Raw genomic sequence first — 115,343 nt, 5'->3', positions numbered from 1 at the left:
CTCCTAAATAATTAGGCAACCCTCTACCATTTGTAGCACTGTCAGTAATACCTGTACTAGGTTGCAATGAGATTACTTTATTTATAGTAAATGTATCTGTATTTACTAGTGTTAATTTACCCGCATCTTCTGGAGAAATAAACCGGGCAATCCATAATTGATTTCTAGAAGCATCCAAAGCTAAACTTTTTGGCCATGGGCCTATATCTAACGAACTAATTAACGACTTGCTATTTATATCATACTTTATAAGTTTTTGAGTACTTTGTAAAGCTATATAAGCAGTATTATTTGTATTATCTATAAGTATACTTACCGGTGATGATGCGTAGTCTAATGACAGTGTTTCATCAATAGTACCTGTAGAAGTATCAATAATACTAATAGTTGCACTATTTTTATTAACAACCCATAACTCATTATTTGAAGCTAAAGCTAAAGACTTCGGATTTTCTCCTACAGCAATTTCATAAATTAATTGATAATTTGTAGCGCTAATAGCAGAAACGCTATTATTATCTGGGTTTACATTCCAAACTAAATTATTAACATCATCATATAAAATTTTGGCACTTCTTGATGGCGCCTCATCTGTTAAATCATTAGTAACAGCCTGAATAGTTGTTAATTGTACTAATTTATCATTTTGAGTATACTTAACATATAAAGTGACTACAAAATTACCTCCAGTATCATATTGATGACTTTTTGTTAGCGAACTATCATATGCTGTTTGTAGCGATCCGTCACCAAAATCCCAAGAAAATGTAAATTCACTTATATCTTCGCCTTGAAGATCTATACTAAATAAAGCTGTATCTCCTGGATAAATATCTGTAACCTTATTAATTTTAGGCGTTTTCACTGTTACAATAGATGGTCCTGTGGAAAAAGTTGTAATGACTGAGTCTCCTCCTCCAATAGCATTTCCAGACCAATCTTTGATGCCTTCATCTTTTAAAACAACTTCATAAGTTGTATCTACGTCTAAAGGTAAATTAGGAACAAAGTTAACAAAACCAAACATTTGGCTATACGTTCCTGACACTATTTCATTCGTACTTGTATTTAAAATCTCCAAAGTTGTATCATTTATTGATAGGGGATCAATAAAATCTGTAAAACTAATACCTACACAAGTATTAACGCTTAATGAAGCACTTCCATCTTTAGGCAGAATATATTTAACGGCGGGAGCTAAATTATCTGGTTCAGCTTGATGTACACCAAAATTAAGTTTGTTAGTATGACCATGATCACTTGTTATAACTGCCGTATTTCCTAATGGTGTAAGAAATGCATAATCATCTGCATAAGGGTTGCTAGGTTCGCAACGTGCTATTGGTCGATTTGGATTTGCTAAGTCCCATTTTGTTAATCCAGGATAATGCCCAATAAATACATTATTATCTTTCCCAAAACCATATTCAGGATTTAAAAACTCACTCCCTGTATTGCTGTTATATATTTTTGTAGTAATATTTGAAGGGTCCGAAATATCATAAGCTCTAATACTACCATCTGCAGTACTAAAAAATTCTGAACCATAAAGGAATCCTTGATATCCAAGGTCAAAATCATTTTCATGAGCCAATTGTACTGGATTTGCAGGATCTGTAATATCCATAACAAGCAAATCGCTTCCAGCATTAACATCATATAACACCAATATATCTCCAAGAACTACCGCTGCTCTAGGGAATACTCCAGAGAGTTCTGCTGTTCTTAAATTATTTACGAATGTAGGATTTGTAGGGTCAGTAATATCTACTATATATAACCCATAAGCACCCGTTGGAGCATAAACATATTTACCGCCTTTTGAGGCTAATGAAAACGAATAGCCGTCATAATTTGTAGGACTTGTAACACCTGGGTATCTAAAACGACCAATAATTTGAGGCAGTGTATTAGGGTCATCGTCATAAAAATTAGAGGTGTCAAATATAGAAAATCCTGCTTCGCCATTATCAGTTTCAGTAATTACCATTCTATTTCCTATAACAGGTAAAGAATGTACTTCTCCCCAATTTCCAACATAGTTAAATGAATTTGAATTATGGTAAACATCGGGATAATCTCTAGAGTCGAAAACAACCACTGGATTTTCTTGATCTGAAATATCATAAAAAGAAAAAGCGCCATCGCCTCTACCGCCTCCGTGATCTGCTCCCAATGGGACAAAAAGATAACCATTATGCATTAACACTGCGCTAACGGCCTTTCCTCCTGTATCATTTTGACTTAGTATTTGTCCTACCTCTAACTCGGTATAACTCTTTTTTGTTAACCCAGGACCAATTAACGCATTAATGGGTTTGTTATTTTGAGAATTTAGTGCAGAATTTAAATTGTTTGAAGAATAATTACTACTACTTGTGATAGCAATATATTGGTCTGATTCTATAAATAATATATGATTAACAATTAGAAGAAAAGTAATTGAGGACAAACAAAAAAAAGCTATTTTTTTGTTTGTTTTAAAAATTGTAGTCATTTGGTTTTAGTTTAGTAATTCCCAAATTTGACTAAATATTAGTTAGGGTTTAGGGGGGTATTTGATAGTTAATAGGGGGTTTAATTCCAAATGATTGAAACCTAACCTGATTAAATAACTTTCTTTTTTAAAAATACAATAACCGGCCAGTGTCAAGCTAGTATTCAATTTGAATATGAATTTCATTTATATTTCCTTTTACAAAATGGTTAAAATCAAATATTACCTATAGATTTAATTATTTATAAATTAAAATAGAGCATTTATATTCTTAATAAGATACTTGTCACTTTAAAAAATTAACAGAGGAGCTAAACAATCTCTTTAATTAAAAAAAGATTGCTTTGTTTATAATTTATCACAATAAAAAAAATTAATATAAATTTATCTTTTTAAAGAAAAATGTCCTTTAGCTTCTCTACCATTTTCGAGTTTTAAAGTATACCAGTAATCACCTGATGGTAAAACTGCTCCATTGAAAGTACCATCCCAACCTAATCGATTTAAAGATGGAATCCATTGTTTTAATAGCTTTCCGTAGCGGTCAAAAATATAAATTATCGATTTTGAATCATCATCATTCAATCCTTTTACATTCCAATAATCATTATAAGAATCATTGTTTGGAGTAAAGAATTTTGGAGCGCTTACTACAGTAATCACTCTGCTATCACTAGGACAACCATACTTGTCGCTAACATAAACCGTGTGCACGCCTCCAGACACATTAGTAAACACATTATAATCCTGCCAAATTCCATTGGGATCATCCATAATATATTGAAAATCTCCAGGCTCTTCCAAATTTACTGTAACAGAATTATTAGTGGTTAAATCTACAATTTCGATAGTGTCAATGGTTGGACTTTTCGAGGTTTTAACAGTTATTGTTCTTATTTGGTTACATCCAAAAGCACTTGTTACTTCAACGGTATAAATACCAATTTCAGAAACATCCAATGTTGGTGTATTATCAGGTAAAACATTTCCATCTTTGGTCCAAATATAGGTATAGTCACTAGGAGGTGTATTATCTTGAATTCCTGCATCGAGTGCAAAAGAAAAGGAAGTAATATCTGAACAAACTACCTCATCTGCGCTACCATCCAAATTCAAATCAATATTTGGAAGCGGATTAACGGTTACAGTTAAAGAAGCCGTTGTGGCACATTGTCCAGTATCTGGTGTAAATGTATAAGTTCCCGTTGCAGTATTGCTTACAGTAGCTGGACTCCATGTTCCTGTATAACCATTAGTCGAAGAACTTGGTAAAACTGGAGCTGTGTAATTGGCACAAATAGCTGGTATCGCATTGAAAGTTGGAAGAATACTTGGATTAACCGTTACTGTTAATGAAGCTGTTGTCGCACATTGTCCTGTATCAGGTGTAAATGTATAAGTTCCTGTTGTAGTATTGCTGACACTAGCTGGACTCCAAGTTCCAGAAAAACCATTAGTTGACGTTGTTGGTAAAACAGGAGCTGTGTCATTTTCACAAACATCAGGTATCGCATTAAAAGTTGGAAGAATATTTGAATTAACCGTTACAGATAATGAAGTTGTTGAGGCACATTGCCCTGTATCAGGTGTAAATGTATAAGTTCCCGTTGCAGTATTGCTTACAGTAGTTGGACTCCAAGTTCCAGAAAAACCATTAGTTGACATTGTAGGTAAAATAGGAGCTGTGTCATTTTCACAAATATCAGGTATTCCATCAAAAGTTGGAAGAGTCTCTTGATTAACCGTTACTGTTAATGAAGCTGTTATGACACAAGTTCCAGTTCCAGTATTTGGTGTAAACGTATAAGTTCCCGTTACTGTATTACTAACAATAGTTGGACTCCAAGTTCCAGAAAAACCATTAGTTGAAGTAGTTGGTAAAACAGGTGCTGTGTCATTAACACAAATAGCTGGTATCGCATTAAAAGTTGGAATAATACTTGAATTAACCGTTACCGTTAATGAAGCTGTTGTGGCACATTGCCCTGCATCAGGTGTAAACGTATAAGTTCCCGTTGCAGTATTGCTTACAGTAGCTGGACTCCATGTTCCAGTAAAACCATTAGTTGACATTGCTGGTAAAATAGGAGCTGTATCGTTTTCACAAATATCAGGTATCGCATCAAAAGTTGGAAGAATATTTGGATTAACTGTAACAGTTAATGAAGCTGTTGTGGCACATTGTCCAGCATCAGGTGTAAAAGTATATGTTCCTGTTGTAGTATTGCTTACAGTAGCTGGACTCCATGTTCCAGAAAAACCATTAGTTGACATTGTTGGTAAAACAGGAGCTGTGTCGTTTTCACAAATATCAGGTATCGCATCAAAAGTTGGAAGAATATTTGGATTAACTGTTACAGTTAATAAAGCTGTTGTGGCACATTGTCCAGCATCAGGTGTAAAAGTATATGTTCCTGTTGCAGTATTGCTTACAGTAGCTGGACTCCATGTTCCAGTAAAACTATTAGTTGAAGTAGTTGGTAAAACAGGAGCTGTGTCGTTTTCACAAATATCAGGTATCGCATCAAAAGTTGGAAGAATATTTGGATTAACTGTTATTGTTAATGAAGCTGTAGTAGCACATTGTCCAGCATCTGGTGTAAATATATAAGTTCCTGTTGCGGTATTGCTTACACTAGCTGGACTCCATGTTCCAGTAAAACCATTGGTTGACATTATTGGTAAAATAGGAGCTGTATCGTTTTCACAGATAGCTGGTATCGCATTAAAAGTTGGAAGAATATTTGGATTAACTGTTACTGTTAATGAAGCTGTTGTGGCACATTGTCCAGCATCTGGTGTAAATGTATAGGTTCCTGTTGCAGTATTGCTTACAGTAGCTGGACTCCATGTTCCAGTAAAACCATTGGTTGAAGAACTTGGTAAAACAGGAGCTGTGTCATTGGCACAAATATCAGGTATCGCATCAAAAGTTGGAAGAATATTTGAACCAACTGTTACTGTTATTGAAGCTGTTGATGCGCATTGTCCAGCATCTGGTGTAAATGTATAGGTTCCTGTTGCAGTATTGCTGACAATAGCAGGACTCCATGTTCCAGTAAAACCATTGGTTGAAGAACTTGGTAAAACAGGAGCTGTGTCATTGGTGCAAATAGCAGGAATCGTATTAAAAGTTGGAAGCGTACTTGGATTAACCGTTACTGTTAATGAAGTAGGTGCGGCACATTGTCCAGCATCTGGTGTAAATGTATAAGTTCCTGTTGCAGTATTGCTAACGCTAGCTGGACTCCATGTTCCAGTAATACTATTGGTTGAAGAACTTGGTAAAATAGGAGATGTATCGTTTTCACAAATATCAGGTATCGCATCAAAAGTTGGAAGCGTACTTGGGTTAACCGTTACTGTAAATGATTTTCTTTGAGAAAAACATCCATTATCACTATAAAAAATTGTGGTAGTATTTAGAGCAGGTGTTGTAAAACTAATACCTGTCGATATAGGAATATCACTTGTAGAGTCATCATACCAATACACTTCTGTTGTTGTTGGTGCACCTGGAGGTGTCGTAGTAGGAATCCCTTGAAATGTAACTGTTTCTGAAGAACAAATAGTAGCAGATCTCTTAGGATAATAAATATTATCTGGGATTGTTAAAGAAGTAGTTGCTAAAATTTGGACATCAGGATTATCACCTGGCATGCCTCCATATTCTACAACAAATCCCAAAGGCTCATAATATCCTCCAATTGGGCCACCACCATTTCCCATATCATTCCATGAACCGTCTCTTGATCCTGGTAAATCTGGATGAACAATATGTGCATAATTTTCATTACCAGCATTATTAGGCTCACTATAATTCGAATTCCAAAAACTAAACTCACCATCTGGAGTTGCCACATTATAACCACCACAGCCTAAACAACCAGTACCCACCCAAAAAGGAGTCCCAGTATTTCCATTAGCAAGACCTTCTGGCCCCGTTACCCATCTCCAATCACCTTCTGATGCTTCATCTGTAGCGCCAATCCATCCAGCGCCGGGTGCCTGTATTCCTGCTATTTGTTGTTCATCTGCAGCTGTTAGAGTAACTAAATAGCCCTGTAAACCATGATAAACATATGTTTCTGCGAGAAATCTCGCATCTGTCCAAGTGACACCTAACAGTGGAACATATTCATAATAATGTCCGTTTCGAGGTAAATAACTGAGTTCACGATTACCAACACCTAAAAGAATGGAAAATGTTTTCTCTCCTGCTAACGGTGTCGCTGAAGAACTATTGAATTGAACATTCAAAATTGCTGCTTCAAGATCGGCGTAGGACACTGTTCCCCCAAGAGTATTGGGTGATAAAGTTAGCTTTCCTTCTGTTTCACTCCAAGTGGAGGTTATATTAGGATTAGTCCCTGTAAGAATTAGTTCATCTTCACCAGATACATATCCCGAAGGAATTTGAATATAAACAGAGGCATCTGTAGTTGTAGCATTAGGGTCAGTAATACTTGCCGTTTGTGCAATATTTAAAGAGCTGCCACAATAAGTCTGATTTCCTGTAGCAGTAAGTACAGGATTAGGACCTTGTGCATAAGTTATTTCCGATATGAAAAATAATAAAACTAAAATTATTTTCAATGTAACACATTTCTTCATTTCTTTAAAGTAATTTTTCTTAGTATTCCAGTCCAATTTTTGAAACATTCACCTTCAAGTTTTTTAATATTTACCATCCTTCATATATAATAATATTATTTAGCTAGTATGACCTAAAAAATATTACTCATAAAATAAAGAGCATATTTTTTATTCTCTCTTAATTTCAATAAGCAAAAACTAGTGTTTACAGTATAAATAACTTCTCTAATCTTTAATAAATAAATTTATAAAATCCTCACCTCAACGCACTCTATTAATTTTTTTTGACAATGAATAGAGTGAGAAAAAGTAAACAAAACTTAATTGTTTATGTTATTGAGATAGGGTTCATGTTTTAAAGTTTATATTGTAATAAGAATTCGTTAGTATACCCTGCTATACCTAATAATGTAGGACTAGTACTAACTTCATGAGCAAAACCAATCTTAATATTCTTATTTATATTAAAAGTAGTCATTGCTGCATACGCTTTATCGATTCTATACATAACTCCAACTTCAAAATTAGTGCTCAATTCTAACATCAAGTTCAAATCTATAGATAGCGGAGCGCCTTTAACATATCGTGCCATTATAGAAGGTTTAAATATTATATGATAAGCTGGATCCGGATTTGGATCTAAATCAAACTCATATCCTCCACTTAGGTAAACATGTGGTCTATCAAAATCGGTTATAGCATATCCTGCTTCATTTCTGGCTCTAGTGGTACTTAATAGCTTTGGTACAGACAAAGAGGCATACCATTTATTGTGTTTTAACAATGCTCCAGCACCAACATTTGGATTAAAACTACTTATTGACCCTAAAGCTGGATCCTCAACAATATTATATGTTTCTAATCCCGTGGTATTTACATCGTAAAAATTACCTCCTGCTTTGATTCCTAAATACAAATCTGTAGCTTCATCCATTTTTAAATGATAAGAAAAATCAATTCCAAAAACAGTTTGATTTTCAACAAAGGTTTTGTCATTTACCACAGAAATTCCAATGCCTACATTCTTACCTAGTGGTGTACCAAACGAAGCAGTTATCGTTTCTGGAGCTTCTGGAATTGATGACCATTGTGTACGCAAACTAGTAGTTACTATGGTTTCATTATCAACTCCTACATAAGCGGGATTGACAATATTCATATTAGAACGGTACAAAATAAAAGCACTTTCTTGTTGAGCGAAAATTGCACTATTTACAAAAAGAAGTGCCGTTAATACTATATAATATATATATTTCATTTTTATATTTTTTTGATTCTAAAATTATTTAGTGATGTATAACCAGCCTTGATTATCTAGTGTACCATCACCATCAACATCAACTTGGTAATAGTAACTTCCTGATGAAGGCAATTGATTTTTAGAACCTCTATAATAATGACCATTCCAATCGTTTTTATAATCTCTAGAGAAGTATACTTCTGCTCCCCAACGATTAAAAACACGAACAGATGTATTAGGATGATCTTCGATGTTGTAAATAATCCAAGTATCATTAATTCCATCTCCATTTGCTGTAATGGCTTCTGAAACTTTTATACCACAACCATAAACATTACCTATAACAGTAACTATTGTGGAACCTGAACTTGTATTTCCACTTTCGTCTTCAACAGTTAATGTTACCGTGTTATCTCCAATATCACTACAACTAAAATCTAGTTGACTTGCAGTAAAGGTGACGTCTCCACAGCTATCAGATGACCCATTGTCTAGTTGATCAGCTGTTATAGATACATAACCACTATCATCTATAGTAACTGTTAAGGTTTGTGTAATAACTGTAGGTGCATTAGATTCTGTAACTGTAACTATGGCCGTTTCTGTATTTTCATTACCATAAGTATCAATTACTGTTAAAGTCACCGTATTTTCTCCAATATTAGCACATGTAAAACTAGATGGACTTACACTTAAGATTAAATCTGAAGCATTGGTACAACTGTCATTAGAACCATTATTAATTTGGTCTGCTGTTATAGTTGCTTCATCTGCTGCGTCCAATTCAATTGAAATATCTTGGGTAATAACCATTGGTCCTGTTACATCAAAAATAGTTACTGTAGCGGTATTAGTTTCAAAATTACCGCTTGCATCAGTAACTGTTAATGTTACCGTATTTATACCAATATTAGCACAGGTAAATGAAGAAGGACTTGCAGCTAGTGTTAAGTTTGCTACATCAGTACAATCATCAGTAGAACCATTATTGATTTGAGCTCCTGTTATAGTTACTTCACCATTAGCATCTAATTCAACTTCAATATCTTGTGTAATAGCTATTGGCTTAGTAGTATCTGTAAAAGTAACTGTAAAACTCATTGTTGAAAACATATCATCTGAGTCTGTTGCAGTTATTGTAATTATTGCTGTGCCTGATTCTCCAGAAACAGGACTTAGAGTTACTGTCCTATTTTCATCTGTTCCACCTAACACAATTTGATCATTTGGAATTAAATCTGTGTTTGAAGAAGTTGCAGTAAGCACCAATGAATTAACGGGCGTAGCATCATCTTCGATTATAAAAGGCAAGTCTAATATATCTGTTCCAGGACAAGTTTCCTGATCTTCAATTTGAGAAATCGTAGGTCCTGAATTTGGAACCACAGTAATTGGATATGTAGTAGATACTCCACAAAACTCATACGAGATTACGGCTGTCCCTAATGAGACTCCTGTTGCTAAACCTGTTACACTATCTACAGTTACAATGTCTTCTGCATCACTTGACCAATAACCATCTGGTGTTGTGTGGGCTAACTGGATTGTACCTCCTATTATAGTAGTAGAAGACGAACCTGTTATTTGAGCAAAATATCCGCCCACAAAATTACTAACATTACCTGTTAAGTAAAAGTCTATAATTGTTCCATTATTTTGAGACGAAGTATTGTCATACAAAGTAGTTATAGCGGTATTATCTCCATTTCCAATCCCTTGATTGAAAGTATAATAATCTACTAAACCTGGTTCGTTTCCTGTTAAATCAATTTCCATATTATCTGCAACTTCTGAAGCAGATCTAGGAACATTCCAGAAACGAGCTTCATCAATTAAACCCGAATAAAAATTGTCTACAACTCCAAATGTGTATTCAGAATCATCTGCAACATTAACTTTTAAAGGAGCTGTTCTTGTAGCAACTAGTTTTCCATTTACATATACATTATAAGTACTTCCAGTACTACTTTCTGAGTCAAGAAGTTTAACAAGGGCTATATGGCTCCATACATTTTTAAAAATAACAGCATCTTCTGTTAGTATATCGTAACGATTCAATGTTACATCTTCATAGGAATCAGTATGTACTTGTCCATTATATAGATAAAAAGAAGGGCTTCTTTGATTATTTCCTCCGGTTTGAACTGCTCCAAATATAGCGTGGTAACCATCATCCCAATTTGAGTCATCTGGTTTTATCCAAGCTTCAATTGTAAATTCTGTAGCTTTATCTAGAATTGGACTATTTTTTAATGAAACATAACTATTACGTAGTCCATCAAAATATAACGCATTATTTGTTGCCACAACCACTAATATTCTAGGGCTTTCACATATACCATCAGCAGTTACTGCAGCAGCATAATAATTCCCTGGCACTAAAGTAGTGAATGGATCAAGAGGTGAACCTCCCGTTTCATCTGTATACCATAGTAAAGTTGTACCTGCATCTACAGTAGCATCTAAAGTTGCAACAATATCATATTTACAAACAATTTGAGGACTAGGTGCAGTTGGTGCATTTGGAGCACATTCATCCAAAGCATTTAAATTATAAACAAAACTTGCTGTATTGCCACAAGCACCAGTAAATAAACCCGTTAAAGTACGCGTTTGATTACCAGCAGTAAAACCTGGATTGTATGTGAATTCGCTATCTGTTCCTGTAAATGGGGTCGTAGCATTATCATCACTCCAGGAAATAGTTCCTCCATTTAGGTTTACTCCTATAATAACCGTTTCTCCAACTTGTATAGGTACAATTGTTATGGGACTGTCATCAAGATTTACTTCTGGACTATTATCGCCGCCAGTATTGTAGTAAAAAGTTGGTACTGAAGGAATACATTCTGAAGTAGAGCTTATGTTATAAGAATAGTCAATCGTAGTACCGCAAAAATCTGTATAAGTTGCTGTTAAAGTACGTGTTTGATCACCACCTGTAAAACCTGGGTTATAAGTAAATCCATCTAAAGTACTAGTAAACCCAAGACCATCACTCCAAGTAACAGTGCCTCCATTTAAATTATTTATTCCTACTAGAACAGTTCCTGAATATGGAATTGGATCAATAGAAATGGTATTATCAATTTCTACTGTTGCAGGATCAACCAAATCAGAACCATTGTTATCATTATAAGTAAAAACTGGAGGAGAACATATTACCGTTAAATTAAAGGTGTATGTGGTTGAAACACCGCATTTATCTGTATAGACACAAGTTAAAACCTCAACGTCATCACTATTTTCAAAGACACCATCAAGTGCTAGTTGTTGACCATTAACATTTACAACATAGCCTAGACTATCATTCCAAACAAAATTATCATCAGTGGTGTTACCTCCAGTTCCGGGGTCAATACCGAAATAAATTAGCCCGAAAGGTGGCACTTCAAGATAGACATCAAAATCAGTAGTCAATGCATTTTCCCATCCATTACCGATATTGTAGTAAGGGTTTGAATCGTCTGGACTAAGACATCCTGTTTCAGCAGTTAAATGATAGGTATATGATCTAATAGTACCACAGGCATCTGTAAAAGTTCCTACCAAATCACAGGTCTGACCTATGGTGTCAAACTCTGGGTAAAATGTAAATTCTTTTTCTGTTCCAGAAAAGCCATTACATCCTGTCCAAACTAAAGTTTCACCTGCATCTTCGTTTATAGCAGGGTTAATACCTACCCAAATAGACCCACCTGTTTGCAAGCCAACATTGATATCATAATCCGTTGTGGCATGATATACCGTTCCAGAACCAACATTGTCGTTGTAATAAGGTTCTAGCGTTTGCGGAATACATTCTGTAGAAGCACTTATGTTAAAAACATAATTAGTTGTAACATCACAAGTATTTGTATAAGCTCCTGTTAAAACACGATTTTGCCCAACAGCAGTAAAGCCAGGGTCATATCCAAATTGACCTGCTGTACTGGTGAATCCAGTACCTTGATCATCAGTCCAAACAATTGAACCTCCATTTAAACGTACACCTATTTCAATTGTATCTGTAAATTGTATAGGGTCAGGAGTAATCGAATTGTCTGTCTCATTTATTGCAGCTGGATCAACCCAACCAGAACCATCATTATAGTAAAAAACTGGAACTGAAGAAATACATTCTGACGTTGAACTTATATTGTAAAAATAATCAACCACATCACCACAAGTATCAGTATAAGATGCTGTTAAAATACGTGTTTCATCACCACCAGTAAAGTTTGGGTTATAATTAACTTGATTAGCTGTTGAAGTAAATCCAAGACCATCACTCCAAGCAACAGTACCTCCATTTAAATGGAAACCTGCACCAATTGTTCCTGAATAAGGAATTGGATCTATAGTAATTATATTGCCAGCATCTACTGCAGCTGGATCAATCCAGCCAGAACCGTTGTTATCGTTGTAATATAAAGTCGGAGTAGCAGGAGTACATACCAACGGAACGCTTAAGTTATAAGTGTAACTAGTTGAATTACCACAAGTATCTGTATAAACTCCTGTTATAGAACAGCTGTCTCCTTTAGCCGTAAAGCCAGGATCAAAAGTAAATTCTCGAGTACTTTCAGTAAATCCATTACAACCAGTCCAAGCAACCGTACCTGTATTTGGTCTGATTCCTAAAACAATTGTTTTTCCAATAACCATTTCAATATCTATAGTAGTATCAGTTGTCAATTTATTTACAGTTCCAGCATTGTTATTGTTATAGTAAGGAATGGGAATAGCAGCAGAACACGCTGAAGTAGAACTTAAATTATAAACATAATTAGTCAAATCCCCACAAGCATCTGTATAGGCTGCTGTTAAAGTGCGGGTTTGTTCGCCAGCAGTAAAACCTGGGTCATAAACTACTTGATTGTTTGTAGAAGTAAATCCTAAACCATCACTCCAAGAAATCGAACCTCCATTTAGATGAGCCCCTACCTCAATAGTCCCTCCAATAGCTAGAGGATCAACCGTAATAGCATTATCAACTGGTGTAGTTGGATCATGCCAACCACCAGTACCTGTATTGTAGTAAAAAACGGGAGTTGAAGGAATACATCCCACCGCAGCAGAAAGATTCCAAGTGTACGTCCATTCAGTCCCAGCACATCCTAAAGTACCAGCTACAGGTGTTACTGTTATGACCACTTGACAAGTGTCACCCTCAAGAGGTATTGGATTCGCTACCGTATAATCATTACCCGTAAAAGTGGTTTGATCGTCGTGTTGGGAAGCTACTTCTGATCCATTTAAGAACACATCAATAGTGAAAGTTGAACCTTCTACGTTTTGCCTAGGGTTACTAATTCCGCACGTAAAATTAGCTAATCCAGATACAGCAACAATAGTTTCATTATTACTAGTAACATCTGTATCATCATTCCAGCCAGCACCAGCATTGTAATAGGCATTGGAGTTTGTACAGCCTCCCCTAACATTTTGTGCTACAGTTATTGCAACTGTAAAGATTATTAAAATGATGGTTAAAATAAGAGTTTTTTTTGTTTTCATAAATAATTGATAATAATTTAATTTAGTTGTTGGTGTTGTTAACAAAATAAAGTATTATCTAATTACTTTTAGGGGGGGGGTTTATCATAAATACAGGGGTTTTTTCTGATTTTTATATAAAATCATGTTTTTTTAACATAAAAAAAATAAACCGTTGTGCATTTAGGGTATAAATAGAGAACGTTCTGCCAACTAAAGAATAACAGTAAATTTTAGTAACTACAAAACAATTTGAAATGTGCAACTTTCGAACAAATCACAATAAAATTCTTGAGACCTTGGATCAGATACAAACAAAACATGATTTTTTAAAATAAATACTAACACCAAAATTGAGAGACAAGGAACTACAAAGAACTGGTGGAAATAGGATTAGCCTTCGATTCTATAGCATTGATGATGAGCACTAGCTTTTCAGGTCTTTGCCGATATCATTAGCCAGATCTATCGAACGTTCGGTGTACCACAGACAAAAGCAAATACTCCTATCTATATATAGATCCCCTTAGATTGAGCGTGTTTACAGCTCGAGAACTGTTACATAATAGACAGTATAGACATCATCTAGCAAACGCTCACAATTTACATTTTTAAAGAATATACGAACCAAATCAAGGATTTTACATTACTCGAGAATAGGGGGCTTTCTATTAGCATATTGCATTCTAAAAGCAAATTTTTTTTGAAATTAATTGTATGCTTTTCGGTTTTTATAGTGAGCATTTAAAAGTGAATTTTAATTAACAGAGATTTTGAACTAAAAAAAGGAATATCATCCTTAATGGATGGGTTTTTAGAAATAAACCTTAAAAATTTTATAATTAGGACATTATGTAGGCTTACTGGAATGTATTATACTTATATGAACACGCTCTCCTTTATATAGCGTAGGTTAATTTTAGTTTCAATCTGTAAGTGGGTTAATACTTTTTAAAAATTTATATTATTTTCCACTTGATATTTTATCTCTCTATTCTTTTTATCCCTAAACGAATTGATTCTTATAAAGTCAGAAATAAAAAATGTATAGATTCTATTTCTCTACAATTTTGACTCCTTCTCAATTTAAGATAAAAAAAAACACTTATTCTAAAAAACAAAAATTTAAATTTAATTACATTTGTACAACCGAAAGTTAATTTGACATATTTAAAATAAAAGCAATGTTCGCAATTCGTAAACAACGGTTGTAAAAATTAGCAAATAACTCATAATTACTGGGTTTAAATCCCTAACCCGGTCACTAGAAAAAGTTAAGCTTAATTACTTAACTTTTTCTATTTTTATACACTTCTTTAATGCGCACGTGGCGGAATTGGTAGACGCGCTGGCTTGAGGGGCCAGTATCCGTTTAGGATGTGGAAGTTCGAATCTTCTCGTGCGCACTTATATTTCATAGAACTAAACTAGCTTTTTTTTTATAAAAATATTTAGAATATCTTTTTCTAATATTTTCATTCATTTAAATTTCTTTAACAAAGAAGAATGCTTTTTTTTAATAAGTATAAAAACATTCAAATAAAAAAAGATAAAGATCTATTCAAATTAATATTCTAAATATTATTAATTTCTTAAAATAAATGCAATTAAATCATCTTTTTAATAAATTGACCTCTACAAAATATATAAGTCTTTACAACAACACTTAAGAAACCTTACTTTATTTTACACATCTATATCACAAACAAAATACAACAATCTATAAAACAGAGTGTTACATTTGTTTTTAGACATAAAAATAATAAAAATTGTAATTCAACGAATATTATTGCTATGTACAGAAAACTTATTATTTTTAGTTCACTCTACATTATTTTTGAAATCTAAAATAATAGGTTCTCTCAATAAAGCACCTAGTTTTAATTAATAGCAACAATTTTTTTACATCTTAAATTAAAGTTTGGCACATAACTAAACTGATAAATACAAATTTAGACCTTGTAGTTAGGTATAAATTATTAAACTATAATTGATTGTGTTCAATATATAATTACTTAAATGCTATTATGAAACATTTCTACTGCCAAAAAAAAATCAAACTAATTCTTTTTTTTCTATTATTATTAATTACCAGATTAAATTATGCTCAAAACTTTAGCCAAAGCAATCTGAATTTTAATGGGAAAGGCTCTGTTGACATGGTTACTTCTTTAATGTATGGCCCAGATGGTCGATTATATCTTACAGAATACAAGGGCTTGGTTAAAATATTAACAATAGAACGTGTTGATAATAGCAATTATGTTTTGACTGAAATGGAAACATTAAATCATATTCAGACTATACAAAATCATAATGACGACGGGTCTTCGTTTTCATCAACTTTTAGAGAAACTACAGGAATAACTGTTGCTGGTACAGCTAGTAATCCTATCATATATGTGACATCGTCAGACTTCAGAATTGGTGGTGGCACTGGTGGTGGTGGTGGCGATGTTGGTTTAGATACAAATTCTGGTATAATAACTAGATTTACATGGAATGGATCTTCTTGGGATGCCGTAGATATAGTAAGAGGTTTACCTAGATCAGAAGAAAATCATGGCACACATGGCATTGAATTTACAAAAATCAATGGAAAAGATTTTTTAATAGTATGCTCGGGAGGTAATACTAATGGAGGAAGTCCTTCAAAAAATTTCACCTATCTAACTGAATATGCTTTATCTTCTTCAATTTTATCAATAAATCTATCTATGATAGAAAGCATGCCTATTCAGAATGATAATGGTCGCAACTACATTTATGATATTCCTACTTTAGATGATCCTACAAGAGCAAATAAAAATGGTATAGAAGACCCTAATATCTCTGGATATAATGGTATAGACATTAATGATCCTTTTGGAGGAAATGACGGTCTAAACCAAGGTAAGATTGTTCCAGGTGGTCCTGTTCAAATTTTCTCACCTGGCTATAGAAACTCTTATGATTTAGTAGTAACGGAAAGTGGTAGCGTTTATGCTACTGAAAATGGCGCTAACGGTGGTTGGGGTGGTTTCCCTGAAAATGAAGGCACAAATAATGTTACTAATAATTATATTTCTAGTGAACCTGGAAGTAGTTCTGCTTCTGGAGGTGAACAAATCAATAATGAAGATCAATTACATTTAATAACAACAGATATACAAAATTACACCTTTGGTAGCCTGTATGGAGGACATCCAAATCCTGTTAGAGCTAACCCAGCAGGTGCTGGACTATTTACAGCTCCTGCACAATTAGGTTTAGACGGCGCCGTTTTTAGAACACAGCTTTACGACCCAGATGGTTCAACATTAGATTCTACAACAGATCCTGATATTGGTTTACCAGCAGACTGGCCACCATTACCTGTAAGTTATGCAGATCCGAGTCAAGGAGATTGGAGGGGTCCTGGACAAATAAACCCCGATGGACCAAATGACAGTTCTATCCTTATTTGGGGTACAAACACAAATGCTATAGACGAATATACAGCCAGTAATTTTGGAGGTATAATGAAAGGGAATTTATTAGCAGGAACCAATACTGGGGTATTAAGAAGAGTTGAGTTAAATTCTAGTGGTACTGTAGAAAATTTCACTTCTAGCTTTATCTCTGGCTTAGGAGGAAATGCTTTAGGAGTTACATGTAATAGTGACTCAGATATCTTCCCTGGAACTATTTGGGTTGGTAATTTTAATAATATTATAACGGTAATTGAACCTCAAGATTTTGTAACATGTTTATCACCAACTGATATTGGTTATGAAGCGAATGCAGATTATGATAATGATGAATATAGTAATCAAGATGAAGTTGACAACTTTACAGACCCTTGCAATGGAGGTTCTCAACCAGCAGACTTTGATAAATCTATTGGAGGTATTTTAGTTTCTGACCTTAATGATACTGATGATGATGCCGATGGTATTTTAGATGTTAATGACCCATTTCAATTAGGAAATCCAAATAAAAATGATAGCGATGCTTTTATTTTACCGGTTATAAACGAATTATTCTCTAATACCTTTTTAGGTGGATACCTTGGATTAGGCATGACGGGAATGATGAATAATGGAGATGTAACAAATGGAAATTGGCTAAATTGGTTAGACCGACGAGATGACTTAAATGATCCAAATCCTAACGATATTTTAGGAGGTGCTATTGGTGCTATGACTATGGAAATGACTTCTGGCACTGCATTAGGCACTCAAAATAATCAAGAAAAAGCATTTCAGTATGGTATTCAAGTAGATCAAAATACAGGATTATTTACCATTTCAGGAACAATTGTTAATTTCAACCAACCTTTACAATTATATGGTAATTCAGCATCTCCAGACGGAGAGCTTGGTTTCTTTATTGGTGATGGTACTCAAAGCAACTATATTAAGTTTGTAGCCAGAAAACAAGGGATTAGGGTACAACAAGAAATTAATGATATTCCACAAACACCAATAGATCTTGTGGTAGATACTAATAATAGACCAAATGGCCTTATTCTTTTCAGCTTTATAATAGATCCTACTACTGGAGAAATTATTTTAGAATATACATTTGATGATGATACATCACAAACTTTTGGAACTATAACAGCACAAGGCCTTATTTTAGATGCAATTCAGCAAACAAATAAAGATTTAGCAATAGGTTTCATAGGCACTTCTAATGCCATTGGAGTAGAACTTGAAGGAACTTGGGGTGTTTTAAATGTTACAAAAGATGCTCTAAGTCCAATAATTGTTAACTCTTTACCTAATCAATATCATTTTTCAGGCGAAACTATTGATGATAGTATTAACGTTATTGCAAGTGGTGGTGATGGAAGTCTAACTTACAGCGCTAGTGGTTTACCCGCAGGTATAGTTATAGACCAAAATACAGGAAGTCTTACCGGTGTAATCTCTTTAAGTGCTTCAAATAGTAGCCCATATGATGTCACTATTACAGTGGATGACAGTGATGGTGATAATACCGATAATGTTTTATTAAACTTTACTTGGACAGTAACAACTCCAATGGCGAGTACTTCTGTGGTTCGTATAAATACTGGGGGGAATCTTTTTACTGCTACAGACTCTGGTGTAAATTGGCAAGAGAATACTACCAATGGTTCATATATTGGCACAGATTATTCAGTAAATTCAGGTAATGGATATGCCAATGGCATATCAAATCTTACTAGAGATTCCTCAATCCCAGATTACATAGACAATCAAACATTTAATACTTTATTTGCAACTGAACGATATGACAATGCTGCTGCACCTGAAATGGAATTTAACATACCTCTTCCTGATGCTAATTATCTTATAAACTTATATTTTTGTAATGCTTACGATGGCATAAACAGTCCTGGAGGTCGCGTTTTTGATATTGCTATCGAAGATGATTTAGCTCGATTAGACCTAGATTTAGTCGCTGAATTTGGTCATCAAGTAGCTGGTATGCTCTCATTTCCAGTAACTATATCTGATGGAGAACTTAATATTGAGTTTTTACATGGAATCGATAACCCTCTTATTAACGCTATAGAAATAAGGTCCTTTGTACTTGAAAATCAAATTTTAGTTAATAATCTTTCAAATCAAACTAATACCGTAGGTGATACTCTTGACGGTAGTTTAGGTGTCATAGCTAGTGGTGGTGATGGTAATCTTACATTTTCAGCAACAGGATTACCTTCTGGAGTTTTTATTGAGCCTACAAATGGTCAAATAGGTGGATCAATATCATCTAGTGATTTTGAAAATAGCCCATATAATGTAACTATTACTGTTGATGATAGTGATACATCAACTACAGATGCCGTTAATTTAAACTTCACTTGGATTATTTATCCAAGCAATGAAACTCCACTAAATAGCAATCCACTTTACCGTATAAATACTGGTGGTCCTCTTTTAGCTGGGACTGATTCTGATATAAATTGGGAAGCCAACACAATTCAAGGTGCTTATACTGGTACTAGCTACTCTGTAAATACAGGAAATGTTTTTACGCATGGAGTTAGCGATATTACTAGACATGAATCTATTCCTGACTATATAGATACTACTACATTCAATACCATATTTAACACAGAAAGGTATGATAATACAGCCGCTCCTGAAATGGAATTTACTTTTACTGTACCAAATGCTTATTACCTTGTAAACATTTACATGTCTAACACTTACAATAGTATTAATGCTCCTGGTGAACGTATTTTTGATATCGCCATGGAAGGTAGTGTTGTTCGATCAAACCTAGACCTTGTAGCTGAATTTGGATACCGAGTAGCCACAATGCTATCTTTTCCTATTACCGTATCTGATGGTGTTCTTAATATCGAATTCTTACATTCTGTTGTTGAAAACCCTCTTGTCAATGCTATTGAAATTAGATCAGTAGTTATAGAAAATCCTATAGTTATTAATAATGATATTGTAGAACAATTTAATAATGTGGGTGATACATTTGATGGTAATTTAGCAGTTATTGCTAGTGGTGGTGATGGTGATTTGTCATTCACTGCAACCAATCTCCCTCCTGGTTTAAATATAGATCCTATAACAGGTAGTATTACAGGAACTATAACATCTGGAGCAGAAACTAATAGTCCTTATAATGTAACCATTACTATTGACGATAGTGATATTTACACAAACGACACCATTACATTAAATTTTAACTGGAGTATTATTGATAGTAATTCAATTACACCTCTTTATCGCATAAATACTGGTGGCCCTCTTTTAACCGCAACTGATTCTGATATAGATTGGGAAGCCAACACAACTCAAGGCGCTTATAATGGTACTAACTACTCTGTTAATACTGGAAGCCCATATACACATGGAGTTACCAACATTACTAGACATGAATCTATTCCTGATTATATAGATACTGCTACTTTTAATACTATATTTAATACAGAAAGATATGATAACACAGCAGCCCCTGAAATGGAATTCACGTTTACCGTTCCAAATGCTTATTACATAGTAAACATCTATATGTCTAATACTTATAATGGTATTGATGGAGCTGGCGAGCGTGTTTTTGATATTGCTTTAGAAGATAATGTTGTACGATCAAACCTTGATCTTGTCGCGGAATTTGGACACCGTGTTGGTGTCATGCTGTCTTTTCCTATTACCGTATCTGATGGTGTTCTTAATATCGAATTTTTACACTCGGTTGTAGAAAACCCTCTTGTTAATGCTATTGAAATCAGAGGAATTTTCACTGATAATTCAATTATTGTTGAAAATTTTCAAGAACAATATAATATAGTAAATGATACACTTGATGGCAGTCTTGCAGTTATTGCTAATGGTGGCGATGGTGATTTATCTTTCATTGCTACTAACCTCCCTCCTGGTTTAACTATAGATTCTGTAACTGGTAGTATTACAGGAACTATAACATCTGGAGCAGAAACTGATAGCCCTTATGATGTAACCGTTACTATTGACGATAGTGATATTTACACAAACGATGTTGTTACTTTAAATTTTAATTGGATTATATCAACTGGTGATACACCAATAATTACTGAAACTATAGCGAACCAATCTAATAATTCAGGTGATACACTTGATGGTAGTTTAACGGCTATAGCTAGTGGTGGTGATGGAAATTTAGTATACACTGCTGCAGGATTACCAGAAGGCTTATCAATTGATTCTCTAACTGGTAGTATTAATGGTACAATATCATATTTTGCAGACACCCATAGCCCGTATAATGTTACTATAACTATAGATGATAGTGATACCATTAATACTGATGCTGTTACTTTAAACTTTATTTGGACAGTTACCCCTAGCAGTACTCTACCTGATAGTAATGCGCTTTATCGTATTAATACTGGTGGTCCTCTTTTAACCGCAACTGATTCTCATATAGATTGGGAAGCCAACACAACTCAAGGCGCTTATAGTGGTACTAACTACTCTGTTAATACTGGAAGCCCATATACACATGGAGTTACCAACATTACTAGACATGAATCTATTCCTGATTATATAGATACTGCTACTTTTAATACTATATTTAATACAGAAAGATATGATAACACAGCAGCCCCTGAAATGGAATTCACGTTTACCGTTCCAAATGCAGATTATTTTGTAAATATCTTTATGTCTAATACTTATAATGGTATTGATGGAGCTGGCGAGCGTGTTTTTGATATTGCTTTAGAAGATAATGTTGTACGATCAAACCTTGATCTTGTCGCGGAATTTGGACACCGTGTTGGTGTCATGCTGTCTTTTCCTATTACCGTATCTGATGGTGTTCTTAATATCGAATTTTTACACTCGGTTGTAGAAAACCCTCTTGTTAATGCTATTGAAATTAAATCAATAAGCACCAATAGTGCCAGTAAATCAGGTAATTCTAAAAACAAAACATTAACAGTAGTTAATCCTGATTTTGAATCCGAAATTTTAGAAATTATTTTATTCCCAAACCCAGCAAATAATGAAACTAGCATAAGAATATCAGACGAAAATATTTTACTATCTAATATTGATATTTATGACATTAGTGGACGTTTAATAAGATCTTACAATACCTCAGAACAAAATACTGAAAAGGGGCTTTATAAAATTAACATTTCTGGTATACAAGAAGGTACTTATATAATTAATTTAAGAACACCTACAAAAAATATATTAAGCCATAAAAAGCTAATAATTAAATAGAAAATTAATATTTAATATAAATATGATATCTAAAAAATATTTTTTTGGATATCATATTTTTTTTAAAATAAATTAGCAAAGTTAAATTGTAAATAAGTTAATAATTACATAGTATTTTTTTGAAATTTATTATTTTTTTAAAATTTATATAAGTTTAACTAGAAAAAGAATTTATTATTTTATTTTAGACCTAGTATATTTCTTTTTTTCAACCTTATAGCTAAAAAATTAATTACGAGATTAGTATTAAATTAAGATAATAAAACATATTTATAATATAATATTTATTCAATTTAAAATATATGAAAGTAGCATTTATTACTGGAGTCACGGGACAAGATGGGGCCTATTTAAGTGAGTTTTTATTAAAAAAGGGATATCAAGTACATGGTCTTAAGAGACGATCATCATTGTTCAATACAGATCGTATTGATCATCTATATCAAGATCCACATGTTGATAATCGTAATTTTTTCTTACATTATGGAGACATGACCGATAGTACAAACTTAATTCGTCTTATTAAAGAAATAGAACCTGATGAGATATATAATCTTGCTGCAATGAGCCATGTTCAAGTTTCTTTTGAAATTCCTGAATATACTGGAAATGCAGACGGATTAGGTACCCTTAGAATTTTAGATGCCGTTCGTTTATTAGGACTTGAAAAAAAGACTCGAATATATCAAGCTTCTACATCTGAATTATATGGAAAAGTACAAGAAGTTCCGCAATCAGAAACAACACCATTTTATCCAAGAAGCCCATATGCAGTAGCTAAAATGTATGCCTACTGGATTACAGTGAACTATAGAGAAGCTTATGGTATGTATGCATGTAATGGTATATTATTTAATCATGAGTCTCCAATTCGAGGCGAAACTTTTGTTACCCGAAAAATTACAAGAGCAACTTCTAGAATAGCATTAGGCCTTCAAGATAAAGTATATCTTGGAAATTTAGATGCAAAAAGAGATTGGGGGCATGCTAAAGATTATGTAAGAATGATGTGGATGATTCTTCAAGCTGAACAAGCAGAAGATTGGGTTATAGCCACAGGCAAAACGACTACTGTTAGAGATTTTGTTATAATGGCTTTCGGTGAAGTTGGAATTGAATTAGACTTTAAAGGAAAAGATGTTGAAGAAAAAGGATATGTAAAATCATGTTCTAACCCTGAATTTAAAATAGAAATTGGTAAAGAAATACTAGCAGTAGATCCTAAATACTTTAGACCCACAGAAGTTGAATTACTAATTGGAGATGCTACCAAAGCTAATACAAAATTAGGCTGGATTCCAGAATATGATTTAAAAGATTTGGTAAAAGACATGATGACTAGTGATGTTGCATTAATGCAAAAAGACCAACATATTAAAAGTGGAGGATATCAAACTTTCAACTATTTTGAATAAAAAAATAAAATTTTAAATATTTAGGGATTAATTTAAAACCAAATATGGATAAAAATTCCAAAATTTATATTGCTGGTCATAGAGGATTGGTAGGTAGTGCCATCTTAAAAAATCTTGAATCTAAAGGATATAATAATTTTGTTACTCGAACTCACAAAGAATTAGATCTAACTGATAAAAATGCTGTAGCCAATTTTTTTTCAATTGAAAAACCAGATTATGTTTTTTTAGCAGCTGCAAAAGTTGGTGGTATTGTTGCAAACAATACTTATAGAGCAGATTTTATTTATGAGAATCTTAGTATTCAAAACAATGTAATTCATCAAAGTTTTTTAAGTGGTGTAAAAAAACTTATGTTTTTAGGAAGCACTTGCATTTATCCAAAAAATTGTCCTCAACCTATGAAGGAGGATTATTTACTTACCGGTATTTTGGAGTATACAAATGAACCCTATGCCATTGCCAAAATAGCAGGGATAAAAATGTGTGAAAGTTATAATTTACAATATGGTACAAATTTCATTTCGGTAATGCCAACCAATTTGTACGGTCCCAATGATAATTTTGATTTAGAAAAGTCTCATGTTCTTCCAGCTTTAATTAGAAAAATGTATCTAGGTAAAGCTTTAGAGAACAATAAATGGGATACTATTTGTAAAGACCTTAATAAAATGCCAATTGAAGGTGTAGATGGAAAATCATCTAAAGATTCCATTTTAAATATTCTAAAAAAATATGGTATAAGTAAAGTTAATGATAAAATACAACTAGAAGTTTGGGGTACAGGAAACCCTATGCGTGAATTTTTGTGGAGTGAAGATATGGCAGATGCCTGCGTATTTTTGATGCAAAACAGAGATTTTAAAGATTGTATTGGATTCAATACTAAAGAAATTCGTAATACCCATATCAATATAGGAACAGGAATTGATATTTCAATTAAGGATTTAGCTTTTCTAATTAAAAAAATTATAACCTTTAATGGTGAACTCTATTTTAATAAGAGCAAACCAGATGGTACCATGAAAAAACTTACCGACCCCTCAAAATTACATGAACTAGGTTGGAAACATAAAATAGACTTAGAAAATGGCATAAAAAAAGTTTATGAATGGTATCAAAATATGTAATTATTATTTCCTCTATAATAAAATCAAATACTACTCTTCATAGAGGAATTTAACAAACTCTTTCTCATATTTTGTTAATTATTTTCAACTTAATTCTTGTAAAATATTAATTATCAAAAAATTAACCTCTATTTATTCAAATTAACTATTGCTAAATATTCAAAAAACAATAGATTAAAAAACAAAATCAATAACAAATCTAGTAAAATATTAAAGTGACTTATTTTAAACTAAATAGTTATTAACAAATCAACCTACTTATTAACACGTACCTGCATTTCATCTGATAAATTTACATTTAATCTTATATTTGCTCTTCAATATTTGACCATAATGAAACTTAACTTACTTAAAAAAAGCTAAATAGGTGTCATCCAAAAACTAATTTATACAGTAGTTAACTAAATAACACAAAAAGAAAAGTCCATTTAACTCTTAAAAAAGCAGTTCATCGAAAACTAAACATGTATTTCATCGAAAAAAATAAATCATTCATCGACTTTATTTTTTTTATAGATAACATTGCAAATGTGATATCACAAAACAATCAAACCCCAAAGAGCTGTGAAGCATACCTACTTAAATAATAATTTTCTACTCATTTTAGCGATATTACTTTTTTCTATAAAGAGTTATAGTCAAAACAATGATGTCATGTATTCCATAAATTCATCTGGTAATAATGTTTCAAGTAATTCTGGTTCAATTACCTATTCTATTGGTCAAGTTTTTTTCTCAAATATGGGTGATAACAACTACAAATTAGCCGAAGGTATACAAAATGGAAATCAAGAAGAGAATTCAAATAATGAAGATTCAGATGTACCTGAAGATGATTTTTCTTCTAAAGCGAACGTATTAATTTATCCTAATCCAACAACAGATTTTATTACTTTGGTAACTGAAGGTTTTAATTTTAATAATCAACTAAACTCATATCAATTATATAATTATCAAGGAAAATTAATTAATCAGAGTCTTATTGAAAATCAAAATTCAAGAATTGATTTATCTAACTTAAGTGCCTCTATATACATCCTTCAAGTATTTGCTGAAGAAAATCTATTAAAAACATTCAAAATTGTAAAACAATAACACCATGAAATATCTTCTTACCTTCTTTTTATTTTTGGCATTCTCATTGTCAATTTTTGCTCAAACACCTGAAAAAATGAGCTACCAAGCCATTATAAGAAATAGCGATAATGCATTAGTAATAGATTCTAATGTTAGTCTTAAAATACTTATTCGTCAAGGCTCACCAAACGGCACTGCTGTTTACGAAGAAAATCATGTAGTTAGTACAAATACTAATGGATTAGTAACTTTAGAAATTGGTACAGGAAATGCTGTTCAGGGTAATTTTACTAATATCGCTTGGGATCAAGAAATGCATTTTATAGAAACCCAAGTAGATCCAACTGGTGGATCAAACTATAATATTGTTGGGGTAAGCCAACTTTTAAGTGTACCTTATGCATTACATGCTAAATCTGCAGAAAGTATTACTGGACCTATTGTAGCTACACCCTATAAAGCTGAAATTATTCCTTTAACATCATCAAGAAACATAATTAGTTCAGATATAAATAACACCATAGCTTGTACTACTACTTCAACTTTTACAATCCCATCTGGCTTTTCTGCTATGGAAGTGGGAGATACTATTAATTTAGAGGCTCACAACGGGGCCGTTTTAACAGTTAATGCCAGTACTGGTGTTACTTTAAACTATTCCAATTCTGGAAGTGCTCAATTTAATAGTAAAGCAGGAAATGTTAGATTTGGATTGCTTAGAAAATCTGGACAAAACGCTTATATAATTTCAGGACAATGAAAAAAATTATAATATTATTTTTACTATTTTCAACAACGGTTTTTTCACAAAGTTATTATCCTCTTGATAAAGAACCAACATCCCCTGATGATGAAAAACCTTCAACGCCACTTAATTTAGTGGCTAGTAATATTGGTACAACTTCTGTTAATCTTAATTGGACAGCTGCTACCGATAATATTGCTGTTATTGATTATGCTGTTTATAATAATGGTGTATTATTAATAGCATCAACTGGTGGTACTCAAACAAATTATTCGCTTACTGGTTTATCGGCTTCAACATTGTATACCTTAACAGTAAGAGCAATTGATGCTGCTGGAAATACATCTGACAATAGTAATACAGAAATATTTACAACTTCTACGAATACAACTTCTCCTGATACACAAAACCCTACTGCACCACTCAATTTAGTGGCTAGTAACATAACAGAAACTACAGTTGATTTATCTTGGACAGCGGCAACCGATAATATTGCTGTAACCAATTATAACATTTATAATAATGGTAATGTTTTAATTGCTTCAATTGAAAATGCAACAAATTATACCCTTACAAACTTAACACCTGATACTTCATACAATATAACTATTCAAGCTATTGATGCTGCTGGTAATCAATCCAGTAATAGTAATAATCAAGATTTTACAACAGAAGCTATTGATACCGAAAATCCAACAAGCCCACTTAATTTAGTAGCTAGTAACGTTGGTAATACTACAGTAGACTTAAGTTGGACTGCGGCAACAGATAATGTTGAAGTTACAGACTATATTGTTTATAATAACGGAGGAGTTTTAGTTGCTTCTACTGGAAATGTTACAAATTATAAAGTAATTGGTCTTAGTACTGATACTTTATATAACCTAACAATACGAGCTATTGATGCGGCTAATAACGAATCTGGTGATAGTAATAATCAAGAGTTTTTAACAACATCTGGAAGTTTAGATTGTTCTGAAATATTAGCACAAACAGAAGTAGATGATTTTGAAAACACTTATGGAAAGTTAAGTACTTCGGATAGATATGCCCATGATTATCTAGTTTCCTTTTTAAAATGTGAAGGTATCTGGGATTTATTAGGTGATGTTTCCACTTGTTTAGACAATAATTATTATAAATTAAAAAATTCAGTAGCAAAAAACAATATTCAATCTGGAGATACTGGTGTTAACCTTAATCAGTACAATTATAATGATATTAGTCTTACATTGGATTATAACGATATTGTAACTACAACAAATGAATTAATTAATGTAGGGAGTTCAAAACTTAGATTATTATTAAATACAGGTTCTTATAAATATACCGCATTTCATTGTGGGAATAAAGCTTTAAGTATTTCTCACGATATTACTATTAATACAAAAAGAACATTTGTATTAACTTCTAATAGTAATAATATGGCAGTTGTTACTAAAAGTGGACATTTAATTAAAACTAATAACACAAATAATATTGGAACATTTGCTTCTGAGAATTTAAAAATATTAGACCCAAGCAAATTGAATTTCTATGCTAGTGGTAAAGGATTAGATATTGAGCAATCAAAAAAATTAGCAATAGCTATTAAGGAGTTTAACAAATTAATGGCTAGAACTAATTATGATGAAGAAGTTGGAAGTTATGAATTTATAGGAAATTCAATTACATATGGCTACGAACCACCATCAAATAAAATAAACAACAATTATCCTAATTTAACATCTACGAATATTTTAGGAAAAACTGATGCTACATGGAATACCTCAAACTTAGGTGTTAGTGGTATTCGTTTAGATGAAGTTTTAGCTGAAATTAAAAGCTATGATAAATATGGCTTACTTACTAGAAATCCTAATGTAGATACTTATACTATAGTCTCACTAGGTACTAATGATTTTTTACAAGGCAGAACAGCTACTCAAGTGAAAGCAGATTTAGACACCTATACAAGCATATTAACTGCGGCTGGAAACAAGGTTTTAGTAATATTACCACATAGAAGTACAACTTATACAGGTGATAATCCTGGAAACTATAATAACCAGGCACCAACATTTATAAGTTTAGTGGAAGCTGATATTAATTATTATGGAGGCACAAATGCTTACGATACTCTGGTATTTGAAACAGGAAATGCAAATTACGATGATACTACTAACTCGACATATTGGTATGATGGTTTACATCCAAAAGAAGCATATTTTGCACTAATGGCTCCCATAATTGCACCCAAATTGGAACCAATAGATGACAATGTAGCACCATCAATACCTACTAACTTTTTAGCTGTAAATACAACAAGTAACACTGTTGATTTAACATGGAATGCTTCATCAGACAATAATGGTATTACCAAATATAAAATTTATAATAATGGTAATTTAATAGCTACTGTGGCTGGATCAATAACAAACTATACTCTAACAGGTTTGACTGCAAATACTACTTATGAGTTAACTATTCGTGCTTTAGATGCGGCTAACAATGAATCTGCAGATAGTAATAAGCAAACCATAAGCACAACAGCTCTTACAAGTACCGATAATTACACTTTAGACCAAAGTTATAAAACAAGTGCTGGTGTTTATGATGCAAACGATAATTTATTACGCACACTTTACAGTAACCAAACCCAAACCGCAGGCACTTATGATGTTTCAGATTTTTCTTGGGATGGTAAAAGCGACGATGGTAACGATGTAAGAGCACAAGGCGACCATATAAAAGTGGTGGCCAATAATATTAATGCCAATTGGGAAGGTGTTATTGGTAATACATCAACATCTTTTACGGGTAATACCGTTATAAGACGTTACGAACCTTATTATGATGCTCTTGTTATTGACAATTCTATATTCTTTGCACATGATTATTCAGAGAAAAAAGGTTCAGTAAGCGCACTAGCACTAAACGCTTTGGGAACATTGGTAGAAGTGCAAGCAACAGCTAACGTTCATCCTGCAACACAACGTATAGCTTATGATGGTAATATGCTATATATGGCAGGTCGTGGTGGTAATACATCTACACAACGCTACAGTTTCATTTGTGCTTCAACTATTGAAAATTTAGATAAAAAAAATAATTGGCATTCCTTCCTAGGTGAAACCATATCAATTTATTCGGGTGTTTATAACGTTTGTGATATTGTAGACGATCCTGTAAACGAACAAAAAGTTACAGGCTTAGCAGTACAAAAAAATGGAAATAAATTATTTATAGCCAGAGAACAAAGTAATAGTTTACATGTGTTACTTAAAAACACAGGTGTTTTATTACAAAGTTTAGCTTATAACTCTATTAAACATTGCAAAGTGGATAATAATGATGATTTATGGATAGTCTATGATAATGCTTCGGGAGATGAAATTGTAGAAAAATTCACTGTAAATATTGTTACAGGTGCATTAACGTCTACTGGCTTCACTATTAAAGGATTAGAAGATATACAGTCTATGGCTTTTAGTCCAGATGGTACAACGATAGCGATTGCAGATGCCAAATATAATGGCGCGCACCAAGTATTTGGGTACTCCACAAATACAGGTACATTATCTTGGACTTTAGGGAGAAACGAAAGCTATGCTGCTGATGCTAAAGTTTATGATGATAAATTCATGTTTAGACAACCTAACGAAGATTATTATTATTATGGATTTGTTGCTTACGAAAGCGATGGTAGTTTATGGGTTGGTGATAGAGGTAATTACCGTTATCAACGTTTTAATACATCACGAGTTTTTACGGATTCTGTGATGTGGTTTCCTGGTATTTATTCGCTTAATGTCGATGCAAACGATAATACTAGAGTATTTTACGAATTTTTAGAATTTGATGTAGATTACAGCTTACCATTACAACCAGGTAACGCAAACAAAGCTTGGAAACTTGTAAATAATTGGGGTGCACGAGAGCCAATAGAAGCTGCTGGTTTGAGTGTTGATGGAAATGTTAAAATACGAGATATAACAACTTTATCTAATGGTAGAACCTATGCTTTTATGTTTAATGGCTATCCATCGTATGCCTTATTAGAATTAGTTAACGGAGGAAGTCTTAGAAATACAGGAATAACAATAAATAATTCTAACTTTAAATCGAATTTAAAACCCGATGATAAAATTACTGATGCTGAACAAATTTACACAGGAGAGGTAAGAATGTTTGAAACTCCTATTGTAGGCTTCGATGGTTCTAATAATCCAATTTTAGGCACACGCACCCAATGGGGTGCATATGGTACTGCAACAGTGAATTTAACAGGCCCACACTACTCATCTGGAGAAATTACAAGCAATGGAACTTATATCATTTTTGATGGCAATCAAAAAAACGCTGGAGACTATCATTTAGCAGGTTACAGAAAAGGTGATAGTAAATTATCTTGGAAGACACTAAAAGGAGTCGTTTATGGTGAAAATGATAATTATCCATTAGGAAAAAATACGTTTGATGCTAGAGAAGGTGTGGCGTACTATGGTAATAAAGCCTTAGCAATGGACGATTGGTTTATTTGGGGTTACAATGGTGAAGGTTGGCAGGATGCTCAAACTAATTACTGGCATATGTTAACAGAAGATGGTTTATTTTTATATGATTTTGGTACTAACAATATATATGGATCACCTGCTATAAGAGAAGGCATGCATGGCAACGCCTTTACACCTCAATTAGCTAAGGTTGGTAACGATGTGTATTTATATAACAATGACGAAGGCCAGCATGGTGGTATAGGGCGTTGGAAGATATCGAATATAAATAGTATAAAACATTTCAAAATTAAATTAAATTAAATTTCATCTAAAATTTATTTTTTAGATGAAATTTTAATTCTAAAATTCTCTATTGGTTGCTCAAAAAAACGATTAATAATTATAGCGCCTATTATTGTAGCAATGAGATAGAGAATAGCGTATGGAATCCTGTTATTAAAGCTTAATCCTCCAAAATAATAAGAATAAGGTATTATTAATGTCCAATGAAATAAATAAATAGTATAGGACAAGTTACCTAAATAACGATCAAATTTATTACTCTTTACTTTTAAATTTTTTATCACAAATGGGATGAGCAAAATAGGAAGCAACATGTTAAGAATGCTTAAATAAAAGCTTCCATCATCTAAGGCTAATCTTTTTAAGTTTGGAACTACATAATGTACTAGTATCACAACAAAAAATAAAATTAAACCAACAATACTTAATCTATTAGATACAACTGGTTTCATGTAAAATATAAGCATACCTATTACAAAATAAGGTAGAAATGAAAATAACATCTCAATATTAAATAGTAATTGAGGGTAAATTTTGATAAAAACTAATATTAATAAAGAAACGATAAAAATCTGAGTAATTCTATATTTGTTTTTACACAAATAAATTAAAAATGGAGCTATTAAATAAAACTGTAATTCAATATCAAGTGACCAAGCTGGAGTCAATAGCAATCCTTTATTATTAAAACCAAACAAAGTAATCAAACTTAACCAGTCAGAATAGGAATAATTTATTATGTTTTCAACAAAAGAACCATCCAAACTTATTTTAAAAAAATATGTTATCAAAGAAACAAAAAGATATAATGGATAAATTCTTAAAATTCTAGAAATATAAAATGTACTGAATTCATTTTCTTCTTTGGAATATTTTTCTACATACATTTTAGTCACCCAATAACCACTCAATATAAAAAATACATATACAGCAAATGAGCCGATGAAAACATATTTTGTAATGTGGTAAAAAACAACAATTAAAGCTAAAATAATTCGAAAAAATCCTGGTTTTACAACTGTGGTCAATGTATTCATATCTTTAAAATGGGTTAGTTATTATATTTACATTGTGTTTATAATTTGTGAATCTTTCTATCTTATTCAAAAATTATATTTTCAAAACTTTTCATTACATTATTAATATCTAAATAATTTTTAGCATAATCACGAGCATTTTTCATTATTGTTAAATGCTCGTCTGTTGTTAAGGCTTCTTCTATACCTTCATTTAAAGCTTTTTGATTTTCTGCTTTAACCAATATACCCATATTATACTTGCTTGTTAGCACATGTAATCCTGAATCAGCATTAGCCGTTATAAGTGCCAAACCACCTACCGAGAGTATAGTTGTTAGTTTTGAAGGCATTACCAAATCGCTTGCCTTTGCCTTTTGGATTACCAAATGTAGATCTGCTATATTTAAAAACTGATTAAATTTCTCAAAAGGTTGTAAGGGAAAAAAAAGAACATTTTCTAAGTCTAAACTTTTAGCTAGATTTTGTAGCTTCTCTTTATATGGTCCCGTACCACAAATAATAAATTTAAAACTCGGTTTATCTTTGAAGGTCTCTGCCGCGTAAATAATAGATTCCAATCCTTGTTTTTCACCAATGGCTCCAGAATATAATATTATTTTATCTGTTGACGCAAAACCAAATTCTATTTTTAAAGCGGCTTTATTATCCAGTGGCTTAAAAAACTCAGTATCGGACCAATTAGGAAATAACACGACTTCTTTATTTGATTTTTCCTCAATTTTTGAAACCATTTTTTCAGAAATAGTACTAATAACATCTGTCTTTTTAAAAATAAACTTTTCTACTTTATATAAGATGTTTAACACTTTTTTAGAAGAAATCATGTTTAAATCTTGTGCGGCTTCTATTTGTAAATCTTGAATATGATATACTGTTTTAGCTCCCTTAAAAATTTTATAAAAATACCCAAGTAAACCAAATTGAAACGATGGCACTATAGTAATAACTGCATCACATTTTTTTTGAAATAGTAACTTAATTAATTGAAAAAATGCTGAAGCCATAAAAGAAACATCCAATAACATACGTTTTTTTCCTGAAGGAACTTTAGGAACATACATAGGGCAGCGATACACTGTTATTTTACCACCTGAATCAAAATTCTCAATTTCTTTTAAATACCAAAATCGCTTTTTATAGTATGGCTCTTGTACTTTCCAATACGGGTAATAAGGGTAAGTGGTTACCACAACACAATGATACCCTTTTTTTGCTAACCAAGTAATCATTTCACCACTATATTTGCCAATTCCAGTAGGTTCTGGTGAAAAATTGTAACCTATTAGCAATACACGTTTTATAGAATTTGGCATATATTATTTTTTAATATTATTAACCATAAGATTTACAAAGTATACAAATAACAAACCACCACCTGATCCTATACCTCCCCAATACACATCTTTCCAATCAAAAGATCTAAGTGGTAATAATAACTGGCCTATTTCTGCAATAAAAACGAATAAAGCAAGTAAAAACCAAGATAAAAACCACCATTTCTTTGAAGCATTTTTACTTAAAACACCTATTCCTGTAAAAACACCTGTAAATATCATAGGTATAGCAGTTCTTAAATTATCGTTTTCATGTTTATCTGCCCAGTTAGCAATCCAATTAGGTACTAGTACATTTAAGGAAAGTCTAGGACTAGAAATCCAACTAAAATAAAACATTATAAGTAGTCCAAATACCATAAATATACTATATATGTTAAAACGCATTAAGTAATAATTTTGTTAAGTTTTATAAAAATAATATTATAAATTTTTTTTATGTTCACGAATTTTAATTTGTATTAAAAACTCATAATAAGCCATATTAATACAATAAATAAAACCTGGAATACCTTCTAAAAATCCTAAACTTAATATATATGCTTGAAAAAAACGTATAAAGGGCCAACCAGGTAATTTACAAAGCCATGATTTAAGTGCTGGATTCCTAATACTAGAATTTTTTGATAAAACATGTTTAAAAGGTGGCTTGTTTTGTACGCGAGCTATTGCTTCTTGGCTTGAATACTTATTATGCCTATTAATCCATTGTGTCCATCCTTTGGAAAACCCATAATGTAAATAAGGTTCTTTTAAATATTTTATATACCCTTTTACATCACTTTCTTTTTGTCCATGACCAAAATCTGTAAATCTGGCCATACCCTTTTTCATTAATCTAAATTGCCATTTTGGAAAATTATCACAATGTTTTAACCAGGTATTTTCCAACATCATTTTCCAACAACAATAATACCCTGCAACATTATTATCTACTTTTGATACCGCTTCAAAAATAGCCTTTCTAAATGCATCTGTAACAACCTCATCTGCATCCAAAAATAAAATCCAATCATTAATAATATTTAATTCATCTAAAGCGTAATTACGTTGTTCTCCAAAACTTTTAAATGCGTTATAGGTTATTTTGGCTCCATATTGCTCTGCAATTTCTAACGTTTTATCGGTACTACCTGAATCAAGAATATGAACATCATCACTCCAATCTACAGAACTTAAAGATATTGGCAAATCTTTCTCTTCATTTTTTGTTAGAATAACAATTGAAATCATAATATTATTTCTTTTTTTATTTTTTTAGTCCTTCTAAAACTCTTTTTTTAATAGGTATACATGGATGTCCTGAACACACCATCCACTCAGGTTGGTTTTTAGTAACTACAGAACGAGCACCTATAACCGCACCATTTCCTATTTTTATACCAGGATGTATAAATGCTTCAGCTGCTAACCACACATTATCACCAATAATAATTGATTTTGTAAATAATGGAAAACCTAATTTAGTATAATCGTGGGTTCCTGCTACAAGATGAGCACCTTGAGAAATTACTGTACGTTTCCCTATAGTTATTAGTCCTTGTGAATATAGAGTTACACCGTTTGCAATACCACATTCATCATCTAAAACTAAATTCCAAGGTCCCCAAATTTTCACCTTAGGATATACATGTACCCCCTTTCCTATCTTTGCTCCAAATAGTCGTAAAATAAAAGCCCGCCAAGAATGCATTGGATTTGGTGTGAAACGAAAAAAACATGCATAAACAACATTCCAAACCAATCTAGTTAATCGATTTTTTAGACTAAATGAAGGACCTTTAATTGTATCTGTGTTTGTCATACTTTTCTTTTTAATCTATATTAGTCGATTTCATCAATTACAGCCTCTTTTAAACGGTTTGCTGCTGGATTGATGGCATAAAATTTTTTAAATATTTTTTTTGCATTCTCTCGCATCTTTACTTTATTTAAAGAGTTTAATTCTTCCCAGTTTTTAAATAAATTTAGTGTTCCAGATAACGTATCATCTTCAACAAAACCAGCATGACCTTCTTTTATCTCTCTCCAAATATTCACTTTATTTGAAATTAATACAGGTTTACCACAAGCTAACGATTCAACAATTGAAATTCCAAAGTTTTCTTGATGGCTGTTAAGAATAAAAGCTTCACTAGCATAAAAAGCTCCCCATTTTGAGTCTCCAGAAAGCATACCTGTAAAGAAAATATGGTCTTTTAAAATAGGCTTGGAGTTTATAAATTCTAATAATTCTTTCCCATAATTACTTTCTAGCCCAGGGCCTGCTATTACCAATTTAATGGGGTCTTTAATGTTTGATGTGCTAACCCATTGGTAATAGGCTTTTAGCAAAATATCAACCCCTTTTTTATGATGAATACGGCTAAGAAATAGTAAAAACGGTTTTCCATAAACTTCAGGACAAGTGTTTTCAAATGCCTTTTGAATTTGTATTGTAACTTTTGGTGGTTCTAAAATACCATACCCTACATTAAGCTCTTTATTAGGTTTATAAGGTATAAATGTCTCTCTAGCCAATAACAATTCTTCTTCACAAGTAAACAATATGCCATTAGCATTATTCACCACCTTACCTTCTATAAACTTCCAAAACAACCAGTTTCTTATTGCCTTTATTCGCCTTTCTGGTGCTTTTTGAAAATAGGGATCTAACATTCCGTGTGGCATGACATAATAAGGTATTGCTTTGTTCTTTTTAGATTTAAGCGTTTTTACTGCTTTATAAACGGCATAACTATTAAACTGCCATAAACCATGAATAATTATTGCTTTATAGTTTAGAGCATTTTCTACCAACCAAGGTATTAAATTTTCGTTGTAGGCCCAAGGTCCCTTTGACGTACCAATAGCATAAATATTGAAATCATCTTTTTCTAAATAATCTGAATCTGAAGCATCCAAGCAAACTACATCATTCTGTATACCTAATTTTTGTAGTTCTGGAATAGAATTTCTAATGCCTTGACATGGTCCGCCTCCTTTAGGATTCATACTTGAAATAACTCTGAGTATTTTTTTTGATTCCTTCATAATTAATACACAAAACCGTTAGTTCTTGAAAAATATTTTGCACTTTTATCAATGTCCTGTATAGCCTTGGCTGGAACACCTCCATAAAGTGTCCAGTCTTTCTTAAATACTTTATTTAATAAAGCTTTAGCTCCTAAAACAGAATAAGATGGTAAACTAGATCCACCTAAAACTACTACATTGGTACTCACAAAAGTGTAATCACCTATTATTATAGGTGCACTACTCTGCCTATTTTCAAATACATCAATAGAATGTGTTAAAAATTGAGAGCTATAACCTGCAATTGTTGAAAATTCTCCTATAGTAATAGTATTTGTACAATCAAAATGATGATTTTTTGTAATTGCTGAATATGCACCTACTACTAAAATGGGTTTACGTTGGGGTTGGTGTGTAAAATGTTTGGATTTGGTACTTGTTGGGAAACCTGTAATCCAATTACTTCGCCCTATTTTAGAATTCATACCCATTTTTATACAATCTAAATGAATAGCGATATTAAAATGTCCAATACGTGAACCGCTCTCCATTATTAAATCCTTAGGAAAAATCCAAGACATGCCTATTTTGGCATTAGCATTTATTTTATAGCCAAAAAATTTATTAAGAAGTCTTCTTCTTAAGAACCAAGGAAAAAAGAATGTTAATAGCTTTAAAATCATTTAAAATAATTATTATAAGTTTTAATTTTGGTGTAATCCTATATAATCGACAATCATCTTTTCTACTCGGAAACGTTCAATATTTTTAAATCCAGACTCAATTATATTATCTCTGATATTAGTGTTTCTCAAAGATAAAAAGGCTTTTGCAAAGCCTTCTGCATCTTCAGGGTGTACATGAATGGCTGTATTGTTACTTACTTCTGGCATAGGCTCAAAACTACTTGCTATAACAGGAGCACCGCATGCCTGTGCTTCAATTAAAGGCCATCCAAAGCCTTCTGATAATGAAGGAAAAATAAATGCTTCTGCGGAGCTATATAAGGCTAATAAACCTTCATGAGTTGGTCTAATTACTGAGATAACTCTATCTTCTAAATCTAATTTTTTTGCCAAATCTACTAGCTTTGAATCCATTGATTTTCCTGCAAAGCATATTTTACCATTCCAATTACTACCTAATTTATCTATCATATATAACAATAGCTTGCGGTTTTTTCGTTCTAATGCAGAACCAACATGTAAGACATAAGGTATGTTTGTATCTACACCCATCTCTTGCAATAAGTTTTTAGATTTTAATACGTTTAAAGGTTCAAATTCTGCATTAAATGCATTATGAATCACTACCCAATTTTTTGTTTTTTCAACGTTAGAATCAATTAAGTCTTTTAACTGATTTAATGTAAAATGCGATACAGCTGCTAATCTATTTGCCTTTTTTAAGTTATTAAGTATCCATTTTTGAAGAATTTTCCCCATTCCAGAAGCAGGACAATATGCATCAGTATACCCCAAAGCTCCTCTAATTGCTAATACATCATGGCAAGTTATTACTACTCTATCCTGAGGCAAAAATTTTAAATATGCAGCATTAGAATGGTCACATATATGAAATCTAGTACTTTTGTCTTTATATTTTTTTTTAAATAATCGAAACTTTAATATTATAGGAAAAAGTAACCATTTATCAACATAGCCCAACCATTTACCACTACCTGAGGTTGAGTTTTTAAACATAAAAGCAAAAAAAACAATAGGCTCCCAAATTTCAGTTTCAATACCTTTTTTATTAAATCCATCATTTAACATAAAAGTAAATCGCTTCATACTTTCTTGTTTATCTAAGGAATAATTACCTATTAAAATTATTTTCATATTTCCTCAACTATCTGCATTATTATTTTTTACATCAATTCTATTATCATTCAAAGCTGCCAAGATTAGTCCCCCCGTTAAAGTACTAAAACCTAAAACAGTAGGTTGCGCCCATTGGCCTTTTAGGATAATTAAAAATCCAGCACTCAATAATAACCACGGTAGTAAGTTCCCAGATTTCATACCAATATAACTTTTCATCGTAATATCAGCGCAAAACAAAACTCTTAACAACACCACCAACACCCCTATTACAAAGCCCATTTCACCTACCATACGTAACCATTCTCCTTCTGCAATTAAAAACTTTCGTTCTCCAGTAAGTAATGCAGCACCAGCATTGGTGCCAATACCCAATCCATATCCAAAAAAAGGTAAATCTTCTGAAGATTCTGTGATAGCGGAAATCATCCCACCAAATGTCCGATGTATTAAAGAGGTAGAAACACCTCCCTCAGCATTACTCGCCGAATCAAAACGATGGGTAAAAGCCTCTGTAGCAGTTTGAAAAAAAGATGCTTTACTTAAAAGTGTTAAAACCATAATTCCTAGCACAAGAAAAAGAACTAATCTCATAAAGAACTTAGGTTTGCCTGCAACTGACAATAAGGCAAATATAAAAATAAGTCCAACAGTAAACAGCAACGTTCTACTAATTGATAGTGGTACGGAGGCAAAAAGGGAGAAAGTGGCCACGATTAAAAGCAGTCGATTAATCTTTACTTTGGATAACCAAAAATAAAACACAAAACTCCCTACTAAACAAAAAAACATAACACTCCCAGTAATAAAAGAAAATGTTCCTGGTGGCCTAAAATAACCCAAAGCACCGCTGAATCCTGCTCCTTCCATATCTCCTCCAACCCCACGGTTTACCCAAGCAGATTGTGGGCTGTAAAACTGAAGAGCTATAAGTATAGCCATTGGTATAGCTATTATTAACAAGACTTTACCTATTTTAATTACATCTTCTAAACTGAAAACTTTTCCAATGATAAACATTACTGGAAAATGTATTATTAAAATACGGGCTCCAAAAATTGCAACCATGAGGTTTCCATGACCCAATACTAAAGCAGTACTAACAGATATAATTGTCAAAAATGTCATAATTATAACATATAAATTTACTTTGATAATGTTATGTTTCCAACATATATATATTAACCATAAAGCAACAGGGTCTCTAACAATTAACAAAGGAGTGGCAAGAAAAGGCAAGAACCATTTACGTAAAGCACCTTCAAAAATCAATAAGAAAAAATATAACCAAATACCTTTCTTTAAAAGGTTAATTATGGCTTCTTCTTTTGAAATATCTCCAATTTGTTTTGTTAAAACTTTATTCATTCTTAAACACTATGTCTTGGTTTATCCCTTTAAAATGGCGTTTGCTAATTCTTTACCATAAACACTCCAAGGGCGTTGTTTTGCTGTTTCAATAGCTTTTTTTCCTGCCTCTACTATCTTTTCTGGATGCTCTATAAGTATTCTAATGCATTTTTGTAATTCGTCGGTAGAACCAGCCTCAACAATCCAACCATTTACATCATGTTCTATTAAATCTGGGCCTGCAGTTCTATCTGTCGTAATTACGGGTGTACCTTGAGACATGGCTTCTGTAATTACCAAACCAAAACCTTCAAAAAGCGAAGGGAATAATAAAACATCATGCTCTTGCATTTGCTTTAATACTTCATCATGTGGTAAACTTGGAATCCATTTGTATTTAATAAGAGCATCATTAAGTGCTTCACAATCGTTAGTACTTTTCCGTCCAATAACGGTAAGTTCAACATGAGGCAATAAATTATTTACAGCGGTAAACATATTAGCTATGCCTTTTCGCTGTGATAAACCACCTACGAAAAGTAATTTTATTGGTCTTTCACCTATATTATATACTCTATTTTTTATTGGCTTGGGAAACCCATATGGTATCACTTTAATTGGCGCTAATTGACCTGGATACTCTTTTAATGTTTTAGCTGTAAAGGTACTAGCTACAAAAATACGATCTGCCAAAGCCAGTTCATTATCCTTTCGTTTAAGTTTAGTTTCTGAATCTTTAAACCCATGTAGTGTTGCTTTCCATTCTGGCCATAATTCTATTTCTTTACTTAACAACTTTCTAGCAGCCTTCCAATACCCTATTGGTAAATCGTATAAACATTCAACCCCATGTTTTTTTGCTTCTTTGAAAGAATAATAAGCACCATCTTCGTAAGCATAAATGGCATCTAAACCATTTTGCGAGGCTTTTTTTAAACTTGATGCTACTTTTTTATCGAGGTTATAATACACGGCATCTACTGAAAATATACCTGTTTCATGCTTTATTAGAGTGCTTAATCCCATTTTCCCGCTAAACAATCTAAATATTTCTTTAATTGGAAATGTTTTTGTCAGAGTTTTTAATTCAGGATTAAAACTTCTCCTTGAGATTTCTTTAAGAGAATTAATATTACTTAATTTATTAATAAAACTACCAGGAAATATGGCTATAGAAGTTATAAACCGATAAACCATTCCTTCATTTAATAGTCCTTTTAATACGGCTCTATTGTTTTGGTTACTGGTAGGATGATTAATAAGTACTTTCATTCTTTTTTATTTTTTAAACTGTATTTTCAAAAATAAATATCAACTAAACTAATATTCATAACTTTAAATTATTGCATTATTTATGACCTCTAAATATTTACGAGCAATAACTTCTGGATAATGTTCCTTTAAATGTTTTGGAGCTTCTTTTTGTAAATAAATTTCTAATTCTTTATTATTGATTATTTTTCTTATGGCATTTATAAGTGAATCTAAATCACCTCTTTTAAACACCAATCCAGCATTTCCAACTGCATCAGGAAGCCCTCCTCCATCAGATACTATTGGTATACATCCACAGGCCATTCCTTCTAATGCTATATTACCAAAAGGCTCTTCCCAAATTGAAGGTACTAATAAAAATTTATGTTCATTAAGGCTATTAACCAATTCCTGACCTCTTAAAACACCTTTAAAAGAAACATTATTTGCAAGTTTAAGATCATTAACTAATTTTTTTAAAGAGTTAAGTTCTGGTCCATCTCCTATTATACTAAAAGTGAAAGGTCTAGTATCGGAAGTGTCCTTTATTATAGAATTTAAAGCATTTATAGCCAAGTCAGCCCCCTTATCTGAAACCAATCTCCCTAAAAAAGCAAAAGAATTACCTCTTTCCCCTTTTGTTTTATTATTAAATAAATTCTTTCTGTATGGATTTCCTATAACAGTTGCATTTTCCCATGATCGTAAACGAACAGCATTACTTACAGCTATAACCGCTTTTGCTTTCGAAATCCAAAATAATTTAATTTTATCTTGCATTGTAATAGTACCATTTTTTCTTGAAACCCAAGTTCTCAATGCTATTACTCTAGGTTTACGTAATACAAAAGATGGCCAAGATAATCGTAAACATGGGTTATTTTCGTAAACTATATCTGCCCAAATATGTTCTTTGATTAAAACATATATAGATGGATTTCTAACAACCTTGTAAGGAAATGTTTTTTTACCTTTCTGTTTAGTCCAAGTAATTAAATGTACTTCATTACCTTCAAAACCATATTTCTCAGCTAAAATTTCAGAGTTGACTTCAATTCCTCCAATATCAGGATAGAAACGATGTGATAAAAATAATATTTTCATTTTTATTTTTTAGGCAGTGATTTTAATTTCGTTCTTATATTCTTGGGTATTATTATATAAATATGAAATAAGTTTTTTTGCCACAAAAATAACACCTTGATTTTCAGTGGTTTTTATTTTTTCTTTCATTAAATCCGAAAAATTACCTTGACAATACTCCATAATATTATCTGGTAAATTAGTTAAAAACTCACTTTTAGGGACCCAACTCTTAGATACAATTATAATTGGCAAACCATGTTCTCTCATAGCAGCTACAGCTCCACTTTTTTCAATTAAAGGTAAAGGTGTTGTTGTTATTCCATAATTTGAACTTTGAAATAAATTAGATATTTCTACCTCATTCATTTCACCCAATAAACTTACTTCTATTTTATATTTTTCAAATTCTCTTGCCCATTTTTGTTGTTCTTCACCAGACCTTCCAACTAATAATAAAACACCTTCATTTGTTGTTGATTTAAAATAATTTACAAATTCTTCTACAAATGGGATTAAGGGAGTTCCTTTCCTAACAGAACCAAAAACAACAAATAATAATTTATTTTTATTTGTCACAATAGAAGTTTCTTTACTCCTCCTCATAAAGGGTATATTACCGTGAAGCGGTAAATATTTCGCATCAAAATTAAGATTATTTAATTCATTGAGATATAATTGCGATTGGGTATTAACAACATTAAAATTTAGTTTTTTTACTAAAAACTTTATAATAAACTTTTGTAATTTACCTATGCAAGTATTTTTTAAAGAATCAGATTTATTCAATCCTAGCCACAATTCATGAAACATAATATGCCATTTAGTTTGACTAGTTCCAATTTTCTTTAACTGATTAGCAAGACCTAATGGTAACCCTTTTTTTTCAAAAGAATAGGGCACAAATTGTAAACTTATCCATTCTGGATTATTAAAATCAACCCATTTTTTAGATTCAATACATCTTTTGTTACTATTCCATGTATGCGGCAAACGTAAACATGGAACACTAGAGGATTCTGAAATTTGTAATGCTTCAATTTTATTATTAATATGCTTATCATTATAGGCCAACATTCCCACTGAAACACCTTGCTTTATTAATTCACCGCAAAGCCTTCGTGTGTAATCCCCTACCCCATCTTTTCCTTGTTCTAAAGAGCCACAAATAAAAATTATATTCATATTAATAATAAAATTGAAGCATTATATTTTTAAATGACCGTAATATATTTTACGCCTTAAGTGGTTGTTTTCCAATTTGGAAATATTCAAAGCCATTTTTCATCATCATTTTGTCATTGTATTGATTACGTCCATCAAAAACAATTGGTTGCTTTAACTGCGTTTTAAGTTCTTCAAAATCTGGAATTCTAAATTCTTTCCAATCAGTTAATAAAATCATAGCATCTGCATCAACTATAGCTTCATATTTAGAGTTGCAATATGACACTTCATTTATACCTTTTAAATAAAATTCTTGAGCTTCATGCATAGCTTTTGGATCGTACGCTTTAATTTTTGCCCCACGACTCACTAATTCTTTAATAATATAAATTGCAGGTGCTTCCCGCATATCGTCTGTATCAGGTTTAAACGACAAGCCCCAAATAGCAAATGTTTTACCAGTTAAATCTTCACCAAAACGCTTCACTACTTTTTTTGCCATTACTAACTTTTGCGTATCGTTAACTGCTTCAACAGCACCTATTAAAAGCGCTTCATAACCATTTTCTGCGGCAGTGCGGTGTAATGCCTTAACATCTTTAGGGAAACAAGATCCTCCATACCCACTACCAGGGTAAATAAAACTGTAACCAATACGACTATCTGACCCAATACCAATTCGAACATCATTAACATCAGCTCCTACCAATTCACAAATATTAGCAACCTCATTCATAAAAGAAATTTTAGTGGCTAACATCGCATTAGCTACATATTTAGTCATTTCTGCTGACTTTACGTCCATAATGATTAATCTTGCTGAACCACTTCTAAAAAAAGGAGAATATAAAGCCCTCATTTTCTCTGCTGTTTCATCTTTATCTGCTCCAATAACAACACGATCTGGTTTCATAAAATCATTAATAGCATCACCTTCTTTTAAAAACTCTGGATTAGAAACAACATCAAAATCGATATTAACTTTTCTTTTTTCTAATTCTTCATTAATAGCAGCTCTAACCTTATCGGCTGTGCCAACTGGAACTGTAGATTTATCTACTATAATTAATGGCGTAGTCATATTTTGACCAATTTCTTTAGCCACTTGAAGCACATATTTTAAATCTGCTGAGCCATCATCTCCCATAGGGGTTCCAACGGCTATAAATGCTATATCACATGCGTCTAAGTGATCTGAAAGTTTTGTACTAAAAATTAAAGTTTTTCTGTCATAATTTCTTTTAACCATGACTTCTAAACCAGGCTCGTAAATTGGAATAATTCCATTTTCCAATTTTTCAATCTTATTTGAGTCTACATCTATACATGTAACTTTATTCCCCATTTCTGCAAAACAAGTACCACTTACAAGACCTACGTACCCAGTACCAATTACTGTAATTTTCATATTAATTTGGTTTTAGTTATTTATTATATATTTTATTATTAAAAGAATTTAAATTTGATTATCTTAAATTATAATTTTATCTATCTAACAAAAAGTATCTTAAATTCAAAAAAAGAGAATAATTAACATTTAAAAAATGTTTAAATATGCCTTTAAATTTAAATTTAAACATGTTTTTAAAAATAAAAAGACAATTTTTATAGTATATCTTGAAAGCTTTTAAAACTGATTCTTCTTCTCTAATTTTTTTATGTTTTTTAGAATAATAAACGTAAGCTGAATGATGCTTTTTTACAAACGAAATGTTTCTAGATTCTCTCCAAGGATGGATTACAAATGCTTCATCTACAAATAGAATTTCCTTTCCATTATCTTTTAATGTTTCTCTTAAATCCATATCTTCCATTGCTGGACTAGGAAAATTTTCATCAAACCCTCCAACTTTATTAAAAATTTTCTTAGAAATCATAAAATTGCAACTCCACATATTACCACCATTTAAATTAACAGGAGACTCTTCGTCAAATCGCATTTGAGGGCGATCTGCTTTTATACAACCTTCAAAAACATCAATATTAGGGTTTTCTTCTTGAGCTTTCTTGTAATTAAATAAAAGATTTTTATCAGGAACGCAATCATCATCTATGAATATAATCCATTCATTTTTAGCACACTTAGCACCATGATTTCGATTTGAAGCTGGCCCGACCTGAGGTCCCTTTACCCATGTACACCAAGGAAACTCATTATTAATCATTTTTTTTGCATTAGAATTATTCCCATCATCTGTTACAATAACTTCATAAAACCTTTTATCTAAAGTTTGTGATATTGGTGATAATGCTTCAAGACATAATTTTAATAAGTCATTACGATGATAAGTAGGTATTACAATAGATAATAACATTTTTTTTTTTTTAGTTAATTTAATTCTTTAAGCAATTTAGCTGGATTACCAACCCAAATTTGATTTTGAGGGACACTTTTAGTAACAACACTACCAGCACCTATAATACTATTTTCTCCTATAGTTACTCCGGGTAATATAGAAACCGACATCCCTATCCAAACATTGTTTGCTATAACAACATTTTTATTTATCTGTTCTTTTCTCCTTTCTGGATCTAATGGATGCGTTGCACCAGAAATAACACAGTTTGCCGAAATCTGTACATTATCCCCAATTTCTACACCAGCTCCTGCAAAAATTGTGCAATGTGCCATAATAGATGAATTATTTCCAATACTTACTAATCTTGGTGATTCGATACATAAATCATGTTTAATAATACTATTATTCCCAAAACTCTTTAATAATCTTTTTAGCATATAAATTCTTGATAAATCTAAGAACCTTGTTAGATGAAAAAATATAGCATTTTTAATAGAAAAATTCATAATTTTTTTAATATATGATATTAATTTTAAAAGTAAAAAAAACAGTACCTCTTATTCTAAGGTTAATAAAATACAAATTAATCATTTTTCAATTTTAATATTCTAAATAAACCATAAAAACTATTTATTAATGACAAAATGAACCATAAAATTATATTTAAAATCAATACCCCTTTCAACGTTGTTACATCTGTTAAAAAAATAGCTAATGCTAATACACTTATATTTAATAAAATTGAAATTACAGGATTAAGAATCCAACCTCTTTGAGAATATAAACCATATATAATCCCTGCAAATGCACTAAGTGAACTCCCAATAGTTGCTAGAACAATTTCATTATGCAAATGAGCATAATTAGACCCTAAAATCCAAAGAATTTGATTTGAAAAAATATAAACTAATAATATTAAAAAAGTAAAAACGATTATTAATAACCCATGTAATTGTATATATTTATTAAACAAAAGTTTAAAATTTTCTTCTAAACGAGCAAAACGAGGAGTGATTAAAATATTAAATATAATGCCAACAAAACTCAACACAATAGCCACTCTTCCCAAAGCACCAATTTGTGCAATGGAACTAGTTGTACCAAAAATAGATAATAACCAAATAGTGACTTGTCCAGAAAAACTAGAATAAAAAGCCTGAGGGTAAATACGTTTTACTGTAACTAATATATCTTTGCGAATATTTGGTGATTGCTGTTCCTGTAAACTAATATGTTTGGAGGTTATTTTTCTTAAATTTAAATTTCCCCAGATTTGTGGTAAACCTGATGATAAAATAGCAATAAAAGCAAAAGGAAAGATAAAAACACTAACACTCAACAACAAAAGCCGTCCAAAATTCACAATTAATTGATTTTTTTGAAGAGGTATAATATCTTGTTCCAACTTAGGAACGATTTCAAGCAATCGAGAGGAAAGTGCAAAAATAAAAGTAGGGATTAGTGCTAGAACAATTAAAATTGTTGTTAGCCAACTTGCTCCATTTTTTAATAGTAAGTACATCAATACTGGTAAACAAAAAACTAAGGTAAAGAAAGCAAACTGTCTTTTTAAATTCAGTCCTGTTACCAATACCTCTCCTAGCTTTTGCTTATTTTGCCAAACTCTGCCTCCTAGAGCAGTAACTCCCGTTGTAATACCACCATTACCAAGTATAACCATAGTACCTAACAAGGTGTTAGATAAAGTATACAAAGCATATTCTTGGGTGGATAATGTACGTATAACTATTATCCCTGAAATAAACCCGATAGCCTGAATAATTATCTGAGCAGAACCTGTTATACTAATAAGTTTAAGCCAATGATAACTTTTAATGAATAATTGATTTTTATATATTTTTTTAAAAAAAGTCATAAACAATTTAAGTAGGTTATATTTTTAGGTTTACTAGGTATTACTTATAGCTTCCTCTTTATCGCTACAAAAACATAAATCATTTTGTAAAGACCTTGCCTAAAAAACAAAAACAACTTTGATGGCACATTAATATTTTTTATTTTATAATTAAAATGTTTCCCTACTTCTTTCCAATTAATATCCCAAACATCTTCAAGCCAATAACCATAAGTTTTTTTTGCCTTTTCTAACATTTTTAATGCCTCCAAATCGTACCAATAGAATCTCTCTTCTCTTTCTGGAATTATAGAAATATTATTTTCTTTCCAACCATCAACCCATTTATAATCAGCTATCCCTAATCCATTTCCTTCTTTAGAGTAATCATAATCTTTATTATATTGCCATACGCGCTGATGCCATTTTTTTGTTTTACCTTCAGCTTCAATTAAGCAATAATAACGAATTTTTGATCTTTGCCTTTTAAGAGATAATAAATTACAATGCAAAAATTTAACATCTTTTAAAAATAGTTTTGGCGAGTTCGCTCTAATAGGAACTCTAGCGCTATGTATATGCTTTGGAAAATGCTCACTATCATCATCTATAAAACCCAATGGCCATCCTCCACTCTTTTCATAACGTATAACTTGTTCTGTACCATTAAAATAAGTTGGTTTTTCAAAATAAAGAACTGTTCCTGGTTTTGCTTGTTGCATTTTAGACCAGTCTTCTGATTTTAAAGCATCATAATTTAATAACTCATCAGAATCTATTGCTAAAATGATATTACCTTTTCCATAACGTTCTCTTGCTGTATTAATAAGTAATTTTTGCCTGTAAGCTTCATCATAATCCTTAGAGTCATTAATAATTACATCTACATTAGCAAATTTGGAAGCAATTTCAACAGAATTATCCGTTGAATACTGGTCTGCTAATAAAACGTGATCTGCATATTGCAAAGTAATTTTTAAAAAAGTTTCTAAAATCCACTCTTCATTTTTAATTGGGGTGATAACAATTATTTTTCTATCAGCTGTCATTATTATTTAAAATAGGGTCATAATTAACTTATTGTTTTTAATCTCTTAATTATTGTTTCTAGGGAGAAAATTAAGATTTAACTAATTTTAATTATTTACTGAAATTTTATATTTATTTAAGTTTCATCAAGATTGTTTTTTTATAACATATCTTAACCTTTGTCGCCACTCAAAATAGGTATGATTGATAAAAAATAAACTTAAAAACTTCTTTATATTTTTATTTCTAACATTTAAAACTTTATAAGAAACAGATTTTTTAACTTTTGGCACCTCGTCCATTAAAATGGATGACCAAATTTTTGTTATATTTTCTGGAGTAAATGCTTTTGACCTTACCGTTCCATTATCAACCATTTGCTGATATATTTCTGGTTTTTCTATTAACGCTTTTATTTCAGAAATCACTTCGTCTAATGTTTCTGCTTGCATATAATCTAATTCGCTTTTTCTTTGCTCATAAAAAGCATATTCTTTGCCTAATATTGCAGGTACACCCGCAAACCAGCAGTTTACTAATTTAAGCGCTGGTTTATCGCTCCGATCATGATTATCAAAAGATGGTCTTACAGCAACTATAATATCTGCATCAGAATAGTCGTGCCAATGGTATGTTTCTATATTATTTTCCTCGGTATCTAAAACAAAATTTAAATTATTTTCATTTAAAAAATCCAACCATTTTTGACTGGAAAACATTTGATCTAAATTACCTCTACCTCCTTTATAAACTATATTTTTTATTTTGGTACCTCTCTCTTTTTTTCGTGGCACTATTCCTGGATGTGGCCAGTGAGGAATAAAAAAACAATTTTTATTATTGGCATATTTCCCGTTTTGAACTATTTCTATATCTGCTAACAAGAATCTAAACTCTAATTCATCTGCCCTTATAACTATTAGAAAGGCATCTTTACTTAAGTTTTTATAATTAGTATTTAGTGTATCTCTAGACTTTTTATCAGCCAAAATAACTATAATACCATCTAAGGGTAATGTATCACTTATCGCTACTTGATAATTTAATTTCTTTAATTGAACATACGTGTAGTACAACCAAGCTTTATAAGTTATTATATTAGTATAACTTGCATCAGTTTTCCAAAATTCTGGATTTTCAACGTCTAGGGTTTGATTAACTTTTGAGAGTTCTGGGAAAAAAAATGTTATTTTATTTACCTTCATTTAAAATAATCATTATTACTGTTACTGTTTGGTTATTCTTTTTTTGATTTAAGCTTTTTTAGGTCCATACCCATAGCTATAAATACCAGATTTATCCATTTTCGCATCGTTTAATACAATCATTAGTGGGTTTAACTTGTTGCTTTTTGAAATTTCGTTAATAATATTTAACTCTTCTTTTTTAGTATAATCATATCTAACAACAAAAAGTGTTGAATCTACAAAACGGCTTAAAGAATAGGCATCTGCTACCTTCCCAATTGGAGGTGTGTCTATTATGATATAATCGTATACTTTTTTGAGTTCCTTAATTAATTCTTCAACACGCTCAGAAAGCAATAATTCTCCTGGGTTAGGAGGAATAGCTCCTGATCCAATAAAGAAAAGATTATTCACCTTATTATAAGGCATTATTATATCATCTACTTTAATTTTAGTGTCAACTATAAAATCTGAAAGTCCATAATCATAGGTCAATCCTAAATCTTTCATAAGTTTGGGAACTCTTAAATCAAAGCCTAGAACGACCACTTTTTTACCAGTTATAGCTAAACTAGCACCCAAGTTTATGGATACGAAAGTTTTTCCTTCACCTTGCTTTGCAGAAGTAACCATTACAACTTGATTAGACTTTCCTTGTGAGAGAAATTTTAAATTATGACGCATTAATCGAAACAATTCTGCAACAGGCGTAATATTATTTTCGGAAACGACAACAACCTCTTTTCCCTTGTTACTAGCAATCGTTCCTAATATAGGATTATCTGTAATTTCTTCAATATCACCTTTATCTAAAATTTTAGTATTTAATTTATCTTTAGCAAACACCCAAACAAATGGAATAAACATTCCAAAAAGTAAAGCGCCTAAATAAACAGGCATCTTTCCTCCGTTTGTAGGGAAAGATCCTGACCTTGGTGCTTCAATAATTCGAGTATCTGAAAATGGCACACTGATAGACAAAGCTTCCTCCTCTCTCTTTTGTAATAAAAAGAGATATAAATTTTGTTTTAAGCCTTGATCTCTATTAATTTCTAAAAGTGCTCGCTCTGCTGTTGGAACCGTAGATATTTTAGACCTGTATTGAGCCGATTTATTTATTATATCTCTTTGAGATCTGGTAAGTTCTAATTTAATACTTCTAACATTTCCTAAAATAATATTTTTAGCATCTGAAAGCTGCCTGTCAATTTCCGGAAGCATTGGATTTCCTGTACCTGAAGCACTTACAAGATTTCTTCTCTTTTGTATTATTTCATTGTATGATATAATAGAACTCGTAAGTATTGAGTTCTGAATATTAAATGAACTAATTGGAGAAAAAGACCCTGCAGAAGATTGACTCAAACTTGATTCTAAAGAATTTAATGCATTAATTTCTGTACGTAAAGTAACCAATTCACGATCTGCTTCATCCGCCATTTGAATAAAACGAGCTGCATCTGAACTAACATTGGTTAAATCGTTTCTTTGTTTATAGTTTTCTACACCTTTTTCTGCAATATCAAGATCTGTGGTCAATAATTCTAATCGCTCATCTATAAGTTTTAGCGTAGATTTTGCTAGAGTATTTTTATGCTCGGCAGATTTTCTAGCATATACATTAATAAGTTTATTTATAAGATCTACTCCTCTTTGAGGAATAGCATCTGTTAAACCTAATTGTAATAAACCACCTCCATTCTCATAAACAGGGTATACTTGTAATCCATTATTATAATTTGATGCTATAGCTTTTACATTTCTAAACCTCACTATCACTGGACTCTGAGATTTTAAGTCATACATACCTTCATTTAACACCAAATGGAATTGACCAAAATCAGTAACTAATTCTTCTCCAAAATTATAAGTTTCTTTTTTTATATTTTCATCTGAATCTATAGTTTGTAGCTCATAACTAAATTCATCTATTACTAAAATACTACCTAATGTTCCATATTGTAAAATAGGAACACTATCATTTATTACTACTTTAAATGGAATAGACTTTTCATATATCTCAACTTCATTAAACCTTCCTTCAATAAAGTAGCCAACAGATAAACCTAATTCTTCAATGGTTGTTTCCATTAAATCATAAGATCTTAATACCCCAATTTCATCTTGAATATTCCTAGACATTTTTATTAGCCCAAGGTTATTTAAAGACTCTAAACCCGAGGCGTCTCCTCCTCCATTTTCTTTATCATTAAGTAATATTTTACCACTAACATAATAAACTGGAGTAACCTTATAACGCAAGTATAAAAAAGCAAGTGCTACGCAAATGGTAGCACAAATTAAAAACAAATACCAATAACGTAAATAATTTGTTAGTATTTTGATAATATCTTTTTCCATATTTATTTAAAACGTCTAAGGTTAAGTTCTCTATTAAAATTTAATTAATAACAATTTAATATTGATAAGCTAAAATCATTTATAAATTATAAACATATCTACAAATTAGTTTTTAATTCCTGAATATTATATTCATAAAATTAAAGTAAAGGAACATTTTTTTTTTTAGAATTCAAAGTAATACAGTAGGTTGAAAATGTTGTATTTAATAATTTGTATAATCTATAGTTTTAATTGTATTTAAATACAAAATTCATAATCAAATAGACAAAGAATTAACACAAAACAACACATATTTCTTTTAAGTTATTGAGAGCGAGTATTTATTAAAAAAAAATGTTAATATTGTAATCATCAGATTACACAACATCTCTTAGTTTTTCTTTAACTAAAACATTCATTTCATCCAGTAATACTGAAACATTACTTTTACCAATCCATTTAATACCTGAATTGTTTTTCATCAACCATTGCTGAATACCAATTTCATTTCTTGATATTAATTTTGAAAGCATCACTAAATCATAAGTATCTTCAGTTATCCAATTCTGAATAATATTTATCTCTTCATCACGAACCAATGCAGGTTTGCCATCTAAAAAGAGGTAACCTTTAACTCCCGACACTCCAAAAACAAGACCTCTATACTTTTCTGATAGGTTAACAAAAACATATGATTTGAACAAAGGAGTTTCAATAGTCTTTTGACGATCACTCCAGTATTTAACTTCTTTTATCAAAGGGTTAAATACTTCAACATTCATCTTCTCTAATATATTAGCAACTCTTTTTTCTTGACTTCTTTTTACGGATAATACAAACCAACTCATAATTTCTAATTTTAATTTATATATACTTTAGTATGCCTTTTCCTCACCACTAAAGGCGTTGGAAATTGTTAAAAAAATTATTTTAAAATCTAATAAAAACGTCCACTTTTCTACATATAATATATCTAATCTAATTCTATTTAATATATCTGAAGGCTTTATAATCTCTCCTCGATAACCTCTTATTTGTGCTAAACCTGTTATACCTGGTTTTACAAAATGGCGAACCAAATATTTGTCAACAGAAATTTCGTAATCTGATGTGTGTTGCTCCATATGTGGTCGCGGACCAACAACACTCATATCACCCAAGAAAACATTGAAGAACTGAGGGAGTTCATCAATACTAGTTTTTCTTATTATTCTTCCAATACGTGTAATACGCCTATCATTTTTTGTAGCCATTTTAGTATTTGCCTCTCCATTGGAAGTCATCGATCTAAACTTAATACAATTAAAAATTTGACGTTTAAGACCATGTCTTTTTTGTGTAAAAAACAAAGGTCCTGGTGACTCAAGTTTTATTAAGATGTATAGTAGTGGCACCAACCATGACAATAAAAATAATATTACTAGAGAAGAAAATACAAAATCAAAAGCACGCTTAGCAATTCTACCAAAGTCCGCATCTAAAGGCACTGTTCTTACATCTAAAACTGGAATTTGATCATATTTTTGCACCGTCATTGCTGGTGTAAAAATATCTTTATTATCAGGTATTATTTTTAATTTTATTAAATTATTATCCGCAAAATTAATTAGGTTTTGCAAATCAGATCTTGATAACTTAGCAGCAGTACAATAAACTTCATCTACTCTTGTATCAATAATATATTTAAAACAATCTAAAATACCACCTAAATAAGTTGGACTTTCAGATGGTTTATCATCAAAAAAACCACAATAACGATATCCATAATAAGGATTATCAAAAACTTTACGTATTTTCTTTAAATTTTTATCACGCCCTATTACAACCACATTTACATAATTACCACCACTTAATCTGTAATTCCTTATAAACATGTAAAAAACCCATCTATATAGAGTAAGAAAAATACATATTATAAAAAACACTAATAAGTGATATTGAATATCTGGCTGAACACCTCTTATTCCAAACCATGAGAAATATGCTAAACCGTAAATGATATACAGATAAAACATTTTCTTTATGTTAGTCATAAATTTCTCCTTACGAGCCGTAGGATAAAAATCTAAACTATAAGTAATTATTAACCAAGAAAAATTGTAAAACAGTATGCTTGAAACATTTGAATAAGTCTCAGTAGTCATAATAAACAGCAAGCTATTTATTATAGTTAAGTGAATAATTATTGAAAAAGGTATAATTAAGTGAGAGTAACTCCTTGTTTTCATATAGCAACTTATTTAAAATTCATAATCCAAAAGAAAAATGAACCATCAACATTAAAGATTATAATTACCTTAATGTTTTTAATGTTTTAAGCGTATTTCCCAAAAACGCTATCTTCATATTTAAATTTATTTTGCTATTAATCAAATCTCGGTACATGTTTTTAGTTCAATTCATTTACCAATACAAAAAAACGCAGAAAAAACAAACTAGAAATAAATTTTCTATACATAGCTATTATATTCGTTAAAATACGTTCTCATCTATTTATGTGCTTTTTTTTTATTATTACATCGTGATTATTTGCTAGAATATCGTTAATAATTTTAGTTAACAAACTAAGCTTTTTAATTTTTAAAATGTTGATTTATAATTCTTTTTGATTTTACTTGAATTTTATCTAATCTATCTTACTTTTTTTTTTAATTTTGAAATAGCTATTAACAACATAAATCATACACATGAAAGTATTAATACTTGCAGGAGGCTTAGGGACTCGACTAAATGAGGAAACTAAACTTAAACCAAAACCAATGGTAGAAATTGGTGGAAAACCAATATTAGAACACATAATGAAGATTTATTCTCATCATGGTTTTAATGAATTTGTCATTCTTCTAGGTTACAAAGGAAATGTTATTAAAGAATATTTTTCAAATTTCTACCTTCAACATAGTAATGTTACTATAGATCTTAAATCTAACAAAATTGAAACTCACAATAGCGTATCTGAAAACTGGAAAGTAACACTTCTAGATACTGGTGCCGATACTATGACTGGCGGCAGAATAAAAAGAGCTAAAGAATTTATTGGTAATGAACTTTTTATGTGTACTTATGGTGATGGAGTTGCAGATGTAGATATTAATAAATTATTAGAGTTTCATAAATCAAGTGATAAGTTAATGACTGCCACAGCTATTCAGCCAGAAGGTCGTTACGGAATATTAAATATTGAAAATGATCTTACTATTGCTGGTTTTAATGAAAAACCTGTAGATGATAACCGCTGGGTAAATGGTGGTTTCTTTGTTTGCGAACCAGAAATATTAGATTACATTGATGGAGACCACCAAATGTTTGAGCGGGAACCTATGGAAAAGATCGCTAAAGATGGTAAAATGCAAGCATATAAGCATGATGGATTTTGGCATGCAATGGATACTTTAAGAGATAATCAAGACCTTAATAAACTTTGGGAATCAGGAAAAGCTCCATGGAAATTATGGGAGTAAAAGAAAAAACTATATTAATTACTGGAGGTTTAGGAAATCTTGGTTCTTGGCTAACTAACCATTATTGTAATCTTGGATACGATGTTACAGTACTAACCCAAAGAAAACGAAAATTAGAATTTAATCTTCAATTCAAAACAATTATTTGTGATATAACATCACTTGAAAACTGTAAATCTGTAATCACAAAAGATTATGATGTTATCATTCATACTGCTAGCATGAACGACAACTTTGTTGAAGGTTATGCCCAAAATGCATTATTAGTTAATGCCCTTGGTACACGTAATATATTAGAAACAATAAAATTAATGCCACCAAAGCATTTTATTTATTTATCTACTTTTCATGTTTACGGAAAATATAGTGGCAATATTTCTGAAGAAAGTGAACTTAATCCAAATAACGACTACGGAACAACACATTTATTTGCAGAGTATTACGTTAAACAATTTCACCAAAACCACAAAATACCTTACACAATTATACGCCTATCAAATAGTTATGGTTGCCCAAAAGATTATGACTCTTCAAAATGGTATTTAATTTTAAATGATTTAAGTAAATCTGCTTTTGAAAAAAGTCTTATTAAACTTAACGGAAATGGATTCGCAACTAGAGATTTTATTTGGATGGGTGATGTTTGTGATATTATTTATAGGCTTACAAATCAAGACTCAACAAACAACACCTATAACATAAGTGGCGAAAAAGCCTATTCTTTATTAGATGTAGCCCAATCTGTTAAAGCTGCTTATGAAGAATACTTCAAAAAAACAATTGAAATAGAAACAAATAAAGAAGATAAATCTCCCCCTAAAGACCCTATAGTTATTAGCTCAAGTAAAATTAAACACTTTCTTCCTTATAATGCTGAAAGCCATTTTAAGGAAGAAGCATTAAAAATTTTTAATTTTCTAAAAAAGAAGTAAATGACTGAAAAAAAACTATTCGATCAATTTAAAGGAAAAAAAGTTTTCCTTACTGGAAACACAGGTTTTAAAGGTTCTTGGTTATCAATATGGCTGCACGAACTTGGTGCAGATGTATACGGCTATGCTTTACAACCTAAAAATGAATTAGATAATTTTATTGTTTCTGGATTAGAACACAAAATTAATCAAACATATGGAGATGTTACAGACATTAATCTTCTTCAATCTACCATAGATTCCATTAATCCAGATTACATTTTCCATCTTGCAGCCCAAGCTTTAGTTATAGATTCTTATAACGACCCAATTTCTACCTATCATACAAATGTTATGGGAACTGTTAATTTATTGCAAGCTGCTAGAAATTCTACTAATTTAAAAACTATTGTTGCCATTACTAGTGATAAATGTTATGAAAATAAAGAACAGGTTTGGGGATATCGTGAAAATGATGAATTAGGAGGAAGCGACCCTTATTCTTCATCAAAGGCCTGTGCAGAAATAGCCATACAATCTTTAAGGAAATCTTTCTATAAAGATTCTCCTGTCTCAGTAATAAGCACTAGGGCTGGAAATGTTATTGGAGGTGGAGATTGGTCTGACAATCGTTTAATCCCAGATATATTTAAAAACAAACGTGCAGATGAAGTTCTTGAAATAAGAAGTCCATACGCTACAAGACCATGGGAACACGTTTTAGAACCCCTATCTGGTTATATGCAATTAGCATTAATTGGAGAAAACAATAAAAAATATGAAGGCGGATGGAATTTTGGACCTAGCACTTATAAACATTATAACGTATTAGAAGTTGTTCAAGAAATTGAAAAAAGTACCGTTTTAAAACACAAAATATTAAACCAAGAAAACAAACTTCATGAAGCTAATTTATTAAAATTAGATATTACAAAAGCTGCAAATGAATTAAATTGGATTCCTCAACTAAGTTTTGAGGAAACTATTCGCTATACAGTTGAAGGGTACCTTGTCCAAGATGATAAAAATATTTACAATCATAGAGTCAAACAAATTAAAGATTATACAGATTTAGCTGCTGCTAATAAAACGACTTGGGCATTATGATATATACAGAAACAAAGTTAAAAGGCGCTTACATTATAGATATTGAAAAAAGAGGAGATAACAGAGGCTTTTTCGCACGTACTTTTTGTGCAAATGAATTTAAAAAACACAATCTAAATTCCAAATTTGTACAAGGAAATATGTCCCATAATGCAAACAAAAACACTTTAAGAGGCATGCACTATCAATCTGATGGCGCAGAAGAAGTAAAGCTAGTAAGATGTACAAAAGGAGCCCTACTTGATGTTATTCTCGATATAAGAAAAGACTCTCCCACATTTGGTCAATACATTTCTGTAGAAATTACTGAAGAAAATGCTAGGCAAGTTTATATTCCAAAAGGATTTGCTCATGGGTTTTTAACTTTAAAAAACAATTCTGAAATAGCTTATTTAGTTTCAGAATTTTATACCCCAGGTAAAGAAAATGGAATTAGATGGGATGATCCTTTTTTTAAAATAGATTGGCCAATTATAAACCCTATTTTATCAGATAAAGATCAAGATTATCCAGATTACACAAAGTAAAATTAGCACATAATAATAAATATTTTAATTGTTTAATAAACCCTGTTTAATAAAATAAACAGGGTTTTTAATTTAATAACTTCATTTATAAAATACTTCTAAAATTAAGTACAATCAAATGATAGTCTTCTAAAAAAGAAAAAACTTAATATCTTAAATTTTTACGATTTTAGAAATTATTATATTATTTTTGTTTAACACAAATAAAATATTGATGAACAATATTAAAGTTAATTTTAGTATTAGAGATTTAGAAAATCTTACAGGCATAAAAGCTCACACGATACGCATTTGGGAAAAACGCTATAATTTACTAAGCCCAAACAGAAGCGATACAAATATTAGAAACTACAGTTTAACCAGCTTTCAAAAACTTTTAAATATATCCTATTTAAATAATAACGGATTTAAGATTTCTAAAATTGCAGATCTTAAAGAAGAGGAAATCCCTATAAAGGTTAGAGAAATTGCATCAAGAGCAAAGATAGAAGATCACGCTATTAATGCTTTAAAAATGGCTATGATTAATTTTGATCAGGTTTTATTTTACAGTACTTATAATAATTTATTAGAAAATAAGACTTTTAGTGAAATTTTTTATTCGGTATTCTTACCCTTATTAAATGAAATTGGTTTATTGTGGCAAACGAATACTATTACTCCAGCACATGAACATTTTTTATCTGTTCACATTAAACAAAAAATCCTTTTAAATACTGAAAGATTACAACTACTAGAGCCAAAACCTATTTCCAAAACCTTTGTGCTTTTTTTACCTGAAAATGAAATTCATGATATTGGCTTACTCTTTATTAATTACCAATTACGGAGCAAAGGTTATCACACGATTTTTTTAGGAGAAAGTGTCCCTATGGAAAGCTTATCAGATTTACTCGAGTTTTTTAATGAAGTAACTTTCATTTCCTATTTTACTGTATATCCTGAGGAAAACAGCATTTCTGAATACATAAATAACTTCAATAATTTGCTTTTAAACAAAGACAGCACCGAACTATTACTCTTAGGAAAAAAACTCTCTACAACTAACGAAAATAATCTTCCAAAAAAAGTAAGTATATTTAATTCGATTGAAAATTTAGTTAAAGATTTATAAATATTCTATATTTGTTTAACTTTTATTTATATTTGTTAAACAATATGAAATCAACAGTAAATATAATTGGTTCTGGATTTTCTTCATTGGCAGCATCATGTTACCTAGCTAAAGCCGGCTATAATGTTACCATATTTGAAAAAAATAAGACCATAGGAGGAAGAGCAAGGCAATTACTTAAAAATGGCTTTACTTTTGATATTGGTCCAACTTGGTATTGGATGCCTGATGTTTTTGAGCGTTTTTTCTCAGATTTTGACAAGAAACCTTCAGATTATTACACACTTGAAAAATTAAGCCCCGCCTACAGTGTTTACTTTGGAGAAAATGATTTTATAACTATTGAAGACACGTTAGAAAAAATAAAAAAAGCTTTTGAAAAAGAAGAAAAAGGCAGCTCAAAAAAACTAAATAAATTTATAAATAAAGCAAAAAGTAATTACGACATTGCTATTAAGGATTTAGTTTATAATCCGGGTGTTTCTCCTTTAGAATTAATTACTCCAGCTACTATAAAAAAAATAAATCAGTTTTTTAGCACAATAAAAAAAGACGTTAGAAAAGAATTTAAAAATGAAAGATTAGTAAAAATTCTTGAATTCCCAGTGCTTTTTTTAGGAGCAAAACCAAGTGACACGCCTTCATTTTACAGTTTTATGAATTATGCCGATTTTGGCCTAGGTACCTTTCATCCAAAAAAGGGCATGTATCAAGTTATTCTTGCCATGGAGAGTTTAGCTAAAGAACTTGGTGTTACTATTAATACAAATTCTCCCATTGAAAAAATTATTGTTGAAAATGGAGAAGCAAAAGGATTAGTATCAAACGGTAAAACATATAAATCTAATATTATTGTTAGTGGTGCAGATTACCATCACACTGAAACCCTTTTAGATAAAGAATTCAGACAGTATTCTGAAAATTATTGGGAAAAGAAAACATTTGCCCCTTCTTCTCTCCTATTTTATGTTGGCTTTGATAAAAAATTAATCAACGTTAACCATCATACATTATTTTTTGATGTTGATTTTGATGTACATGCAGAAGCTATTTACGATAACCCTAAATGGCCGGATAACCCATTGTTTTATGCAAGTTTTCCAAGTAAAACAGATTCAAATTCTGCTCCTGAAGGAAAAGAAGCTGGTATATTCTTAATTCCATTAGCGCCTGGTTTAGAAGATACTCCCGAATTAAGAGACTTATATTTTAATAAAATAATATCTCGGTTTGAAAATTTAACATCGCAAAATGTCAAAAAAGATATTATATTTAAGGAAAGTTTTTGTTTAAATGATTTTATAAAAGACTATAATTCTTACAAAGGAAATGCCTATGGAATGGCAAACACTTTAATGCAAACTGCTTTTTTAAGACCAAAATTAAAAAGCAAACTTGTAACTAATTTATTTTTCACAGGGCAATTAACTGTTCCAGGACCAGGTGTTCCGCCATCACTTATATCCGGAAAATTAGTAGCAGATTTAGTAACAAAACATCATAGTATTTTAGTATGAAAGTATTATTTGACACAGTATCCTATAATTGTAGCAAGATTGTAACTAAAACTTACAGTACATCTTTTTCATTAGCTACAAAAATGTTGTATAAATCCATAAGAAGTGATATTTACAACATATATGGCTTTGTTCGTTTTGCAGATGAGATTGTTGATTCTTTTCATGATTATAAAAAAGAAGCTCTATTTAACAGATTTAATGATGATTTGGAATTTGCCTTAAAAGATCAAATAAGTTTAAATCCTATATTAAATTCATTTCAATACACTTTCCACAAATATAATATTGATAAAAATTTAGTAGACGCTTTTATGAAAAGTATGCGAACAGACTTGCATAAAAACACTTATTTAAATGAAGATGAATTTAAAGCATATATTTATGGCTCTGCAGATGTTGTTGGACTTATGTGCTTAAAAGTTTTTGTAAAAGGAGATCAAGAAAAATATGAAGAACTTAAAGATACTGCTATGGCATTAGGTTCTGCTTTTCAAAAAGTAAACTTTTTAAGAGATTTAAAAGCAGATTTTGAAGGTTTAGATAGAACCTATTTTCCAAACACAGATTTAAATAACTTAAATGAATTATCAAAACAAGATATTATTGATGACATTGAAAGAGATTTTGAAAAAGGTTTAAGCGGCATTAAAAAATTACCAATTGAAGCAAAGTTTGGTGTTTTTATGGCATATAGATATTACCACCAATTATTAAAGAAACTAAAGAAAACACCCGCTTTAAAAATAAAAGATTCTAGAATACGCGTTTCTAATCCTAAAAAAATTGAACTTTTAATGCGTAGCTATGTAAAATATCAATTAAATTTAATATAAATTTTAAATGATGCATTTCTTATTCTGGATATTAATTTTTCTAGCCACATATAGCTTTATGGAGTTTATGGCGTGGTTTACACATAAGTATATTATGCATGGTTTTTTGTGGAGTTTACACAAAGATCATCATAAAAAAGATCATGACAGTTGGTTTGAGCGTAACGATACTTTTTTTGTTTTTTATGCAGTTGTAAGTATTGGTTTTTTCTTGCTTTGGAAATATACTAGTTTTTGGGCTGGATTGCCAATAGGGCTAGGTATTTTCGCTTACGGACTATCTTACTTTATAGTACACGATATATTTATACATCAGCGCTTTAAAATATTTAGAAACGCAAATAATTGGTACGCAAAAGGAGTAAGACGTGCTCATAAAATGCATCACAAACATTTAGGTAAAAAAGAAGGCGAATGCTTTGGTATGTTGTTTGTTCCTTTTAAATACTTCAAAAAATAACAGATGAATTATTTATATCTGTTACTAAATTTAGGGTCTTTATCTGTTCCTTTTATTTTTAGTTTTCATCCTAAATTAAAATTTCACAAACTTTGGAAACCATTATTTTTTGGCATATTAATAAGTATGTTAATTTTTATTCCTTGGGATATTATTTTCACTAAACAAGGTGTTTGGGGATTTAATGATGATTATTTTTTAAGCATTAAATTATTCTCGCTTCCAATTGAAGAATGGCTATTCTTTATTTGCATTCCTTATGCTTGTACTTTCACTCATTATGCTTTACTCTATTATTTTCCAAATTTAAAATTATCAAATAAAACAACTAAAACTATTAGTTACCTTCTTATTTTACTTTTACTTATACTTACACTTTTCAATTATGGTAAATTATACACCTTAGTAAATTTTACATTAGGAATAATACTAACCATAATTGTAATCAATAAAAAGCCTGATTTATTAAATCAATTTTATCTCACTTTTTTAGTGATGCTAATTCCCTTTTTTATTGTGAATGGCATACTAACAGGAAGCTTTATTGAAAACGAAGTCGTTTGGTATAATAATTTAGAAAATTTAAATATTCGATTATTTACAATTCCTATTGAAGATACAGTTTATGCTTATACTTTAATTCTTTTGAATTTATTTGTTATGAATTTGTTTGAAACAAAAAAACTACTTTAATAAACCATCAATAATTTTTCTAACTGAATCGCTATTCCAATTTGCAGCACCACTTTTATCAATTATAATATTACCATATTTGTCTATTAAATAAGTTCTAGGAATGCTAGTAACATCAAATATTTCCGGATAGTTAGTAGCTGGATTATAGACTTTAAAAGAGTAATTATTCTTATTTAAAAACTCATTAATCTTTAAAAACTCTTCGTTAGACACAAAAACAAATTCAATTTCATCCTTATAATTATCATACAACTTTTGCATACTAGGCATTTCTGCAATGCATGGCGGACACCAAGTTGCCCAAAAATTTACCAAAACAACTTTTCCTTTTATATCTTTAAAATTGAAAACAGATCCACTTTCGTCTTTTAGCTTCCAATTATAATTAACTAATGTTTTTTGTTTTGATTTTTCAACTGTTGAAGGACTAAAAATCGCAAACCCCTTGTGTAATAGTATTTGAATAGGTTGACGTGTTTGAGGAATAAATAAAACTGTAAGAATAACTAAGAAAATAATATTTTTTACTTGAGGTTTTGATACTTTCATATAATTACAAATGAATGATACACAATTTCTAAGTCGAAGCCATGAATTAAATCTAACAAAACTTAATTTATAATTATAAAAAAACCTCCACAAAGGAGGTTTATATTATATAAATTGGAATTTACTTATTCTTCTTCTTCATCAGAGGTTTTCTTACTTGAATCCTCAGAATCTAATAAGTCTAACATGTTATGTTTTTGTAATAAATTATACCATTGTAATACTTTTTTAATATCACTTGCATATACCCTTTCTTCATCGTAATCTGGTAATACATCAAAGAAATATTCTTCAAGTTTATCTTTGCTATCTTTTGGCATCACACTAGTTGGCTCACCATTTTCTTTCTTTTTAATATTACCCAGAACTTGGTTTAAAGGCACTTCTTCTGTTAATGTATAAATAGCTATTTCACTTAAAACACTTACATTGTTTTGAACACTTACAGATATACGCTTGTTATCCATTAAAGATTCGGCAACAAAACCACCTCGTGTTTGTGCAATTAATTTATACAAACCTGGTTTTCCTGATATTGATAAAACTTTATCTAAACTCATAAATTATTTTTTGAAAGGCGCAAATATCAACTGTTTATTGATGTTCTGCAAATATTATCGTTTCTTTTTTTCATCTGGAAAACGCATTCTGTAATCCACATTTATTTTTCCTTTTGATATGTTTGTGAGTCTTCCTTTTATTAAACGCTTTTTTAAACTTGATAGTTTATCTGTAAACAAAACACCTTCAATATGATCATATTCATGCTGAATAACTCTAGCAGCCAAACCATCAAAAGTTTCTGTATGCGGTTTAAAATTTTCGTCTAGATATTCTATAGTAATGTTTGGTTTTCTAAAAACATCTTCTCTAACATCTGGTATACTTAAACAGCCTTCATTAAAAGCCCACTCATCACCTTCTTCATTTGTTATTTGTGCGTTTATAAAAACACGTTTAAAACCTTTTAAAGCTTTTTGCTCTTCTTCTGTTAAATCTTCATCTTCAGAAAACGGTGTGGTATCCACTACAAATAATCGAATAGGCACACCTATTTGTGGCGCTGCTAAACCAACACCAAAAGCATTATACATAGTCTCAAACATATTTTCTAAAAGCTCATCGAACTTTGGATAATCTTTTGAAATATCTGTTGCTTTCTTTTTTAAAACAGGATCGCCATAGGCTACAATTGGTAAAATCATTGTCTTTTTTTTGATAAATGCAAAAATACTAACTTATAATTTATTGATAGTATTTATAGCAAATTTATTATTTTGAAGGTAAATAATTACTTTGAGTACAAGTAACTTTGTAAAATAAGTGTCGCACTAATCTCGTCTATAAGCGCTTTGTTTTTTCGCTGATTCTTTTTTAAACCACTATCAATCATAGTTTGAAATGCCATTTTTGACGTAAAACGCTCATCAACTCTCTTAATAGGCATGTTTGGAATTTCTTTTTCTAACTTATTAATAAATGCTATAATATGTACTTCACTTTCAGAAGCCGAATTATTCATTTGTTTAGGTTCACCAACTAAAAACAATTCAACAGATTCCTTTTTTATATAATCTTTTAAAAACTGCAATAAATCTTTGGTGTTAACTGTAGTAAGTCCAGAAGCAATAATTTGTAATTCATCTGTAACTGCAATACCTGTTCTTTTAGTACCAAAATCTATTGCTAAAACTCTACCCATACATTTTATTTTTGCAAAAATAAGTAATAAAAAAGAAAGGCTGTCTTTACAGACAGCCTTCATTAATAATTAACCTTAAATTATTTAATATTTGAACGTTATTTTTAAGCCTTTTCAGCTTTATTTATTTTAGGAAATACAAAACTAATATTACCAGCTTTTCTTTCACGGTTTAAGTAAATTCTAATATCACTATTTGTACGAGCAATTGATGCTTTTAATTCATTAACATTAATTAATAATGAATCATTTTCATTTACTGTATTAACACTAGAATCAACATTTGTGATAACTGTATTTTTATCATCATTAGAAACAGAAACAGTATTAGTAATTTCAGTATTTACAGCTTCAGAAGTACTTTGAGCATTTCCTAAAGAGAAAGAAAATAATAAAACTAATAATATGTAAAAATTTGTTTTCATCTGTTTATCGTTGTTTGATGAGACAAATATATATTCCGAAGAAGCCTTAAGCACAAAAAATTAGTTATAAACCCTGTATTTTCGATTATAAGAGAAACTACATATTTCTGCCGATTAATAGTTAAAGCGCATGTTTACAAAGACTAAATACACATAAATTGCTTTTAATCGAGTTATTTCATCCTCTTAAAGGAAAAGCATGTATTGAATGTCAAAAAAAATAGTTTTTTAAACTGCTTTTAAACCAATTTTAATGGATATAAAAACACTTTTCATTCTCATTTTTAAATGATAGCTATTATATTTGCTGTAAACAAAAAACATTAATGACAGAATTACAACAAATCATAGAAAATGCTTGGGAAAATAGAGCACTTTTAAAAGAAGAAAACACAACAAAAGCTATACGAAACGTAATAGATTTATTAGATAAAGGTGAATTAAGAGTTGCTGAACCTATTACTGATGGTTGGCAAGTTAACGAATGGGTAAAAAAAGCCGTGGTTTTATACTTTCCAATTCAAAAAATGGAGACTATCGAATGTGGTCCTTTGGAGTTTCATGATAAAATTCCTTTAAAACGTGGCTATGCAGAAAAAGGGATACGTGTTGTACCTCATGCAGTTGCAAGACATGGTGCTTATATCTCTGCTGGTACTATTTTAATGCCAAGTTATGTAAATATTGGGGCTTATGTAGATGAAGGTACTATGGTTGATACTTGGGCTACCGTTGGTAGCTGTGCTCAAATTGGTAAAAATGTACATTTATCTGGAGGTGTTGGTATAGGTGGTGTTTTAGAACCATTGCAAGCGGCTCCTGTTATTATTGAAGATAATGCTTTTATAGGAAGTAGATGTATTGTTGTTGAAGGAGTACGTGTTGAAACTGAAGCTGTTTTAGGTGCTGGAGTTACCTTAACAATGAGTACAAAAATTATTGATGTAACTGGTGATAAACCTGTTGAATACAAAGGTATAGTTCCTGCACGTTCTGTAGTAATTCCTGGTAGTTATGTTAAAGAATTCCCTTCTGGTAGTTATAATGTACCATGTGCATTAATTATTGGAAAGCGTAAAGAAAGTACAAACAAAAAAACATCGCTTAACGACGCACTTCGTGAGCATGATGTAGCTGTTTAATTTTAATTAATTAATGCTTTTATAAACTAAAAATTAGCTTTTAAAAAATAATTAAACTAACTACTAAATGCATATTTGTATTACTCGTTCTGAAAAATATGCTTATTCTGAAACATTTATACGCGACCAAATTGCTGGATTTTCAGAATTAGCAGAAGTTTACACAATACATAGCGGACGATTTCCAGAAAGAAAGGAAGATGGCACTTTATTAAGTCCAAAACCTTTTTGGATCTTGCATAAACTGATAAAAACGTTTGTAGGGAGAAATAATTTTTTTAGTAATTACGGAGTTAAAAAATACTTAAAGGAAAATGAAATAGACGTCGTTCTATCCAATTACGGCATATCTGCTTCTCATATGATGCCAGTTTGTAAAAAATTAAACATTCCTTTACTTGTTATTTTTCACGGACACGATGCTACAAATAAAAAGACGCTTCATAAATACAAAAAAAAATATGAAGCGCTTTTCAATTATGCTTCATATATCATTGTGGTTTCTGAAGAGATGAAAAAGGGTTTGATTAAAAATGGAGCTATAGAAGAAAAAATTAGAGTTATTCCATGTGGTGTTAACCCATTAAAATTCACTCTAAAATCTTATAATAAAAGCGAAAAAAACTTTCTTGCAGTTGGGAGGTTTACCCAAAAAAAAGGACCTCTTTATACAATTCGAGCATTTAACGAGGTATTAAAAAAATATCCAGAAGCTATTCTTACTATGGTAGGTAAAAAAAATGGACTTTTTGACGCTTGCAATGCACTAGTCTCTGAGCTAGGAATACAAAATTCTATTAATTTTCCTGGAGTTTTAGAACAAAAAGATATTGCTCACTTAATGCAAAACTCACTTGCTTTTGTTCAACATTCTGTAACCGCAGAAAACGGTGATATGGAAGGAACACCTGTTAGTGTTATGGAAGCTTCCTCTACTGGTTTACCTATTATCAGCACGCTTCACGGAGGCATAAAAGATGCTGTTATTCATAATAAAACAGGTTTTTTAGTTGAAGAAACCAATTTTAAAGACATGGCAAACTACATGATAAACTTATGTGATAATCCTGAAAAAGCTAAAGAATTAGGCTTAAATGGCCGTGAGCAAATTGAAAAAAATTATCATCAAGAAAAGCAAATAAATAAACTCTACAACTTAGCTAAGGAGACTATTGAAAAAAAATAGTAATTATTTTTTTTCAATTCCAAAATCTGTCCACTTTCGTTTTTCATTTTTCGTGGTTGCTCTAATGGCTAAATTTTTGTTTATAGATTCTTGATTTTTATAACCTCTTGGATGGTCTAAATGCAAACAAACAGCGCTATATCTAATTTGCTTAGATTTAATACCTAAATTAAATAAACGTTCCCCAAGCTCCCTATCTTGCCCACCGTATTGCATACGCTCATCAAAACCATTTATTTTTAGAATATCCTGTTTCCATCCTGAGGCATTATGTCCATTCCAGCTGGCATTAGTTGGTGTTATTTTGTTTAAAATTTTACTTTTCAATCCTTTTGAGGTTAGCTTATTGTTTTTAAAAGACGATTTAAGTCCTTGCGATTTCAGCCATTTAACTTCAAAACATTTTTGAGATAAAATATCCTCTTTACTAATAACTTCTGAAATAATCATGGGCAACATAAAATAACCTCCAGAAAGGAAATACCCCTTTTCTTTGTTATTAATATGTACTTGTACATAATCTTCTCTTGCTATACAATCGCCATCACTCATTAAAATATAATCAGAATTACAAGCAACTACAGCTTTATTCAAAATTTGCGATTTTTGAAAACCATTATCTTCATGCCAAACATGGATTATGGGATAATGTACTTGTGCCTTCATTTTATCAATTAAATCTAAAGTGGGTTGTTTAGATCCATCATCGGCAATTACCATTTCAAAATCTTTAAAATTTTGAGCCTCATAACTCCACAGCACCTTTTCCAACCATTCTTCAGAATTGTAAGTACTTATTATTATTGATATTTCTGGTTTTTTATGCATGCTTTTTTATTCCAAACTCAGTTGTTGTAACTTTTAGTTTCTTTGTTTGTTTTCTAATGTCCTCATTAAACTTTAATGTTTGCTCATTTTTATACGGGCGCTCATGGTACAAATGTAAACAAATAGCACTATACCTAATCTGTTTAAATTTTATCCCAAAATTCATTAAACGCTCCCCAATTTCTCTGTCTTCACCTCCATATTGCATACGCTCATCGAAACCATTAACATTAATAATATCTTGTTTCCAAGCAGAAACATTCATTCCATCAAACGTAGCTTTTGTTGGTGTAAAGTTATTTAAAAACCATGCTTTAAAACCAAAAGAATTTAGTTTATTAACTTTAAAAGTCTTCTTTAAACCTTGATTTAACAACCAATCTAAATTAAAACACGTTTGATTTTTAATATGTTGTATTTCTATATTTTTTGAAATATTTTTAGGCAATTTAAAATAACCTCCAGATAAGCAATGGTTTTTCTTTTGAAGATTTAAATGTATTTTAACAAAATCATTTCTTGGTATACAATCGCCATCAGTAAAAATCAGGTATTTTGAAGTTGCCTTTAAAATAGCTTTGTTAAGAATTTTAGTTTTTTGAAAACCATTATCTTCTTGCCAAATATGGATAACGCTTTTGGAAGAAGATTCTATAAAAGCATCAACAACACCCTTTGTTTCTTCTGTTGAGCCATCATCTGCAATAATAATTTCGAAATTTTGTTCTGTTTGAACTTCATATCCCCAAAGCACTTTTTGCAACCATTCTGGCTGATTATAGGTACTTATAATTACTGACGTTTTAAATGTGCTCATTGCAACAAAAATAACTATTTTTACCCAACCTTATTGAGGAATATGATTAAACTATCTGGGGTTATTATTACTTATAATGAAGAACGAAACATTGAGAAATGTCTGCAATCGTTAGTACCTGTTGTTGATGAAATAGTTGTTGTAGATTCATTTTCGACTGATAACACCAAAGCTATTTGCCAAAAATATCAAGTTAAATTTATAGAGCAGAGCTTTTTAGGTTACATTGAACAAAAAAACTTTGCTTTAAATCAAGCTAGTAACGATTTTATAGTATCTCTTGATGGTGATGAAGCTTTATCTGAAACACTTCAAAAATCTATTATTAAATTAAAAGACAACTGGAATTTTAACGGCTATTACAGTAATCGATTTAATAATTTTTGTGGGCAATGGATTAAATATTCCGATTGGTATCCTAATAAAAAACTACGTGTATTTGATAGAAGAAAAGCCATGTGGAAAGGTGTGAACCCTCACGATAATGTTGTTTTAAATAACACTAGAAAAAATACAGGTTATTTAAAAGGCGACATTTTACATTGGACTTACCAGACTTATTCTGAATTTAATTTAAAAACTGAACATTTTTCAAATATTTCCGCAAAAGCTTATTTAAAATTAGGCAAAAAAGCACCTATTTGGAAAATAGTATTTAATCCTATTTGGGCTTTTATTAAGTCCTATTTTTTTAGATTAGGTTTTTTGGATGGATTGAACGGGTTGGTTATTTGTGTACAAACAGCAAATATTACATTTTTAAAATACACAAAACTTAGAGAACTAATTAAAAACAAAAACTAATTTAGTTCCAGAACTTAAAACGTTTTTTTAATCGTTTTTTACGATGGAATTTTTCTTGAAAAGTTTCAGTTTCATACCACATTAAGTCAAATATTTTATTATAATCTTCGCCAGTACATTTAGCATACTCATCACTCATCACTTCAACCATAGATTTATGTATCGTTAATCTAGAAAAATTCTTGATTCTTGTTTCAAAATCCATTGTTCCAAAATGCATTCTATTTAAGTCTACTAAATAAAAATCATAATCAGAACCATGCTTCTTTATTAAAGTATTACCAGGGGAATGATCTAAAAAATGAATCCCTTTTTGGTGTAATTTGTAAGTAAATCGTGTAAATGCACGAAGTATAGTATCGTAATCGGGATAATTAAAATTTTTAGTGAGTTCTCTATAAGTTAAATCACAATTTAAATGCTCGCTAACATAAAAGCTCTTTTTAAATAAAAATGGTGTAGTAAACTCAAAATACGCTATTGGTTTTGGTGTACCAATATCCAATTTAATAAGTCTATTTGCGTATTCATAAGAACGTTGCGCCTTACTTTTTCTTAAAAACTTATAAGCAAATTGATTGAAAATATTTGGAATTCTAAACGCCTTAATATTTATTGTTTCTTCACTTAAAACAAACAACTTTATACTATTTCTTTGGTCTACAATAAAATCTTCACCAGATGTATTGAAGTTTAAAACAAACGTTTTAATTGTTTCTCTATAAGATTTATATGCTTCCTCTAGAATATATTTCATTTAATTTTATAGATGTTTTAATGCCGCTTTAATAGCTGCTTTTCCAAATTCTCCAGACATTACTTTTTTCTGAAAAATTAAAACATTTTCTTTTATTTTTTTATAATCTTCAAAATCTAATTTTTCCAAAATATCATTAAGTTCTTCAAGACTAGAAATAGTTATTCCTAAATTATTTTCTTGAACAAAAGGTGCTAAAGCAGCTTCTTTCCATATAATTAATGGTAAGCCACATAACAAATACAAAGATGTTTTGTGTGGATTATTAAATTTTAAATACTCACCATATTGTCCGCTGCAAGTTTCAACGGAATTACCATCCCAAACTAACCCGAAATCTCCAATAATTTTATAAGGTATCTTATCGGCTGGAAATGCGCCTTCATATAAGACTAATGATTCTTTCTCTGGTACTATTCTTTTTTCAGAATCAAAACCCTTGCCATAAAGTTTTAAATTAAAGTTATTGGTTTTTACTTTATCTACATCATAAACATAACTATTCTTATTACCTCCGTAACCTCCCGCATATACTAAGCTATAGGTATCAACTTTTTTAATAGCATCGTTTTGAGTAGGTCTATCGAATACTACATAATCAAATAATTCTAAGTTAATAACAGGTATTTTCACACCTTGGTCTAAAAACCATTGTTTCATGGTAGGGTTATGCACAACAACAGCATCAGATTTGCATATATTGTCTAACTCAGCATTTTTATTTTTAGTACGCTTTCTTAAAAAACTAACATCATGCACTATTGTTACTGTTTTGCATTTTTTTAATTGAGCGACAGAAACAATATACTTTCTATATTTGTTTACTGGATATTGTGTGAATAATATAGATTTAAAAGGCAAGCGTATTAAGGCTATTGTAATCCCCATAAAATTCTTTATCGCTCCAACAACAGAGTTAGGAATACTTGATTGTTTAAAACCTAAATTTTTAAAACCAACCTCTTTTAATACATATTCAAAATCTGTTTTTGCTTTACCAGATGCGTTAAAAACCGATTTATAGTTTTTAGAAATATAGTACATTCAAATTCTAAAGTTTTATGTTTATATTAAAAGTTATATTATTGTAAGCTTAAAAAATCACATTTTTTACAATGCAAAAGTACGATTATTTAATTGTTGGAGCAGGCCTTTTTGGTTGTGTATTTGCTCATGAAGCAACAAAAAAAGGAAAAAAATGTCTAGTTATTGATAAAAGAAACCACATTGGTGGTAATGTTTATTGTGAAAATATAGATGGTATAAATGTTCATAAATATGGTGCCCATATTTTTCACACAAACGACAAAGCTATTTGGGATTATGTTAACCAATTTGCATCATTCAATAATTATATAAACTCACCACTTTCAATATCTAAAGGAAAATTATATAATTTACCTTTTAACATGAATACTTTCTATCAATTATGGGGTATAAAAACACCTAATGAAGCCAAAGAGATTATAGATAAGCAAATAAAAGAATATGGATTTAAAACTCCTCAAAACCTAGAGGAACAAGCACTTTCTCTTGTTGGAAAAGACATTTATGAAGCTTTAATTAAAGAATATACAGAAAAACAATGGGGCACAAAAGCAACAAACCTTCCTGCTTTTATTATTAAAAGATTACCTGTTAGATATACTTTTAACAATAATTACTTTAACGACGCTTATCAAGGTATTCCTATTGGAGGGTATAACAAGATTATTGACGGATTATTAGAAGGCATAGATGTAAAAACCAATGTTGATTTCTTTAAAGATAAAAACACTTTAATCGATTCTGCCAATAAAATTGTTTTTACAGGAAAAATTGATGAATTTTATAACTATAAATATGGACAGTTAGAATATCGCTCGTTACGATTTGAACATGAATATTTAAAATCAGAAAACTTTCAAGGAAATGCAGTTGTTAACTACAATGATACAAATGTAGCACACACTCGTATAATAGAACATAAGCACTTTGAATTTGGTAAACAAAAACATACTGTAATAACTCGGGAATATCCAGAAAAATGGTCTCTCGAAAAAGAAGCTTATTACCCTATTAATAACAACGAAAACCAGACAACATACCAACAATATAAAGCGCTTTCTTTACAAGAAAATAATATTATTTTTGGTGGCAGATTAGCTGAATACAAATATTATGATATGCACCAAATAATAGCATCTGCCTTACAAAAAGCAAAACAAGAATTTTCTTCTTAAAAATATTAATAAAATAGAAATCATGCAATCGGAAATCAACAAAGCTCTCCAAGTTTTAAAAGAAGGTGGTCTTATACTCTACCCTACAGATACGGTTTGGGGTATTGGTTGCGATGCAAATAATGCAGAAGCTGTCAAAAAAGTATATGATTTAAAAAAACGTGTAGATTCAAAAGCGCTTATTTGTTTAGTTGCAGACGATAGAATGCTAAAAAAATACGTTAAGCAAATACCAGAAACAGCTTTAAATATTATTGATGTTACAAATAAGCCAACAACCATAATATATGACGATGCTCAAAATTTAGCATCTAATTTAATTGCGAGTGACGGTACAATAGCCATAAGAATCCCTGATGATGATTTTTGTTATTTTCTCTCAAGAAAATTTAATGGAGCCATTGTTTCTACCTCAGCTAATATAAGTGGGCAACCCACACCAAAATCGTTTAAAGAAATATCTAAAGAGGTTTTAAAAGGTGTAGACTATGTTGTAAATTTGCACCACGAAAAAAATTGCAACAAGCCATCATCAATTATTAAATTGAGTAATAATGGTATTGTTAAGATTATTCGAGAGTAAAATCTCAAATAGCATTAATGAATTACAAAGAAGCACTTCAGCATAACATATTTAAAATAATTTCTAAATCTACATCCGAATTAGGGGTAGAAAGCTACGTTATTGGTGGTTTTGTTCGCGACTTTTTTTTAAAACGCGGCAATGCAAAAGATATTGATGTTGTTGCTATTGGTGATGGCATTAAACTAGCAAGACAAGTCGCTAAAAATCTTCCAAATAAACCAAAGGTTCAAGTCTTTAAAACATACGGCACAGCAATGTTACGTTATGATGACATTGAAATTGAATTTGTTGGAGCTCGCAAAGAATCTTATACCGAGAATAGTAGAAATCCAGCAGTTGAAAATGGGTCACTTCAAGATGACCAAAACAGACGCGATTTCACTATAAATGCTTTAGCTTTAAATTTAAGCGAATCTAATTTTGGTGATTTATTGGATCCTTTTAATGGTGTTGAAGATTTAAAAACCAAAATAATCCGTACACCTTTAAATCCTGATATTACCTACAGCGACGACCCATTACGTATGATGCGTGCTATTAGATTTGCAACTCAATTAGATTTTGTAATTGAAAAAGAGTCTTTAAATTCTATAACAAAAAATAGTCATAGAATTAAAATTATCACTGAAGAACGTATAATAACAGAACTCAATAAAATTCTTAAAAGTAGCAAACCATCTATTGGCTTTTTGTTATTAGAAAAAACAGGTTTATTAGACTATATTTTACCAGAATTAACAGCTCTAAAAGGTATTGATGAAGTTGAAGGACAACGCCACAAAGATAATTTTTATCACACCTTAGAAGTTGTTGATAATATATCAGAAAACACTAACAATCTTTGGCTGCGTTGGGCTGCTTTATTGCATGATATTGGCAAAGCACCAACAAAAAAATTTAGCAAAAAAGTAGGCTGGACATTTCATGCCCATGAGTTTGAAGGTTCTAAAATGGTATTTCATTTATTCAAACGTTTAAAAATGCCTTTGAATGACAAAATGAAGTTTGTTCAAAAAATGGTGTTTATGAGTTCTCGTCCTATTGTTTTAGCTCAAGATATCGTAACCGACTCTGCAGTGCGGCGTTTGGTGTTTGATGCCGGTGATTATGTTGATGATTTAATGACGCTTTGTGAAGCAGATATCACAACTAAAAACCCTAGTAAGTTCAATAAGTACCATAACAATTTTAAAATTGTTCGCGAAAAAATTATTGAAGTTGAAGAACGTGATCATATACGCAATTTTCAACCACCAATTTCTGGTGAAGAAATCATGAAAACCTTCAATATTAAACCATCACGAGAAATTGGTAGAATAAAAGAGGTTATAAAAGAAGCTATTTTAGAGGGAGAAATTCCAAATGAATATGAAGCAGCTCGACAACTTATGCTAAAAGAAGGCAATCGTTTAGGTTTAAAAGAAAGTATTTAAGTCATGAAAAAGGACAATAAAAAAGTAATTTACTGGCTCTTAACTGGGTGTTTACTTATTTTTATCATGGTAATAGTTGGAGGTATTACCAGACTTACACATTCAGGTTTATCAATATCTAACTATAAATTAATATCAGGAACTATTCCACCAATGAATGATGTTGAATGGCAACAGGCTTTTGATTTATATAAACAATATCCCGAATACCAAAAACTAAACAACCATTTTGGTTTACAAGATTTTAAAGATATTTACTTCTGGGAATGGTTACACCGTGTTATTGGTCGTTTTATTGGCTTAGTCTTTTTTCTACCATTTTTATACTTTTTAATAACCAAACAACTCACTAAACCAACCATTAAAAAATCAGTTGTATTATTATGTCTTGGTGCTTTTCAAGGTTTTTTAGGTTGGTATATGGTTAAAAGTGGTTTAGTAAATAACCCTGATGTTAGTCATTACAGGCTATCTGCACATTTAACAACAGCCTTCTTAACATTTGCATATACGTTTTGGGTAGCATTAGATTTAATGTTTCCAACTAAAAAAGAAATTAGTAAGTCCTTTAGGAATTTAATCCGTTTTGGACTAGCCCTATTAATAATTCAAATTATATACGGTGCTTTTGTAGCTGGTTTAGACGCTGGTTTTATACACAACCATTGGCCAATGATGAACGAAGGGAAATTTATACACGAAACAGTATATATTGAACAAAACCCTGTTTACAAAAACTTTATTGAAGGTAAAAGTGGCGTACAATTTGTTCACAGAACTTTAGCTTATATTGTTGTTGGTTTTATTATAGCAATCTATTTAAAATCAAGAAAACTAATCCTTACAATATATCAATCAAGAGCTATAAACAGCCTACTAATTATAGTTTTTATTCAATTTTTACTTGGTGTTTTCACCATAATATTACAAGTTCCGGTGTGGTTAGGTGTGGCACATCAAATAGGTGCATTTTTCTTATTAAGTGCTATGACATTTACATTACATCGTTTTACAAAATAATTAAAAAAGTCTACCTTTGTAGCATATTTTTTTAGTAATGATTTATAGATTTAGAGTTATTTTAGACAACGATACTGATGAGGATGTTTTTCGCGATTTAGAAATTCGTGAAACAGATACGCTTGAAGATTTACATAACATTATCACACAATCGTTTGGTTTTGATGGTACAGAAATGGCTTCTTTTTATATAAGTAATGATGTTTGGGAACAAGGTGAGGAAATCTCTTTATTCGATTTAAGTGATGAGGCATCGGCTCGTTTAATGAATGAAACATCCTTAGATAGTGTTATACATGAAATGCAAACCAAACTTATATATGTTTACGACTTTTTAAGTATGTGGACATTTTATGTTGAACTTGCCGAAATTGTAGATGAAACAGAAGGAAACGACTACCCTAACCTTATGTTTGTTCAAGGTCAAGTCCCTGACAACGCCCCCGAAAAATTATTTGAAGCTGATGTAGATGAGGATTATGATGAGTTTGAAGATGGTATTGATGTAGATGATTATGAGGATTTAGATTTTAACGAAAACTGGAATTAATATTCCGTTTTTGTCTTAAATTTTCCAAGTTTACATTTTCGTAATTACGCGTTAAAAATTCTAAAGAAAATTTTAGAATTTCACCCATATTTCTGCAATTTTTAAAATTTACGTCTTGGGTATATTCAAATATTTTCGTCTTTAATAAATCTATATTTTCGTCTTTAGATATTTTATCTTCAAACATACAAGCTAAAAGTTCATCAATTCTATCATGAAAACTCTTTAAACGTTTTACTAAAATAGAACGTTCTTCTGTTTTATATTGATGAATGGATAGTTTCTGCATACTTTCTGAAACCAATTCTACCATTTTTAAATTTTCTTTAAAAAACTGTGGTCGGTAAATATTAAACTTACCTTCATAAGATTGCTGATCAAAATCTATAGGTCTTATTTTATAAACCACATGATCAAAATCGTGTGTAGGCACAATAACATAATTGTACGAGCGCATATCACCTAAAAGCCTAATCATACAACGTTCATTAAACTTTACAAACTCTTTTGCTATTTGAGATTTTTCAGATTTATCGCATTTTGGCAAAAAATTCTTAATAAACTCATCACCTGGAATTCCTGCTATATGTTCTTCAATTAATGTACTTTTATATACTAAAAAATTCAAGTTATAGGGTGATAACATGTGCTCTAGTTCCAAACCATAAACACGAGAAGCATCAGCAGTTTTTACATAAAAATAGGTGTAATTATCATTTAAAATATTTCTAATTTTAATTCTAAATGGTTTAGAATTTCCAAATGTGCAATAATCAATCGCATCAACATTTAAAAACGGAATAGTATCTTCATTACCATCTGAATGTAAAATGGTATAGACTTTTTTTAATGATAAGTCAATCTCTTCTCTTTCGTAATCATTGTAATAAACACGTATCCAAAGGGTATCATTATCCTCCTTATCGTAAACAACAATAGACCCTTGAAAGCGCAACAAATCATCATAAAAAATTGGGATTTTTATATTTCTGTTGTATTCTGTTAGATAATCGTTTAATTTAGAGGTAATAGGAAACGATGGTTTTTTTTTTGATATTTTTAAATCTTGCATGGGCTTGAAACTTATTCAAATTTAACGCTTTTATTAATATTCTTGTAACAAAAATTAAAGACCATCGTCATACCTTTATAACTAACCCTTGCTAATTTAGCCGTTAGCATATAAACCATTATAGTTTGGAATCCATTCTTACAATTAACAATCTCACTAAAAAATTTGGGTATTTAACTGCGGTAAAAGATTTATCATTTACTATAAACAAAGGCAATGTTTATGGTATTTTAGGTCCTAACGGAAGTGGAAAATCTACAACACTTGGCATTGTTTTAAACGTAGTAAATAAAACAGAAGGAAATTTTCATTGGTTTGATGGAAATACTACCACACATGATGCTTTAAAAAAAGTAGGAGCCATTATTGAAAACCCGAATTTTTATCCCTACATGACAGCATTTCAAAACTTAAAATTAGTTTGCAAAATAAAAGGTATTGATTACAGTAAAATAGACGAAAAGCTTGCAATTGTTGGGCTTTTAGAAAGAAAAGAAAGCAAATTTAGAACCTATTCCTTAGGTATGAAACAGCGTTTGGCTATTGCTTCCGCCCTTTTAAACGACCCTGAAATTTTAATTCTTGATGAGCCGACAAACGGTTTAGATCCTCAAGGGATTCATCAAATTAGAGAAATTATCAAGCAAATTGCAGCCAAAGGCACTACTATTTTATTAGCATCCCATTTATTGGATGAAGTTGAAAAAGTATGCTCGCATGTTGTAGTGCTTAGAAAAGGGGTTAAATTATATTCCGGTCGTGTAGATGAAATGATTTCTAGTCATGGTTTTTTTGAGCTAAAATGCAATAAGCAAGATGAATTAATACAGGTATTAGAAAACACTAAGACTTTTGGTAAAATTAAAGTGCAAGACAATTTGGTAACCGCTTTTTTAAATGAACCCATGAAATCGGAAGATTTTAATAAGTTTTTATTTGAAAAAGGTATTATACTTACGCATTTAGTGCAACGTAAAGAAAGTTTAGAAGAACAATTTTTACAATTAACTGATAACAAACAAAATTAAATCCAACCAAATGTTACGACTTTTAAATTTAGAATTACAAAAGCTATTACTTAATAGAACAAGTAAAATACTCATTTTTGTATCATTTGTTTTGCCTTTTTTTGTAATACTTTTATCTTCAATAAAAATAAATGTTTTTGGTTTCTTCACACTAGAATTGGGTGAATTAGGTGTTTTTAATTTTCCTATAATTTGGCACTTAACTACTTTTTTTGCGTCTCAATTTAAATTCTTTTTTGCTATTGTGGTTGTAAGTATGATTGGAAATGAATATAGCAATAAAACACTTAAACAAAACTTAATTGATGGCTTGAGTAAAAAAGAATTCATACTATCAAAATTCTATACTATTGTATTCTTTTCATTAATATCAACCTTACTAATTGGTTTAATTTCTTTATGTATTGGTTTATACTATTCAAGTTATAATGAATTTTCTATAATAATTAGAGAAACCAATTTTCTAGTAGCTTATTTTGTTAAATTAGTTGGCTTTTTTAGCTTATGTTTATTTTTTGGAATGTTAGTTAAACGCTCTGCTTTCGCATTAGCATTCTTATTTATACTTTACATATTAGAGTGGATTATTTTCGGGTTAATCACATGGCAATCTGACCATATTTTAGCAGAAAAAATACAGAATTTCTTTCCGCTAAAATCTATGTATAAATTAATAGACCAACCTTTTCAAAGAATTGCTATGACTAAATTTCCAGACAAAACAGAATTGGTGTATGATTATGCAGTACATTGGAACGAAATAATTATCGTTTTATGTTGGACTGCTCTATTTGTCTTTTTATCCTATAGATTATTAAAGAAGCGAGATTTATAATATCTTTGATAGCATTTGCTATTTAAAAGATGAGAAAAAATTTTTTTGGTGTATTTTTTTTAATTTTTGCTATTTCTTTTAGCCAAGAAGAAGCTTCTTATTGGTATTTTGGTGAAAATGCGGGTATTCATTTTAATGCAAACGGCTCTGTATCTAATTTAACAGATGGAAGGTTAAATACCGTTGAAGGTTGTACAACTATATCAGATAATAATGGTGATTTACTATTTTATACAGATGGAATTACTGTTTGGAATAAATTGCATCAGCCCATGTCAAATGCCAATGGTTCTATTGGCAATGGGCTTTATGGCGACCCTTCTAGTAGTCAATCGGCCATAGTAGTTCCTAAACCAAATGACTTAAATATTTACTATGTTTTTACTGTAGACACAGCAGTTGGCAATGGAGATCCTGATAGAGGTTTTAATTATTCAATTGTAGATTTAAGTTTAAATGGTGGTTTAGGAGATGTGGTAAGTAAAAACGTCAATCTTTTACTAGACAGTTCAGAAAAAATCAGTGCTGTTTTAAAAGACTGTGAATCAAAATCTATTTGGGTAATTACACTTGCTTCTTCAAATGGTCTTCCTTCTAATAATCCTAATTTTAATACTTTTTATGCTTATGAAGTATCTAATACTGGGGTTAATACAACCCCAGTTAAATCAACTTTCACTCTTTTTGTAAATGACGCTAGAGGATATTTAAAATTATCTCCCGATGGCACAAAATTAGCATGTGCAAATTCAGAATCAGGACTATATTTATATGATTTTGATACTTCAACCGGAATTGTTAGCAATCAAACACCAATAAATATTAATTTTTCTCCTTTTAATAAACCACAATCGCCTTATGGAGTTGAATTTTCACAAAATAATGAACTGCTTTATGTTTCTGCTAATTTTAATGCAGATCAGTCAGAATTCAACATTCCATCAAGTCAATATGGCTCATTATTACAATATGATCTAACAGCTACTAATATAAGTGCTTCAGAAATTGTAATTGATGATAGGCAAATGTATCGTGGTGCATTACAATTAGCTCCTAATGGAAAAATTTATAGAGCAATGAGTATAACTTATGACTTGGGTTCTCCTTTTCTTTCGGTTATAAATAATCCTAATCTCTCTGGTCTTGCTTGTAATTACGAACATAATGCTGTTGCCTTAAGTAGAAATTCAACACAAGGTTTACCTCCATTTATAACTTCCTTTTTTGCTGAAAAAATAGACATTGTTAGAAATGAATTTGAATCAATTTATCTCCCCTTATGCATTGGAGACACTTACACCCTAATTGCTGAAGAAGTTCCTGGGGCAACCTATACTTGGACAAAAGATGGTGTTTTAATCACTGAAAATGATTTTGATTTAGAAGTCTCTCAACCTGGTTTATATAATGTTTTAATTGAAACAAATTCTGGAGATTGTGACACGCTAGAAGGTGAAGCTCTAGTTGAATATTTTGATGTTCCAAGAACCAATCCTATAAGCGATATTATAATATGTGATGATAATAATGATGGTAAACATATATTTGATTTTTCTTTACAAAATACCGAAGGTTTAGGTACTCAAGATCCAAAAGTTTATAGCATAAAATATTATATTTCGCAACTAGATGCAGATTTAAACCAAAATGAAATTATTCTTCCGTTTGAAAACACCTTAAATACACAAAGAATATACACAAGAATAGGTATTAGTGGAAATAACTCTTGTTTCGATACCAATGTTTCTTTTTTAATTGAGGTTTTCAATACACCAATCGCAAACTTGGCTGATTCTATTGAAATATGCGATATGGAAATTACATCAGATTTAGATGTTACTAATGGACAAACTGAAATAGACTTGCATCAATTTGACAATGCTGTTTTAGGAAATCAAAATGCTTCATTAAATTCTATCACTTACCATCAAACAATAATTGATGCAGAAACAAACAATAATCCATTAAATTTCTCATATTATAACCAAACCCCTTTTCAAGAAAATATTTATGCAAGAATTGAGAATAATTTAAGCACAAATTGCTTTTCAATTTCTGAAGCTATAGAAATTACCGTTAATCCTTTACCTGAGTATACAAACACATCATTAATTCAATGTGATGAAGATGGTTTAAAGGATAATATTACTACTTTTAACTTACTTGAAGCTGAAAACACATTAAACAATAATTCACCAAATCGTTCATTGAAGTTTTTTAATTCAATAAACGAAGCGGAAAATAACTTAAATGAAATATCAAACACTAATAGCTTTAAAAACACCACAAACCCACAAATTATTTATGTTAAAGTAATAGATACCAATACAGATTGCTTTAGCATTGCAGAACTTACTTTAGAAACCTCAACAACACAAATTCAAAATTATTTAGTACCTGCAGTTTGTGATGAGTTAAATTCTGAAGATGGGCTCAATACTTTTAATTTAAATGATATTAGTACTGAAATGCAATCTATAAATGCCATTTCCTTCCCAATTTCATATTACGAAACCTACGGAGATGCTCTTATAGAAGAGAATGAACTTACATCACCATACAACAACACCAACCCTTATTCGCAAATTTTATATGCTAGAGCAGAAAACAATAATGCTTGTTATGGCATTAGTGAAGTTGCTCTTACAATTAATAAATTACCAAATATTGTTACTGAAGATTTAATGTATTATTGTTTAAATACATTTCCAGAAACCATTCCAATTGATACGGCTATTATCAATGACACTTCTGATAATTATACATATAATTGGTCGAATGGAGAGAGTACTTATGAAATTCAAATAAACGAACCAAATATTTATAACGTAACAGTTACAAATTTAAATGGGTGTTCTAAAAACAGAACAATTATCATAGAACCTTCAAACACTGCAAGTTTCAACGAAATTAAAGTTACTGATGTATCTGAAAACAATACTATTACAGTTTTTGTCTCAGGAGAAGGTGAATATGAATTTAGTCTACTAGATGCTAATATGAATGTTATAAAACCCTACCAAGACAGTAATGTATTTGATAATGTATATCCAGGTATTTATACAATTGCTGTAAAAGATATAAAAAATGACTGTGGTATAGTTAACAATCAAGTTTCCGTTATTGGTTTTCCTAAATATTTCACACCAAATAACGATGGTATACATGATACTTGGCAAGTATTAGGTGTTTCAGATATGTTTCAACCAAATACCAAAATCCTTATTTTTAATAGATTTGGAAAATTAATAAAAGAACTAAATCCTTTAGGCGAAGGCTGGAATGGTTTATTCAATGGAGAAAAACTTCCAACTGATGATTATTGGTTTTCTATTAAACTACAGGATGGCAGAATTTTTAAAAATCATTTCACTCTTAAATACTAAACTGTTGAAATTAGTACTAAAATCACTTCTAATTGTAATTATCTTTTATTCAAACTTTTGTTTTACACAAAATGATTGTATAGAAGCTATTATTGCTTGCGGAAATTCAGATATCAACTTAGATGTAAATGGTTTCGGAAACCAAGAATTAAATGGCACGAATGTCTGTGGATTTGGAGGAGGCAGTTTAGGAGAAAGTAATAGTGTTTGGCTTAAAGTTACAACAGTAACAAATGGAACCTTAGGCTTTACTCTTACACCCCAAAGTACTAATATAACTGAAGACTATGATTTTTTCGTCTTTGGTCCAAACGCTACTTGTGGCAACATAGGACAAGCTATTAGATGTTCATCAACCAATCCTAGTGCCGCAAATCAAGGAAATAATTTAACCGGTATGAATAGCTCATCTTCTGACACATCTGAAGGGCCAGGTTCTGCTGGTGACAGCTTTGTTAGATGGCTTGATGTTCAAGCTGGCGAAACATACTTTATTGTAATTGATAGACCAATTGGCAATAGTCCTTTTAGCTTAGAATGGACAGGTAGTGCTCAATTTTCTGATCCTCCAACAGATCAATCAACCAAAATAGGAACTCCATTAAATTTAGAAAGTTGTGATGTGAGTGCACCATTTACAGATGAATTCACAAGCTTTAATCTAACAGATAATACAACATCTATTATTGGTTCTCAAACTGATGTTTCTGTAACCTATCATGAGTCTGCTAGTGATGCTAATATTGGAATAAAAGAACTCAATTCGCCATATACAAATATTAAAAACCCGCAAATTATTTATGCCCGAATAACTAATAATACAACAGGTTGCTTTGAATTAACCAATTTTGATTTAAGCGTAAATATTGGACCAGATTTTACACCTCCCTCAAATTTTATTCTATGTGATAATTTAGATGATAGCGATGATAAAAATGGACAAATTATATTTGACCTATCCACTAAAAATAATGAAATTTTAAATGGGCAAAACCCATCAGATTTTAATATCTCATATTATGCAAATCAAACAAATGCAGAAAACAAAACTGCACCACTTCCAAATTCATATTATAATAATATTGCCTTTAATGAAGAAATTTATGTAAGAATTGAAGATGTTTTAAATCCAGACTGCAAAAGTATTACAACCTTAAATTTAGTAACAAACCCAACACCCGAAGCTTTCAATCACACTCTATTACAATGTGATGAAGATGGATTAATTGATGGTATTACGACATTTAATTTAAACGAAGCTCATGATGATTTAACTGGTGGTATTGCTGATAGAACTACCAAATTCTATACTAACCCTGCAAGAACTAGTGAAATAAATGGAGATTCATATAGTAATACTAGTAACCCACAAATTATTTATGTTGAAGTTATTAACAATAATACCAATTGTATTAGTTATGCTGAGTTAACTTTAAATGTTAGCGTTACAGACTCTAACGATGCTATTTTACCAGCCGCATGTGATGATGATGGTGTTGAAGATGGATTTTATTTATTTAATTTAAATGATGCTGATGGTATAGTAACTAACGGGCTTCCTGCAGGTTTAAATATAGCATATTATGAAACTTATGATGATGCGCTTTTAGAACAAAATAATTTAGGAACATCGTTTACCAATACTATTCCCTATTCCCAAACTATTTACGCTCGTGTTGAAAACACTAATAACTGCTATGGAATAAGCGAAGTTGTGCTTACTGTTGATGAATTACCAGATATTATTACAGAAGACTTAATGTATTATTGTCTTAATGAGTTTCCTAATACCATCCCTATTGATGCAGCTATAATAAACGATTCGTCAAGCAATTATACTTACAATTGGTCTAATGGAGAAAACACTTATCAAATTCAAATAAATAAAACTGGGAATTACATTGTCACTGTTACTAATGCCAACGGTTGTTCTAAAGAGAGAACTATAACTATTGAAGCCTCAAACATAGCAACTTTTGAGGAAATTAATATTATAGATGCCTCTCAAAATAACAGCATTACTGTTCTTGTTTCTGGTGAAGGAATTTATGAATACACACTTGTTGATAATACTAATATGATTGTAAATCCTTATCAAGAAAGTAATGTATTTGAAAATGTGTCTCCTGGTATTTATTCAGTTTTTGTAAAAGATATAAAAAATGATTGTGGTACTGTAAATGATCAAGTTTCAGTAATTGGATTTCCTAAATATTTTACACCAAATAATGATGGAATACATGATACTTGGCAAGTATCTGGTGTATCAGAAATGTTTCAACCAAATACTAAAATTCAAATTTTTAATAGACTTGGCAAATTAATAAAAGAATTGAATCCTTTAGGTGACGGTTGGAATGGATTATTCAATGGTGAAAAACTTCCATCTGATGATTATTGGTTTTCAGTAAAACTGCAAGATGGCAGAATATTTAAAAACCATTTCACACTTAAATATTAAACATAAAAACTAATTAAAATGCATTTCCACCTATTATTTTTGTGCTTTCCTTAAAAAAATATACTTTTCTTTAAAATATGACTAGTATACAAAGAGTTATATTTGTCAAGAAAACCCAAAGAGAAAAACCTACAATATATGAGATTTATTTACTACATCTTATTTATACTCGTTTGCAGTAGTAATTCTGTTTTTTCTCAACAAATTTCTGTAGATGATACTGTAGGTTTACAACCTCTTATAGAAAACAATCTAGTTAATGGCTGTGGAGACATATCAAATATAAGCTCTTCAATTAATGGTAGTTCTAGTGGATTTCCAAGTTATGCCTATTTTGAAAGAGCAAGTTCAAATTTTCCTTTTGAAAAAGGCATTATGTTATCTACTGGTAGTGCTGGCTCTGGCGGAAATGCTCTTAGGACTCCAACGCTAAGTGAAGGCTCAACGGCATGGGGTACAGATCCAGATTTAGAAACTGCATTAGGCATAACAAATACGGTAAATGCAACATCTATAGAATTCGATTTTATATCAATTTCAAATCAATTTCAATTTAATTATTTATTAGCATCAGAGGAATATTTTGGTATTAACCCTTGCCAATTTTCTGATGGTTTTGTTTTTCTTATTAAAGAAGCCGGTACAACAAACCCTTATCAAAACATTGCATTAGTTCCAGGCACATCAACACCTGTAAACACCAATACTATACATGACGAAATTTTTGGTGTATGTGCGGCACAAAACGATCAGTATTTTGATGGCTATAATGTTGGTGACACAAATTATAATGGAAGAACAACAGTATTATCAGCCTCAGGAAGCATAGTTCCAAATGTTACATATCATATTAAATTAATAATTGCAGATCAAACCGATGGAACTTTTGACTCAGCAGTTTTTATAGAGGGAGATAGTTTTAAAAATTTAGATTTAGGTGAAGACATTGCCACTTGTGCTGCTTTTGCAACTTTAAATGCCGATATTGAAAATCCTATTGCATCTTATGCTTGGTATTTAGATGGAACTTTAATTACTGGGGCCATAAATCCTACTTTAAATGCAGTGCTAAGTGGTACTTATAGAGTAGAAGTTTCTGTGCCTGTAAATGGTATAAATTGCGTTGAACAAGATGAAATTATTGTTGTTCTTAATACAGAAGAACCTATAAACTCAATAACCGATTATGAATTATGTGATGACACAAGCAGCGATGCTGTAGAAACATTTGACCTCAGCACAAAAAACACCGAATTAGAAAACAATATACCTTTTACAAATTATGATTATAGTTATCATTTATCTGATGCTGATGCAAGAAATAATTTAAATCCTATAACAACACCAATTACAAATACTGTAAATCCACAAACAATATACGTAAGAATAGATGATGATGACAGCAATTGTTTTTCATATACTACCTTTAATCTAATTGTTAATCCTGTTCCTAATATAGTAACGCCCACCAGTTTGAATGTCTGTGATGGAGATGATACTCCTGATGGTTTTGCAATAATAGACTTAACACAAAAAGACAGCGAAATCATAGCTGGGAATAATAACCTTATGGTTAGTTATCACTACAACTCTTTTGATGTAAGTACTGGCGACAACCCCATACCATCACCTTACATTAATACAAATACTCCATCAGATTTAATATATGTTAGAGTAGTTGATACTACAACAGGCTGTGTTAATACAACAACTCTAAATGTAAATACGACTGTTAGTCCGGTAGTTAATAGAGATACACAGTATATTGATGCCTGTGATAGAGATTTAGATGGTAATGCAAGTTTTGATTTAACCGAAGTCATTAATGAAATTCTTTCTGGCTTAACAGGTGTTTCAACTACATTTCATGTAAGTTATACAGATGCCGAAACGGGTGATAATGTAATTGCTAACGAAACTAATTATCAATACACAAACGCAGTTATAGAACCTGGTTCTTCAATCCTTTATTTAAGAATTGTAGATGACTCAACTGGTTGTTTTTCTATAATCCCTTTTGAAATTCACACCAACCTATTATTAACTGGAACGGATACTGGTGATTTTGCGCTTTGTGATGATAATGAAGATATAACAGACTCTTTAGCATTCAATCTAAATACGGTTGAGCTTTTTATTGCAAATGATTTACCAAACCCTATTAACGTTACATTTTTTGAAGACGAGGACGATAGAAACAACAATGTCAATGCATTAGATAAATCACAATTATATATTGCAACAAGCCCACAAACTCTATACATTAGAATTGAAGATGGTGAGTGTCTTGAAAACACAGAAATAACATTACTAGTAAATCCTATACTATTATTTAGTCCGATTGATCCAATACCATATTGTGATGATGATGACGATGGTATAACCAGTATAGATTTAGCATCAATAGATGAAATTGTAACAAGCGGAAACACTAATTTTACAGTAACTTATTTTCTTGATCAAACAGATGCTGAAATCAACAACACCAATAATCAGTTACCTCCTTTTTATACTAATACTAATTCTATAGAAACGCTTTATGCCCGTGTTGAAAGTGTTAATTCAGGATGTGCAACAGTAAACCCCTTTCAAATCGAAATATTTGTTGCTCCAACAACAACACAACCAACAGATATTATTATTTGTGATGATAATCAAGATGGTTTTTATACAGTAAACCTTAATAATAAAATTTTAGAAATTGTATCAAGTACAACTGGAGTGGATATTGATTTTTTCACCTCTTTTGAAGATGCCGATGCAGATACAAATATAATTCCTGTCTCACAAAGAGATGCTTATAACACTAATACACAAACCATATATGTTCGCGTAGAAGACAATATAAGCAATACAAATTGTTATTCAATTGTCTCTTTTGAAGCTATAATAAATACTTTACCTGTATTTCCAACTATAGCAGATTTTCAAGTATGTGAAGATGATGGAGATACTTTTGCTGATTTTTTATTAGTCGATAAAGATGCAGAAATATTAAATGGTCAAACAGGTAAAGAAGTTTTTTATTTTGAAGATAGCGCTTACACTATCCCCATTGATAAAAATAATTTATTTCAAAACACAACAAGTCCACAAACCATTTATGTACGTGTTGAAAATATTACCGACCCAACTTGTTTTGGTAATGACTCGTTTATCTTACTAGTTTCACCAGACCCCGTTTATAATCCTGTGATAGATTATTTAGTATGCGATGATGATAGTAATGATGGTAAAAATGTTTTTGATTTAAGTGAAAAAATTACAGAAATATCTCAAGGCTCTCTAGATATGCTTAATATTTCTTTTCATTTAACGCGAAATGAAGCTGGCAACAATACAAACCCATTACCTTTAAGCTATACAAATGCTACCAATCCGCAAAGTTTATATATTAGAATTGAAAGTGATGATTCTTTATGTTATGTTGTTGAAGAATTAGGGATTAATATTATTGCAAGTCCAGATGTCACTCAAGTTTCAGAACCTTTAATTAATTGTGATGCAGATTATGATGGTATTACTACTTTTGATTTAACCACTGCCGATTTTCAAATTTTAGACAGAGTTCAAAGTAATCTTATTGTAAATTATTTTGAAAACATAGCAGATATTAACGAAAACGATGGTTTAGATAATACTAATGAAATTCCAGATCCAACAAATTTTAATTCAAATTCTAAAACCATATATATTAAAATTGCTAACACTTTAACAGGCTGTTATACCGTTCTAGATTTAGAGCTTATTGTTAATTTACCTCCCCCAATTAATAATGTAGGAACAATAGATATTTGCGATAATGATACTAATACCTTCGACTTATCTTTGGTAAACTCAATAATTATTGATGATGTTTCTCTGGTAAACATAACTTATCATAGCACTTATAACGATGCTGAAAATAATGTAGCACCTTTAAATAACACATATAATTATACATCAAATAATCATGTTATTTATATAAGAATTTTTCATATTTCAACAGGTTGTTATATAACATCATCTTTCAATTTACAAATAAACAAAAACCCAACACCAAATACTCCTCCAGATTTAATTGACTGCGATGATGATTTTGATGGCTTTTTGGATTTCGATTTATCCATGCAAAATAATCCTGTTTTAGGCTTACTAAGTCCAACAAATTTCACCGTTACCTATTATAATGATATTAATAATGCCAATACTGCAACCAATCCTTTACCAACTGTTTATTCTGCTTTTAATGGAGATATAATTTTTGCAAGATTAGAAAACAATAATACTGGATGCTATGGTATTTCACAATTCACAACCTACGTAAACGCACTACCTATAATACCAATAGATGATATAGTCCCATTGTGTAACAATGATTTACCTTTAATTATAGATGCTTATACAGGTAATCCTAACGATACTTATTTATGGTCTACAGGAGAATCAACAGTTCAAATTCAATTAGATGATCCATCACAAATTGGTGATTATTGGGTCACTGCAACTACTCCAAACCCTACATCAAATGATTGCTCTAACACAAAATCTTTTAGTGTTATAGAGTCTGAAGAAGCCAACATAAACTTTACTACTACTGTAGATTTTGCGGACCCAAACAGTATAACAGTTGATATTAACGGAATAGGTGATTATGTTTTTATAATAGATGATGGTGAACCACAAACCTCTAATGTTTTTGAAAATGTAACATTTGGTATTCATATGATTACAATAAGAGATTTAAATGGATGTAAAGATGTTACAACAGATGTTGTCGTTATTGATGCTCCTAAATTCTTTACCCCTAATAGTGATAGTTATTCTGATACTTGGCATATAATTGGTATAAATCAACTTCCTGGAACTGTTGTTTTTATTTATAATAGATATGGAAAACTTCTAAAAACTTTACCATATACTTCTATAGGTTGGGATGGAACTTTTAACGGACAAAATATGCCTTCTGATGATTATTGGTTTATTGCTAAAGTGATACAAGATGGCAACTCTTTTGATCTTAAAGGTCATTTTGCATTAAAGAGATAAGATTCTTTAAATATTAACTTAAACCCCTATTTTTGCTTTTACATTAATCGGTTTATGAAATATTACATTTACTTTTTTCTATTTATTTTTAGTCCACAAATTTTTTCTCAAAACATAGAAGTTGATAGCCAAACATATTCTCCTCAACAACTTATTGAGGATGTTTTAATTGATAGTAATTGTATTGAAAATGTTATTGTAACTAATGTTATTGGTGGAAACTTTGGAGGTTCTGAGCAAAGTTATGGATATTTTGATGCTTCTGGTTCAACGTTTCCTTTTCAAAGCGGAATTGTTTTAAGCACAGGTCGATTAAGTAATGTTGAAGGCCCAAATACAACTTTAAGTGATGATGATGCTTCAAATTGGAATGGAGATAACGATTTAGAAAATGCTTTAAATCAGAATAATACCATTAATGCTACAATTATTGAATTCGAGTTTACTTCAACAGCTAATTTTATAAGTTTTAGATATCTTTTTGCTTCAGAAGAATACCAAGAAAACAATCCAAATACATGTCAATATTCAGATTTATTCGGGTTTTTAATTCGCAATGTTAACGATACACAGTACACAAATATCGCACTCATTCCCAATACTCAAACACCAGTAAAAGTTACAACTGTTCACCCAAATATACCTAATGGTTGTGCTGCAGAAAATAATACTTATTTTGGTAGCTGGAATAATGCATCTGCTCCAATTAATTTTAATGGGCAAACGGCTGTTTTAACTGCAACTGCTAATACAGAACCTAATGAAACTTATCATGTAAAACTGGTAATCGCAGATGAGCAAAACTACCGCTATGATTCGGCTGTTTTTTTAGAGGCAGGTAGTTTTAAATTAAGTACAGATTTAGGTCCTGATAGATTAATTTCTACAAACAATGCTGTATGCTCAAATGAGATTTTTACACTTAATGCTTATCAAGCAGACAATAGCACTTATAAATGGTTTAAAGATGGTGCTGAAATTTTAGGAGAAATAAGTGAAAATTATTCAGTTATTGATGAGGGAATTTATAATGTTGAAGTTAATTTAGAAAATAGCTGTATTTCTTATGGTGAAATTAAAGTAGAATATGCCGAAGAACCTATTACAAATCCTAGTTATTTGAATCTCTGTGATAACGATAATGATGGGTTAACATTTTTCGATTTACATTTGGCTGATCCATTTTTCACTCCTTCAAATTTACCAACTCTAAATGTTGTCGATTTTTATTTAACTGAAGATGATGCGATTCAAAATACAAATCCAATTCCAAACACTAATAGTTTTATTAATACTACACCTTCACAAATTATCTATGCGAAACTTGAAAATCAATATGGTTGCTCCGTAATAGAAACTTTAACATTAGAAGCTAACTATACAACTTCAAATGTAAAATCTTTTGAAGCTTGCGATGATGATGATGATGATGATGATGATGATGATGATGGATTTGCAACTTTTAATTTAAATGATTTACGAGTGCAAATCGAACCTGAAGTATCATCTGGTGCAGAAATAACATTTTATAGTACTTATGAAGATGCCGCAAATCATATCAATCAATTAAGTGATTCCTATATAAATACAGTGCCATATTCTCAAGATATTTACGTAAAAGCACAAGTGATTTATTGTGAGCTTTTTACATCCATTACTTTAAATGTAAATAATAAACCACAGCTTTTAGCAAATGAAAATATATCATATTGTTTAAATAATTACCCTGAAACCATTTCAATTGATTCTGGTCTTTTAAACGGTTCTGGCAATCCAACGTTTGAATGGTTTTTAAACAATGCTTTAATGGATGAAAACACATCAAGTATTGAAGTTAACCAATCTGGAACTTACACAGTAAATGTTTCATTTTTAGATGGTTGTTTAGCAACAAGAGATATTATTGTTAATGACTCAAATCTAGCAATAATTGAAAGTATTGATATTCTACAAGCTCCAACAGATAACACAGTCACCATAAACGTTTCGGGGGAAGGTGAATATCAATTTGCTTTAGATAATTCAATTTTTAATGATAGTAATACGTTTGCAAATGTTTCTTCTGGGTTTCATACCATTTATGTATTAGATAAAAATGGTTGTGATACTATAGAAAAGGAAATTACTATTTTAGGCTTCCCAAAGTTTTTCACTCCTAATAATGATGGATTTAATGATACCTGGAAACCTATTGGAACTAATACAACTTTCAACTCAAACTTTAAAATTAATATATTTAATCGTTTCGGAAAATTATTAAAAACTATCACAACCTCAGAAACTGGTTGGGATGGTACTTATACTGGGAAATCACTTGCTTCGGATGATTATTGGTACACAGCTTCGCTACCCAACGGATTATTATATAAAGGACATTTCGCTTTAAAAAGATAACACACTTATTTTGTGTAATTTTGTAAAATGAAATTCAAAATTGAATCAGAATTTAAGCCTACAGGAGATCAACCAAGTGCAATTAAACAGCTAGTTAATGGTTTAGATTCCAACGAAAAATATCAAACCTTACTTGGTGTAACGGGTTCTGGCAAAACCTTTACAGTAGCAAATGTTATAGAAGAAGTACAAAAACCAACCTTAGTTTTAGCTCATAATAAAACACTAGCAGCTCAATTATACTCAGAGTTTAAACAGTTTTTTCCAGAGAATGCGGTTGAGTATTTTGTATCATACTACGATTATTACCAACCAGAAGCCTATATTCCAGTTTCTGGTGTTTATATAGAAAAAGATTTATCTATTAACGAAGAAATTGAGAAGATGCGTTTAAGCACAACCTCTTCACTTCTTTCTGGTAGACGTGATGTTTTAGTAGTTGCATCTGTTTCTTGTTTATACGGTATTGGTAATCCTGTTGAATTTCAAAAAAACGTTATTACCTTAAAGCGCGACCAAGTTATATCGAGAACCAAATTATTGCATCAACTGGTTCAAAGTTTATATTCGAGAACCGAAGGTGAATTTAATCATGGTAATTTCAGAATAAAAGGAGATACTGTTGATATTTTCCCAAGTTATGCAGATGATGCTTTTCGCATTCACTTTTTTGGAGATGAAATTGAAGATATGGAATCTTTTAATATTCAAACCAATCAAGTTATTGAGAAATATGATATGTTGAATATTTATCCAGCAAACATGTTTGTTACATCGCCTGATGTACTTCAAGGTGCTATTAAAGAAATACAAGACGATTTAGTAAAACAACATGATTATTTTAAAGAAATAGGTAAACATTTAGAAGCAAAACGATTAAAAGAACGCACAGAATTTGATTTAGAAATGATTCGTGAATTAGGCTATTGCTCTGGTATTGAAAACTACTCAAGATATCTTGATGGCAGACAACCGGGAACAAGACCTTTCTGTTTATTAGATTATTTTCCAGATGATTATTTAATGGTTGTAGATGAAAGTCATGTTACAATTTCACAGGTTCATGCCATGTATGGCGGAGATAGAAGCAGAAAAGAAAATCTTGTAGAATATGGTTTTAGATTACCAGCTGCCATGGACAATAGACCATTAAAGTTTGAAGAATTTGAAGCCTTACAAAATCAAGTCATTTACGTAAGTGCGACACCTGCCGATTATGAATTGCAAAAAACAGATGGTGTTTATGTAGAACAAGTTATTCGACCTACTGGATTACTAGATCCTATTATTGAAGTACGACCAAGTTTAAATCAAATTGATGATTTAATTGAAGAAATACATCAACGTATTGAGAAAGACGAAAGAACACTTGTAACAACACTTACTAAAAGAATGGCAGAAGAATTGACCAAGTATTTGGATAGAATTCAAATTCGATGCCGTTATATACATAGTGATGTTGATACTCTAGAACGTGTTGAAATTATGCAGGATTTACGCAAAGGTCTGTTTGATGTTTTGGTTGGGGTTAATTTACTTCGTGAAGGTTTAGATTTACCTGAAGTATCTTTGGTTGCTATTTTAGATGCTGATAAAGAAGGATTTTTACGTTCTGCTCGTTCACTTACTCAAACTGTTGGTAGAGCAGCCAGACACTTAAATGGTAAAGCCATTATGTATGCCGATAAAATTACAAATAGCATGCAAAAAACGATTGATGAAACCAATTACAGACGCGAAAAGCAAATTGCTTACAATACCAAACATAATTTAAAACCAAAAGCATTAAATAAGAGTTTGAATAATGCGTTATCTAAAAACTCGGTGAGTACATATAGTTATGAATTGGAAGCTTTAAAAGCTGCGGAACCTGAAAGCGAATATTTAAGTAAAGGTGAGTTAGAAAAGAAAATTCGTGAAAAAAGAAAACTTATGGAAGAAGCAGCTAAGGCTTTAGATTTTATAATTGCTGCAAAATTGCGTGATGAGATTAAAGGCTACCAAAATAAACTAGAAAAGCTAAAGGTTTAAATCTTTAGCTTTCTATAATTTTGCATTACTTAAATTCAAAAATTAACACTTTAAAGTCTTCCTTTTTAGAAATGCGTGAGAGACAAAATAATATTATTATTTAGTTATACTGTGTCTTAAAAATATCTATTAATACATCTGGTGGTACTATTTTGTTTGGAAAACTTTCCATTAAATACAACACCTTTGTTATAGACTCGTGACTTAGTCCCATTCTTAATCCGAAATTATAGAGTTTAATAACTCCTGTCGAATTATTGTCACCACCATATTCTTGTTCAATATTCATTAATAAAACTAATCTATGAAACTGAACTATACGTTCACTATGAGATTTTAAATGTGTATATGTAACTGGGTTCTCCAATAAATACTCAAAATCTTCACGTGATATTTCTAGCTGTTTTGCTACTCCTAGCAAAAAGTTGTACTCTATACTCTTTATGTCTTTATCATACTTTGCAAAAGCAATCATTTCGGATAGAAGACTCAATTTTTCTACTCTATTAACCATGTTTCAAGGGATTAATTAATTACAATATAAAGTTAAGCAGAACAGTTAATTAATAATCGTAGATATAATGTAACTTATCGAAAAACAGAACGTATTTGGTCGTTGTTTTTTATTACTTTATCATTATCTGCTTTTTATTTAGCCAATAAAAATGCATTTCATCATTATAATATCAATAAATTTTTCTATAAAACAAAATTATAAATAATTGATTTATAGTTATTTAAAACAAAATTGGAAGCTTAAAATTCTTATGATTAAAAAGTAATATTTAGGGTATCTTTACAAAAATAAAAAAAAAGCTAAAAAAGAATCTGCTTTTATAAAAATCGATAAAATGCAGTATTAAAAAAGTTCTAAAATTACAGATATGACAAATAATGATATTTTAAAAAAATTACGTGTTGCTTTAAAGCTTCGAGACGATGATATTGTGAAAATTTTAGAACTTGTTGATTTTAGAATTTCTAAAAGTGAACTTGGTGCTTTTTTCAGAAAAGAGGATCATCCAAAATACGTAGAATGTGGTGATCAAATATTACGTAATTTTTTAAACGGCTTAGTGATTCACCTACGTGGGCCTATGCCTAAGAAAGAAGAAAAAAAGACACAAAAAAAGAGCAACGATTAACGTTGCTCTTTTTAATTTATATTGTGTGAAGTAGTATTATGCTAATACTTGTTGCACTTTATCTGCTGCTTCTTGAAATTCTGTAGCACTCATTACATCTAATCCAGAATTATCAATTAATTCTTTAGCTATATCTGCATTGGTTCCTTGTAAACGTACAATAATTGGCACATTAATAGTTCCCATGTTTTTGTAAGCGTCAATAACACCTTGTGCTACACGATCACAACGTACAATACCTCCAAAAATATTAATCAAAATAGCTTTAACTGCTGGATCTTTTAATATAATTTTAAATGCTGCTTCAACACGAGCCGCATCCGCAGTACCACCAACATCTAAAAAGTTTGCTGGCTCACCACCTGCTTGCTTAATTAAATCCATAGTAGCCATTGCTAAACCTGCGCCATTAACCATACAACCAACATTTCCATCAAGGTCTACATAATTTAAACCAAGTTCTCCTGCTTCAACTTCAATAGCACTTTCTTCACGTACATCACGCAAATCAACATAGTTTTTATGTCTAAATAATGAATTATCATCAATAGTTACTTTAGCATCAACAGCCATTATTAAATTATCACTTGTTTTTAAAACAGGATTAATTTCAAATAAAGATGAATCAGACTTTACATAAGCTGTATATAAATTTGCTACAAACTTTGTCATTTCCTTAAAAGCTAAACCAGATAACCCTAAGTTAAAAGCTACTCGTCTTGCTTGAAATGGCATTAAACCAACAGCTGGATCAATTTCTTCAGTAAATATTAAATGAGGTGTTTCTTCTGCAACAGTCTCAATATCCATACCACCTTCAGTAGAATACATAATCATATTACGTCCTGTACCTCTATTTAATAATACAGACATGTAAAATTCATTTGTTTCAGTTTCACCCGGATAATATACATCCTCGGCAACTAATACTTGGTGCACGCGCTTACCTTGAGCAGAAGTTTGAGGCGTTACTAAATCCATACCTATAATTTTACCAGCTATTTCTTCAACTTCTTGAAGGTTTTTAGCTAGCTTAACTCCGCCACCTTTACCACGACCACCTGCATGAACTTGTGCTTTTATAACATGCCAACTTGTTCCTGTTTCACTTGTTAATTGTTTTGCAGCAGCAACCGCTTCTTGTGCATTTTGTGCTACTATACCACGTTGGATACGTACGCCAAAACTGCTTAATATTTCTTTACCTTGATATTCGTGTAAATTCATAATGTGCTTAATAGTTTAAGAAGGACAAATGTAAATAATAGCGACTACTTACCCTAATATTTAATTATGAAAACTTTCAACAATTATAAAGTAAATAATAATTGTTAAATAATTAACTTTATGTTTAATTTGTATAAATTTTTCATCAATTTACTTTTCATATCCTTAAAAAAAATATCTTTGACAAAAAATTGGATGTTATGACTGAAAATCAATTACTAAAAACTGCACAAGAATTTGGCAGTCCTATTTACGTTTACGACGCAGAAAAAATTGAATCTCAATATAAAAGACTTACTAATGCTTTTAAAAGTGTTAAAAAATTAAAGATTAACTACGCTGTAAAAGCGTTATCTAATATATCTGTTTTAAAGTTATTTAACTCTTTAGGTTCTGGTATCGATACAGTTTCTATACAAGAGGTACAATTAGGTTTAGCTGCTGGTTTTAAGCCTAATCAAATTATTTTTACGCCTAATGGTGTATCATTATCCGAAATTGAAGAAGCTGCAAATTTAGGTGTTGAAATTAATATTGACAACTTATCCATATTAGAGCAATTTGGCACAAAACATCCAAAAGTGCCTGTATGTATTCGTATTAATCCACACGTTATGGCTGGAGGAAATGCTAACATATCTGTAGGTCATATTGATTCAAAATTTGGAATTTCAATTCATCAAATACCACACATTTTACGCATTGTAGAAAACACTAAAATGACCATTAACGGTATACACATGCATACTGGTAGTGATATTTTAGATATTGAAGTGTTTTTATATGCTAGTGAAATATTATTTGATACTGCTAAACAATTTAAAAACCTAGAATTTATCGATTTTGGTTCTGGTTTTAAAGTACCTTATAAATTAGGTGATATTGAAACTAATATAGAAGAATTAGGTAAAAAACTTTCTTCTAGATTTAATGAGTTTTGTAAAGAATACGGTAAAGATTTAACACTTGCTTTTGAACCTGGAAAGTTTTTAGTGAGTGAGTCTGGTTATTTTTTAACCAAAGTAAATGCAGTAAAACAAACCACTTCTACCGTTTTCGCTCAAGTAGACTCGGGTTTTAACCATTTAATTCGTCCTATGTTTTATGGTTCTCATCATGATATTATTAACATTTCAAACCCAAAAGGCCGCGAACGTTTTTACACTGTTGTTGGGTATATATGTGAAACCGATACTTTTGGAAATAACCGACGTATTAATGAAATAAACGAAGGTGATGTGCTATGTTTTAAAAATGCTGGTGCTTATTGTTTTTCAATGGCAAGTAATTATAATTCACGTTTTCGTCCTGCCGAAGTGTTATGGTATAAAGGAGAAGCTCACTTAATTAGAAAAAGAGAAACTTTTGATGATATTCTAAATAATCAAATTGAAGTAGATTTTTCAACTAAAAAAGAAGCTGCATTAGCCAAATAATAAATATTTATAAATAAATTTTAATCCTCTTTAAGGTAATTAACTATTAAAGAGGATTTTTTATTTAAAAAAATACTATTTATCCTAGTTTAAGAGCAAAATCGCGCTATTTTTGGAAAATAACGATAATTTTAATGAATTTTACAAATCCACTAGTGTACGGTGTTCCTTGTTTTCTTGGTTTCATATTACTAGAATTAACCTACAGCAAACACAATAAAGAAAAGAAAGATTTATATAATTGGAAAGACTTAGTAGCAAGTCTCACCATGGGTATAGGCTCAACTATTATTGCACCACTTACTAAAACTATAGCTGCAATTGTACTTTTTAATTATGTTTATGATGTTTTTAATCCAGAAATAGATGGTATTCGAACTAATATTATGGGTTGGAAATCCTTTGGTTATGCTTGGTATATTTGGTTAGCATGCCAATTATTAGGAGATTTTAGCTACTATTGGTTTCATAGGCAAAATCACAATGTTCGTTTTCTTTGGGCTGCACATATTGTGCATCATTCTTCAAATAAATTTAATTTGGGTACCGCTGTAAGAAACGGTTGGTTTACTATTTTTTATAAACCTTTTTTTTATATGTGGATTCCAGCACTTGGTTTTCCTCCAGAAATGCTTGTTGTATGTTTAGGCATTGAGGCTTTGTGGCAATTTCAATTACATTCTGTTTACGTTCCAAAACTGGGAATCATCGAAAAAGTATTTAATACTCATACTATGCACCAAGTGCATCATGCTCAAAATTTTGAATATATGGACAAAAACCATGGTGGATTCTTAAATATTTTTGATAAAATGTTTGGTACTTGGAAAGAGCTTGATGAAAGTATTGATATTAAATATGGTGTTACAAAAGAGCCAAATTCATATAATCCTTTAGTTATACTAACACATGAGTATAAAGATATCTGGAATGATATGAAAAAATCTAAAAACTGGTATCATAAATTTATGTATGCTTTTGCTGCTCCAGGTTGGAGTCATGATGGAAGTACACTTACCATTAAACAGCAAAAAAAAATACTTAACAACAAATAAGTATTTTTCTACAAAGCTTAACTTATTACATCAATATTATTAAAAATAGTTGTTAATATTCAATTTTTTGTTTAATATTATAACACATTCTTCCTCAGTCTTTTAATATTACCAACACTAATATAAAGACTTTATGCTTAATTCATTTACTAAACCCTACCTTAGGGTTAAAATATTTTTATTAATATTTCTGCTTATCTCTCAGTTTGTATTAGGTCTAAATACAATTGAAGGCAGCTTTAATAATTTAGTAAGTATAGTCTCAGCTACAGGTATAAAAAAAATATTAACCAACCCCAAACAAAAAACAAAACTTACCCCGAAAGCTTTAATTGAATTGAGTGATGCCTACACAGAAAAAGCATCTTGGTTTAGTATGATGCCACAATATAATGTGGATAGTTCTAAGTATTATGTTAAAAAGGCTTTTAGCGTACTTAATCCTAATGAACCATTACACAAAGATAAATTAGCTAGATTAAACTTTAAGCGTCTAAAAAGCATAATCTCAACTTATTCTTATGCCAAGAAGGATTCTCTAACAAAAATTGAATGGAATAAGATTAAAAATCTGCCTTTAATAAGTGATGAGAACAGATTACTTAATTATGATTACCTCGTTTATTGGGCAGACATAAAGCTTTTAAAAGGAGAACATAAAGAATCATTAAATTTATTTTCACAAGCTCTTGCTCTTATAAAAGAAAGTGACTCTCCTAAAATTAAAGCAAAAATGGAACTAGATAAAGGTTTGTATTACGCTAAATATGGGTTGCCTGAAGAAATAGTTTTATCAAAAAAAGCATTACAAAAAAGTCTTAAATATTACGAGCAAGTGAAAACTGATGAAAAATCAGTAGAACTTTACATGATTTACGCCCAACTAGTTTATCTGCACACAGGGAAAAACCAAGATTCAACCATGTTTTATTTAAATCGGGTAAAATCAGTACTTAAAAATTACAAAAAACCAACGGCAATGGTTTGGTATTATACTATGTATGCTTGGGAATTGATAATGAAACCCATTCCTGAACAAGAAAACGTAAACATTGAACAATTTGAGGAAGCCAAACAAAATATATTTAAAGCATTAAAAATACTAGAAAAATCAAACCAAGAAAAAAGCTCATTTTACCCTTATTGTTTTGAGCTATTGGCCGAAATAGAGTTAAAAACAAAACACTATGACACAGCAATTGAAAACTACATAAAAGCACGATTACATTACTTAGAAATAAACGAGCATACTAGAGGAATAAATTCGCTTCAAAACATTGCTGCTGCTTATGAAGAATCTGGAAATCTTTCCAAAGCCTTAGAATACAAAGAGAAATTTTATACAGAATCACTAGCGTCTGAAAAAGAAAAAAATGAACGTAGCCTTCGTGAAAGTGAATTACAACTCAATCTTCTGTCTCAAGATAAGTCGTTAGCTCGCCAGCAAAGTCAACAAGTTATTCTTCTTGTTGCTTTATCAATAGGTATTATTTCACTAATTCTAATGTTCAGAAATTACCGACTAAAGCGAATGAGTAACTTGAAACTAGGAACATTAAACCAAGAACTCAATATAAAAAATCAACAAAATGAATTGCTTTTAAAAGAAATTCACCATCGAGTTAAAAATAATCTTGAACTTGTTAAAAGCTTAATTTCCCTACAATCTGCTCAATTAGAAGACTCTGAAACAAAAGATGCTATGATAGCTAGTCAAAACCGTGTTCAATCAATGGGTATTATTCATCAAAAACTTTATCAAGGTGAAAACTTAGGAAGTATTGAAATGAAAGACTATTTTCTTAATCTTGGTGAGGGCATTCTAGACACCTTTAATGCAGATGAAAAGGTAAAAATTGAATGTGCTATGGATAATTTAGAATTAGATGTAGACACGGCGGTTCCAATAGGATTAATTGTAAACGAGTTGCTCACAAATGCTTTAAAGTATGCATTTCCAAAAAACTCAGAAGGAAATATCTCCATCAGTTTATCAAAATCTAACCCAGAAACTTTAATATTAAAAGTAATAGATAATGGTATAGGAAAAACAAAAGGGTTAGCACCAAAAGGTACAGGATTTGGCTCGCAACTTATTAAACTTTTAACCCAACAATTAAATGGTGAAATGGAAGAAGACACCTTAAATGGAACTTCTGTATTATTTCACTTTAAATTAAATACAGCAGCATAAATGTATACAAAGACAAAAATATTAATTGTTGAAGATGAAATGATAATAGCTGCAAATATTTCACTACAACTCACTACGTTAGGCTACGAAGTTACAGGTATTATACCAAGAGGTGAAGAAGCGTTAGTGCATATAGAAAATCATCAACCAGACATTTTACTCTTAGACATTAATTTAAAAGGAAAAATTGATGGTATTGAAACAGCTCTAATAATGCAAAAAACTTTTAATATTCCAATAATCTATTTAACAGCTAATGCAGATGGGACAAATTTTGATAAAGCAAAAGCAACCAATCCTTATGCGTTTATATCTAAACCTTTTAAAAAACTAGATTTAGAGCGTGCAATTGAATTGACTTTAAATAGAGTAAAATCTGAAAAAGAAAAGGAAAATATAGCAGGCGAAAAAACATATCCTTTTATATTAAGCGATAGTATTTTTGTAAGGCATCTAGAAAAGATGGTAAGGGTTGATATTAAAGATATTTTATACATAGAAGCCGAACGTAATTATTGCCGTATTTACTGTAAGTTAAAAGAATATTTATTGGTAATGACGTTAAAAGATCTCGATGAAAAATTACCACAAAAGCATTTTATAAGAGTACATCGTTCTTTTATTGTTAATATCTCCCAAATAGATGAAGTAGCTACAAGCCATATTGTAATTGCTAAAAAAGCAATTCCGGTAAGCAAAACATTAAAAGAAGAATTACTTAATAGATTGCAAACTATTTAAGATTTTATGCGGCTTTCTCTAATTTAAATTCAAATGAAATTGAAGTCCCTTTTTTGTCTTCTTTTTTTATACTTCCTCCTAATTGCAGAATTAACAAATTTATTAGCTGTGTACCAAAACCTGTTCCCTTTGTAGGTTTTTCTAGCTGTTGCCCCACACCATCATCTGCTACTTCTAAACGCAATGTATTATTTTCTATTTCTTGCAATCCAATTTTTATGTTTCCTTTTCTATTGTCTGGGAATGCATATTTTAATGCATTAGTCAATAGCTCGTTTACAATTAACCCAAGAGGAACTGCTGTATCTACATCTAGCTCTATTGTGTTCATGGCATATTCTAATTCAATTCTATCTTCTAAACCAAACGAATCTAATATATGATGTCCTAAATTAATTAAATAGTCTTTCATTTCTATGGTTGCCAAGTTCTTTCCTTGATAGAGTTTTTGATGTATCATACTCATAGAATGAACTCTATTTTGGCTTTCCTGCATCGCATCTAATACATTAGGGTCGTTAACTTGTGCAGATTGTAATGCTAATAAGCTTGACACTATTTCTAGGTTGTTTTTTACTCGATGATGTATTTCCTTTAACAAAAACTCTTTTTCTTTGTTTTGTTTTTCGAGTAATTTGTTCTTTTTCTTATTATTCTTAATCGTTGTGTATAAAAGTGATAACAACAATAAAAGAGAAACAACTATTATAATAGCTAGGGTTTGTCTGGTTTTTTGTTGTTTTATTTTAATGTCTTGTACTTTAATTGTGTTTTCTTTTTCGGCAACTTCAAATTCTGTTTGAAGCAGTGAAATTCGCTCATCAGCTTCAGCTGTAAAAACTTCGTTTTTTAATTTATCATAAGCTTCAATAGCTAAGTAAGCTTCTTTATAATTATTGCTACCAGCATATGCTTTTCCTAATGCTTGATAGGCCTGACTTAAAAAATATTCATCTCCAAAATCCTTTGTTGCCACTTTAATACATTTGTTTAAACTTACAATGGCCAATTGGTACTTTTCTTCTTTGTTTTGTGATTTACCAATAGAAAGCCATGAACGCATTACCATAAAATTATTGTCTAATAATTCGGCATATTTTACAGCATTAACTCCAGCTTCATTGGCTTTTTCAAATTCATTTAAATAGGCGTATAAATCTACTAGTGATATATAAACATCACTCAAGTTATTATAAAACCCATAACGTTCGCCAATTGCTATAGACTTTTCATAAAATTTAAGTGCTTCTTTGTACTGTTTTAATTCCAAATAATTGTTACCAACAACATACAATGTAAAATCGTAGTCTAAATCTTTTATACCGTATTCTTCAAAAATTTTAATAGATTTCAAACCAAACTCCAGGCCTTTTTCAAATTTTGCTTGTTTCCAAAACAAATTACTTAAATCACTATAAGCTAATGCTATCGCTTTTTTATCATTTAGTTCTTCACCTATGCGTAAGGATTCTAATGCATAATCTGCAGCTTTATCTAATTCTCCTCTACGTTCAAAAACATAACCCAATTGTGTATTTAAAAAGGGTAAATCTGTTTTTTTTACTTTATTTTTTGCTGATTGTAACACAACAAAAGCACTGTCTAATTTTTCCATTCGAAGTAAAATAGCGCCTTCGGTTATTTGAAATCGTCCTTCCCAAAGTGTGTCTTTTTTTAAACGGGTAAGAGTTAATCCTTCTTTTGTGAATTTATTAGCTTTAATCAAGTTTCTTGTATGCCAATAGTAAGCAAGGTCGTTTAATATTGAAAATTGAATAGTATCAACTTCTACTTTATTATAAGCATCTTCTAAAACTTCTAAATAAGTATCATCAAAATTATCAGTATCTACAAATACTTTATTGTATACATGTTTTTTGCTAAAATCTAAAATCTGTCCATGAGTAATATTAAAAAAAGAAAATACAATAAATACAACTGCCTTAGCTAAATATTTTTTCATTTAAAATTTAAGATTATAAGCATTGACATTGAGGTATTTAAATATACAATTATTCTTTTCAATAAGTACTCTGATAAATAAAAGTAGCTCTTCGGACAGTATTTTACATTCTTCGTCCTAACTCCAAATTATAAGACATTGATTTTCAGTAATTTCATAAAGCTATTAATCAATAAAACTATAAACATGAAAAATTCAAAAAACACAATGGTGTTTGCATTATTAATTTTATTAATGCCTCTAATCACTTTTGCTCAAGAAGAAAGCACAAGACAAGCTTATGTATTTCATTCTGACCCAGTATTCCCGTCTAAACTAACAGAATATGAAACTGTTGCTAAAAATTTAGTAGCTGAATGTTTAAAGCATAAAACAAAAGCGGGTTGGGCTACCTTTTTAATGAATGGTAGTAATTACGTTTATGTTTCGCCACTTAATAATATGGCAGAATTAGATGAAAATGTATTTGCCGATTTACAAGAAAAAATGGGAGATGAAGCCTTTAGTGATTTATTTAAAAAATTCAACAATTATTATAATTCTCATTCAGATTATATAATGGTATTGCGTAAAGATTTATCTTTTATGCCATCGGGAATAACTATTACTCCAGAGAATTTAAATTATAGAAATAATACCTTATACTATTTCGCACCAAAAGATTATGATAAAGCAATCCAAGTAGCCAAAGATTTTAAAAAACTTTACGAATCTAAAGGTTCCAAGCAATACTACAGAGTTTACCTAAATGGATTTGGAACAAATGAAACCTATTTAATGGTAGCCGAAGCCTCAAAAAGTGCTGCAGATTTTCATAAAGCAGAAGCTGATAATTTGACTTTACTTGGTGATGATGCTTATAAAATTTACTCAAGATTATTAGATATTCTCTTAAAAACTGAGACTATAACTGGTTATATGAGACCAGACTTATCGTACTTACCAAATTAATAACCAACCAAAACCTACTAAAGTAATTTTAGTAGGTTTTTTTAAAATCAATAAAAAATGAAAAAAATTCTATTGTTAGGAGTTGTAATAGTTCTATTCACATCTTGTGAAAAACAAGAAAAAAGATACACTCAACAGTCTCCAGAAATCGAGACCTATAAAAAAGTTATTGAAGCTTATGAAAAACGTAATTGGGACGAAATGACATCTCATTATGCAGACACTGCAAAGATTTTTAATAATGCCACCGAAAAAAATCCACAAAATTTAGCTCAATTAGTAGCTCAAAATAAAGAAGACGCATCTATTTTTTCTTCATGGGATTTTACAGATGAAAATGCAGAGTACGAAATGGTTGTTACAGACAAAGGGGAGACTTGGGTTAACTTTTGGGGTTTATGGCAAGGAAACTTAAAAGCCAACAACAAATTATACGAAATTCCAGCACATATAACAGCTCGTTTTGTTGACGGAAAAATTGTTAGAGAATATGGTTATTGGGATATCTCAAAGATTATGATGGATCTTAGAGACATTGAAACTGCAAAAATAACAGAAGAAAACACAGAAAATTAAATTCCAAAATGGGTAAATATTCAATTTTCACCTTTAGTAATCTATCTGTTATTTTCTCATTTACATCTAAAATCAAAAATATTAACCATGAAAAAAGTTGGCATCATAGGTGGTTCTGGTTTTATAGGTAGTTATATAACCAAACGATTTTTAGAAAATGGATTTGAAGTAAAAGTTTCAACAACCGATATATCAAAACACGAAAAATACGAACATTTGATGGAATTTAACTTCGCCAATCATTTATACATTAGTGAACTTAAGGTTGAAGATAAAACACAATTACAAGCATTTATTAAAGATTGCGATATAATTATTCATGGTGGCACACCATTTCAACTGGATGTTAAAGACCCAAAATCTGAACTTTTAGATCCAACCATTAAAGGAACAGAAAATTTCTTAGAGGTTATAAATGAAACACCAGGCATAGAAAAAGCAGTCTTCATAGCATCTGTTGCTGCTTGGAATACGAATTTTCCAATGTCTGCAGGCAGTAAAGCTTCAAATGAAATTTTTAACGAAAATGATACGCCCTTTATGAGTAATGAAAGTCATCCATATGCTCAGGCCAAATTTATTGCAAATCAAATGGTAAATAATTTCATTAAAAATAACTCAGATCTTGATTTTGAAATCACAAGTGTATCTCCAGTTGCTGTTATGGGAAAATCGCTTTCTAACAGAAAAGATTCCACCTCAACAAGTTTACAATTCTTGCTTAAAAAGCAAATAGCACCTAACCCATTTATTCAAATGTTACACGATACCGATATGGAATTTGCTATAGTTAGTGTAAAAGATGTGGCAGAAGGTGTTTATAAAGCGGCAACTATTTTTGGATTACATGGCAAAAATTATTTACTAAGTAGCGAAACCTATCCAGTTTCAGACATCACATTAATACTTAATAATAAACAGCCAAAAAACAATCCAAAAATTATTTATCAAAATCAGCTAGCAAAACAGCAATTAGGTTTAACGTTTCAATCTGTAATTGAAACTTTACAGGAGTATAATACGTGAAATAAATAATCAAACTAAAGTTATTAATTATGGAAACAGCAATACAGCCATCACCAGCAGCAATTCTTCAAATGGGAACAGGATTTTGGGCATCAAAAGTTCTATTAACAGCTGTAAATTTCGAACTGTTCACATACCTCTCAAAAAAATCGAATCAGTCGGCAAAAGGCATCAAATCTTTATTGGATTTGAAATGTACAGACAGAAATACTTACGACTTTTTGGATTGTCTAACAGGATTAGGATTTCTGAAACGTGAAGGTCTTTTAGAAACTGCGAGATATTCTAATACTGTGGATACAGATATTTTTCTGAATAAAGCCAATCCATCTTACATAGGCGGAATCCTTGAAATGATGAATGAACGAGGCTGGGGCATTTGGGGAAATCTTGATGAAGGTTTAAAAACTGGATTAATCCAGAATGAAGCCAAAAATGGAGGCCAACCTATATTCGATTTGCTTTACGGTAATCCCGAATTATTAAAAAATTTCGTCGACGGAATGACTGGTGTTCAAATGGGCAACTTTATAGCATTGTCACAAAAATTTGACTTTTCAAACTTTAAAACATTGGTCGATGCAGGCGGATCTGCTGGTGTCTTATCTTTAATGGTTGCTAAACATAATCCACACATGAACTGTATTACTTTCGATTTACCTCCACTTGAATCTATGGCGAATGAAACCATTCAAAAATTCCAAATGGCAGAACGTGTAAAAGTAATGAGTGGTGATTTTTTCAAAGATGGATTGCCAAAAGCAGATATCGTGACTATGGGAAATGTAATACACGATTGGGACGAAGACACCAAAATAAAACTGATACAAATCGCTTATGATGCGCTGCCAAAAGGAGGCGTTTTGATTGCAATTGAAAATGTTATTGACAACGAAAGAAAACAAAATGTTTTCGGAATGATGATGAGCCTAAATATGCTCATAGAAACAGGTGATGGGTTTGATTACACCTTTGACGATTTTAACAGATGGGCTAAAAAAGTTGGGTTTTCTTCAACTGAATTATTGCCTTTGACTGGACCATCCAGTGCTGCCATTGCTATAAAATAATTAATAAACCATACTACTAACAGATAACTCAATAACTATTAATTCAATTCAAAAAATGAAAGCAACACAAATATTAAAACTAAGTATTTTCTCAATGTTATTATCAATGAGTTTCATGGCATGTAACCAACCAAAAAAAGTACAAGTAAAAAAAACATTAAATAACTATTCAAAATAAACCATGAAATCAAAAATAATAGTTTTACTAAGTCTTCAATTATCAATTTATACACTTTTCAGTCAAAACATAACGGGTACATGGTATGAAATTGCTAAACCAAATGCTAGTTTAGAAATCATCATTGATAAAAACAACGATATCTATTCTGGAATCTATAATTGGGAATGGAAAAACGGGACTAATACTATTAATACACCAATTGATAATGTGCTTATTAAGAATGATTCACTTTTAATAGAATTGAATTACTTAGACTATAATCTTAATTTCAAATTGCAAAAGGATAATAAAACAGAAACCTACAAAGGCTTTTTCTATCTCAACTCTCGTCAATTAGGCCCCGTTACTTTGAGTCGTACTCCTATAGAACGCGATTTGACCATTAGCGCAGTAGCCGAAAAAACATATACTAAACAAGATACCTTAAGAGGTAAAATAACTCCAGAAAGAGCATGGTGGGACTTAACCCACTATAATTTAGATTTTGAATTGGATATCGAAAATAAATTTATCAAAGGGTCTAATACCATAGCGTATACAGTACTAGAATCTAAAAATGTCATGCAAATTGACCTACAGCCTCCAATGAAAATAACAAAAGTTATTCAAGCTGGAGTATCGTTGCTCTTTACACAAGAAGAAAATGCCTATATCATCCAGTTGAAAGAAGACCAGATAAAAGGATCATCAAAAGAGATTGAGGTTTTCTATGAAGGAAACCCAAAGGAAGCTCCAAGACCACCTTGGGATGGCGGTTTTACGTGGGAGCAAGATTCGAATGGCAAACCTTTTGTCTACACCTCATGTCAAGGAGAAGGTGCTAGTTTATGGTGGCCTTGTAAAGACCATATGTACGATGAGCCAAATAACGGTATGACAATAAGCATAAACGTTCCTGAAAATCTTATAGCTGTTGCCAATGGCAAACTCACAGCCACCGAAAAAAATGATAATGGAACTACTACCTATGAATGGACAATAGTAAATCCTATCAACAATTATGGTGTTAGTCTTAACGTGGCAGATTACGTTCATTTTTCAGACCTATACAATGGGGTAAAAGGAACACTTGAATGTGATTATTATGTACTGCCAGAACATCTAGAAAAAGCAAAAGTTCAGTTTAAACAAGCACATTTGATGCTTGAAGCTTTTGAGTATTGGTTTGGTCCATATCCATTTTATGAAGATAGTTATAAGCTAGTAGATGGCGTAGGCATGGAGCATCAAAGTTCTGTTGGCTATTCAGGATACGAAAATGGTATGGAAGGTTCTGATTATTCGGGTTCTGGTTGGGGTTTAAAATTCGACTACTTGATTATCCACGAATCTGGTCATGAATGGTTTGCAAATAACATTACTTACAAAGACATGGCAGATATGTGGATTCATGAGGGATTCACAACTTACTCCGAAGCCCTGTATGTTGAATATCATTTTGGAATAAAGGCTGGAGAAGAATATATTAAAGGTCTTTCTCAAAGTATAGCAAACGACACCCCAATTATTGGCGATTACGACATTAATGACATAGATTATACACAAGATGCTTACAGTAAATCTGCTGCGTTCTTGCACACATTAAGGCAAATAATTAATGATGATGAAAAGTGGAGAGCCATCCTCACAGGATTAAATAAAGAATTCTACCACAAAACAGTCACTTCAGTTGAAGTTGAAAATTATATTGCGCAAAAAGTTGGATTCAAATTAAATACATTCTTTGATCAATACTTGAGAACCACGGAAATACCAACTTTAGAGTATCATTTTAAGGATCACACATTTGCCTATCGTTGGCTAAATGCCGTGCCTGGATTTAATATGCCATTGAAAGTAAAACTAGATAATAAAGAGCAATGGATTAAACCAACAACCAATTGGACACATGAATATACTAAAGATACAAAAAAGGAACTGATTGTTAACCCAAATTTTTATGTGGCTAGTTTCAGGAATATGAAAAATTAATTGACAATAAAATTCAAAAAATGAAAGCAACACAAATATTAAAACTAAGTATTTTCTCAATATTATTATCAATGAGTTTCATAGCATGCAACCAACCAAAAAAAGAACAAGTAAAAGAAATTGAAATGGTTGAAGTAGAGCAAGAAACACCGGAATACTACTTGCTTCGCCCAGAAATCGAAAAAGCTTATGGCTACTCTCATGCGGTAAAAATTGGTAACGACATAAAAATCTCTGGAGCAGTTAGTATGGATAATGAAGGAAATCCAACAGCAATAGGAAATATTGAGCAACAAATGAAAAACTGTTATTCAGATTTAGAAAAAGTTTTAAAGCATTATGGATGCACGTTTGACGATGTTATTCTCGAAAACGTATTTACTACAGACATGGCGAAGTTTTTAGAATTTGCTGGCTATAGAACAGAAATCTATAAAAAACAATTCCCAACAGGATCTTGGTTGGGTGTTAAAGAATTAGCATTACCAGAATTTATGATAGAAATAGAGTTAGAAGTATACAAGCCAGAATAAACCAAATGTTCAAAATAAATATTAATTAATTAACCAAACAGTGCGGTGTCAGCACGATAAACTCTGACAAATTTAAAATGAAAAAAGTAACCTTATTTTTTATGTTGATGATAACTTTCATCACATATGCACAGAAAAAAACAAATGGAACAGTTTATATTGACCACCCTGCAATTACAGTAGTAGAAGATATGACTAAAGCTTTCGTAAGTGGCGATTCAACTAAAGTAGCCAGTTATTTGGCTGATGATTTTAAATCCTATAATGGAGTTGGTACAGCTGTAAAACAAGAAGGTCGAGACAAAACATCATTCGTTAAAAGTGTTTCAGGATGGTTTAACGCCCTAGATTATTATTCTATTGCCCCCTCAAAAGGCGCTTATCCAGATGCTATCGAATATAAAAAAGATAATGACAAAGATGTGGTTTGGGTTCAAACCTGGGAAGACTTAAAAGGGATGCATAAAACAACAGGTGTAAAAGTTAATATGCCTATGCATAGGCTATACGTTGTAAACAAAGACAACAAAATACAAACCTTAATAAGCTATAATAATGAAAGTATTTTTGATGAAATAGGTAGCAGCTTTGTTAAGAGAACTAATGGTAAAATTTACAATCATCACGATAACATTAATACCGTTCGAAAATTGAATTATGCTTACGAAAATTCAGATCTGGAAACAACTATGAGTTATTATAGTGATGATGCTACTTTCTATGACATTAATTCTGAATATGGTAAATCGAATACCAAAGCCGAAATAAAACCTATGTGGCAAAAGTTTTTAGATGATTATGAAATAGTAAGCATAGAAATGATTGGTTACCCTGATTATTTGGAATATGAAATGGGTGAAGGACGCGAAGTACTATCATGGTGGAATTATCATTTAATTCGTAAATCTGATAAAAAAGAAATATCAGTTCCTTTTCATTTCAGTGATAGCTTTGATGCTGATGGAAAAATAGTTTCTGAAATGATTTATTATAGCCAAACATTATTAAGTGCTAAATAAATGATAAATACCCAGCATATAGGTAGCTTACCTTTAATAGCTGCCTATATGTTTATTAATAGGTCAGATTAGTGCATGAAAAATGCCAAAATATCTTCAAATTATAAACTATTCAACAAAATTTAAACCAAAAAATAATGATTAAACTAACTGTACTTTATGGACACCCTATCGATGTCTTAGCCTTTGAAAATTATTATACTAATAACCATTTGCCTATAGCAGCAAAACTTAAAGGACATGAAAAGTTAGAACTTACTAAATTAACTAGTGGACCGGATGGTGAAAAACCTGCCTATTACCGTATCGCAGAATTCTGGTACTCCAGTCCAGAAGCAATGCAGAAAAGCATGAATTCTACTGAAGGGCAAGCTACTGCAGCAGATCTATCCAACTTCGCAACTGGCGGTGCAACATTAATGGTAGGCGTCGTTGAGTAATAGTTTAAAATTGAGGGAATAATAAACTAATAAATTACAACAAATATGAAAAATGCGATTAAAACAATTAAACTGTTTGTAGTAAGCTTGTTTTTGATATTCACTTTCACAAAATGTATTAAAAAAACAGATGCAAAGGTAAATGTCTCTGCTACAATAGAAGAACTCGGCCAAATGAATCGAGATTTCGCTAGTGCTCTCATAGCAAAAGACGCACAAGCAGCAGCAAATTTGTATGATGAAAATGCATCACTCTTACCTCCAAACAAACCTATAATTAGAGGGCGAGAAAATATAAATGAATACTGGCAAGGGGCAATCGATGGTGGTTTAATTGAAGCTTCAGTAAAAACTATTTATGCCGAAAGTGATGGTGACTTAGGTTATGAAATAGGAACTTTTGAATTAAAATTTCAAAGTGAAAATGACTCAATAATTGTAGACACAGGAAAATATACTGAAATATTGAAGCGCAACTCAGAAGGTAAATGGATTTCACTTTATGGTATGTGGAGTAACAACGAATAATATTTAAATTCATGGAGGCTATAATTACCACTGGCAAGGTATTTATCGAACTCACTTTAGGCATCATGTAAATCTTTACTTATTTAGCTGATGTTTTTAGAAAGGAAATAAAAAAATGGCAAATGGATATTATCATTAGAAATTATCCTGTATCTCATTTTTAATTACATATAATATTTTAAATAAGCACACCAGAGATGCATTTGCTAGATAGTTTGCAGTATTACCTATTACTTGATTTTTTTAAATGAAGAATAACAAAAATGAATGAAACAAAAACTTCAGAATTAATAAGTGAGGTATCAGAAATTAAAAAATCTAATTGGTTTCTAAGTGATAATCCTATATTAAGATACATAACGTTTTCTGCCTTGTATGTAGCACAAGGAATTCCTGAAGGTATAACTTATTTTGCTATTCCTGCTTGGTTAGCCATGAATAATAAAACGCCTATTGAAATAGCCAGTTTCGTTGCCGTTATAGGGATTCCGTGGAGTTTTAAAATTCTCATTGCACCACTTATGGATCGGTTTACCATTTTATCAATGGGTCGTAAAAGACCTTGGGTTATTTTTGGGCAATTAGGATTAATAGTAAGCTTTTTGGCTATAGGCTTAGTGCACGATCCTTTAAATAATTTAAACGGATTAATGATTGCTGGTTTCTTCATTAGTTTTTTTGGAGCATTTCAAGACGTTGCAACAGATGGAATGGCAATAGATATAGTACCACTAAAAGAGCAAGCTAGAGCCAATGGTTTAATGTGGGGTTCAAAAACAATTGGTACTGCTTTATCTTTGGTAATAGGTACGTCTTTAATTAATTTATTAGGTTTTACAACAGCCGTTTCATCTTTATCTATTGCTGTTGCTTTTATTATACTTTTTCCTATTCTTTTTAGAGAACGTTCTGGCGAAAAACTTATGCCATGGACAATAGGTAAACCTTCAAAACAATCCAAAAATGCGCAACTAAAAAGCTGGAAACAAATTTTTAAAAGTCTCTTAAAAATAATCATTTTGCCATCTACTATAATGATGGGTCTTGCTTCAATAATTAGTGGGTTTATGTATGGTTTAGTTGATACGCTTTTACCAATTTTTACCATTCAAGAACTAGGATGGACCAACACATCTTATTCGCAAGTATATTCAATTACTACTGTGGTTGGAGGTTTTATTGGCATGTTTGCTGGTGGGGCTTTGGTTGATTTTTTGGGAAACAAAAAAATGATAATCATTTACCTCATTGCAACAACTGTATTAATTGCAAGTCTTGCTCTACTTCCTGAATTTTGGAAAAATGACAAATTCATATTTGGGTTTATTCTGCTTTACTATTTGTTCTATACATTACTTTGTATAGCAATTTTTGCAGCCTGTATGAAACTGTGTTGGCGAGTAGTTGCAGCAACCCAATTTACTCTTTTTATGGCACTTTCAAATATGGGTCGTGCATCAGGCTCTGGTCTGGTTGGTACTCTTAAAGAAATTATGTCTTGGGAATATGTTTTACTCTGTACAGCTATTTCACCATTAATAACTATATTTTTTATAAAATATATAGATTTTAAAAAGCATAGAAAATCTATTGAAGAATTTACAATTCAATAATAATTAAAATCAAACCTAAAATGAAAAAAATAACCTTATTATTAGCTATCATCCTAACAAGTACTTCAACATCATTTGCACAAAAAAATAACATTGAAAAAGATATCAAAATGTACACCCAAGTATGGGATGACATTATTAACAAGGGTGAGATTGACAAAATAAATACCACTTATTTCGACACAAATATTACAGCAATTACTAGCCCTGAAAATATTGTAGGCATTGAGGACTTTAAAGCATTTTATCAAAATTACCTAACAGGATTTTCTAATGTCACCTTTACAATCATTGATGTATTTGGACAAGGAGACAAAATTGTAAAACATTGGAACTTTAAAGGCAAACATACTGGAGATTTTTTTG

At 30.8% G+C, this 115,343-nt stretch carries 84 protein-coding genes and 1 tRNA gene (2 of these 85 cut by a window edge); 47 read left to right on the top strand and 38 right to left on the bottom strand.

Annotated elements, in window-relative coordinates:
- The 4 genes from BT151_RS14985 to BT151_RS14970 all read right to left on the bottom strand — a co-directional run.
- A protein-coding gene (locus tag BT151_RS14985; protein WP_072403137.1) for a T9SS type A sorting domain-containing protein crosses the window boundary here: on the bottom strand, positions 1-2,497 show its 5' end (the start). 2,954 nt of this gene lie to the left of the window's left edge; the window shows 2,497 of its 5,451 coding nt (coding positions 1-2,497); its start codon is at positions 2,495-2,497; its stop codon lies off the left edge, out of view.
- Between the two features lie 384 nt (positions 2,498-2,881).
- Complete coding sequence (locus BT151_RS14980; RefSeq protein WP_072403136.1) at positions 2,882-7,159, bottom strand: T9SS type B sorting domain-containing protein; 4,278 nt, start codon at positions 7,157-7,159, stop codon at positions 2,882-2,884.
- Positions 7,160-7,448: 289 nt separating this feature from the next.
- On the bottom strand, positions 7,449-8,351 hold the full coding sequence (locus BT151_RS14975) for a PorP/SprF family type IX secretion system membrane protein (RefSeq protein ID WP_072403135.1): 903 nt from the start codon (positions 8,349-8,351) through the stop codon (positions 7,449-7,451).
- A gap of 24 nt (positions 8,352-8,375) precedes the next feature.
- Positions 8,376-13,832 carry a T9SS type B sorting domain-containing protein gene (locus BT151_RS14970; protein WP_143144321.1) on the bottom strand — a complete coding sequence of 1,819 codons (5,457 nt, stop codon included), beginning with the start codon at positions 13,830-13,832 and terminating at the stop codon, positions 8,376-8,378.
- Positions 13,833-15,132: 1,300 nt separating this feature from the next.
- Between BT151_RS14970 and BT151_RS14965 the strand changes: the two genes are divergently transcribed.
- The 7 genes from BT151_RS14965 (at position 15,133) to BT151_RS14935 (ending at position 31,661) form a co-directional block, all read left to right on the top strand.
- Positions 15,133-15,217 (top strand) — tRNA-Leu (locus BT151_RS14965).
- Between the two features lie 621 nt (positions 15,218-15,838).
- A complete protein-coding gene (locus tag BT151_RS14960; RefSeq protein ID WP_143144320.1) occupies positions 15,839-22,495 on the top strand; it encodes a malectin domain-containing carbohydrate-binding protein in 6,657 nt (2,218 codons plus the stop codon).
- A gap of 302 nt (positions 22,496-22,797) precedes the next feature.
- Complete coding sequence (gene gmd / locus BT151_RS14955) at positions 22,798-23,910, top strand: GDP-mannose 4,6-dehydratase (protein WP_072403132.1); 1,113 nt, start codon at positions 22,798-22,800, stop codon at positions 23,908-23,910.
- Positions 23,911-23,954: 44 nt separating this feature from the next.
- Positions 23,955-25,040, top strand: a complete 1,086-nt coding sequence (locus tag BT151_RS14950) for a GDP-L-fucose synthase family protein (RefSeq protein ID WP_072403131.1) — start codon at positions 23,955-23,957, stop codon at positions 25,038-25,040.
- A 564-nt stretch (positions 25,041-25,604) separates the two neighbouring features.
- Complete coding sequence (locus tag BT151_RS14945) at positions 25,605-26,135, top strand: T9SS type A sorting domain-containing protein (RefSeq protein ID WP_171946643.1); 531 nt, start codon at positions 25,605-25,607, stop codon at positions 26,133-26,135.
- Positions 26,136-26,139: 4 nt separating this feature from the next.
- Positions 26,140-26,877 carry a hypothetical protein gene (locus BT151_RS14940; RefSeq protein ID WP_143144319.1) on the top strand — a complete coding sequence of 246 codons (738 nt, stop codon included), beginning with the start codon at positions 26,140-26,142 and terminating at the stop codon, positions 26,875-26,877.
- Positions 26,874-31,661: a fibronectin type III domain-containing protein gene (locus BT151_RS14935; RefSeq protein WP_072403128.1), complete on the top strand. Its 4,788-nt coding sequence runs from the start codon at positions 26,874-26,876 to the stop codon at positions 31,659-31,661. The genes BT151_RS14940 and BT151_RS14935 overlap by 4 nt, the downstream gene beginning before the upstream one ends.
- A gap of 14 nt (positions 31,662-31,675) precedes the next feature.
- Here the strand turns inward: BT151_RS14935 and BT151_RS14930 are convergent, their stop codons facing one another.
- The 21 genes from BT151_RS14930 to BT151_RS14830 form a co-directional block, all read right to left on the bottom strand.
- Positions 31,676-32,680: an acyltransferase family protein gene (locus BT151_RS14930; RefSeq protein WP_072403127.1), complete on the bottom strand. Its 1,005-nt coding sequence runs from the start codon at positions 32,678-32,680 to the stop codon at positions 31,676-31,678.
- A 62-nt stretch (positions 32,681-32,742) separates the two neighbouring features.
- Complete coding sequence (locus BT151_RS14925; RefSeq protein WP_072403126.1) at positions 32,743-33,996, bottom strand: WcaI family glycosyltransferase; 1,254 nt, start codon at positions 33,994-33,996, stop codon at positions 32,743-32,745.
- Between the two features lie 3 nt (positions 33,997-33,999).
- Entirely contained in the window at positions 34,000-34,404 is a 405-nt protein-coding gene (locus BT151_RS14920) for a hypothetical protein (RefSeq protein ID WP_072403125.1), read from the bottom strand.
- Between the two features lie 36 nt (positions 34,405-34,440).
- A complete protein-coding gene (locus BT151_RS14915; protein WP_072403124.1) occupies positions 34,441-35,250 on the bottom strand; it encodes a glycosyltransferase family 2 protein in 810 nt (269 codons plus the stop codon).
- 16 nt (positions 35,251-35,266) lie between these two features.
- Positions 35,267-35,821, bottom strand: a complete 555-nt coding sequence (locus tag BT151_RS14910) for a DapH/DapD/GlmU-related protein (protein ID WP_072403123.1) — start codon at positions 35,819-35,821, stop codon at positions 35,267-35,269.
- Positions 35,822-35,841: 20 nt separating this feature from the next.
- Positions 35,842-37,050 carry a glycosyltransferase gene (locus BT151_RS14905; RefSeq protein WP_245794871.1) on the bottom strand — a complete coding sequence of 403 codons (1,209 nt, stop codon included), beginning with the start codon at positions 37,048-37,050 and terminating at the stop codon, positions 35,842-35,844.
- A 2-nt stretch (positions 37,051-37,052) separates the two neighbouring features.
- Entirely contained in the window at positions 37,053-37,715 is a 663-nt protein-coding gene (locus BT151_RS14900; RefSeq protein ID WP_072403122.1) for an acyltransferase, read from the bottom strand.
- 21 nt (positions 37,716-37,736) lie between these two features.
- Positions 37,737-38,873 (bottom strand): glycosyltransferase family 4 protein, encoded by a 1,137-nt coding sequence (locus BT151_RS14895; RefSeq protein WP_072403121.1) that lies wholly within the window; start codon positions 38,871-38,873, stop codon positions 37,737-37,739.
- Between the two features lie 6 nt (positions 38,874-38,879).
- Positions 38,880-40,223, bottom strand: coding sequence for a hypothetical protein (locus tag BT151_RS14890; protein WP_216231127.1), 1,344 nt, complete (start codon positions 40,221-40,223; stop codon positions 38,880-38,882).
- Between the two features lie 21 nt (positions 40,224-40,244).
- Positions 40,245-41,477, bottom strand: coding sequence for a glycosyltransferase family 4 protein (locus BT151_RS14885; protein WP_072403120.1), 1,233 nt, complete (start codon positions 41,475-41,477; stop codon positions 40,245-40,247).
- 63 nt (positions 41,478-41,540) lie between these two features.
- A complete protein-coding gene (locus BT151_RS14880; RefSeq protein ID WP_072403119.1) occupies positions 41,541-42,563 on the bottom strand; it encodes a glycosyltransferase family 4 protein in 1,023 nt (340 codons plus the stop codon).
- 9 nt (positions 42,564-42,572) lie between these two features.
- Positions 42,573-43,727: a glycosyltransferase gene (locus BT151_RS14875; protein ID WP_072403118.1), complete on the bottom strand. Its 1,155-nt coding sequence runs from the start codon at positions 43,725-43,727 to the stop codon at positions 42,573-42,575.
- Between the two features lie 49 nt (positions 43,728-43,776).
- On the bottom strand, positions 43,777-45,117 hold the full coding sequence (locus BT151_RS14870) for a UDP-glucose dehydrogenase family protein (protein WP_072403117.1): 1,341 nt from the start codon (positions 45,115-45,117) through the stop codon (positions 43,777-43,779).
- 76 nt (positions 45,118-45,193) lie between these two features.
- A complete protein-coding gene (locus tag BT151_RS14865) occupies positions 45,194-46,024 on the bottom strand; it encodes a glycosyltransferase family 2 protein (RefSeq protein WP_072403116.1) in 831 nt (276 codons plus the stop codon).
- Between the two features lie 14 nt (positions 46,025-46,038).
- A complete protein-coding gene (locus BT151_RS14860) occupies positions 46,039-46,446 on the bottom strand; it encodes an acyltransferase (RefSeq protein ID WP_171946642.1) in 408 nt (135 codons plus the stop codon).
- A gap of 146 nt (positions 46,447-46,592) precedes the next feature.
- Positions 46,593-47,885 (bottom strand): lipopolysaccharide biosynthesis protein, encoded by a 1,293-nt coding sequence (locus tag BT151_RS14855; protein WP_072403114.1) that lies wholly within the window; start codon positions 47,883-47,885, stop codon positions 46,593-46,595.
- Between the two features lie 44 nt (positions 47,886-47,929).
- Positions 47,930-48,913, bottom strand: a complete 984-nt coding sequence (locus BT151_RS14850; RefSeq protein WP_072403113.1) for a glycosyltransferase family 2 protein — start codon at positions 48,911-48,913, stop codon at positions 47,930-47,932.
- A gap of 126 nt (positions 48,914-49,039) precedes the next feature.
- Positions 49,040-50,098 carry a hypothetical protein gene (locus tag BT151_RS14845; protein WP_072403112.1) on the bottom strand — a complete coding sequence of 353 codons (1,059 nt, stop codon included), beginning with the start codon at positions 50,096-50,098 and terminating at the stop codon, positions 49,040-49,042.
- Between the two features lie 48 nt (positions 50,099-50,146).
- On the bottom strand, positions 50,147-52,441 hold the full coding sequence (locus BT151_RS14840) for an exopolysaccharide transport family protein (protein ID WP_072403111.1): 2,295 nt from the start codon (positions 52,439-52,441) through the stop codon (positions 50,147-50,149).
- A gap of 359 nt (positions 52,442-52,800) precedes the next feature.
- The gene (locus tag BT151_RS14835; protein ID WP_072403110.1) at positions 52,801-53,271 is read right to left on the bottom strand and encodes a UpxY family transcription antiterminator; all 471 of its coding nucleotides are present in this window, start codon (positions 53,269-53,271) and stop codon (positions 52,801-52,803) included.
- Positions 53,272-53,298: 27 nt separating this feature from the next.
- Entirely contained in the window at positions 53,299-54,651 is a 1,353-nt protein-coding gene (locus tag BT151_RS14830) for an exopolysaccharide biosynthesis polyprenyl glycosylphosphotransferase (protein WP_072403109.1), read from the bottom strand.
- A gap of 459 nt (positions 54,652-55,110) precedes the next feature.
- Between BT151_RS14830 and rfbF the strand changes: the two genes are divergently transcribed.
- The 9 genes from rfbF (at position 55,111) to BT151_RS14785 (ending at position 63,049) form a co-directional block, all read left to right on the top strand.
- On the top strand, positions 55,111-55,884 hold the full coding sequence (rfbF, locus tag BT151_RS14825) for a glucose-1-phosphate cytidylyltransferase (RefSeq protein ID WP_072403108.1): 774 nt from the start codon (positions 55,111-55,113) through the stop codon (positions 55,882-55,884).
- Positions 55,875-56,816: an NAD-dependent epimerase/dehydratase family protein gene (locus tag BT151_RS14820; RefSeq protein WP_171946641.1), complete on the top strand. Its 942-nt coding sequence runs from the start codon at positions 55,875-55,877 to the stop codon at positions 56,814-56,816. Before rfbF ends, BT151_RS14820 begins: the two co-directional genes overlap by 10 nt.
- Positions 56,817-57,902, top strand: coding sequence for a CDP-glucose 4,6-dehydratase (rfbG, locus tag BT151_RS14815; RefSeq protein ID WP_072403106.1), 1,086 nt, complete (start codon positions 56,817-56,819; stop codon positions 57,900-57,902).
- Complete coding sequence (rfbC, locus tag BT151_RS14810) at positions 57,899-58,429, top strand: dTDP-4-dehydrorhamnose 3,5-epimerase (protein WP_072403105.1); 531 nt, start codon at positions 57,899-57,901, stop codon at positions 58,427-58,429. The genes rfbG and rfbC overlap by 4 nt, the downstream gene beginning before the upstream one ends.
- A 214-nt stretch (positions 58,430-58,643) precedes the next feature.
- On the top strand, positions 58,644-59,543 hold the full coding sequence (locus tag BT151_RS14805; protein WP_072403104.1) for a MerR family transcriptional regulator: 900 nt from the start codon (positions 58,644-58,646) through the stop codon (positions 59,541-59,543).
- Positions 59,544-59,587: 44 nt separating this feature from the next.
- The gene (locus BT151_RS14800; RefSeq protein ID WP_072403103.1) at positions 59,588-61,060 is read left to right on the top strand and encodes a phytoene desaturase family protein; all 1,473 of its coding nucleotides are present in this window, start codon (positions 59,588-59,590) and stop codon (positions 61,058-61,060) included.
- Entirely contained in the window at positions 61,057-61,896 is an 840-nt protein-coding gene (locus tag BT151_RS14795) for a phytoene/squalene synthase family protein (RefSeq protein WP_072403102.1), read from the top strand. Before BT151_RS14800 ends, BT151_RS14795 begins: the two co-directional genes overlap by 4 nt.
- Positions 61,897-61,906: 10 nt before the next feature.
- Positions 61,907-62,356, top strand: coding sequence for a sterol desaturase family protein (locus tag BT151_RS14790; protein ID WP_072403192.1), 450 nt, complete (start codon positions 61,907-61,909; stop codon positions 62,354-62,356).
- A 3-nt stretch (positions 62,357-62,359) separates the two neighbouring features.
- Positions 62,360-63,049: a lycopene cyclase domain-containing protein gene (locus tag BT151_RS14785; RefSeq protein WP_072403101.1), complete on the top strand. Its 690-nt coding sequence runs from the start codon at positions 62,360-62,362 to the stop codon at positions 63,047-63,049.
- On the opposite strand, the gene BT151_RS14780 is transcribed toward BT151_RS14785, so the two are convergent.
- The 5 genes from BT151_RS14780 to BT151_RS14760 form a co-directional block, all read right to left on the bottom strand.
- Positions 63,041-63,601, bottom strand: a complete 561-nt coding sequence (locus tag BT151_RS14780) for a TlpA family protein disulfide reductase (RefSeq protein WP_072403100.1) — start codon at positions 63,599-63,601, stop codon at positions 63,041-63,043. The genes BT151_RS14785 and BT151_RS14780 overlap by 9 nt on opposite strands.
- Positions 63,602-63,726: 125 nt before the next feature.
- Positions 63,727-64,161: a DUF5606 family protein gene (locus tag BT151_RS14775; protein WP_072403099.1), complete on the bottom strand. Its 435-nt coding sequence runs from the start codon at positions 64,159-64,161 to the stop codon at positions 63,727-63,729.
- Positions 64,162-64,215: 54 nt separating this feature from the next.
- Positions 64,216-64,806, bottom strand: coding sequence for a peptide deformylase (gene def, locus BT151_RS14770; RefSeq protein ID WP_072403098.1), 591 nt, complete (start codon positions 64,804-64,806; stop codon positions 64,216-64,218).
- 86 nt (positions 64,807-64,892) lie between these two features.
- Positions 64,893-65,303 carry a Holliday junction resolvase RuvX gene (ruvX, locus tag BT151_RS14765; protein ID WP_072403097.1) on the bottom strand — a complete coding sequence of 137 codons (411 nt, stop codon included), beginning with the start codon at positions 65,301-65,303 and terminating at the stop codon, positions 64,893-64,895.
- Positions 65,304-65,407: 104 nt separating this feature from the next.
- Positions 65,408-65,728 (bottom strand): hypothetical protein, encoded by a 321-nt coding sequence (locus BT151_RS14760; protein WP_072403096.1) that lies wholly within the window; start codon positions 65,726-65,728, stop codon positions 65,408-65,410.
- A 326-nt stretch (positions 65,729-66,054) separates the two neighbouring features.
- Between BT151_RS14760 and BT151_RS14755 the strand changes: the two genes are divergently transcribed.
- Together BT151_RS14755 and BT151_RS14750 are read left to right on the top strand one after the other, a co-directional pair.
- On the top strand, positions 66,055-66,870 hold the full coding sequence (locus BT151_RS14755) for a 2,3,4,5-tetrahydropyridine-2,6-dicarboxylate N-succinyltransferase (protein ID WP_072403095.1): 816 nt from the start codon (positions 66,055-66,057) through the stop codon (positions 66,868-66,870).
- Between the two features lie 67 nt (positions 66,871-66,937).
- Positions 66,938-68,056: a glycosyltransferase family 4 protein gene (locus tag BT151_RS14750; protein WP_072403094.1), complete on the top strand. Its 1,119-nt coding sequence runs from the start codon at positions 66,938-66,940 to the stop codon at positions 68,054-68,056.
- Between the two features lie 3 nt (positions 68,057-68,059).
- On the opposite strand, the gene BT151_RS14745 is transcribed toward BT151_RS14750, so the two are convergent.
- Together BT151_RS14745 and BT151_RS14740 are read right to left on the bottom strand one after the other, a co-directional pair.
- Entirely contained in the window at positions 68,060-68,884 is an 825-nt protein-coding gene (locus BT151_RS14745; protein WP_072403093.1) for a glycosyltransferase family 2 protein, read from the bottom strand.
- Entirely contained in the window at positions 68,877-69,701 is an 825-nt protein-coding gene (locus BT151_RS14740; RefSeq protein ID WP_072403092.1) for a glycosyltransferase family 2 protein, read from the bottom strand. The genes BT151_RS14745 and BT151_RS14740 overlap by 8 nt, the downstream gene beginning before the upstream one ends.
- Positions 69,702-69,743: 42 nt before the next feature.
- Here BT151_RS14740 and BT151_RS14735 point away from each other — a divergent pair, with 42 nt between their 5' ends.
- A complete protein-coding gene (locus tag BT151_RS14735) occupies positions 69,744-70,505 on the top strand; it encodes a glycosyltransferase family 2 protein (protein WP_084647982.1) in 762 nt (253 codons plus the stop codon).
- Position 70,506: 1 nt separating this feature from the next.
- On the opposite strand, the gene BT151_RS14730 is transcribed toward BT151_RS14735, so the two are convergent.
- Both BT151_RS14730 and BT151_RS14725 read right to left on the bottom strand, forming a co-directional pair.
- Positions 70,507-71,262 (bottom strand): Kdo domain containing protein, encoded by a 756-nt coding sequence (locus tag BT151_RS14730; RefSeq protein ID WP_072403090.1) that lies wholly within the window; start codon positions 71,260-71,262, stop codon positions 70,507-70,509.
- Positions 71,263-71,268: 6 nt separating this feature from the next.
- Positions 71,269-72,306 carry a glycosyltransferase gene (locus tag BT151_RS14725; RefSeq protein WP_072403089.1) on the bottom strand — a complete coding sequence of 346 codons (1,038 nt, stop codon included), beginning with the start codon at positions 72,304-72,306 and terminating at the stop codon, positions 71,269-71,271.
- Positions 72,307-72,377: 71 nt separating this feature from the next.
- On the opposite strand from BT151_RS14725, the gene glf reads away from it, so the two are divergent.
- Genes glf through BT151_RS14700 form a run of 5 tightly spaced genes read left to right on the top strand, consistent with a single transcriptional unit; the run spans position 72,378 to position 77,073 of the window.
- Positions 72,378-73,484, top strand: a complete 1,107-nt coding sequence (glf, locus tag BT151_RS14720) for a UDP-galactopyranose mutase (protein WP_072403088.1) — start codon at positions 72,378-72,380, stop codon at positions 73,482-73,484.
- A 22-nt stretch (positions 73,485-73,506) separates the two neighbouring features.
- Positions 73,507-74,067, top strand: a complete 561-nt coding sequence (locus BT151_RS14715; RefSeq protein ID WP_072403087.1) for an L-threonylcarbamoyladenylate synthase — start codon at positions 73,507-73,509, stop codon at positions 74,065-74,067.
- A 17-nt stretch (positions 74,068-74,084) separates the two neighbouring features.
- The gene (locus BT151_RS14710; RefSeq protein WP_072403086.1) at positions 74,085-75,503 is read left to right on the top strand and encodes a CCA tRNA nucleotidyltransferase; all 1,419 of its coding nucleotides are present in this window, start codon (positions 74,085-74,087) and stop codon (positions 75,501-75,503) included.
- Between the two features lie 3 nt (positions 75,504-75,506).
- Positions 75,507-76,523, top strand: coding sequence for a COX15/CtaA family protein (locus BT151_RS14705; RefSeq protein WP_072403085.1), 1,017 nt, complete (start codon positions 75,507-75,509; stop codon positions 76,521-76,523).
- Between the two features lie 37 nt (positions 76,524-76,560).
- A complete protein-coding gene (locus BT151_RS14700) occupies positions 76,561-77,073 on the top strand; it encodes an IS1096 element passenger TnpR family protein (protein ID WP_072403084.1) in 513 nt (170 codons plus the stop codon).
- On the opposite strand, the gene BT151_RS14695 is transcribed toward BT151_RS14700, so the two are convergent.
- Positions 77,054-78,145 (bottom strand): hypothetical protein, encoded by a 1,092-nt coding sequence (locus BT151_RS14695; protein WP_072403083.1) that lies wholly within the window; start codon positions 78,143-78,145, stop codon positions 77,054-77,056. The genes BT151_RS14700 and BT151_RS14695 overlap by 20 nt on opposite strands.
- Positions 78,146-78,270: 125 nt before the next feature.
- On the opposite strand from BT151_RS14695, the gene BT151_RS14690 reads away from it, so the two are divergent.
- The 7 genes from BT151_RS14690 (at position 78,271) to uvrB (ending at position 95,308) form a co-directional block, all read left to right on the top strand.
- Entirely contained in the window at positions 78,271-79,173 is a 903-nt protein-coding gene (locus tag BT151_RS14690) for an ABC transporter ATP-binding protein (protein WP_072403082.1), read from the top strand.
- A gap of 10 nt (positions 79,174-79,183) precedes the next feature.
- Complete coding sequence (locus tag BT151_RS14685; RefSeq protein WP_072403081.1) at positions 79,184-80,008, top strand: ABC transporter permease; 825 nt, start codon at positions 79,184-79,186, stop codon at positions 80,006-80,008.
- Between the two features lie 29 nt (positions 80,009-80,037).
- Positions 80,038-83,394: a T9SS type B sorting domain-containing protein gene (locus BT151_RS14680; RefSeq protein ID WP_072403080.1), complete on the top strand. Its 3,357-nt coding sequence runs from the start codon at positions 80,038-80,040 to the stop codon at positions 83,392-83,394.
- A gap of 4 nt (positions 83,395-83,398) precedes the next feature.
- Entirely contained in the window at positions 83,399-85,855 is a 2,457-nt protein-coding gene (locus tag BT151_RS14675) for a T9SS type B sorting domain-containing protein (RefSeq protein WP_245794867.1), read from the top strand.
- A 138-nt stretch (positions 85,856-85,993) separates the two neighbouring features.
- On the top strand, positions 85,994-90,883 hold the full coding sequence (locus BT151_RS14670) for a T9SS type B sorting domain-containing protein (protein WP_072403079.1): 4,890 nt from the start codon (positions 85,994-85,996) through the stop codon (positions 90,881-90,883).
- Between the two features lie 54 nt (positions 90,884-90,937).
- On the top strand, positions 90,938-93,277 hold the full coding sequence (locus BT151_RS14665) for a T9SS type B sorting domain-containing protein (protein WP_072403078.1): 2,340 nt from the start codon (positions 90,938-90,940) through the stop codon (positions 93,275-93,277).
- 27 nt (positions 93,278-93,304) lie between these two features.
- Entirely contained in the window at positions 93,305-95,308 is a 2,004-nt protein-coding gene (uvrB, locus tag BT151_RS14660) for an excinuclease ABC subunit UvrB (RefSeq protein WP_072403077.1), read from the top strand.
- A gap of 100 nt (positions 95,309-95,408) precedes the next feature.
- Here the strand turns inward: uvrB and BT151_RS14655 are convergent, their stop codons facing one another.
- Positions 95,409-95,822: a hypothetical protein gene (locus BT151_RS14655; RefSeq protein ID WP_072403076.1), complete on the bottom strand. Its 414-nt coding sequence runs from the start codon at positions 95,820-95,822 to the stop codon at positions 95,409-95,411.
- Positions 95,823-96,192: 370 nt separating this feature from the next.
- On the opposite strand from BT151_RS14655, the gene BT151_RS14650 reads away from it, so the two are divergent.
- Positions 96,193-96,453, top strand: coding sequence for a DUF1456 family protein (locus BT151_RS14650; RefSeq protein ID WP_072403075.1), 261 nt, complete (start codon positions 96,193-96,195; stop codon positions 96,451-96,453).
- Positions 96,454-96,489: 36 nt separating this feature from the next.
- On the opposite strand, the gene sucC is transcribed toward BT151_RS14650, so the two are convergent.
- Complete coding sequence (gene sucC / locus BT151_RS14645; RefSeq protein ID WP_072403074.1) at positions 96,490-97,680, bottom strand: ADP-forming succinate--CoA ligase subunit beta; 1,191 nt, start codon at positions 97,678-97,680, stop codon at positions 96,490-96,492.
- Between the two features lie 200 nt (positions 97,681-97,880).
- Between sucC and lysA the strand changes: the two genes are divergently transcribed.
- From lysA to BT151_RS14625, 4 genes are all read left to right on the top strand, one after another.
- Entirely contained in the window at positions 97,881-99,116 is a 1,236-nt protein-coding gene (lysA, locus tag BT151_RS14640) for a diaminopimelate decarboxylase (RefSeq protein WP_072403073.1), read from the top strand.
- A gap of 134 nt (positions 99,117-99,250) precedes the next feature.
- Entirely contained in the window at positions 99,251-100,171 is a 921-nt protein-coding gene (locus BT151_RS14635; RefSeq protein ID WP_072403072.1) for a sterol desaturase family protein, read from the top strand.
- Between the two features lie 133 nt (positions 100,172-100,304).
- Entirely contained in the window at positions 100,305-102,365 is a 2,061-nt protein-coding gene (locus tag BT151_RS18860) for a histidine kinase dimerization/phosphoacceptor domain -containing protein (RefSeq protein WP_245794865.1), read from the top strand.
- On the top strand, positions 102,366-103,106 hold the full coding sequence (locus BT151_RS14625; protein ID WP_072403071.1) for a LytR/AlgR family response regulator transcription factor: 741 nt from the start codon (positions 102,366-102,368) through the stop codon (positions 103,104-103,106). It abuts the gene before it with no gap.
- A 4-nt stretch (positions 103,107-103,110) separates the two neighbouring features.
- Here the strand turns inward: BT151_RS14625 and BT151_RS14620 are convergent, their stop codons facing one another.
- Positions 103,111-105,069: a sensor histidine kinase gene (locus BT151_RS14620; protein ID WP_072403070.1), complete on the bottom strand. Its 1,959-nt coding sequence runs from the start codon at positions 105,067-105,069 to the stop codon at positions 103,111-103,113.
- 186 nt (positions 105,070-105,255) lie between these two features.
- Between BT151_RS14620 and BT151_RS14615 the strand changes: the two genes are divergently transcribed.
- The 11 genes from BT151_RS14615 to BT151_RS18630 all read left to right on the top strand — a co-directional run.
- Positions 105,256-106,020, top strand: coding sequence for a hypothetical protein (locus tag BT151_RS14615; RefSeq protein WP_072403069.1), 765 nt, complete (start codon positions 105,256-105,258; stop codon positions 106,018-106,020).
- 57 nt (positions 106,021-106,077) lie between these two features.
- The gene (locus BT151_RS14610; RefSeq protein ID WP_072403068.1) at positions 106,078-106,596 is read left to right on the top strand and encodes an ester cyclase; all 519 of its coding nucleotides are present in this window, start codon (positions 106,078-106,080) and stop codon (positions 106,594-106,596) included.
- 87 nt (positions 106,597-106,683) lie between these two features.
- Positions 106,684-107,622: an NAD-dependent epimerase/dehydratase family protein gene (locus BT151_RS14605; RefSeq protein WP_072403067.1), complete on the top strand. Its 939-nt coding sequence runs from the start codon at positions 106,684-106,686 to the stop codon at positions 107,620-107,622.
- A 29-nt stretch (positions 107,623-107,651) separates the two neighbouring features.
- A complete protein-coding gene (locus tag BT151_RS14600) occupies positions 107,652-108,692 on the top strand; it encodes a methyltransferase (protein WP_072403066.1) in 1,041 nt (346 codons plus the stop codon).
- A gap of 181 nt (positions 108,693-108,873) precedes the next feature.
- On the top strand, positions 108,874-110,844 hold the full coding sequence (locus BT151_RS14595; RefSeq protein WP_084647981.1) for a M1 family metallopeptidase: 1,971 nt from the start codon (positions 108,874-108,876) through the stop codon (positions 110,842-110,844).
- Between the two features lie 20 nt (positions 110,845-110,864).
- A complete protein-coding gene (locus BT151_RS14590; RefSeq protein ID WP_072403065.1) occupies positions 110,865-111,377 on the top strand; it encodes a RidA family protein in 513 nt (170 codons plus the stop codon).
- Between the two features lie 77 nt (positions 111,378-111,454).
- On the top strand, positions 111,455-112,396 hold the full coding sequence (locus BT151_RS14585; protein WP_072403064.1) for a nuclear transport factor 2 family protein: 942 nt from the start codon (positions 111,455-111,457) through the stop codon (positions 112,394-112,396).
- 137 nt (positions 112,397-112,533) lie between these two features.
- The gene (locus BT151_RS14580) at positions 112,534-112,836 is read left to right on the top strand and encodes an EthD family reductase (RefSeq protein ID WP_072403063.1); all 303 of its coding nucleotides are present in this window, start codon (positions 112,534-112,536) and stop codon (positions 112,834-112,836) included.
- 45 nt (positions 112,837-112,881) lie between these two features.
- Positions 112,882-113,364 carry a YybH family protein gene (locus BT151_RS14575; RefSeq protein WP_072403062.1) on the top strand — a complete coding sequence of 161 codons (483 nt, stop codon included), beginning with the start codon at positions 112,882-112,884 and terminating at the stop codon, positions 113,362-113,364.
- Between the two features lie 263 nt (positions 113,365-113,627).
- Positions 113,628-114,977, top strand: a complete 1,350-nt coding sequence (locus BT151_RS14570) for an MFS transporter (RefSeq protein WP_072403061.1) — start codon at positions 113,628-113,630, stop codon at positions 114,975-114,977.
- A gap of 20 nt (positions 114,978-114,997) precedes the next feature.
- Positions 114,998-115,343, top strand: partial view of an ester cyclase gene (locus BT151_RS18630; protein ID WP_084647980.1) — the beginning only. The gene runs 530 nt beyond the window's last position; 346 of the gene's 876 nt are visible here — the first part of the coding sequence; its start codon is at positions 114,998-115,000; its stop codon lies beyond the right edge, outside the window.

The sequence above is a fragment of the Flaviramulus basaltis genome (assembly GCF_900114265.1).
Taxonomy (GTDB): Bacteria; Bacteroidota; Bacteroidia; order Flavobacteriales; family Flavobacteriaceae; genus Flaviramulus; species Flaviramulus basaltis.
Note: the sequence above shows the minus strand (reverse complement) of the source record. Positions and strands in the feature narration are given on the sequence as shown.

What these genes read in the sequence shown, in the direction of transcription:
- BT151_RS14980 (WP_072403136.1), bottom strand. Translation starts at nt 7,159, where the DNA reads ATGTTTCAAAAATTGGACTGGAATACTAAGAAAAATTACTTTAAAGAA.
- BT151_RS14975 (WP_072403135.1), bottom strand. Translation starts at nt 8,351, where the DNA reads ATGAAATATATATATTATATAGTATTAACGGCACTTCTTTTTGTAAAT.
- BT151_RS14970 (WP_143144321.1), bottom strand. Translation starts at nt 13,832, where the DNA reads ATGAAAACAAAAAAAACTCTTATTTTAACCATCATTTTAATAATCTTT.
- BT151_RS14960 (WP_143144320.1), top strand. Translation starts at nt 15,839, where the DNA reads ATGAAACATTTCTACTGCCAAAAAAAAATCAAACTAATTCTTTTTTTT.
- gmd (WP_072403132.1), top strand. Translation starts at nt 22,798, where the DNA reads ATGAAAGTAGCATTTATTACTGGAGTCACGGGACAAGATGGGGCCTAT.
- BT151_RS14950 (WP_072403131.1), top strand. Translation starts at nt 23,955, where the DNA reads ATGGATAAAAATTCCAAAATTTATATTGCTGGTCATAGAGGATTGGTA.
- BT151_RS14940 (WP_143144319.1), top strand. Translation starts at nt 26,140, where the DNA reads ATGAAATATCTTCTTACCTTCTTTTTATTTTTGGCATTCTCATTGTCA.
- BT151_RS14935 (WP_072403128.1), top strand. Translation starts at nt 26,874, where the DNA reads ATGAAAAAAATTATAATATTATTTTTACTATTTTCAACAACGGTTTTT.
- BT151_RS14930 (WP_072403127.1), bottom strand. Translation starts at nt 32,680, where the DNA reads ATGAATACATTGACCACAGTTGTAAAACCAGGATTTTTTCGAATTATT.
- BT151_RS14925 (WP_072403126.1), bottom strand. Translation starts at nt 33,996, where the DNA reads ATGCCAAATTCTATAAAACGTGTATTGCTAATAGGTTACAATTTTTCA.
- BT151_RS14920 (WP_072403125.1), bottom strand. Translation starts at nt 34,404, where the DNA reads ATGCGTTTTAACATATATAGTATATTTATGGTATTTGGACTACTTATA.
- BT151_RS14915 (WP_072403124.1), bottom strand. Translation starts at nt 35,250, where the DNA reads ATGATTTCAATTGTTATTCTAACAAAAAATGAAGAGAAAGATTTGCCA.
- BT151_RS14910 (WP_072403123.1), bottom strand. Translation starts at nt 35,821, where the DNA reads ATGACAAACACAGATACAATTAAAGGTCCTTCATTTAGTCTAAAAAAT.
- BT151_RS14905 (WP_245794871.1), bottom strand. Translation starts at nt 37,050, where the DNA reads ATGAAGGAATCAAAAAAAATACTCAGAGTTATTTCAAGTATGAATCCT.
- BT151_RS14900 (WP_072403122.1), bottom strand. Translation starts at nt 37,715, where the DNA reads ATGATTTTAAAGCTATTAACATTCTTTTTTCCTTGGTTCTTAAGAAGA.
- BT151_RS14895 (WP_072403121.1), bottom strand. Translation starts at nt 38,873, where the DNA reads ATGAAAATAATTTTAATAGGTAATTATTCCTTAGATAAACAAGAAAGT.
- BT151_RS14890 (WP_216231127.1), bottom strand. Translation starts at nt 40,223, where the DNA reads ATGAATAAAGTTTTAACAAAACAAATTGGAGATATTTCAAAAGAAGAA.
- BT151_RS14885 (WP_072403120.1), bottom strand. Translation starts at nt 41,477, where the DNA reads ATGAAAGTACTTATTAATCATCCTACCAGTAACCAAAACAATAGAGCC.
- BT151_RS14880 (WP_072403119.1), bottom strand. Translation starts at nt 42,563, where the DNA reads ATGAAAATATTATTTTTATCACATCGTTTCTATCCTGATATTGGAGGA.
- BT151_RS14875 (WP_072403118.1), bottom strand. Translation starts at nt 43,727, where the DNA reads ATGAATATAATTTTTATTTGTGGCTCTTTAGAACAAGGAAAAGATGGG.
- BT151_RS14870 (WP_072403117.1), bottom strand. Translation starts at nt 45,117, where the DNA reads ATGAAAATTACAGTAATTGGTACTGGGTACGTAGGTCTTGTAAGTGGT.
- BT151_RS14865 (WP_072403116.1), bottom strand. Translation starts at nt 46,024, where the DNA reads ATGTTATTATCTATTGTAATACCTACTTATCATCGTAATGACTTATTA.
- BT151_RS14860 (WP_171946642.1), bottom strand. Translation starts at nt 46,446, where the DNA reads ATGCTAAAAAGATTATTAAAGAGTTTTGGGAATAATAGTATTATTAAA.
- BT151_RS14855 (WP_072403114.1), bottom strand. Translation starts at nt 47,885, where the DNA reads ATGACTTTTTTTAAAAAAATATATAAAAATCAATTATTCATTAAAAGT.
- BT151_RS14850 (WP_072403113.1), bottom strand. Translation starts at nt 48,913, where the DNA reads ATGACAGCTGATAGAAAAATAATTGTTATCACCCCAATTAAAAATGAA.
- BT151_RS14845 (WP_072403112.1), bottom strand. Translation starts at nt 50,098, where the DNA reads ATGAAGGTAAATAAAATAACATTTTTTTTCCCAGAACTCTCAAAAGTT.
- BT151_RS14840 (WP_072403111.1), bottom strand. Translation starts at nt 52,441, where the DNA reads ATGGAAAAAGATATTATCAAAATACTAACAAATTATTTACGTTATTGG.
- BT151_RS14835 (WP_072403110.1), bottom strand. Translation starts at nt 53,271, where the DNA reads ATGAGTTGGTTTGTATTATCCGTAAAAAGAAGTCAAGAAAAAAGAGTT.
- BT151_RS14830 (WP_072403109.1), bottom strand. Translation starts at nt 54,651, where the DNA reads ATGAAAACAAGGAGTTACTCTCACTTAATTATACCTTTTTCAATAATT.
- rfbF (WP_072403108.1), top strand. Translation starts at nt 55,111, where the DNA reads ATGAAAGTATTAATACTTGCAGGAGGCTTAGGGACTCGACTAAATGAG.
- BT151_RS14820 (WP_171946641.1), top strand. Translation starts at nt 55,875, where the DNA reads ATGGGAGTAAAAGAAAAAACTATATTAATTACTGGAGGTTTAGGAAAT.
- rfbG (WP_072403106.1), top strand. Translation starts at nt 56,817, where the DNA reads ATGACTGAAAAAAAACTATTCGATCAATTTAAAGGAAAAAAAGTTTTC.
- rfbC (WP_072403105.1), top strand. Translation starts at nt 57,899, where the DNA reads ATGATATATACAGAAACAAAGTTAAAAGGCGCTTACATTATAGATATT.
- BT151_RS14805 (WP_072403104.1), top strand. Translation starts at nt 58,644, where the DNA reads ATGAACAATATTAAAGTTAATTTTAGTATTAGAGATTTAGAAAATCTT.
- BT151_RS14800 (WP_072403103.1), top strand. Translation starts at nt 59,588, where the DNA reads ATGAAATCAACAGTAAATATAATTGGTTCTGGATTTTCTTCATTGGCA.
- BT151_RS14795 (WP_072403102.1), top strand. Translation starts at nt 61,057, where the DNA reads ATGAAAGTATTATTTGACACAGTATCCTATAATTGTAGCAAGATTGTA.
- BT151_RS14790 (WP_072403192.1), top strand. Translation starts at nt 61,907, where the DNA reads ATGCATTTCTTATTCTGGATATTAATTTTTCTAGCCACATATAGCTTT.
- BT151_RS14785 (WP_072403101.1), top strand. Translation starts at nt 62,360, where the DNA reads ATGAATTATTTATATCTGTTACTAAATTTAGGGTCTTTATCTGTTCCT.
- BT151_RS14780 (WP_072403100.1), bottom strand. Translation starts at nt 63,601, where the DNA reads ATGAAAGTATCAAAACCTCAAGTAAAAAATATTATTTTCTTAGTTATT.
- BT151_RS14775 (WP_072403099.1), bottom strand. Translation starts at nt 64,161, where the DNA reads ATGAGTTTAGATAAAGTTTTATCAATATCAGGAAAACCAGGTTTGTAT.
- def (WP_072403098.1), bottom strand. Translation starts at nt 64,806, where the DNA reads ATGATTTTACCAATTGTAGCCTATGGCGATCCTGTTTTAAAAAAGAAA.
- ruvX (WP_072403097.1), bottom strand. Translation starts at nt 65,303, where the DNA reads ATGGGTAGAGTTTTAGCAATAGATTTTGGTACTAAAAGAACAGGTATT.
- BT151_RS14760 (WP_072403096.1), bottom strand. Translation starts at nt 65,728, where the DNA reads ATGAAAACAAATTTTTACATATTATTAGTTTTATTATTTTCTTTCTCT.
- BT151_RS14755 (WP_072403095.1), top strand. Translation starts at nt 66,055, where the DNA reads ATGACAGAATTACAACAAATCATAGAAAATGCTTGGGAAAATAGAGCA.
- BT151_RS14750 (WP_072403094.1), top strand. Translation starts at nt 66,938, where the DNA reads ATGCATATTTGTATTACTCGTTCTGAAAAATATGCTTATTCTGAAACA.
- BT151_RS14745 (WP_072403093.1), bottom strand. Translation starts at nt 68,884, where the DNA reads ATGCATAAAAAACCAGAAATATCAATAATAATAAGTACTTACAATTCT.
- BT151_RS14740 (WP_072403092.1), bottom strand. Translation starts at nt 69,701, where the DNA reads ATGAGCACATTTAAAACGTCAGTAATTATAAGTACCTATAATCAGCCA.
- BT151_RS14735 (WP_084647982.1), top strand. Translation starts at nt 69,744, where the DNA reads ATGATTAAACTATCTGGGGTTATTATTACTTATAATGAAGAACGAAAC.
- BT151_RS14730 (WP_072403090.1), bottom strand. Translation starts at nt 71,262, where the DNA reads ATGAAATATATTCTAGAGGAAGCATATAAATCTTATAGAGAAACAATT.
- BT151_RS14725 (WP_072403089.1), bottom strand. Translation starts at nt 72,306, where the DNA reads ATGTACTATATTTCTAAAAACTATAAATCGGTTTTTAACGCATCTGGT.
- glf (WP_072403088.1), top strand. Translation starts at nt 72,378, where the DNA reads ATGCAAAAGTACGATTATTTAATTGTTGGAGCAGGCCTTTTTGGTTGT.
- BT151_RS14715 (WP_072403087.1), top strand. Translation starts at nt 73,507, where the DNA reads ATGCAATCGGAAATCAACAAAGCTCTCCAAGTTTTAAAAGAAGGTGGT.
- BT151_RS14710 (WP_072403086.1), top strand. Translation starts at nt 74,085, where the DNA reads ATGAATTACAAAGAAGCACTTCAGCATAACATATTTAAAATAATTTCT.
- BT151_RS14705 (WP_072403085.1), top strand. Translation starts at nt 75,507, where the DNA reads ATGAAAAAGGACAATAAAAAAGTAATTTACTGGCTCTTAACTGGGTGT.
- BT151_RS14700 (WP_072403084.1), top strand. Translation starts at nt 76,561, where the DNA reads ATGATTTATAGATTTAGAGTTATTTTAGACAACGATACTGATGAGGAT.
- BT151_RS14695 (WP_072403083.1), bottom strand. Translation starts at nt 78,145, where the DNA reads ATGCAAGATTTAAAAATATCAAAAAAAAAACCATCGTTTCCTATTACC.
- BT151_RS14685 (WP_072403081.1), top strand. Translation starts at nt 79,184, where the DNA reads ATGTTACGACTTTTAAATTTAGAATTACAAAAGCTATTACTTAATAGA.
- BT151_RS14680 (WP_072403080.1), top strand. Translation starts at nt 80,038, where the DNA reads ATGAGAAAAAATTTTTTTGGTGTATTTTTTTTAATTTTTGCTATTTCT.
- BT151_RS14670 (WP_072403079.1), top strand. Translation starts at nt 85,994, where the DNA reads ATGAGATTTATTTACTACATCTTATTTATACTCGTTTGCAGTAGTAAT.
- BT151_RS14665 (WP_072403078.1), top strand. Translation starts at nt 90,938, where the DNA reads ATGAAATATTACATTTACTTTTTTCTATTTATTTTTAGTCCACAAATT.
- uvrB (WP_072403077.1), top strand. Translation starts at nt 93,305, where the DNA reads ATGAAATTCAAAATTGAATCAGAATTTAAGCCTACAGGAGATCAACCA.
- BT151_RS14655 (WP_072403076.1), bottom strand. Translation starts at nt 95,822, where the DNA reads ATGGTTAATAGAGTAGAAAAATTGAGTCTTCTATCCGAAATGATTGCT.
- BT151_RS14650 (WP_072403075.1), top strand. Translation starts at nt 96,193, where the DNA reads ATGACAAATAATGATATTTTAAAAAAATTACGTGTTGCTTTAAAGCTT.
- sucC (WP_072403074.1), bottom strand. Translation starts at nt 97,680, where the DNA reads ATGAATTTACACGAATATCAAGGTAAAGAAATATTAAGCAGTTTTGGC.
- lysA (WP_072403073.1), top strand. Translation starts at nt 97,881, where the DNA reads ATGACTGAAAATCAATTACTAAAAACTGCACAAGAATTTGGCAGTCCT.
- BT151_RS14635 (WP_072403072.1), top strand. Translation starts at nt 99,251, where the DNA reads ATGAATTTTACAAATCCACTAGTGTACGGTGTTCCTTGTTTTCTTGGT.
- BT151_RS18860 (WP_245794865.1), top strand. Translation starts at nt 100,305, where the DNA reads ATGCTTAATTCATTTACTAAACCCTACCTTAGGGTTAAAATATTTTTA.
- BT151_RS14625 (WP_072403071.1), top strand. Translation starts at nt 102,366, where the DNA reads ATGTATACAAAGACAAAAATATTAATTGTTGAAGATGAAATGATAATA.
- BT151_RS14620 (WP_072403070.1), bottom strand. Translation starts at nt 105,069, where the DNA reads ATGAAAAAATATTTAGCTAAGGCAGTTGTATTTATTGTATTTTCTTTT.
- BT151_RS14615 (WP_072403069.1), top strand. Translation starts at nt 105,256, where the DNA reads ATGAAAAATTCAAAAAACACAATGGTGTTTGCATTATTAATTTTATTA.
- BT151_RS14610 (WP_072403068.1), top strand. Translation starts at nt 106,078, where the DNA reads ATGAAAAAAATTCTATTGTTAGGAGTTGTAATAGTTCTATTCACATCT.
- BT151_RS14605 (WP_072403067.1), top strand. Translation starts at nt 106,684, where the DNA reads ATGAAAAAAGTTGGCATCATAGGTGGTTCTGGTTTTATAGGTAGTTAT.
- BT151_RS14600 (WP_072403066.1), top strand. Translation starts at nt 107,652, where the DNA reads ATGGAAACAGCAATACAGCCATCACCAGCAGCAATTCTTCAAATGGGA.
- BT151_RS14595 (WP_084647981.1), top strand. Translation starts at nt 108,874, where the DNA reads ATGAAATCAAAAATAATAGTTTTACTAAGTCTTCAATTATCAATTTAT.
- BT151_RS14590 (WP_072403065.1), top strand. Translation starts at nt 110,865, where the DNA reads ATGAAAGCAACACAAATATTAAAACTAAGTATTTTCTCAATATTATTA.
- BT151_RS14585 (WP_072403064.1), top strand. Translation starts at nt 111,455, where the DNA reads ATGAAAAAAGTAACCTTATTTTTTATGTTGATGATAACTTTCATCACA.
- BT151_RS14580 (WP_072403063.1), top strand. Translation starts at nt 112,534, where the DNA reads ATGATTAAACTAACTGTACTTTATGGACACCCTATCGATGTCTTAGCC.
- BT151_RS14575 (WP_072403062.1), top strand. Translation starts at nt 112,882, where the DNA reads ATGAAAAATGCGATTAAAACAATTAAACTGTTTGTAGTAAGCTTGTTT.
- BT151_RS14570 (WP_072403061.1), top strand. Translation starts at nt 113,628, where the DNA reads ATGAATGAAACAAAAACTTCAGAATTAATAAGTGAGGTATCAGAAATT.